The 114,551-nt window shown below is 59.9% G+C and carries 102 protein-coding genes and 1 other RNA gene (2 of these 103 running past the window's edge); 66 read left to right on the forward strand and 37 right to left on the reverse strand.

Going from position 1 to position 114,551, the window contains the following annotated elements:
* Together HDF16_RS11030 and HDF16_RS11035 are read right to left on the reverse strand one after the other, a co-directional pair.
* On the reverse strand, positions 1-291 hold the 5' portion of the coding sequence (locus HDF16_RS11030; RefSeq protein ID WP_184216567.1) for a phosphatidylglycerophosphatase A. Its footprint begins 231 nt before the window's first position; 291 of the gene's 522 nt are visible here — the first part of the coding sequence; it begins with the start codon at positions 289-291; its stop codon lies off the left edge, out of view.
* Positions 291-518: a DNA gyrase inhibitor YacG gene (locus tag HDF16_RS11035; RefSeq protein WP_184216569.1), complete on the reverse strand. Its 228-nt coding sequence runs from the start codon at positions 516-518 to the stop codon at positions 291-293. Before HDF16_RS11035 ends, HDF16_RS11030 begins: the two co-directional genes overlap by 1 nt.
* Positions 519-640: 122 nt before the next feature.
* On the opposite strand from HDF16_RS11035, the gene HDF16_RS11040 reads away from it, so the two are divergent.
* The gene (locus HDF16_RS11040; protein ID WP_221312678.1) at positions 641-1,663 is read left to right on the forward strand and encodes a YncE family protein; all 1,023 of its coding nucleotides are present in this window, start codon (positions 641-643) and stop codon (positions 1,661-1,663) included.
* 107 nt (positions 1,664-1,770) lie between these two features.
* Positions 1,771-3,546, forward strand: a complete 1,776-nt coding sequence (locus HDF16_RS11045; protein WP_184216571.1) for a DUF885 domain-containing protein — start codon at positions 1,771-1,773, stop codon at positions 3,544-3,546.
* Between the two features lie 6 nt (positions 3,547-3,552).
* Here HDF16_RS11045 and HDF16_RS11050 read toward each other — a convergent pair whose 3' ends face one another.
* The 5 genes from HDF16_RS11050 to HDF16_RS11070 all read right to left on the reverse strand — a co-directional run bounded on the left by HDF16_RS11050 (position 3,553) and on the right by HDF16_RS11070 (position 8,770).
* Positions 3,553-3,894, reverse strand: a complete 342-nt coding sequence (locus HDF16_RS11050) for a type II toxin-antitoxin system HicB family antitoxin (RefSeq protein ID WP_184216573.1) — start codon at positions 3,892-3,894, stop codon at positions 3,553-3,555.
* Complete coding sequence (locus HDF16_RS11055; protein ID WP_184216574.1) at positions 3,891-4,139, reverse strand: type II toxin-antitoxin system HicA family toxin; 249 nt, start codon at positions 4,137-4,139, stop codon at positions 3,891-3,893. Before HDF16_RS11055 ends, HDF16_RS11050 begins: the two co-directional genes overlap by 4 nt.
* A 484-nt stretch (positions 4,140-4,623) precedes the next feature.
* Positions 4,624-6,213, reverse strand: coding sequence for a 30S ribosomal protein S12 methylthiotransferase RimO (rimO, locus tag HDF16_RS11060; protein ID WP_348641299.1), 1,590 nt, complete (start codon positions 6,211-6,213; stop codon positions 4,624-4,626).
* Between the two features lie 56 nt (positions 6,214-6,269).
* Positions 6,270-7,442: an FUSC family protein gene (locus HDF16_RS31245; RefSeq protein WP_184216576.1), complete on the reverse strand. Its 1,173-nt coding sequence runs from the start codon at positions 7,440-7,442 to the stop codon at positions 6,270-6,272.
* 5 nt (positions 7,443-7,447) lie between these two features.
* Positions 7,448-8,770 carry a hypothetical protein gene (locus tag HDF16_RS11070; protein ID WP_184216578.1) on the reverse strand — a complete coding sequence of 441 codons (1,323 nt, stop codon included), beginning with the start codon at positions 8,768-8,770 and terminating at the stop codon, positions 7,448-7,450.
* A gap of 89 nt (positions 8,771-8,859) precedes the next feature.
* On the opposite strand from HDF16_RS11070, the gene ffs reads away from it, so the two are divergent.
* The 3 genes from ffs (at position 8,860) to HDF16_RS11085 (ending at position 10,989) form a co-directional block, all read left to right on the forward strand.
* Positions 8,860-8,957, forward strand: an RNA gene (ffs, locus tag HDF16_RS11075) — signal recognition particle sRNA small type.
* A 172-nt stretch (positions 8,958-9,129) separates the two neighbouring features.
* The gene (locus tag HDF16_RS11080) at positions 9,130-10,155 is read left to right on the forward strand and encodes a beta-ketoacyl-ACP synthase III (RefSeq protein ID WP_184216579.1); all 1,026 of its coding nucleotides are present in this window, start codon (positions 9,130-9,132) and stop codon (positions 10,153-10,155) included.
* A 144-nt stretch (positions 10,156-10,299) separates the two neighbouring features.
* Positions 10,300-10,989 carry a hypothetical protein gene (locus HDF16_RS11085; RefSeq protein WP_184216581.1) on the forward strand — a complete coding sequence of 230 codons (690 nt, stop codon included), beginning with the start codon at positions 10,300-10,302 and terminating at the stop codon, positions 10,987-10,989.
* Here the strand turns inward: HDF16_RS11085 and HDF16_RS11090 are convergent.
* Both HDF16_RS11090 and HDF16_RS11095 read right to left on the reverse strand, forming a co-directional pair.
* Positions 10,986-11,684: a YqaA family protein gene (locus HDF16_RS11090; protein ID WP_184216583.1), complete on the reverse strand. Its 699-nt coding sequence runs from the start codon at positions 11,682-11,684 to the stop codon at positions 10,986-10,988. The two genes, HDF16_RS11085 and HDF16_RS11090, sit on opposite strands and share 4 nt — an antisense overlap.
* A gap of 77 nt (positions 11,685-11,761) precedes the next feature.
* Positions 11,762-12,613: a menaquinone biosynthetic enzyme MqnA/MqnD family protein gene (locus HDF16_RS11095; RefSeq protein WP_184216585.1), complete on the reverse strand. Its 852-nt coding sequence runs from the start codon at positions 12,611-12,613 to the stop codon at positions 11,762-11,764.
* A 158-nt stretch (positions 12,614-12,771) separates the two neighbouring features.
* Here HDF16_RS11095 and HDF16_RS11100 point away from each other — a divergent pair, with 158 nt between their 5' ends.
* Positions 12,772-13,563 (forward strand): hypothetical protein, encoded by a 792-nt coding sequence (locus HDF16_RS11100; protein ID WP_184216587.1) that lies wholly within the window; start codon positions 12,772-12,774, stop codon positions 13,561-13,563.
* A 120-nt stretch (positions 13,564-13,683) separates the two neighbouring features.
* Positions 13,684-14,259 carry a peroxiredoxin family protein gene (locus tag HDF16_RS11105; RefSeq protein WP_246409016.1) on the forward strand — a complete coding sequence of 192 codons (576 nt, stop codon included), beginning with the start codon at positions 13,684-13,686 and terminating at the stop codon, positions 14,257-14,259.
* 6 nt (positions 14,260-14,265) lie between these two features.
* Here the strand turns inward: HDF16_RS11105 and HDF16_RS11110 are convergent, their stop codons facing one another.
* The 5 genes from HDF16_RS11110 to HDF16_RS11130 all read right to left on the reverse strand — a co-directional run bounded on the left by HDF16_RS11110 (position 14,266) and on the right by HDF16_RS11130 (position 20,270).
* Positions 14,266-15,255 (reverse strand): polyprenyl synthetase family protein, encoded by a 990-nt coding sequence (locus HDF16_RS11110; protein WP_184216591.1) that lies wholly within the window; start codon positions 15,253-15,255, stop codon positions 14,266-14,268.
* Positions 15,256-15,469: 214 nt separating this feature from the next.
* The gene (locus HDF16_RS11115) at positions 15,470-15,970 is read right to left on the reverse strand and encodes a YajQ family cyclic di-GMP-binding protein (RefSeq protein WP_184216593.1); all 501 of its coding nucleotides are present in this window, start codon (positions 15,968-15,970) and stop codon (positions 15,470-15,472) included.
* Positions 15,971-16,018: 48 nt separating this feature from the next.
* Entirely contained in the window at positions 16,019-16,843 is an 825-nt protein-coding gene (locus HDF16_RS11120) for a TatD family hydrolase (protein WP_184216595.1), read from the reverse strand.
* 128 nt (positions 16,844-16,971) lie between these two features.
* Positions 16,972-19,272, reverse strand: a complete 2,301-nt coding sequence (metG, locus tag HDF16_RS11125; protein WP_184216597.1) for a methionine--tRNA ligase — start codon at positions 19,270-19,272, stop codon at positions 16,972-16,974.
* A gap of 242 nt (positions 19,273-19,514) precedes the next feature.
* Positions 19,515-20,270, reverse strand: coding sequence for a FadR/GntR family transcriptional regulator (locus HDF16_RS11130; protein WP_184216598.1), 756 nt, complete (start codon positions 20,268-20,270; stop codon positions 19,515-19,517).
* A gap of 151 nt (positions 20,271-20,421) precedes the next feature.
* On the opposite strand from HDF16_RS11130, the gene HDF16_RS11135 reads away from it, so the two are divergent.
* Positions 20,422-23,466 (forward strand): sensor histidine kinase, encoded by a 3,045-nt coding sequence (locus HDF16_RS11135; RefSeq protein ID WP_184216600.1) that lies wholly within the window; start codon positions 20,422-20,424, stop codon positions 23,464-23,466.
* Positions 23,463-24,101, forward strand: coding sequence for a response regulator (locus HDF16_RS11140; protein ID WP_184216602.1), 639 nt, complete (start codon positions 23,463-23,465; stop codon positions 24,099-24,101). The genes HDF16_RS11135 and HDF16_RS11140 overlap by 4 nt, the downstream gene beginning before the upstream one ends.
* Positions 24,102-24,121: 20 nt before the next feature.
* On the opposite strand, the gene HDF16_RS11145 is transcribed toward HDF16_RS11140, so the two are convergent.
* Both HDF16_RS11145 and HDF16_RS11150 read right to left on the reverse strand, forming a co-directional pair.
* A complete protein-coding gene (locus HDF16_RS11145) occupies positions 24,122-24,979 on the reverse strand; it encodes a site-2 protease family protein (RefSeq protein WP_184216604.1) in 858 nt (285 codons plus the stop codon).
* Between the two features lie 391 nt (positions 24,980-25,370).
* The gene (locus HDF16_RS11150) at positions 25,371-25,640 is read right to left on the reverse strand and encodes an HU family DNA-binding protein (RefSeq protein ID WP_184216606.1); all 270 of its coding nucleotides are present in this window, start codon (positions 25,638-25,640) and stop codon (positions 25,371-25,373) included.
* 317 nt (positions 25,641-25,957) lie between these two features.
* On the opposite strand from HDF16_RS11150, the gene dcd reads away from it, so the two are divergent.
* From dcd to HDF16_RS11180, 6 genes are all read left to right on the forward strand, one after another.
* The gene (gene dcd / locus HDF16_RS11155) at positions 25,958-26,512 is read left to right on the forward strand and encodes a dCTP deaminase (RefSeq protein ID WP_184216607.1); all 555 of its coding nucleotides are present in this window, start codon (positions 25,958-25,960) and stop codon (positions 26,510-26,512) included.
* 60 nt (positions 26,513-26,572) lie between these two features.
* Entirely contained in the window at positions 26,573-27,229 is a 657-nt protein-coding gene (locus HDF16_RS11160; RefSeq protein WP_184216609.1) for a response regulator transcription factor, read from the forward strand.
* Positions 27,230-27,665: 436 nt separating this feature from the next.
* A complete protein-coding gene (locus tag HDF16_RS11165) occupies positions 27,666-28,364 on the forward strand; it encodes a lipid-binding SYLF domain-containing protein (protein ID WP_184216611.1) in 699 nt (232 codons plus the stop codon).
* A 135-nt stretch (positions 28,365-28,499) separates the two neighbouring features.
* On the forward strand, positions 28,500-29,399 hold the full coding sequence (locus HDF16_RS11170) for a lysophospholipid acyltransferase family protein (protein ID WP_184217448.1): 900 nt from the start codon (positions 28,500-28,502) through the stop codon (positions 29,397-29,399).
* Positions 29,399-30,328 (forward strand): UDP-3-O-(3-hydroxymyristoyl)glucosamine N-acyltransferase, encoded by a 930-nt coding sequence (lpxD, locus tag HDF16_RS11175; RefSeq protein ID WP_184216613.1) that lies wholly within the window; start codon positions 29,399-29,401, stop codon positions 30,326-30,328. Before HDF16_RS11170 ends, lpxD begins: the two co-directional genes overlap by 1 nt.
* A 4-nt stretch (positions 30,329-30,332) precedes the next feature.
* Entirely contained in the window at positions 30,333-30,962 is a 630-nt protein-coding gene (locus tag HDF16_RS11180; protein WP_184216615.1) for a hypothetical protein, read from the forward strand.
* Between the two features lie 77 nt (positions 30,963-31,039).
* Here the strand turns inward: HDF16_RS11180 and HDF16_RS11185 are convergent, their stop codons facing one another.
* Positions 31,040-31,465, reverse strand: a complete 426-nt coding sequence (locus HDF16_RS11185) for a TA system VapC family ribonuclease toxin (RefSeq protein WP_184216617.1) — start codon at positions 31,463-31,465, stop codon at positions 31,040-31,042.
* Positions 31,449-31,679, reverse strand: a complete 231-nt coding sequence (locus HDF16_RS11190) for a hypothetical protein (RefSeq protein ID WP_184216619.1) — start codon at positions 31,677-31,679, stop codon at positions 31,449-31,451. Before HDF16_RS11190 ends, HDF16_RS11185 begins: the two co-directional genes overlap by 17 nt.
* A 398-nt stretch (positions 31,680-32,077) precedes the next feature.
* Between HDF16_RS11190 and HDF16_RS30200 the strand changes: the two genes are divergently transcribed.
* The 3 genes from HDF16_RS30200 (at position 32,078) to HDF16_RS11205 (ending at position 34,204) form a co-directional block, all read left to right on the forward strand.
* Positions 32,078-32,644, forward strand: coding sequence for a DUF6985 domain-containing protein (locus tag HDF16_RS30200; RefSeq protein ID WP_221312680.1), 567 nt, complete (start codon positions 32,078-32,080; stop codon positions 32,642-32,644).
* Between the two features lie 910 nt (positions 32,645-33,554).
* Entirely contained in the window at positions 33,555-33,980 is a 426-nt protein-coding gene (locus tag HDF16_RS11200; protein WP_184216621.1) for a hypothetical protein, read from the forward strand.
* Positions 33,980-34,204, forward strand: a complete 225-nt coding sequence (locus HDF16_RS11205; RefSeq protein WP_184216623.1) for a helix-turn-helix transcriptional regulator — start codon at positions 33,980-33,982, stop codon at positions 34,202-34,204. Before HDF16_RS11200 ends, HDF16_RS11205 begins: the two co-directional genes overlap by 1 nt.
* Positions 34,205-34,383: 179 nt before the next feature.
* Here HDF16_RS11205 and HDF16_RS11210 read toward each other — a convergent pair whose 3' ends face one another.
* From HDF16_RS11210 to HDF16_RS11220, 3 genes are all read right to left on the reverse strand, one after another.
* Complete coding sequence (locus tag HDF16_RS11210; RefSeq protein ID WP_246409017.1) at positions 34,384-35,955, reverse strand: M16 family metallopeptidase; 1,572 nt, start codon at positions 35,953-35,955, stop codon at positions 34,384-34,386.
* Complete coding sequence (locus HDF16_RS11215; protein WP_246409018.1) at positions 35,952-37,487, reverse strand: M16 family metallopeptidase; 1,536 nt, start codon at positions 37,485-37,487, stop codon at positions 35,952-35,954. The genes HDF16_RS11210 and HDF16_RS11215 overlap by 4 nt, the downstream gene beginning before the upstream one ends.
* Before the next feature lie 76 nt (positions 37,488-37,563).
* Complete coding sequence (locus tag HDF16_RS11220) at positions 37,564-38,613, reverse strand: dipeptidase (protein WP_184216625.1); 1,050 nt, start codon at positions 38,611-38,613, stop codon at positions 37,564-37,566.
* Between the two features lie 110 nt (positions 38,614-38,723).
* Here HDF16_RS11220 and HDF16_RS11225 point away from each other — a divergent pair, with 110 nt between their 5' ends.
* The 6 genes from HDF16_RS11225 to HDF16_RS11250 all read left to right on the forward strand — a co-directional run bounded on the left by HDF16_RS11225 (position 38,724) and on the right by HDF16_RS11250 (position 48,858).
* Positions 38,724-38,990 carry a hypothetical protein gene (locus HDF16_RS11225; protein ID WP_184216626.1) on the forward strand — a complete coding sequence of 89 codons (267 nt, stop codon included), beginning with the start codon at positions 38,724-38,726 and terminating at the stop codon, positions 38,988-38,990.
* Between the two features lie 154 nt (positions 38,991-39,144).
* The gene (locus HDF16_RS11230) at positions 39,145-41,610 is read left to right on the forward strand and encodes a 3-hydroxyacyl-CoA dehydrogenase/enoyl-CoA hydratase family protein (protein ID WP_184216628.1); all 2,466 of its coding nucleotides are present in this window, start codon (positions 39,145-39,147) and stop codon (positions 41,608-41,610) included.
* Positions 41,611-41,640: 30 nt separating this feature from the next.
* A complete protein-coding gene (locus HDF16_RS11235) occupies positions 41,641-42,081 on the forward strand; it encodes a hypothetical protein (protein ID WP_184216630.1) in 441 nt (146 codons plus the stop codon).
* The gene (locus HDF16_RS11240; RefSeq protein WP_184216632.1) at positions 42,078-43,268 is read left to right on the forward strand and encodes an acetyl-CoA C-acyltransferase; all 1,191 of its coding nucleotides are present in this window, start codon (positions 42,078-42,080) and stop codon (positions 43,266-43,268) included. The genes HDF16_RS11235 and HDF16_RS11240 overlap by 4 nt, the downstream gene beginning before the upstream one ends.
* A gap of 682 nt (positions 43,269-43,950) precedes the next feature.
* Positions 43,951-45,774, forward strand: a complete 1,824-nt coding sequence (locus tag HDF16_RS11245) for an acyl-CoA dehydrogenase family protein (protein ID WP_184216634.1) — start codon at positions 43,951-43,953, stop codon at positions 45,772-45,774.
* A 282-nt stretch (positions 45,775-46,056) separates the two neighbouring features.
* On the forward strand, positions 46,057-48,858 hold the full coding sequence (locus tag HDF16_RS11250; protein ID WP_184216636.1) for a protease pro-enzyme activation domain-containing protein: 2,802 nt from the start codon (positions 46,057-46,059) through the stop codon (positions 48,856-48,858).
* Between the two features lie 118 nt (positions 48,859-48,976).
* Here the strand turns inward: HDF16_RS11250 and ppk1 are convergent, their stop codons facing one another.
* On the reverse strand, positions 48,977-51,157 hold the full coding sequence (ppk1, locus tag HDF16_RS11255; RefSeq protein WP_432432240.1) for a polyphosphate kinase 1: 2,181 nt from the start codon (positions 51,155-51,157) through the stop codon (positions 48,977-48,979).
* Positions 51,158-51,432: 275 nt separating this feature from the next.
* Between ppk1 and HDF16_RS11260 the strand changes: the two genes are divergently transcribed.
* The 4 genes from HDF16_RS11260 to HDF16_RS11275 all read left to right on the forward strand — a co-directional run bounded on the left by HDF16_RS11260 (position 51,433) and on the right by HDF16_RS11275 (position 55,108).
* Complete coding sequence (locus HDF16_RS11260) at positions 51,433-52,278, forward strand: response regulator transcription factor (protein WP_184216638.1); 846 nt, start codon at positions 51,433-51,435, stop codon at positions 52,276-52,278.
* On the forward strand, positions 52,278-52,655 hold the full coding sequence (locus HDF16_RS11265) for a hypothetical protein (RefSeq protein ID WP_184216640.1): 378 nt from the start codon (positions 52,278-52,280) through the stop codon (positions 52,653-52,655). The genes HDF16_RS11260 and HDF16_RS11265 overlap by 1 nt, the downstream gene beginning before the upstream one ends.
* Entirely contained in the window at positions 52,582-53,856 is a 1,275-nt protein-coding gene (locus tag HDF16_RS11270) for a sigma-54 dependent transcriptional regulator (RefSeq protein WP_184216642.1), read from the forward strand. Before HDF16_RS11265 ends, HDF16_RS11270 begins: the two co-directional genes overlap by 74 nt.
* Before the next feature lie 100 nt (positions 53,857-53,956).
* Positions 53,957-55,108 (forward strand): Gfo/Idh/MocA family protein, encoded by a 1,152-nt coding sequence (locus tag HDF16_RS11275; protein ID WP_184216644.1) that lies wholly within the window; start codon positions 53,957-53,959, stop codon positions 55,106-55,108.
* A gap of 183 nt (positions 55,109-55,291) precedes the next feature.
* Here HDF16_RS11275 and HDF16_RS11280 read toward each other — a convergent pair whose 3' ends face one another.
* Positions 55,292-56,218 carry an alpha/beta hydrolase gene (locus tag HDF16_RS11280; RefSeq protein WP_348641301.1) on the reverse strand — a complete coding sequence of 309 codons (927 nt, stop codon included), beginning with the start codon at positions 56,216-56,218 and terminating at the stop codon, positions 55,292-55,294.
* A 185-nt stretch (positions 56,219-56,403) separates the two neighbouring features.
* Here HDF16_RS11280 and flgB point away from each other — a divergent pair, with 185 nt between their 5' ends.
* From flgB to HDF16_RS11395, 23 genes are all read left to right on the forward strand, one after another.
* Entirely contained in the window at positions 56,404-56,784 is a 381-nt protein-coding gene (flgB, locus tag HDF16_RS11285; protein ID WP_184216646.1) for a flagellar basal body rod protein FlgB, read from the forward strand.
* Positions 56,785-56,817: 33 nt separating this feature from the next.
* Positions 56,818-57,354: a flagellar basal body rod protein FlgC gene (gene flgC, locus HDF16_RS11290; protein ID WP_184216648.1), complete on the forward strand. Its 537-nt coding sequence runs from the start codon at positions 56,818-56,820 to the stop codon at positions 57,352-57,354.
* A 103-nt stretch (positions 57,355-57,457) separates the two neighbouring features.
* Positions 57,458-57,790 carry a flagellar hook-basal body complex protein FliE gene (gene fliE, locus HDF16_RS11295; protein WP_184216650.1) on the forward strand — a complete coding sequence of 111 codons (333 nt, stop codon included), beginning with the start codon at positions 57,458-57,460 and terminating at the stop codon, positions 57,788-57,790.
* Positions 57,791-57,888: 98 nt separating this feature from the next.
* On the forward strand, positions 57,889-59,730 hold the full coding sequence (fliF, locus tag HDF16_RS11300; RefSeq protein ID WP_348641302.1) for a flagellar basal-body MS-ring/collar protein FliF: 1,842 nt from the start codon (positions 57,889-57,891) through the stop codon (positions 59,728-59,730).
* Positions 59,731-59,784: 54 nt separating this feature from the next.
* Positions 59,785-60,879, forward strand: a complete 1,095-nt coding sequence (gene fliG / locus HDF16_RS11305) for a flagellar motor switch protein FliG (protein ID WP_246409019.1) — start codon at positions 59,785-59,787, stop codon at positions 60,877-60,879.
* On the forward strand, positions 60,863-61,570 hold the full coding sequence (locus tag HDF16_RS11310; protein WP_184216652.1) for a FliH/SctL family protein: 708 nt from the start codon (positions 60,863-60,865) through the stop codon (positions 61,568-61,570). Before fliG ends, HDF16_RS11310 begins: the two co-directional genes overlap by 17 nt.
* Before the next feature lie 23 nt (positions 61,571-61,593).
* Complete coding sequence (locus HDF16_RS11315) at positions 61,594-62,955, forward strand: FliI/YscN family ATPase (RefSeq protein ID WP_281383456.1); 1,362 nt, start codon at positions 61,594-61,596, stop codon at positions 62,953-62,955.
* 1 nt (position 62,956) lies between these two features.
* Positions 62,957-63,472 carry a hypothetical protein gene (locus tag HDF16_RS11320; protein ID WP_184216654.1) on the forward strand — a complete coding sequence of 172 codons (516 nt, stop codon included), beginning with the start codon at positions 62,957-62,959 and terminating at the stop codon, positions 63,470-63,472.
* Positions 63,473-63,555: 83 nt separating this feature from the next.
* Positions 63,556-66,177, forward strand: a complete 2,622-nt coding sequence (locus HDF16_RS11325; RefSeq protein ID WP_184216655.1) for a hypothetical protein — start codon at positions 63,556-63,558, stop codon at positions 66,175-66,177.
* Positions 66,178-66,261: 84 nt separating this feature from the next.
* Positions 66,262-66,756 carry a flagellar hook capping FlgD N-terminal domain-containing protein gene (locus HDF16_RS11330; RefSeq protein ID WP_184216657.1) on the forward strand — a complete coding sequence of 165 codons (495 nt, stop codon included), beginning with the start codon at positions 66,262-66,264 and terminating at the stop codon, positions 66,754-66,756.
* 65 nt (positions 66,757-66,821) lie between these two features.
* Complete coding sequence (locus HDF16_RS11335) at positions 66,822-68,054, forward strand: flagellar hook protein FlgE (protein WP_184216659.1); 1,233 nt, start codon at positions 66,822-66,824, stop codon at positions 68,052-68,054.
* Between the two features lie 188 nt (positions 68,055-68,242).
* Positions 68,243-68,767: a flagellar basal body-associated FliL family protein gene (locus HDF16_RS11340; protein WP_184216661.1), complete on the forward strand. Its 525-nt coding sequence runs from the start codon at positions 68,243-68,245 to the stop codon at positions 68,765-68,767.
* A gap of 60 nt (positions 68,768-68,827) precedes the next feature.
* The gene (locus HDF16_RS11345) at positions 68,828-69,163 is read left to right on the forward strand and encodes a FliM/FliN family flagellar motor C-terminal domain-containing protein (RefSeq protein ID WP_184216663.1); all 336 of its coding nucleotides are present in this window, start codon (positions 68,828-68,830) and stop codon (positions 69,161-69,163) included.
* A gap of 41 nt (positions 69,164-69,204) precedes the next feature.
* Positions 69,205-69,675: a flagellar biosynthetic protein FliO gene (locus tag HDF16_RS11350; RefSeq protein ID WP_184216665.1), complete on the forward strand. Its 471-nt coding sequence runs from the start codon at positions 69,205-69,207 to the stop codon at positions 69,673-69,675.
* A complete protein-coding gene (gene fliP, locus HDF16_RS11355; protein ID WP_246409020.1) occupies positions 69,672-70,592 on the forward strand; it encodes a flagellar type III secretion system pore protein FliP in 921 nt (306 codons plus the stop codon). Before HDF16_RS11350 ends, fliP begins: the two co-directional genes overlap by 4 nt.
* Positions 70,593-70,614: 22 nt before the next feature.
* On the forward strand, positions 70,615-70,884 hold the full coding sequence (locus tag HDF16_RS11360; RefSeq protein ID WP_184216667.1) for a flagellar biosynthetic protein FliQ: 270 nt from the start codon (positions 70,615-70,617) through the stop codon (positions 70,882-70,884).
* 34 nt (positions 70,885-70,918) lie between these two features.
* On the forward strand, positions 70,919-71,713 hold the full coding sequence (locus HDF16_RS11365; RefSeq protein WP_348641303.1) for a flagellar biosynthetic protein FliR: 795 nt from the start codon (positions 70,919-70,921) through the stop codon (positions 71,711-71,713).
* Positions 71,714-71,765: 52 nt separating this feature from the next.
* Positions 71,766-73,019, forward strand: a complete 1,254-nt coding sequence (locus tag HDF16_RS11370; protein ID WP_184216669.1) for an EscU/YscU/HrcU family type III secretion system export apparatus switch protein — start codon at positions 71,766-71,768, stop codon at positions 73,017-73,019.
* Positions 73,020-73,063: 44 nt separating this feature from the next.
* On the forward strand, positions 73,064-75,145 hold the full coding sequence (gene flhA, locus HDF16_RS11375) for a flagellar biosynthesis protein FlhA (RefSeq protein WP_184217468.1): 2,082 nt from the start codon (positions 73,064-73,066) through the stop codon (positions 75,143-75,145).
* A 122-nt stretch (positions 75,146-75,267) separates the two neighbouring features.
* Positions 75,268-76,209 carry a sigma-70 family RNA polymerase sigma factor gene (locus HDF16_RS11380; RefSeq protein WP_246409021.1) on the forward strand — a complete coding sequence of 314 codons (942 nt, stop codon included), beginning with the start codon at positions 75,268-75,270 and terminating at the stop codon, positions 76,207-76,209.
* A 49-nt stretch (positions 76,210-76,258) separates the two neighbouring features.
* Positions 76,259-77,230 (forward strand): flagellar motor switch protein FliM, encoded by a 972-nt coding sequence (locus tag HDF16_RS11385; protein ID WP_184216670.1) that lies wholly within the window; start codon positions 76,259-76,261, stop codon positions 77,228-77,230.
* 47 nt (positions 77,231-77,277) lie between these two features.
* Positions 77,278-77,898, forward strand: coding sequence for a FliM/FliN family flagellar motor switch protein (locus HDF16_RS30640; protein WP_246409022.1), 621 nt, complete (start codon positions 77,278-77,280; stop codon positions 77,896-77,898).
* Complete coding sequence (locus HDF16_RS11395) at positions 77,886-78,896, forward strand: hypothetical protein (RefSeq protein ID WP_184216672.1); 1,011 nt, start codon at positions 77,886-77,888, stop codon at positions 78,894-78,896. The genes HDF16_RS30640 and HDF16_RS11395 overlap by 13 nt, the downstream gene beginning before the upstream one ends.
* Before the next feature lie 67 nt (positions 78,897-78,963).
* Here HDF16_RS11395 and HDF16_RS11400 read toward each other — a convergent pair whose 3' ends face one another.
* Together HDF16_RS11400 and HDF16_RS11405 are read right to left on the reverse strand one after the other, a co-directional pair.
* A complete protein-coding gene (locus HDF16_RS11400; protein ID WP_184216674.1) occupies positions 78,964-79,431 on the reverse strand; it encodes a peptidoglycan-binding domain-containing protein in 468 nt (155 codons plus the stop codon).
* Positions 79,432-79,563: 132 nt separating this feature from the next.
* Positions 79,564-80,541, reverse strand: a complete 978-nt coding sequence (locus tag HDF16_RS11405) for an alpha/beta hydrolase (protein ID WP_184216676.1) — start codon at positions 80,539-80,541, stop codon at positions 79,564-79,566.
* 92 nt (positions 80,542-80,633) lie between these two features.
* Here HDF16_RS11405 and HDF16_RS11410 point away from each other — a divergent pair, with 92 nt between their 5' ends.
* The 5 genes from HDF16_RS11410 to HDF16_RS11430 all read left to right on the forward strand — a co-directional run bounded on the left by HDF16_RS11410 (position 80,634) and on the right by HDF16_RS11430 (position 87,450).
* Positions 80,634-80,948, forward strand: coding sequence for a Rieske 2Fe-2S domain-containing protein (locus HDF16_RS11410; protein ID WP_184216678.1), 315 nt, complete (start codon positions 80,634-80,636; stop codon positions 80,946-80,948).
* A 440-nt stretch (positions 80,949-81,388) separates the two neighbouring features.
* The gene (gene carA, locus HDF16_RS11415; RefSeq protein ID WP_184216680.1) at positions 81,389-82,528 is read left to right on the forward strand and encodes a glutamine-hydrolyzing carbamoyl-phosphate synthase small subunit; all 1,140 of its coding nucleotides are present in this window, start codon (positions 81,389-81,391) and stop codon (positions 82,526-82,528) included.
* Complete coding sequence (locus HDF16_RS11420; protein ID WP_184216682.1) at positions 82,529-83,074, forward strand: hypothetical protein; 546 nt, start codon at positions 82,529-82,531, stop codon at positions 83,072-83,074.
* Positions 83,058-86,351, forward strand: a complete 3,294-nt coding sequence (gene carB, locus HDF16_RS11425; protein ID WP_184216684.1) for a carbamoyl-phosphate synthase large subunit — start codon at positions 83,058-83,060, stop codon at positions 86,349-86,351. Before HDF16_RS11420 ends, carB begins: the two co-directional genes overlap by 17 nt.
* Positions 86,352-86,400: 49 nt before the next feature.
* Complete coding sequence (locus HDF16_RS11430) at positions 86,401-87,450, forward strand: dihydrodipicolinate synthase family protein (protein WP_184216686.1); 1,050 nt, start codon at positions 86,401-86,403, stop codon at positions 87,448-87,450.
* A 9-nt stretch (positions 87,451-87,459) separates the two neighbouring features.
* On the opposite strand, the gene HDF16_RS11435 is transcribed toward HDF16_RS11430, so the two are convergent.
* The 8 genes from HDF16_RS11435 to HDF16_RS11470 all read right to left on the reverse strand — a co-directional run bounded on the left by HDF16_RS11435 (position 87,460) and on the right by HDF16_RS11470 (position 96,875).
* The gene (locus tag HDF16_RS11435; RefSeq protein ID WP_184216688.1) at positions 87,460-88,419 is read right to left on the reverse strand and encodes a tetratricopeptide repeat protein; all 960 of its coding nucleotides are present in this window, start codon (positions 88,417-88,419) and stop codon (positions 87,460-87,462) included.
* Between the two features lie 132 nt (positions 88,420-88,551).
* Positions 88,552-89,328 (reverse strand): OmpA family protein, encoded by a 777-nt coding sequence (locus HDF16_RS11440; RefSeq protein WP_184216690.1) that lies wholly within the window; start codon positions 89,326-89,328, stop codon positions 88,552-88,554.
* 108 nt (positions 89,329-89,436) lie between these two features.
* On the reverse strand, positions 89,437-90,771 hold the full coding sequence (tolB, locus tag HDF16_RS11445) for a Tol-Pal system beta propeller repeat protein TolB (RefSeq protein WP_184216691.1): 1,335 nt from the start codon (positions 90,769-90,771) through the stop codon (positions 89,437-89,439).
* Between the two features lie 53 nt (positions 90,772-90,824).
* The gene (locus tag HDF16_RS11450) at positions 90,825-91,658 is read right to left on the reverse strand and encodes an energy transducer TonB (RefSeq protein WP_246409023.1); all 834 of its coding nucleotides are present in this window, start codon (positions 91,656-91,658) and stop codon (positions 90,825-90,827) included.
* A gap of 67 nt (positions 91,659-91,725) precedes the next feature.
* On the reverse strand, positions 91,726-92,139 hold the full coding sequence (locus tag HDF16_RS11455; protein WP_184216693.1) for an ExbD/TolR family protein: 414 nt from the start codon (positions 92,137-92,139) through the stop codon (positions 91,726-91,728).
* 2 nt (positions 92,140-92,141) lie between these two features.
* A complete protein-coding gene (locus HDF16_RS11460) occupies positions 92,142-92,915 on the reverse strand; it encodes a MotA/TolQ/ExbB proton channel family protein (protein WP_184216695.1) in 774 nt (257 codons plus the stop codon).
* Between the two features lie 293 nt (positions 92,916-93,208).
* Positions 93,209-96,403 carry a sensor histidine kinase gene (locus HDF16_RS11465; protein ID WP_184216697.1) on the reverse strand — a complete coding sequence of 1,065 codons (3,195 nt, stop codon included), beginning with the start codon at positions 96,401-96,403 and terminating at the stop codon, positions 93,209-93,211.
* A 28-nt stretch (positions 96,404-96,431) separates the two neighbouring features.
* Positions 96,432-96,875 (reverse strand): response regulator, encoded by a 444-nt coding sequence (locus HDF16_RS11470; RefSeq protein WP_184216699.1) that lies wholly within the window; start codon positions 96,873-96,875, stop codon positions 96,432-96,434.
* Positions 96,876-97,078: 203 nt separating this feature from the next.
* On the opposite strand from HDF16_RS11470, the gene recN reads away from it, so the two are divergent.
* The 9 genes from recN (at position 97,079) to HDF16_RS11515 (ending at position 108,109) form a co-directional block, all read left to right on the forward strand.
* Complete coding sequence (gene recN / locus HDF16_RS11475) at positions 97,079-98,752, forward strand: DNA repair protein RecN (protein ID WP_184217476.1); 1,674 nt, start codon at positions 97,079-97,081, stop codon at positions 98,750-98,752.
* A gap of 469 nt (positions 98,753-99,221) precedes the next feature.
* A complete protein-coding gene (locus HDF16_RS11480) occupies positions 99,222-100,247 on the forward strand; it encodes an alpha/beta fold hydrolase (RefSeq protein WP_221312681.1) in 1,026 nt (341 codons plus the stop codon).
* 180 nt (positions 100,248-100,427) lie between these two features.
* On the forward strand, positions 100,428-101,429 hold the full coding sequence (locus tag HDF16_RS11485) for a 4-hydroxy-3-methylbut-2-enyl diphosphate reductase (RefSeq protein ID WP_348641304.1): 1,002 nt from the start codon (positions 100,428-100,430) through the stop codon (positions 101,427-101,429).
* Positions 101,430-101,504: 75 nt separating this feature from the next.
* Positions 101,505-103,553, forward strand: a complete 2,049-nt coding sequence (shc, locus tag HDF16_RS11490) for a squalene--hopene cyclase (RefSeq protein ID WP_184216701.1) — start codon at positions 101,505-101,507, stop codon at positions 103,551-103,553.
* Positions 103,554-103,683: 130 nt separating this feature from the next.
* Positions 103,684-104,826 carry an adenosyl-hopene transferase HpnH gene (gene hpnH, locus HDF16_RS11495; protein WP_184216703.1) on the forward strand — a complete coding sequence of 381 codons (1,143 nt, stop codon included), beginning with the start codon at positions 103,684-103,686 and terminating at the stop codon, positions 104,824-104,826.
* Between the two features lie 2 nt (positions 104,827-104,828).
* Entirely contained in the window at positions 104,829-105,275 is a 447-nt protein-coding gene (locus tag HDF16_RS11500; protein ID WP_184216704.1) for a hypothetical protein, read from the forward strand.
* A 34-nt stretch (positions 105,276-105,309) separates the two neighbouring features.
* On the forward strand, positions 105,310-106,320 hold the full coding sequence (gene hpnA / locus HDF16_RS11505) for a hopanoid-associated sugar epimerase (protein WP_184216706.1): 1,011 nt from the start codon (positions 105,310-105,312) through the stop codon (positions 106,318-106,320).
* Positions 106,317-107,012 carry a phosphorylase gene (locus HDF16_RS11510; RefSeq protein WP_184216708.1) on the forward strand — a complete coding sequence of 232 codons (696 nt, stop codon included), beginning with the start codon at positions 106,317-106,319 and terminating at the stop codon, positions 107,010-107,012. Before hpnA ends, HDF16_RS11510 begins: the two co-directional genes overlap by 4 nt.
* Complete coding sequence (locus HDF16_RS11515; RefSeq protein WP_184216710.1) at positions 106,991-108,109, forward strand: zinc-dependent dehydrogenase; 1,119 nt, start codon at positions 106,991-106,993, stop codon at positions 108,107-108,109. Before HDF16_RS11510 ends, HDF16_RS11515 begins: the two co-directional genes overlap by 22 nt.
* A 66-nt stretch (positions 108,110-108,175) precedes the next feature.
* Here the strand turns inward: HDF16_RS11515 and HDF16_RS11520 are convergent, their stop codons facing one another.
* The 4 genes from HDF16_RS11520 to HDF16_RS11530 all read right to left on the reverse strand — a co-directional run bounded on the left by HDF16_RS11520 (position 108,176) and on the right by HDF16_RS11530 (position 114,048).
* Positions 108,176-108,829: a DUF3341 domain-containing protein gene (locus HDF16_RS11520; RefSeq protein ID WP_246409024.1), complete on the reverse strand. Its 654-nt coding sequence runs from the start codon at positions 108,827-108,829 to the stop codon at positions 108,176-108,178.
* 276 nt (positions 108,830-109,105) lie between these two features.
* Positions 109,106-110,533 (reverse strand): sigma-54-dependent transcriptional regulator, encoded by a 1,428-nt coding sequence (locus tag HDF16_RS11525; protein WP_184216712.1) that lies wholly within the window; start codon positions 110,531-110,533, stop codon positions 109,106-109,108.
* Between the two features lie 36 nt (positions 110,534-110,569).
* Positions 110,570-111,040, reverse strand: coding sequence for a hypothetical protein (locus tag HDF16_RS30205; RefSeq protein ID WP_221312683.1), 471 nt, complete (start codon positions 111,038-111,040; stop codon positions 110,570-110,572).
* Complete coding sequence (locus HDF16_RS11530; RefSeq protein ID WP_184216714.1) at positions 111,037-114,048, reverse strand: ATP-binding protein; 3,012 nt, start codon at positions 114,046-114,048, stop codon at positions 111,037-111,039. The genes HDF16_RS30205 and HDF16_RS11530 overlap by 4 nt, the downstream gene beginning before the upstream one ends.
* 325 nt (positions 114,049-114,373) lie before the next feature.
* On the opposite strand from HDF16_RS11530, the gene HDF16_RS11535 reads away from it, so the two are divergent.
* Positions 114,374-114,551, forward strand: partial view of an alpha/beta fold hydrolase gene (locus tag HDF16_RS11535; RefSeq protein ID WP_246409025.1) — the start only. It continues 728 nt past the right edge of the window; the window shows 178 of its 906 coding nt (coding positions 1-178); it begins with the start codon at positions 114,374-114,376; its stop codon lies beyond the right edge, outside the window.

Genomic DNA, 114,551 nt, shown 5'->3' on the forward strand with positions numbered 1-114,551 from the left:
AATGACGACGTGGCCGGGGTCTTCCCGTCCTGACTCGCGGGCGACGATGGTGGCGGCGGGGATGCCGATGAGTGTCGCAATGAGTGCTGCGATGGCGGTTCCAATTGTGAGTGCGAACGGCGTGGGATGGAAGACGTTAGCGGCTCCGAACCAGAGAAGCATGGCGGCGACGGAGCCGTAGGTTCCGGGACCGGGCTTCAGCAGGCCGGCTCCGAAGAAGGTTCCAATGGTCCATGCCCAGAGGGTCTTCGTCTTTGAAGGTTCGCTGATTTGGATGCTCGAGTTCGCCACTATTCGCTGTCTTCGGAGCTATGAGGGTGGCGGTTAGCGCTGGATCGCGCGAGCTCTTCGAGTAGGTCAGGGTCTTGAATAGGAGAGCTGACCTTGTAATCGCCCGAAGCCCACTTGCCGAGGTCGAGGATGCGGCAGCGGTCGGAGCAGAAAGGGAAGTCCTCGTTGGTGGCAAGGACGACTTTGCGGCAGGTGGGGCAGAAGAGAGCTTTGGGTGCGGTAGACATGGCTCTTCCATTCTAAAAGACGGTGGATTCAGGTGACCTTAATCAAAGACAAATAGATTGGCCGCATGTGACAAGATTCAGAAACGCAGGTGCATCATAGACGGCTTGCGCTGGAGATCGAGATGAAACAGTTTGGTGGGGTGGCGGGATGTATGGCGGTTGCGCTGATGGCAGTTCAGGCCGTGGCGCAGCAAGGGCCGTACAAGGTGTTGTCGACGACTAAGGTTGGGGGCGAGGGCGGATTTGACTACGTCTATGCGGACTCGGCGAGCCGGAAGCTCTATGTGCCGAGGATGGGGACGGAGGGAGCCGTCGCGGTCTTCGATCTGGATTCGTTGAAGCAGGTGGATTCGATCGTGAAGACGAGCGGGCATGGCGTGGCTGTGGCTGCGGGGCACGGGTTTGCATCGAGCAGCCCAGTCGCGATGTGGGACGCAAAGTCGCTGGCGCCGATCAAGACGATTGACGTAAAGGGCAGGCCGGACGGGATCTTCGCGGACAAGTTCAACGACCGAGTGTACGTCTTCAGCCACGTCGATCCGAACGCTACTGTGATCGATGCCAAGGATGGAGCTGTGCTGGGAACGATCGACCTGGGCGGAGCGCCCGAGCAGGCTGTCTCGGACGGCAAGGGGCGTGTTTATGTCGCGATTGAGGACAAGGGCAAGGTCGCTGTCATTGACGCGAAGACGATGACGGTCGCAACCAACTTCGAACTGCAGGGCAAGGGCGATGGATGCGCGGGACTCGCGATCGACGTGAAGCACGAGATTCTGTTTGCGGCATGCCGCGAGCCTCAGGCAATGGTTGTGCTGAGTGCGAAGGATGGCAAGATCATCACGACGTTGCCGATCGGCAAGGGGACCGATGGCGCGGTCTTCAATCCGGAGACGAACGAGGTCTTCAGCTCGCAGGGAGATGGGACGATGACGATCGTGAAGGAAGAGAGCGCGACGAGCTTCTCTGTAGAGGAGAACCTGACGACGATGCCGCGCGCGAAGACGCTCACGCTGGATGCGAAGACGAACAAGCTGTATCTCATCTCCGCGGAGTTCGGTGCTGCCCCGCCGCCCGAGCCCGGACAGAAATACTCGCGGCCACCGATGGTGCCGGGGAGCTTTTCGATCCTGACTGTAAGCAAGTAATTGCAGGGTGCGACGGATGTACGACTGGGCGAACGCTTCGGCGTTCGCCCAGCTTTATTTTCGGTCGTGAGAGGTTTGTGCCGCAAGAGCGCTGCTACGATCCCAACATGCGATCCTTCCTTGTTGTTGCTGCTCTTGGTGTGTCCCTTGCTATTCCATCGGCGCTCTTCTCTCAGGGCGCGTCTCAGCCTGTTGCCACGCGGCTTGCGTCTCAGAATGCGCTGTTCGAGGAGTGGTACGAGGCAAACCTGAAGGCGACTCCGGAGCGTGCGACCGCGTTCGGCGACTATCGCTACAACGACAAGCTGGACGACGACTCGCTTGAAGCGATTGCGCGGCGCGAGAAGGAGAACGAGGGATATCTTGCGCGACTGAAGGCAATCTCTACAGATGGATTCGTGGAGCAGGATGCGCTGTCGCATCAGTTGATGCAGCGGTCGCTTGAGCAGGGCATTGAAAACTTCAAGTTCAAGGAGTTCGAGATGCCGGTTTCGCAGATGGGCGGGCCGCACACCGGCCTGGCAGATCTGCCGAACGCGGTGCCGCTTGATTCAGTGAAGCACTATGAGGATTACATCGCCCGGCTGCACCAGATTCAGCGCGTGTTTATGGAGTCCGAAGAGGTGCTGCGTGCGGGGATGAAAGACAACCTGATGCCGGTAAAGTTTCTACTAGAAAAGGTGCCGGCGCAGTGCTCGGGAATCATTGCGGCTGATCCATTCCTTCTGCCGCTGAAGAAGCTTCCCGCGAGCTTCAGCGATGCGGATAAGGCGAAGCTGACCAAAGAGATTACCGATGCTGTGAATAACGAGGTGCTGCCGGCCTACAAGCAGTTCTCGGAGTTCATTGCGAAGGAGTATGCCCCGCACGGTCGAACGACGCTGGCGGTGACCTCCTTGCCGGGCGGCGAGGCGCGCTATGCGAACGACATTCGCGCGCGGACGACGGTGAGCGACAAAACTCCGGATGAGATTCATCAGCTTGGGCTGAGCGAGATCGCTCGGATTGAAGCGGAGATGTTGGTGATTGCGAAGAAGGAAGGCTTCAACGATCTTGCATCGTTTCGCGAGTCGCTGAAGACGAACCCGAAGTACAAGCCGACCTCCTCGGAGCAGATTCTTGAGGACTACCGCAAGTACATCGCGCAGATGCAGCCTATGTTGCCGAAGCTGTTCACGAACATTCCCGGAGCTCCGGTGACGGTGGAGGCGATCCCTGCGTTTCAGTCGGCGATGGCGACGCACTACCAGACAGGAACTCCTGATGGGAAGCGGCCGGGACGGGTGAGCGTGGCGACGTCGGACTATGAGAAGCGAACCCTGATCGATGATGAGGCTACGGCATATCACGAAGGAATTCCCGGTCATCACATGCAGCTTTCGGTGGCGCAGACGCTGACCGGGCTACCGAAGTTCCGGCTGCACAATGGCAACTCGGGCTACTCGGAGGGATGGGCGCTCTACGCGGAACAGCTCGGAAAAGAAGTGGGCTTCTACCAGGACCCGGTGAGCGACTATGGGCGGCTTTCGAGCGAGCTGTTTCGTGCGGTAAGGCTGGTGGTTGATACGGGCATTCACTCGAAGGGATGGACGCGGGATCAGGTCGTTGCGTTCATGCGCGAGAGCGGATCGGTGGATGAGCCGACGATTCAGTCGGAGACGGATAGGTACATCGCGTGGCCGGGACAGGCGCTAGCGTACAAGCTGGGGCAGTTGAAGTTTCGCGAGTTACGTGAGAGAGCGAAGACCGAACTGGGCCCGAAGTTCGACATTCGGACATTCCATGACGAGATGCTGAATGGCGGGAGCCTGCCGCTGGATCTGCTGGATGCGCGGACGAATGGGTGGATCGCAGCGCAGAAGGGGAGTTCAGGAGGGCACTAATCCTGGCTATTCGGCATGGGCGAGATAGTGCTCAACGGCGTCATTGATGACCGCGTTGAGTTTCACTTTTTTCTCTTCTGCGAAGCACGCAGCGCGAAGGTGAAGACTCTCGGTTAAGCGCACATTCACGCTGCCTTTGAAGGGCCTGTTCGGGGTTTTGCCGGTCTCGGCGCAGAAAGCGAGATATTCGTCGACCGCATCACGAAAATTCTTTTCAAGTTGACGGACAGTTGTTCCGCCGAAGCTGACCATGTCGCGGATACCCATGATCCGGCCATGAAGCATCTTGTCTTCGGCGCTGTAGGAGACTGAGCCATGGTAGCCGCGATGTTCCATTGTTGTGCTCATAGGAAGCCCTCTCGCTTCAGTAGTTCGATTGCGTCCCGGACCTGGTACGCCTTCAACACGTTTGCAGGATGCGGTTGATGAAGGAAAAGCGTTCCGCCTGTTATTGGATGAATGAACTTGCGCCCCGACCCGCCTGCCTTTACGAGATCGAAAGAGAGTCCCGTCATCAAGGTGACAAGCTCCTGCCATGTGAAGTCTTTCGGCGAAGATGCAAGCCGTCTCAGTGCTTTCTTGTGCGTCGACAAGGGCGGATACCTCTGCGTGGCCCTGCGACTAATTTTAGTGGCAATAATGGCATCGGGGCAAGCCCTTCACTATTCAGAAGTCAGCCTTTGCACAAGACGAGTTCAACCGCGCGATCTCGCTGCATGACAACCATCCAATCGCTTGAGTTGAGGAACAGAAGATCTGCGCCCGGTCTTGCTGCGGCGCAATAGTCGCGAAGATAGGGGCTGACTTGGTCGACTGTCCGCACGAACCCAAACCTTTGCTGAAGCTGCTGTCTAGACTTTCCAAGAACGAGGCGGTCGGAGTTAGGACCGTGCGTCATAGTATTCAACGCACGTACGGGCTCCATTGGGAGCACATGGAACTTCCAACCGAGATAAGCGATGCTCTTGGGGTCGTAGTAGCCCGGGTAGATTAAGTGCCAGAACAAAAAGAAGCCTGCGATTCCAATACCAATCCAGAGGGCGGGCCGTTTCGTTCATAACCTCGATCGATCTCAGTCTAGTCGAGGATGCGCGCCACTACATCGTAGTCATGCGACTCAGTAATCTCCGCCCGATAGAACGTTCCCGGCACCAGCGCCTCATGCGGCCCAAAGTCGTTGATGAGCACCTTGCCGTCGATCTCAGGAGCGTGGAGCGGAGTGCGACCCTGCCACAGTAGATCGGTCTCTTCAGACGGTCCTTCGACCAATAGGTCGATTTCGCGGCCCACCCATGCGGCCTTCGAGCGGGTGCTGATCTTCTGCTGGAGCTTCATCAGCTTGCGGCGACGGGCTTCGATGGTGCGCTTCGGAACCTTGAGTTCCGGCGCCAACTCAAATGCGGCTGCGCCTTCTTCGTCGGAGTAGGTGAAGACGCCTAACCAGTCGATCTCGGCTTCGCGGACGAAGTCGCAGAGGAGTTCGAAGTCCGCCTCCGTCTCGGAGGGGAAGCCGACGATGAAGCTGGTACGAATGACGATGCCGGGGACGATGCGGCGCGCCTTCGCAATCAGGTCGAGGAAGATCTGCGCGTTGCCGCCGCGCTTCATCGTCTTCAGGACGGCGGGGCTGGCGTGCTGCAGTGGCACGTCGAGATACTTGGCGATTGTGTCGTGCTTCGCCATGGTCTCGAGCAGGCGCGTGGTGACCTTGTTCGGGTAGGTGTAGAGGAAGCGCAGCCAGCGTAAGCCCGGGAGCACGGCGAGTGCGTCGAGGAGCTGCGCTAGGCCCTCTTTCAGGCCGAGGTCTTCGCCGTAGCAGGTAGTGTCCTGGCCGATGAGGGTGATCTCGCGGACGCCTTGGGCGATGAGATTCTGCGCCTCGGCGACGATCGAACCCATGCGGCGCGAGCGGAACTTGCCGCGAAGCTGCGGGATGATGCAGAAGGTACAGGGATGATCGCAGCCCTCGGCGATCTTGATGTAGGCGGATGCGCGCGGGGTGGTGAGGATGCGCGGAGTCTCGTCGGAGTAGAGGTACTCGGGGAGCGTGGAGACTGCGCCGTCCCAGGCCTCGCGTGAGAAGCGGCCGGATTGCTCGCGGGCTGCGCCTTCGGGGCGGCTAGGTATCGCCTCGATCTCTAGTTGCGCACCGACCTCCGTCGGGTGCGAGTGCTGGTGAACAGCGCTCGGGGCGCGGCTGACTAGTTCTGAACCCTGCGGGAGGATGTTGAAGAGGCCATTCTTCGCGTGACCCGTGGGAGTCAGTCCGGCAGCGGCCAGGATCGCTTCGAGCTCGCCGGTTCCGACTACGGCATCGACTTCGGGAATGTTCTTCTGAATCTCGTCGCGGTAGCGCTCGACCAGACAGCCGGCCACAATTAGTCGGCGCGCTTTCCCTCCGGCGGCGAGCTTGTGCTTCGCCATCTCGAGGATGGTGTTGACGGACTCCTGCTTGGCAGAGTCGATGAAGCTGCAGGTGTTCACGACGATGATGTCCGCGTCTTCGGCGTCAGGAGTGAGCTGGGCTCCGTTGTGGTGGAGCATGCCCATCATCACTTCAGAGTCCACGAGGTTTTTGGGACAGCCGAGGGAGACGAAGCCTACTTTGGGGCGTGTTGCGGCAGCAGTTTCGGTGGGTTGAATGTCGAGCGTAGCGGGTGGAGTCACAGCTCTACAGTTTACCAGCTATGGGCGCGTTTTATTCAGGAATGGAGCGAATTTCGTTACGTGCTCGTGGGTTGGGCCCGATGGCGGCGGAGGGCATCGAGGTGGATGACAAGCGCGATCACGCCGCCGGCAATAGTGCACAGGGCACGGCGGTGGGCAATGACGGGACCTGGCAGCGCGTTCAGCGAGAGCAGGAAGACGATGTACGAGGTCAGGCAGGTCGAGAAGAGCGCGTAATTGACGGAGTTCGTGACATAGCCGAGGAAAGCGGCCAGCGTCGCCAGGATTGCGAGCACGATGGGGTCGGGATGCAGGTGGGCCAGGGCGAAGGTGGAGAGGACAGCCCCGGCAAGCGTTCCGCCGATGCGCATCAGGGCGCGGACGAAGGTCTCGAAGAAAGCGGGTTTCTGGACAAGGAGGGCCGTCATCGGGATCCAGTAGCCGGATTGAATGCCAAGGCGGCGATAGGCCTCCGCAGAAAGGACGACGGTGAGCGTGAGGCGGATGGCGTAAGTGAAGCTGGCAGTATGCGAGAGTCTCGGCAGCGAGAGCGGAATCTCACGGAGCGCGTGAAGTGTGCGGCGACGCGCCTCTGAGTGTGCATGGAGGATGAGGTCGGAGGTCTGTTCCAGGGGCGACTGGATGGCGAGGCGGTGGAATTCGAAGAGCTGAGCCTTTAATTCGGGAATCAGGTGGAGAGTGCAGGAGGTGATGAGGATCTGCAGCGCTCCCCCGGCGAAGAGGAGCAGGGCCCGCTCGCAGGCGGCGCGAGGGCCAGCGGGGAAAGCGGAGGTGACGAAGAGGGTCACCGCAGCCTGCTGGCCGACCCAGGCAATCCCTGCCGCGCGCGCGGTGAGCAGACCGTAGACGAAACTCCAGACGCCGGCGGCGATCAGGATCTCGTAGCCGTGGTGGCCGACCGTCATGCCGACAACAGTGGAAATGGCCATGGCAAAGGTGGCGAAGATCATCGGCGCAAGGCGGGAGTCGGCGATGCGCTGGTTGACGCCAAATCCAATGGTCATGGCTCCGCCACCCGCGATCAAGCCCGCGGAGGGATGGCCGACAAGAACTCCGATAACGAGACAGAGTGCGATGGAGATGCAGCAGAGGGCCGGAATGGCGAACGAGGCCTTCGACCAGTCAAAGGTGTAGAGGTCGGCGAAGTAGGGATGAGCTACGGGCGAAGAAGGGAACAGGTTTGCTTGCGGATTTTCGGTGACAGCCACTCGTTTTATGATGCCGGATGCGCTGCGGGCCGAGCCGGCAGTGCTGGCTCCGATGCTGTCTGCCAGGTCGTACCCAGTTCCTGGAAGAGGAAAAACGTGTGGTCGGGCATTCTCGTTGCCAGCAGGTCGTCTTTTGGCTTGGACGCCAGTATCCACCACGCGATGGGTGCCTTGGCAATGTCGTAACCGGCGTCGTGGAGCAGGCAAAGGCTTACTCTTCCACTCTGCTGCTGGGCTTGTGCAGTCAGGGACTTTCCTGCCTCATGGTTGGCGACCATGGTGACCAGCCCGGCACCGGGAATGACGACTCCTGCTGCATCGCCCGCAATGCGCGCGGCCGTCATCTTGTGATGGGCCGGTACATCGCGGAGAGTCTGTTTTTCAAGGGCTTCAGCGATGCTATCGGCGAGAATAGCGGCCAACTGAGCGTCCTCTGGCAACCGTTCGACGACCTGGTAGGGAATGAGGATGATGCCGCTTGGCATAGACCAGGTGTCGCGATGCTTCGGCTCGTCGGTCACCTGGAAGCGGAAGTCGATCCGAGTTGGGTCGTCCTCGGAGAGCGCCTTCTGGAAGGCAGGGATAAGGCTCTTGCCGATACGATCGACGCGGGCCTGCATGGCTTCATCGTGCCAGGCGGGAAGGCGGGTCGGGTCCTTGCCGAGAAAGAACTTCGAGGTGCCACTCTGGGCATCGCCCTTATCGATCTCTTCAGGAGCATAGTCGGTCTTCACCCGAAGCCTGTCTTCGCGGTGATTGATGGTGTTGGGGGAGAAGTCGGCCTGATCCAGAACGACGATGCCGTCAGGGCGCTGCACGCCGTGGTAGCGAAGCCACTGATTGGTGTGGATGTCATCGGAGGACTTGAGCGGCGCTGCGAATGTGGCACCCAGAGTCGTAGGGATGAGCATGTAATAACCGTCGGCGCGGAGGAGTCTGCCCTCTGCTGAACTCGAGGATGCTGGGATGAGGTCGATGATGCCGACCCCGGCGACTGAACTAGCCGGCGCCGGGGAGATCGTGATTCGCTTTGCGCGGATCTCGGTCGCTTTGTGCGTCACCTCGCCGACGACCTCAACTGTCTGGCCAAGAAAGAGCGGTGGGAGGGTGCTGGCCGAGTTCGATACGAGGCGATGGATGTCTGAGGAATCGTCCCACTGCTTCACGGTGATCGAGGTCTTTGGGCTGAGGACGACGTGAATGCCATTCACGTCGAATTCGCCTGAAGGCGCGATGTGCGTCACGAAGCCCTCGGTGAAGGTCTCGGCGTGCAGTGCTGGGCATACAAGCACAAAGATGATGGTGAGCCGGGCCAGAAGATGTCGCATGGTTGCATCAGATTAGCGACATCGGCGGATTTCGTCGAGGGATTTTCCGGGTTTGGGAGAACTCCATTCCCAATGCTAAGATAAGGCAGTGCCGGGTCCTACGCGACGTAATCCCGCCAACCCCGCCAGGTCCGGAAGGAAGCAACGGTAACGGGTAATTACGGGCGCAGTAGGTCACCCGGTGCTACTAACTTTTCCCCCTCACAATCTGGGTTGAACTGGCGGTTGCGGAGACGGTATGTTCGCTGGCCGACAATCGCTCGCCGTGTGCGGCGATGGTCGACAAACCTAAGAAATGAATCCTCGCTCATTTGTAATAGTTTTGTATCCTGTTTAATGAATCATGTTGAGGTGAGGGATTGAGTTTCAGTTTGAAGCCGCGCGAACAGGCGCGGACCCAGGGTATTGCAAAGATCACATCTGTTGGGGCTTATGTTCCACCACGGTTGCTGACGAACGCGGATCTCGAAAAGATGGTCGAGACCAACGACGCATGGATTGTCGAGCGGACGGGCATTCGGCAGCGCCACTTGGTCGACGCGGGCGTGGCTACGAGCGATCTGGCGGCGGAGGCAGCGCGGGACTGCCTGGCAAAGCGCGGCATCGAAGCGAGTGAACTGGATGCGATCCTGGTTGCGACCGTAACCCCGGATATGATGTTTCCCGCGACAGCCTGCCTGGTGCAGGAGAAGATCGGAGCGAAGGGCGCTTGGGGGTTCGATCTCTCGGCCGCTTGTTCAGGCTTTCTGTATGCGTTACAGATGGGCGCGAAGCTGATTGAATCGGGCGCGCATAAGAAGATCATGGTGATCGGGGCGGACGTGATGAGTTCGATCCTGGACTACACCGACCGGTCGACGTGCATCCTGTTTGGCGATGGCGCAGGCGCAGTGTTGCTGGAAGCTGGCGAGCCGGACGATGTTGGGTTTGTTGACTTCGTGCATGAGATTGATGGTTCTGGGGCGACCTCGCTCTACATGCCTGGCGGCGGGAGCCTGCATCCTTCGACGGTGGAAACGGTCCAGGCGAAGATGCACTTCGTCCATCAGGAAGGCGGGGCGGTCTTCAAGGTGGCGGTGCGCAAGATGGCGGAGCTAAGCGAGACGCTACTGACACGCAATGGGCTTACGGCGGCGGATGTTGATCTCTTTATTCCGCATCAGGCGAACAAGCGGATCATCCTCGCGACTGCTGAGCGGCTCGGCATGCCCGAAGAGAAGATCGTCATCAACATCGGAGAGTACGGAAACACGACCGGTGGAACGATTCCGCTGGCCATGCACACCGCGCTTGAAGAGGGGCGCTTGAAGAAGGGGATGACGGTACTTCTCGCTTCCTTCGGCGGCGGGTATACCGTGGGAGCTACTCTACTTCGCTGGGAATAAGGCAGGGTTGTGAGAGAAAAGAACGGGTGTAGGAGGGCGAGGCCAAAGGGGCTTCGCCTTTCTCTTTTGTGGGTCTATGAACCTTTATCGCGGGCACGCGTATCTGAGGCTGTACACTTTCGCAAACTTTGAGGCGGTATTCAGATGACGCATGATCCGTTGTGGATGAGGGTGTTTCTCGGGGTACATATCGCGGCGGGAGCGTCGTCGTTTCTGCTTGCGCCTGTGGCGCTGGCTACAGCCAAGGGCGGTAAGGCGCACCGCTTGTGGGGAACGGTCTACCTGTGGTCGATGGGGATCGTCGCGGCGACTGCCTTACCGATGGCGCTGTACCGGCCGGTGCTGTTCCTGGCGCTGGTCGCGGTCTTCAGCTTCTATGCGGCGTTCTCTGGGTACAGAGTCACGAAGCTGAAGGCGCTTGCAAGGGACGGCAGCGCCGAGCCGATCGACTGGATCGCAGGGGCGATCACGTTCTGCTCCAGTGCGGCTCTGGCGGCTCTGGGAGCGTTCCGGCCTGCATTCGTCCAGAACATGGGGATCGTGGCGATTGTCTTCGGATTTCTCGGCATGCGGCTGGCCAGCGTGCAGATGATCAGCTTCGTGCGTAAGCCCACGGAGAAGATGTTCTGGTGGTATTCACACCTGGGGAACATGATCGCCAGCTATATCGCGGCATGGACGGCGTTCTCTGTGGTGACGCTGCCGCGTTTCTTCGGGAATAACTTTCTATTCTGGCTTTGGCCCACTGCGATTGGGGTGCCCGCGATTGTGCTGACTACGGCCTACTACAAGCGAAAGTTTGCGCCGAAGAGCAAGGCAACGGCCGTGGCTTAGCTTGCCTCGGGCTCGGCCGCGTGAGAGCCGACAGAGCGCGAGGTCTGGTAGAGCTTCCAGAAGGCAATCGCGCAGCCGACGAGGATGATGCTCCACACAGCGACCAGGATGGTCGTCGCCCACTTTTGCGAGAACGCGTTCCAGATGCGCAGGATGTGGCGGCCGTAGTAGATGCCGAGGAACGCGGCAATGGCGTGACGGATGGCGCGGCTGATGGTGAAGGTCCACATGAACGTTGTCCGCGACATGTTGAGAGCTCCCGCCGCCAACACGAAGGGGCTGAGCGGCATGGGCGGGGGAAGAAGCGCAGGCAGAGCGACAGCGAGGATGGCATGATGCTGCATCCAGCCGCAGACTCGGTTGAAGATGCGGGCGGGGACGTGCTTTTGAAGAAACGCCATGCCGCCGGCGTGGCCGACCTGGTAGCTGAAGAAGCCGCCGACGGCCGAACCCGCAGTCGCAAGCACCACCAGTAGAAGCCAGTTGGTTTTCTGCGCCGCTAGCAACACGATCATGATGTCGGTCAGGCCAGGTATGGGGAGGGGGACGAAGGACGAGTCGACGATCGAGATGAAGAAGAGCCCAAAGACGCCGAAGTGAAGCATCATGTGGAGAAGCTTGTTGGAGTGGTGGCCCGGGCGCGCCGCCTCCTTTGCAGTCTGGATGAGGGCGAGAGTGGCGGGGGAGATCGTCATGGTCCTCGCGGCGATGCAGTCCTTATTGTGACGCTGGAGCGACCGGCAAGGTCTCTCACCGCGTCAAGATACTTCGATTAGATGAAACGAAGCTGTGGGAGCGCGGGCAGAAGATCAATCTCCGCCGCGTAACTGCGGAAGAGGCGAATTGCTTCGATGCAGCGCTCGTCCAGCGAATAATGGATGTTGTGCGTAAGGTAATCGCGGATGGTGGACGGTGGAATCGCGATGCGGGGCGACCACTCCGCGACAAGCTCTTCGACGTGAGTGAGACCATGGACGCGTGACTGGTTGAGATCGTCGATGAGCTGGGCAGGTGAAGTGACGGCCTCGGGGCGGACTGCCCAGACTGCGGCAACCCATGGAAGACCGGTGCGCGTCGTCCACTCGTGCGCGATATCGAACCACTGGCAGGGCCCGACCTGCGCTTCGACAGAGGCGCGGGCCTCGAGCGCCAGGAGAGCGGGGTCTCCGATGAGTAGAGCTGCATCCGCTGATTGCAGCATCGCAACCGGATCGGCAGTATGAGGAACGAAGGTCGGCGACGAACCAAAAAACTTGCGAAAGAGAATGTTGGCGTAGGCGAGCGAACTGCGCGAGGCCGTGTCCGCAGCGACGGTCTTTACCTCCGCGAGCGGACGGTCGCCGCGCACGATCAGTTGGATGGAGCGCACGCGGTCGAGCGATGCGATGGTGCAGCCCGGAACGATCGCAAGGTCTGGCGTGAGCGCGGCGATGGGGATGAGGCCGAGATCTGAGGAACCTCCAGCAAGGCTGGCGGCGCACTGCGCGGGTAACATTCGCTCGATCGAGTAGCGGTTGGCAAGATCTGCTGCGAGAGGCGGATGTTCGAGGTCCCACATCAGCGGCGCGGGGTTCAGAAAGTCAATCGCTGCAATACGGAGTCGTTGATCGGGAGGTGATGTCATCTTTCAAAAGATTAGATGACAGAGAGAACGAGTCGATGCGCCATTGTTCCGGATTGGGACACGGTCACTTTCGTTACAGATATCCAGAGGCTGCGCGGTACTCCATCCTGCGATGATGCCGATGACGTCATCTCGCGAAGGTCGCGATGGAGGCGAGGATGACTCTGACATGGAGCGGCGAAGTTGGACAACGGACGGTGCTGGCGGGAGTGCTTGCGGCAGTCTTGGTGATCTCCTCTTCGGGCGTGGCACTTGGACAGGTTACGCCCGGCGAATGGCACACCTACACCTATCGCGGCCCGGCAACGATCTCTGTTGCGACGCTGAAGATTCCCGCGAGTGCCTGGAGGCACTTCGAGAAGGCAAGGTCGCTGGCGCTGAAGCATCGCGCGGCGGAGTCTGAGACGGAAAGCGGAAAAGCGCTGGCGATAGCCCCAACCTTTGCCGCTGCCCACATCCTGCAGGCGAGCCAACAGTTGGCGCTGAAGGACTACGCAGGGGCCATTGCGAATGTGGATCAGGCAAGAAAGAGTGAACCGGATGCGCAGTGGTCGGGATTGATCCTGGCGGGAGCGTACAACAGCCTCCGTCGCTACGGAGACGCCATGGAAGTGATTCTGAGCCTTGATGGCTCGGAGGCGGAGTGTTGGCAGGCGAAGTACGAACATGCGCGTGCGGCGATTGGCCTGGGTGATGTCGATGAGGCGCTGAGGTGGAGTTCCGCGGCCTGGGAAGCCGCTCCTCACAACTTCTCCGACGCTATCCTGATGCGTTCCAATGCGCTGATCCTGGCGCACCATTGGACCGAGGCCTCCGACAAGCTCTACGCCTACCTTGCGATGCCGGGAGCGCAACCGCATCGGGAAGAGGCGAGGGCCGCACTGGACAATGTGACGCAGAGGATGAAGGCGGAGCACAAGCCGCAGGGAGTTACCCTGGCATCGCGATAGACCGCAGTCAATTCCTTTTCCAGAGATGCTGTAACCTTCCCGGGCCGTTCGACTCGAATGGCCATTGCGGGGCGGCGATGTGGCTGGATGTTTCCCTTGCATTATCGAAAGGGATACATCATGTCGCTTCAACGAAAGATCAAGTTTCTTGCACTTCCAGCCTTGTTGCTGGCCTTTTGGCTATTACAGCCGCGGAGTTTTGCCGCAACCCCTGCGGTTGGAGAGAAGGCTGCCGACTTCACGCTCAAGACTCCGGATGGCCAGCCAGTAAGACTGTTCGAGCTGACAGGAAACAGCCGTGTCGTCCTGATCGTGCTGCGTGGATATCCAGGCTACCAGTGCCCGTATTGCGTGCGGCAGGTACACGACGTGATCGAGCATGCCGCAGAGTTTCAAGCGGCCAAAGCCGAGGTGCTGTTGGTGTATCCCGGGCCTCCGGCTGAACTTGATCAGCACGCGAAGGAGTTCCTGGCAAAGCAGAACCCGCTGCCCGCAGGAGTTCACCTCGTGATCGATCCGGACTACAGCTTCACGAACCTGTATGGCCTTCGTTGGAACGCGGAGCACGAGACCGCTTACCCTTCGACCTTCATCATCGACGGTAGCAAGACTGTTGTCTTTCGCAAGGTGTCGAAGGGCCACGGAGACCGGACTAACTCTGCCGAGATTCTTTCGGAGCTGAAGCAGGCTCGCTAAGCGAGCCTAGCGGTCGCGGCTGGTGACGAAGCCGGGGACCCAGAGCAAAGCTCGCTTGGCCTCGGTCTCGGGCAAATCCGCGATCGAGAGCCGGGCGGCTTCTGCATAAGCGCAGGCCGTGTCCATGGCGTAGTCGATCGAGCCGTGGCGGTTGAGGATCTCGAGAATCTGCGGATGCGAGACGTTCTCGAAGCTGCGGTCTGCAAGAACCTTGCGGATGGCCTCGCGGTCGGCTCCGGTGCCGCGTTCAAGAGCGTGGATGACGGCCAGCGTTGCCTTGCCCTCGCGGAGATCGCTGGCGACGGGCTTGCCGAGGACATCTTCCGACGCGGTGAGGTCGAGAACGTCGTCGATGATCTGGAAGGCGAGGCCGAGGTTGCGGCCGTACTCGCCTAGCTGGCTGTCGGTCTCGTCACTTGCATGCGTGATGGCCGCGCCGAGCTGCATGGAGACCTTGAAGAGGCACGCGGTCTTGCGGTAGATCAGGTCGAAGTACTCTTCCTCGTTGATCAGGTGACCGAGCTTCTGCATCTGCAGCAGTTCGCCTTCGACCATCTGCTGCGTGAGCGAGATGAGCAGGTCGAGCACGCGAAAGTTGCGCTCTTCAAGCGCCGTGTGGAAGGCCTGCATGTAGAGCCAGTCCCCGGCGAGGACGCACTTGGAGTTGCCCCAGGTGGTGTTGGAAGACGGGCGGCCTCGGCGAGTGTCAGCCTCGTCGATGATGTCGTCATGAACGAGCGTGGCCGTGTGCAGCATCTCTACGACCGCGCCAAGCTTGATGCGACTCTCGGACTCGCAGCCAAGGGCCTTGGCGCTCAAAAGCAGCAGCAGTGGGCGAATGCGCTTGCCACCGCCGGCGATGAGGTATTGGGCGATCTCGGTGATGACGGAGACGGGGGAAGCGGACTGCTCGGCGAACTCGCGCTCGATGGCGGCGAGATCGTCACGGAGAAGGTCGAAGACCTCTTTTGCCGTCGCGATGGAGAGCGTGCTCACTAATAATTGAGAGTAACAGGGTGACGATTACGTTGCGATTCGTTTTGTGGGCCGGCGGGTGGGTGAAGATTCCCGCCGGGTTTGGAAATGGGACGAAAAAGGGCGTTACCGATGTGGGACGTGAACAAAGCTTGTCATCCTGAGCGGAGTCCGTCGCGCTCTTTGCGACGGACGCAGTCGAAGGACCTGCTTTTTTGTATGAGCGGAACTCCGCCTAGTTGGAGCGGAAGTTGGTAAACTGAAGATCCACCCCGATGTCCTTCGCGCGCAGCAAGGACATGATGTCCTGCAGCGTGTCCTTGTCCTTGCTCACGACGCGGACGGTGTCTCCCTGGATGCTGGCGTTCGCCTTCTTCTTCGAGTCCTTGATGGCGGCCACGATGATCTTCGCCTTGTCGGACGGGATGCCCTGGACAAGCTTGATCTTCTGGCGAACGCTCTGCCCGGCGGCAGGCTCAATCTTTTCGAACTCGAGGTTCTTAAGCGAGACGCCGCGCTTGACGAGCTTCTGCGAGAGGATCTCTTTGACGGCGGTGAGCTTGTAGTCGTCCGAGGATGACAGTTGAATGGTGTCGTCGCCCTCGAGGTCGATCTTCGACTTCGAGTCCTTCAGGTCGAAGCGTGAGCCGACCTCTTTTACTGCCTGGTCGATTGCGTTCTTTACTTCCTGAAGCTCTACTTTGCTGACTACGTCGAAGCTGCTATCGGATGCCATGTCTTTTTCCTTTGTTCTGTCGGTGTCTATTATCGCAGGCTTCGTCGATCAGGCAACGGTGGGGAAGAGGCGGAGGAAGTTCGCCGTGGTCAGTTCGGCGAGGGCCTCTGCGGAGATGCCGCGAAGCTCCGCAAGAAACGCTGCCGTGTGCGCGACAAAGGCGGGCTCGTTGCGCTTGCCGCGTAGCGGGATCGGAGCGAGGAAGGGGGCGTCTGTCTCGACGAGGATGCGATCGGCGGGAGCGAAGGCTGCGGCGTCACGGATGCCTTGGGCCTTCGGGTAAGTAAGATTCCCGGCGAATGAGAGATAGAAGCCAAGATCCAGCGAGCGCTTCGCATGTTCGAGATCGCCGGAGAAGCAGTGCATCACGCCGGGGATGCCGTGAGGAGCCCAATGCTCGGCAATAAGGGCGAGCAGATCGTGCTCCGCATTCGCCGCGCCATATCTCTCCTTCGCGGCAGGGGTGGCCAGTTCGCTCGTCCGACAGTGGATCAAAATGGGCTTGCGAGCGGCGACAGCGACCTCCATCTGCGCGATGAAAGCGGCCTGCTGCGTAAGGATATCGGGGTTCTCGACGTGGTAGTAGTCGAGACCGATCTCACCCACGGCAATGCACTTCGGCTGCGCCACGAGCGCCGCCAGCTTCGACAAGTTGTCCGCCGTCGCCTGGTGCGCCTCCTGCGGATGGATGCCAGCACTGGCATAGACATTCGAGAGCCCATTCGCGATATCGAGGGCGCGGTGCATGTCGTCCGGGCCGTCGCCGATGCCGATGGCGAGGAGACGCTCAACACCGGCAGCCTCCGCATTGGCGATGACTGCTTCAAGGTCGTCAGTGTAGAAGTCGAGATGGCAGTGGGAGTCGATGAGCATAAAGGCGGCTGTCCTTGAGTTTTACGTTCCCACGTCTCAGAATCGAGACATGGGGCACCCTTACGTTGGCGGCGAGATAGCACTCGGGTGCCCCACATCTCGCCTTTGAGATGTGGGACGTAAGACGCTTATCTGAGCCGCGATCCCAAAGCTATCTCTTCCCCAAACGTAGCCAGAACCGGCTTCCCATTCTCCCCATGGCTGGCGGCGAGCAGCATCCCGTGGCTCTCCAACCCACGCATCTTCCTCGGAGCGAGATTTGCGATGACGACGATGTTCCGCCCGATCAGGTCTTCGGGCGTATACCACTCGGCGATGCCGGAGAGGATTTGGCGCTTCTCGTAGCCGAGATCGACCTCGAGCCGGAGCAGCTTGTCGGCCTTGGGAATGCGCTCGGCGACGATGATCTTGGCGACGCGGAGGTCGATCTTTACGAAGTCGTCGATCGCGATCTGCGGAGTGTCGGGAATCTCCGACGCGGCTGCAGCGTTGGCGAAGGGCGCGGAGGCAGGCGCTTCCGTGTGCGAGGGCGTGCCGGGGCGCTCAGTGGTCAGGGCGGCGCTGCCGGCGACGTGAGTTGCTGCGTTGTCGCTGGAGATCGCGGTGCGCGGTCCGGCGGCGGGGTGATGCGAGGGGTGGTTCTCCTCGGCGGTGGGTGAAGCCTCGTCGATGAGGCTGGTCTGGGTCTTGGCGGCAGCAGCGGCCTGGGCGTTGTTCTCTTCGGTTGCGATCATGGCTTGGATGAGTTCCTTGGGTGCTCGGGGAAAGATGGGGGCGAGCGGGCCGAGCTTGGTGCCGGGTTTCAGGCCGCCCCATTTTAGGTCTTTGAGTTCGCCGTTCTTTGCGGCTGCTTCGATTGGATTTTTGAAGCCAAGCTGCGACCAGACTTGCGCGGTGGCGTGCGGAAGGATCGGGTAGAGGAGGGCGGTGATGATGCGGATGGATTCAGCGGCGGTGTAGAGAACTTCGCCACGCTTCAAGTCTTCCTCGGGACTTCCTTTCAGTTTCCACGGAGCGTGCATCGTTAGATAGCCGTCGACTTGGCCAACTAGCCTCAAAATTTGACTGGCTGCGGAATAATCTTCGAACCACTTGAAAGAGTCGAAAATTGCACCCACCATCTCTTCACGGAGCCTGTCACTTCCAAGCGTTACGCGTGTCGTCCCATCTAACAATCCAGTTTCAAAACTCTTGAAAAAAAGAGCTTCTGAATCTGGAGGCTGCGGAATAGTTTCGAACGTATTTTGTATCTGAGTGAGTGTTCGGTTGACGAGGTTGCCGTAGCCATTCGCCAGATCGCTGTTGTAGCGCTGTACAAAAGCGTCGAAGCTGAAGCTGCCATCCTGTCCGAATGGAATTTCGCGGAGGAGGAAGTAGCGCAGTACATCCGTTGCGAAGAGGTCTTGTTCGGCTTTCAAAAGTTCGGGCTTGAGCGAGCCGAAGGCGTCAAGGATGGTCTCGGTGCGGACGACGTTGCCGCGCGACTTCGACATCTTCGACTCTTCGAAGAGGAGCCAGCCGTTGGCGACGATCGATTTCGGCACCCACTTGTCGTTCCACTCTGCTTCGGTGAGCGTGGAGTCTGCCGGGCGCAGAGCCATCAGGAAAGCGGGCCAGTAGACGCAGTGGAAGCGGATGATCTCCTTGCCGACGAGGTGCAGGTTGGCGGGCCAGTAGCGCTCGAATTTCGCGATGTCTTCAGGCTTGTCGGAGCCGTAGCCGACAGCAGTCATGTAGTTGGCCAGCGCGTCGAGCCAGACGTAGATGACGTGGGAATCGTCGCCGGGGACGGGGATGCCCCACTTGAAGCTGGTGCGCGAGATGCTTAGGTCTTTAAGGCCCCCGCGAACAAACGAAAGAATCTCGTTGCGGCGCGAGTCGGGCTGGATGAGGAGTTCGTTCGACTCGATGCGGGCAGCAATGCGATCGCCGTATGCGGAGAGCTTGAAGTAGTAGTTCGACTCGCTGATGGTCTCGGTGATGTTGCCGCAGTCGGGACAGGGCTCGCCGGGGCCGACCTCGACGTAGGCCTCATCGGAGACGCAGTACTGGCCAGTGTAGGTGTCGGTGTAGATGGCGTCGTTCGCCTGCAGGTCGGCGAAGAGCTTCTGGACGCCCTGCTTGTGGCGGGCTTCGGTGGTGCGGATGAAGTCGTCGTTGGTGATGCCCATGCGGACCCAGAGGTCTGAGAAGGTCTTCGAGACCTGGTCGGCGAACTGCTGCGGCGGGATGCCTGCGGCGGCGGCGCTGCGCTCGATCTTCTGGCCGTGCTCGTCGGTGCCGGTGAGGAACCAGGTGTCGTCGCCGAGGAGGCGGTGGCGGCGCGCGATGACGTCGGCGACGATGGTCGAGTACGCGTGGCCGATGTGCGGGCGCGCGTTGACGTAGTAGATCGGGGTGGTGAGGTAGAACTTTTTGTCGGAAGGCATCGCAAAGGCCAGTTTACCAGCAGGGTGTAGGGGGTAGGGTGTAGTGCCTGCGAGGTTGGGGCAGAGAGGTTCGGACGGTCTGGGCGATACGGGCGGAATGCGGGGATTTTTCGCGGTGCTCAGAATTACGGCAAAAGGCAAATGCAAGTGCAAACGCAGATTCTCTTCGGGAATGACAAACAAAGGGGAGTTGGTCACGAGTGTCGGCTGGCGGTATTTCGCTAAACCCTATTCCCTACAGCCTAGCGTTTGGCTGGGTCAGCAGGTGTATCGGTCGCCGTTTGTGGCGTGCCGACTTCCGATGCCTGGGACATGCGGGCCAGGTTCAGGTGATCTTCCATCGCCTTGCGGGCGGCGGGCGGGTTGTGGGAGCGGATAGCGCGGTAGATCTCGCGGTGCATCCCGGCCGACTCTTTCAGGTCGAGTGAATTGTCGACGGTGAGGCGGCGATTGTCGTAGAGGTTCGAGGCGATGGTCTCCATGAGCGCCCCCAGAATCGGATTGCCCGACGCCCGGGCGATTGTCCGGTGGAAGCGGACGTCGTGGACGAGGTACTGCTGAGGATCGTCGAGTGCGGCGTACATCTCGGTGACCTCTTCGGAGAGTTCGGCGATCTGCTCGTCGGTGGCGCGCTCGGCGGCTAGGGCGGCGATGCTGGATTCGACGACGAGGCGGGCCTCGAACATCTGCCAGGGCAGGAAGTGGTGCAGCGAGCCCAGGACGGAGAGGGAACTGGAGTCGAGCGCGGCGGGGCCGGTGGAGACGAAGGTTCCAGCGCCATGGCGGCTCTTGAGCACACCCATGGCGGAGAGGAAGCCGATGCCGGAGCGCAGGGTAGACCGGCTGATCTTGAGCGTTCGGGCGAGTTCGCGCTCGGGCGGGAGGCGGTCGCCGGGGTTTAGCTCGCCACGGTCGATGAGGCTGCGGACGTGCTCGACCACTTGCTGGGTGAGTTGACTGTGAGACGCGGAGTCGGCTGGAGTTTCTTTGGATTTCATGGCTGTATGAGTTGGAAAGCTGGAGAAGGGTAACACGATGGAGACGGTGGGTTCCTGCATGAGGCGATTGGGCTTAGTGTAGTAAGCAATGATGCTGGAGGGGTTTGCGATTGACTGCGTGAGGGTTGGGCGCGGCCGTTTGATGCGGTTGATGATGCTCTTTCTGCTGCTGTGGGGAGCGGCCCGGGAAAGTCACGCGCTGGGGACGGGCAAGCCGCTGAAACAGTATGGGCGGCAAAGCTGGCAGAGCGACTCTGGGCTGCCGCAGAACACGGTCCACGCGGTGGCGCAGACGCGGGAGGGCTTTCTGTGGCTGGCGACCGAAGGCGGCCTTGTGCGGTTCGATGGCCAGGAGTTTCGGACGTACGACAGAAGCAATACGCCGGAGTTGCCGGGAGACTCGATTGAGGGGCTATCGGTCGATGGGCGCGGGGTGCTTTGGGTTAGTTGCGCGGGTGGACTGGTGCGCCTGGAGGGTGGCAAGTTTGGGCGTGTGGCTGGGGCCGCGCAGACGGCACGCGTCGTGAAGGTTCTGCGCAATGGGGACGTCCTGATCGCGCAGGAAGGCCGGTTGGTGATTGGCGGACAGGCGGGATATCAGAGGCTGGCTGGCGTCTCGGGTGAGTTGGTGGCTGAGAGTGCTGACGGGATGCTGTGGATTGCTTCGGGGCGTGAGGTGGTTTGGGCCGCCGAGCGGACCGGTGTCGTTGGTGGAAGGTTCGCGGTTGCGGATATCGGGGAATTGCAGGCCATAGCGTCTGGAGAGCGCGGAGAGGTCTGGGTGGGCGGCCACGATGGTTTCGCACTGTTCCGTGATGGCACGAGAGTTTCTGTCGGTCCTGGGAGCGTGACTTCGATTCTTCCAATGCCGAACGGCGAGGCGTGGATTGGCACGGATCGCGGCCTGATCCGGTATCGCGCGGGGCTGCAGGAGCGCGTCGCCGCAAGCGGCATCGCAAGCGGGCGGGTGGAACAATTATTTCGCGACCGCGAGGGCTCAGTTTGGGTGATCTTCGAAGGTGGCGTGTCCAGGATAGCGGCGGACGGATCTCTGCAGGAGGCAATTGATCTGCCCGGTGTGCTGTCGATCTCCGAGGACAGCGAAGGGGACATGTGGTTCGGCACCGATGCGGGAGGGGCAACGGTGCTGCGGGAGCAGGCGTTCACCACGCTGACCGTGCAGGATGGGTTGTCGGACGACTTTGTGCGCGCGGTCTTTCAGGATCATGTGGGCAGGGTTTGGATCGGGACAAATCGTGGTGGTCTGAACGAGGTTGTGGGCGGGAAGATCACCGCGATTCGGGCCGGAAAAGCTGATGGGCTGGCAAGCAACGTCGTGCTGGCGCTGGCGGAGTCGGGTGGCGATCTCTTCGTGGGGACGCCGGATGGATTGAACCGTCTCCATGATGGAAGGTTTGAGTTGTTTACGACCGCCAATGGGCTGCCGGATGATTTTGTACGGTCGTTGTATACCGATGCCGACGGGTCGTTGTGGATTGGCACACGTGGCGGCCTTTCGCACTACGCACATGGGCGATTTACGTCGTACTCCACGCTCGATGGACTAGGCAGCAATCTGATCGGAAGCATTCTGCGGGCGCGCGACGGGACGCTGTGGGTGGGGACGCTGGGCGGTGTAAGCCGGTTCGACGGGGCGGGGTTCAAGAACTTCACGCAGCGCGATGGGATGGGTGGAGATGCGATCACGACGCTGGCCGAGGATAGCGTCGGGACGATCTGGATCGCGGCACACGGGGCGGGTCTGACGCGGCTGCGCGGAGGCGTCTTTACGGCGGTTTCGGCGGCGAAGGTGGGGTTGCCGAGCGAGATCTACAGCGTGCTGGAAGACCAGTCGAAGAACTTGTGGATGGGCACGGCGAAGGGCGTGTACCGCGTGCCGTCGGCGGGATTGAATGCGTTTGTTGAAGGGCGTGCTGCTACGTCTGGCGGAGAGGCGTTCGGCGTTGCGGACGGGATGAAGATCAGCGAGTGTAGCAGCGGAGGCCGGCCGGCAGGATGGAGGATGCAGGATGGCAGCCTGTGGTTCGCGACGCTGAAGGGCGTGGCGTCGATCCATCCCGAGTCACACTTCGAACGCAGGAACGAGCCCGTCGCAGCGATTGAGCAGGTGGCGATCGACGACCAGTTGGTGAAGGATTGGGCTGAGGGGTCGTCCGGGGAGGCGCTGGTGGTGCCTGCCGGACGCGAGCGGGTCACGATTCACTATGCGGCGCCCCGCTTCCGGACGCCGCAGAAGGTGATCTTCCGTTACATGCTGGTCGGGTTTGACCATGATTGGGTGATGGCCGGCTCGCGGCGAACGGCTTACTACACGAACATTCCTGCGGGGACGTACCGGTTCCTGGTGTCGGCTTCGAATGGCGACGGGGCATGGAGCGAATCTTCGGCTGCGATGCAGATCGTGGTGAAGCCGCGGTTCTACCGGACGTGGTGGTTCTATCTGCTGCTGGCTTTGCTGGTGGCCTGCGCAACGTACGGTGTGTATTGGCTGCGGGTGCGGTCGGTAGAGGCGAGCTACCAGGCAGTGATGGGAGAACGCAACCGGATCGCGCGGGAGATCCACGACACGCTGGCGCAGGGATATGTCGGAGTTTCGCTGCAGCTTGAGATGGTTGGGCGGCTGCTCAAGGCATCGCGCTCTTCGGCGGGCGAGGCCGGACCGATTGAAGGGCTAGTGGAATCAACGAAAGAGATGGTTCGGAGCAGCCTGGAGGAGGCGCGGAGTTCGATATGGAATCTGCGGTCGGCGCAATCGGATGCAGAGGCGGAGACGCTTCCGGCGCGGTTGGCGGCGGCTGTGAGGATGAAGCAGCGGGGCAGTGCTGCGGCGATCCGTCTGACGGTGAGGGGAACGTTCCGGCCGCTCGAGCGTTCTGTAGAAGACGAGATGTTGAGGATTGGGCAAGAGGCGGTGAGCAACGCAGTGCGGCATGCTTCCGCCAACGCCGTGGAGGTCGTGCTGAAGTACGATACGGGGTGGCTGGAGCTGAAGGTATCGGACGATGGAACGGGATTCGTGCGGACATCGGCGGCTGGGCACTATGGGCTGCAGGGGATTGAGGAGCGGGCAGCGGCGATTGGTGCGAAGCTTAGGATTGAGAGCAGCCCCGGAGCGGGAACCATGGTCGAGGCAAGGCTGGGCATCGCAGGGAAGAAGAGAGCGGAGCAAGAATGAACGAGCAGCTAGAAGATGCAATTCGGATTTTGATCGTGGAAGACCATCAGGTGGTACGGCAGGGCTTCGTAGCGCTGCTGCGAATGGTGGGCGGCATGGACGTAGTAGCAGAGGCATCGAGCGGAGCGCAGGCTGTGGAACTTTACCGTCTCCATAAGCCTGATGTGACGCTGATGGATCTGCGCATGCCCGGCATGGGCGGCGTGGAGACGATCACCGCCATCCGCGAAGGGTTTCCTGATGCGCGGGTGATTGTGCTGACGACGTTCGATGGCGACGAGGATATCTATCGCGCAATCCAGGCTGGAGCGCGGGGATACCTGTTGAAGGGGATGAGCATCGACGAACTGGTCGAGGCGATCCAGACGGTGCATCGCGGCAGATCGAAGATTCCTGCGGCAATCGCGGAACGATTAGCGGAGCGGCTTTCGGGGAATGCTTTGACAGAGCGGGAGACCGAGGTGTTGAAGACGATCGCATTGGGAAAGAGCAATAAGGAGATCGCCAGCGCCCTGTTCATCTCGGAGGCGACGGTGAAGACGCATATTAACAATCTGCTGAGCAAGCTTGGAGCGACAGACCGGACGCAGGCGGCGCGGATCGCGCTACAGCGGGGGATTGTGCACCTGGATTGACCGGAAACCGCTTGGCACAGTTAGAAGCCCCTGTGAATCCGCAACAGGACGCGGGTGAGACTCATGCCGGTGATGGGCTGGGTCGAGACGGTGAGCAGGAAGATCGCTAGGCACAACGGGACGACCACCAGCCACTCCACGCTGAGCGGAGTCCGGTCGCGGCTCCTGAAGTACTTCGTGGAAGGCTGGACCAGGACCAAAGCGAGGAAGAGCCAGCCAATCCATTCGACTGTGCCGAGATAGAGGACGGCTCCGATCGAGCACGCCGAGATGATCCTGTGCAGCCGTGGGGAGAGGGCGTAAAGAATGTGTCCGCCATCGAGGCGGCCGGCCGGAATGAGAGTCAATGCCGTAAGGAGCAGACCGCTCCAGGCGGCAACGAGCACGGGATGGGGCAGCATTTGTAAGACGGGCGGGATGTCCGGATAGGATGCGAGCATCGTGGATCTCAGGATGCCGATAAGCGCCGGAGCGGAGATTCGAAGCAAGGAAACGTTGGCGTGGGCGTCGATCGATGCGGAGTGGGTAAGCCCGTAACAGGTGGCTGCTACAGCGACGACAAATCCGGCGACGGGGCCTGCAGCGCCGATCGCGATCGTCTCTGCCCGCGAATTGGGACGGGATCGTCTGCGGCCGAAGTTGCCGAAGTCTTCCGTGTAGGATGTTGCCGCTGGAACGGCACCGCCTAAGGCGTAGCTAGTGCCGAGAAGACGACGCGCAAAGTAGTGTCCAAGGCGATGCGCGCCGAAGATAGCGAATAGAGTCAAGGAGAAGGGCAGACCCTCAGTGACGAGTCGCAGATGATGCCATGCCCAGGCAAACGGAATGAGATCGACGGTGGATGTGAGCGGCGGTTGACCGTTCTGAAAGTCGAACATGCATCGCATTCCGATAGCCGTGGCTGCGATGAAGCCGATGACCCAAAGAAACCTGAAGACCGATTTTGGAACGTGGCGGGGCCGGACTACCGAATCCGAACTGGAGCGTGAATCCTCTGCGCGAATGCGGGGATTTCGGCTTTGGATTGGTATAGTCGCGCGGACAGACGGCATTTGCAGCAGGGCCTCGAAAAAGTTTGAAAGTGCAGCAGGCCACTCGGAGGGTTTAACCACACGGGGGCAAAAGTTCAGATCGAAGAAGGCTCTGCGTCGAAGCAAAGGGTTGCATCCGGACAGTTGAACTGCCAGGAAACGGACGAGGGGGCTCTACGACGACTGAAAGACGAGTCGAGCGCACTTCTGACGTTTGATGAGATGCGTCGGAGAAGAGCTAATCGATGAGATGCAGCTCTTTGCCGGGCTTGAAGCGGACTGCCTTGCCTGGGGCGATGCTGACCTCGGCACCTGTCCTCGGATTGCGTCCGATTCCGGTCTTCCGCGGCTTGACGGTGAAGACCCCGAACCCCCGCAACTCGATCCGTTCGCCGGTGACCAGCGTCCGCTTCATGCTCTCGAAGATGGCATCGACGGCCAACTCTGCTTTCGACCTTGGAAGTCCAGTACGCTCGACGACTCTTTGTATGAGGTCCTGCTTGATCACGAGGAAGTACCTTTCCTTGGTGTTTCCTGGGGCTGTGCGCGAGATGTTTGTCGGATCGTTGCGTCAGCGGATGCGCGGATCGGGCGATGGTGTAATTGCAAACCATGCTCCCCGGGCATCTGCATGTCGGAGGTAAAACAGGCTTGCTGGGCTCTGTCGTACTGATGGTAGAAATCGTAAGCTGCGTTGTCAATGAGTTTAGCGTGCCGTAAAGTTAATGGTTCGGGAAGCTCAGCGCCCATGTTATGGCACACGCAAGTAACCGCGTGATGTGCTGGCGGTTACCTGTTGATTTGGAAAGGGACACAGAAAACACTATGGCAATCAAGAGCGACCGCTGGATCCGTGAACAGGCAGTCAACCATAAGATGATCGAGCCGTTCAGCGAGAAGCAGGTCCGTGACGGAGTCATCTCCTACGGGCTGTCGTCGTATGGATATGATCTTCGGGTCTCGGATGAGTTCAAGATCTTCACCAACGTCAACAGCGCGATCATCGATCCGAAGGCGTTCGATGAACGCTCCTTCGTTACTGTTCAGGCACCGAGCGTGATCGTTCCGCCGAACTCGTTTGCGCTGGCGCGTTCGATCGAGTACTTCAAGATTCCGCGGGACGTCCTCACGATCTGTGTCGGAAAATCGACCTACGCTCGATGCGGAATCATCGTGAATGTGACGCCTTTTGAGCCGGAGTGGGAAGGTTTCGTAACGCTCGAGATCTCAAATACCACCCCCCTGCCCGCCAAGGTGTACGCAAATGAAGGACTTTGCCAGATTCTCTTCTTCCAATCCGACGAGGTCTGCGAGGTGAGCTATGCGGACCGAAAAGGTAAATATCAAAATCAGACTGGAATTGTGCTTCCGAAGCTGTAATATCGCAGCGTAACTGCATTCATCTATTGGCCTCAAATACTGAGCAAAGGTCGTGGAGAGATGAAGGAAAAGCTGTTGGCGGCGCAGGAGCGCCTGCATCTGGTCGCTTCAAATAGTATGAGGATCGCCGGAATTCAAGGGGTGTACGGCGATCCTTGCGGACTACAAATTGTTCCACTCACTCTTGAAGACGCACTGCTGAGGGATGTTGACGAGGTTCTCCTGGTCGACGCAGATTCGGTAATGCCGCTCTTCGAGATGCTGTCCAGGCTGCGCGGTCGACGGCCGCTCGCCCGTGTCATTGTGATCGGTATCGATCATGATGAGACTTATGTTGAGTGCGTGATTGCGGCGGGGGCCAAGGGATTTCTCGGAGCAAATGCCAGCGCCGACGAGTTTCGCTACGCCATTTACAACGTGCGGGAGGGATCGATCTGGGCTACCCGGAGAGTCCTCTCGCGTCTGGCTGAGCGTCAATTGTTGCAACGGCTTCCAGACAAGATCGATCCTTCGGTGCGATTTACTGAAAAGGAGTGCCAGATCATCCGGCTGCTCCTGGACGGCAAATGCAATCGCGAGATTGGATTGAGCATGGGGATTGGACCGTTTACGGTGAAGGCCCATCTTGGAAGGATCATGCGCAAGGCTGGAGTGGGCAACCGCATCGAGTTGACCATGTTCGCAGTGAAGCATCAATCGATCGCCTTAGCGGGCTAGCGACATAGGTACGATCGCTATGCAAACGGCGAAGACGGTCCGCTAGTCAAGGAGCCGTGGGTACCTGCGTGCGAGTACGAGAGGAGCTGTTAGCCGCCGACATGTTTACGTTTGAGTAAACATGTCGGTGACGAAAGTCTACAGACCTCGGTACCCTTGAAGGATCGGCTGGGCTGAACGATGCTTCATTCAGTTACACAGACTTGGGAGAGTGGGGTTGAGGGTTGGGCAGAATGAAAATTCTTCCTGGCTCACAACCCCCATTTTTTTGCCTCTTTCTGAGGGCGGTCAAAGCGACTTGAAAACGTCAATCCGTCGGCGCGTGCAACTCCTATGTCGCAATATCCATCTGACATTATGTGATTGGATTTAGAGCGGAGTCTGCGCCATGCGGGTTCGCTAATCCGACAAGATTTCATCAATGAAAGGTACGGACATGAGAAAGTTTGCGGGATTGGTTTGCACGATGGCGCTGGCAGCGAGTTCACTGGCAGCATTTGGAGAAGCAGATAAGGCGAAGCTGGACGAGCGTCTACTTAGCGCACGTGATGTCATCAACGAAGTGATGGCGACCCCGGACAAGGGCATTCCTCAGAGCATCCTCGCTGGCGCTTCCTGCGTTGTTGTAATTCCTTCGTTCAAGAAGGGTGCTTTCATTGCCGGCGCTCAGTACGGCCAGGGTGTTGCGACTTGCCGGACGCCGAACGGCTGGAGTTCGCCGGTGTTCGTACAGCTCGCGGGTGGTAGTTTCGGGTTCCAGATTGGTGGACAGTCGACTGACCTCGTACTAGTTGCGATGAACCAGAACGGTCTGCAGGACATGCTGAAGTCGAAGTTCAAGATTGGCGGCGACGCTGCTGCTGCTGCTGGCCCGGTTGGTCGTAACGCACAAGCTGGGACGGACTGGAAGCTGAATGCAGAGTTCCTGACCTATTCGCGTAGCAAGGGCCTGTTTGCTGGTATCGACCTTGATGGCACGGTGCTTTCCCAGAACGCCGATGATACGCGGACGTTTTACGGCGCCGACGTTCCTTTCCAGACGGTCCTACATGGAGACAAAGTAGTCCCGACCGAAGCGAAGCCATTCGTTCGCACGGTTGCCAAGTACTTCGTCGTATCGCGCGACAATCAGTAAGCGAAGTTGAACTTATCGCGAGAGAGGCGGCCTACGGGCCGCCCTTTTGCTTTGGTGCTCTGTGTGACTCGTAACAGGTAGACTGAAGGCTTGAGCAAAACTGTTCCATCCGACTCTTCGCGACCCGGTGTGACGATGCGCCATCGGCTCGAGTTCGCCGTTGTCTGGTGCATCACGCGCGTGCTCGGAGCTCTGCCGCGCGAGGTTGCCAGGACAGTGGGAGCAGGGGTTGGAGCGTTTGCCTACGCCGTTCTGAAGCGGTTGCGGATGGTGGGTGTCCGGAACCTGGAGATGGCGTTTCCGGAGTGGAGTGAAGAGCGGCGCGAGCATACGTTGCGCGGTGTCTACCGCAACCTTGGATACCTGCTCGCAGAGTTCGCGCAGATGTCGAGTTACACGCCTGATGTGGCGCGTAGCTTGATCCGTTACGAGGGGCTGGAGAATTATCTTGCGGCGCGGGGTAAGGGCAAAGGAGTGCTGGTGCTTACAGGGCATCTCGGGGCGTGGGAGCTATCGAGTTTCCATCATTCGCTGATGGGCTTCCCGATGGGAATGGTGATTCGTCGGCTGGACAATCCGCTGGTGGATGAGTTTGTGAATCGCATCCGGTGTCTGCATGGGAACAAGGTACTGCATAAGGACGACTTCGCTAGAGGCTTGATTGCCGCTATGCGCCACGGCGAGACGGTGGGAATTTTGATGGACACGAACATGACTCCACCGCAGGGTGTTTTCGTGCCATTCTTTGGGCGGATGGCTGCGACAGCTTCGGGAATGGCGCGGGTCGCGCTGAAGACCGGGGCGGCGGTGGTGCCGGGCTTTCTGCTTTGGAGCGAGGACGAAGGGCGTTATGTGCTGCGGTTCGGCGAGCGGATTGAGCTGGAGAATACGGGTGATTCTGAGCGGGACGCGATTGCGAATACGGCAAACTTCACCAAGGTGATCGAGTCGTATATTCGAGAGTATCCGGACCAGTGGCTGTGGATGCACCGGCGCTGGAAGACGCGTCCTGCAGGCGAAGAGGGGCTTTACTGATGGCGAAGGCTGGAGAGATTGCGGCGTGGCTCGGGGTGGAATTGGAGCCGGGAGCGGATGTCGGGGTCGAGTTACTTGCGGTGTCTAGTATCGAGGCTGCAGAGATTTCGTCGATCGTCTTTGCGACGGATGGGAAGAATTTGGCGGTGGCCGTTGATTCGGCGGCGGGCTTGATTCTTGCGGGCCATCGTGCGGCTGAGGGTGTTGGTGATCTGCGTGTGCTTCGCGTGGCGGATGCTCGGCTGGCGTTTGCTAAAGTGGCCCAACGATTGGGCGCCTCGAAGCGAGTGACGGAGATTCATGCGACGGCTGTTGTGGATGCAACGGTGACGCTGGGTGAGGGCACGCGGGTGGGCGCTGGTAGCGTGCTTGAGGAGGGTGTGACGATTGGGCGTGATTGCGAGATCGGGCCTCGGGTGGTGATCTATGCGGGGACGCGGCTGGGTGACCGGGTGAACGTGCAGGCGGGAGCGGTGCTGGGCGGCAAGGGGTTCGGATACGCGCGAGATTCAGCTACGGGCGAGTACACATTATTTCCGCAGCAGGGGACGCTGGTGATCGAGGACGATGTGGACATCGGGGCGAATACGACGATCGATCGCGGGGCGCTGGGCGAGACGCGGATTGGGGCGGGGTCGAAGCTGGATAACCTCGTCCATATCGGACATAACTGCGTGATCGGGCGGAACGTGGTGATTGCGGCGCAGACGGGGATCTCGGGGTCGAGCGTGGTGGAGGATGGGGCGATTCTTGGGGGGCAGGTGGGGATTGGCGAGCATGCGCTGGTGGGGAAAGGAGTGATACTTGGGGGTGGCGCTGGCGTGCTCAGTAACAAGAAGATGCAGGGGCCGGGGCAGGTGTTCTGGGGTCGGCCGGCGCGGCCTTTGAAGGAGTATTTGAGGGATCTGGCTTCGTTGAAGAAGAGGTAGCGACGTGGCGATTGTGGTGGTCGGCGGGCATACGCGGAATATCGGGAAGACGAGCGTGGTGGCGGGGCTGGTGCGCGCGCTGCCGGAGATGCGGTGGACGGCGTTCAAGATTACGCAGTTCGGGCATGGGGTGTGCTCGGCGAACGGGGAGCCGTGCGACTGCGAGACAGCGGAGCACACGATTGCGGTAAGTGAGGAGCGCGACGGGGCTACGGGGACGGATTCGGCGCGGTACCTGGAGGCGGGGGCGGTGCGGTCGTTCTGGGTGAGGACTCGACAGGGGCAGCTTGCGGAGGCGATGCCTCGGTTGCGGAAGGAGTTTGAGCTCGCGCAGGCGGATGGTGGGAATGTGATTGTGGAGTCGAACAGTGTTCTGCGGTTTCTAAGGCCGGATGTTTTTCTGACGGTGCTCGACCCGGCGACGAAGGACTTTAAGGAGTCGGCGCTGCGGTATCTGGATCGGGCGGACGCGGTGCTGCTGCCGGAGCTTGAGATAGGAAGGCCGGAGTGGAGTGGGGTCTCGCTGAAGCTGATCGAGGGGGTGCCGAGATTTCAGATGAAGCTGCCGGGGTATGTGACGGAGGAGATCGCGGAGTTTGTGGGGGAGAAAGTTATAAAGGTGGAGTGCGCTTAAGCGCCTGCGCTTTCTTTGTTATGTTTGTGGCACGATCCCACCCATGGCCAAGTGCGAGCCATGGGTGGGGCACCCGGCTAGCCGAGCAGTTTGATGGCGACGCTACCTAAAGCCACGAAGCTGCGATCTAGCGTGACGATGGTTACGTTTGCATTCCGGGCGAAGGCGGCAAGGTATCCGTCTGTCCACACATTCGGGCCACCTTTGAGTTGACGGCCCAATTGGCGCCATTCTTCGCTGAAGTCCGGGCGTTCTGGAAGAAAGACTGCGCGATCATCAGCTCGCCACTCGTCGTAGACACGCCAAGCTTCAACGGGAGTCAAAACGTCATTGCCCATGACGTGGGCGTTCGTCAAAAGGCGTAGGAAACCCAATTCGCTGACACGGCAGAAGGCAATTCGTTCGTCCGCTAAACCGCTCAGCCACTCATTGGCTATGGGTTGGTGGACGTGCCGGGCTGAAGTGAGCGCAATCCAAACGTTGACATCAGGCAAGAAGATCATCGAAGTTGAAGTCTCTTAAATCCATCGTGCCGGGCTGCCTTGAGGACAGGAGTGGTGAGACTACCCGCTTCGAAGAGGAAGCGGGAACAGGCCTAGCCTCTAACTCGCGCTCGGATGCGCGCAGGATGAAATCCTCGATCGTCACTCCCTGCGCGTGGGCGGCTTGTTCAGCCTTGCGATAGGTCGGCTCTGGCAACTCGATCGTGGTTCGCATGCGCTACCTCTGCGAAGATTATATTCGGTCTTAGGCAGGATGCCACGCCAGATGCCCGGTTCTTGAGCTGCGCGAAGGGCGGGGCACGTCTCGCTGAAGCTGATCGAGGGAGTGCCGAGGTTTCAGATGAGGCTGCCGGGGTATGTGACGGAGGAGATCGCGGAGTTTGTAGGGGAGAAAGTTATAAAGGTGGAGTGCGCGTAAGCGCCTGCGCTTTCTTTGTTATGTTTGTGGCACCATCCCACCCATGGCCAAGTGCGAGCCATGGGTGGGGCACCCGGCATCAAGCGATTCGCTCAGTCAGCTAGATCCGTCCTTGTAGAAGTCAGACCCTCTGATGGGTGCCCCGCCCATGAATCGCTCTTGGTTATCTGATCGTTTGGAGGTTGAATAAATCGATGCTAGATATAAAGCCAGAATTCGTGCTCGAAGGCGATTTCTACTGGACAACTTCAGCAGTATTTCCATCTTGGAATGGGTTTCAGAGCCGGTTGGGGACGTACGGCTCTCAGGATCAAGCCGAGCCTTCTGACGGCAAAGTTCGAATTGTGTTTGCTCCGCAAGGGAGAGGAATCGAGCCGCTCAGCGCTTCAGAGATAGCATCGGTTTTTTGGGTGATCGAAAATGAGGCTTTGATTTCAGAAGCTCTCATTTCATCCTTAGTGAAAAAGTATCCAGTCCTGCAAAAACAATATGGATTCTCGGACGATGAGGAGGCCAAACTCATGCCGGATGTAAAATCCGCTGATGATTTTCGTTCACTCATCGGCCTTTCCTCGGTCAATATCCATCAGGTGCAGAAAGATGGAACCCCGTATGCAGGTTTTGAGTTTGGTTGTGCCTGGGACGATGAGCACGGGCTAGGTGTTTTGATGCACGGTACCCGAACGGTGGAAATAGGTGGGGCAGACACAGCAATATTATTGTGGATTGCAGAAGAAGACGCGCGCACGCAAGAGCGCTAGGCCGGATGAGCTACCCATAACTAGTTTTTGGTCATGCTGGGCCTCGGTGGAGGCAGGCTCTCTCTTGTTCCATGTCCATTCCGACTTTATCTCTACCCGTCCAGTCTCCCCGGTCAGCCAGTGGTTAGAGCTTGACCGTGGACATTCTTCAGGATTGTTTAAAGGTTGCGTTTGAGGGAATGCGATGGATGTGTCGAAGCGACCTATCCGCTCCCTGTGGAAGCCTGTGGAAAAGTGGTTGAAAAAAAGAACGAAGTGTGGGCTTAAGTGGTCTGGAATGTTAGAGATAGACCGTTCCGGTAGGGCTAAAGTCGTGCAAGTAGGCGACTTAACCCCTAAAGTCGTCAAAGTAAAGGGATTCGTCGGGCCTAATGCATAAACCCCGGCTATGGCCGGGGTTTTCCTGATCTCTATTTAAATCGTATCAGGTTGGATGGGGTAAATGGGCAAGTTTCTGCTCCTCGTAAGTCGCTTGGAATGTGATGGATGCGGGTCGTTTTAAGCGGGTGGGGGCTTGACAAGGTTTAACGGAGCGGTCGGATAAGGCATACCCCAGGGGCTTAAGCCGCGTTTTTGTCTGGTTGGAAAATACCACGGCTGAAGCCTTGGCTTACCTAGAGGCAAAGGCAGGGGGCGCTCCATTGCGCATCGCGATGATGCTGCGATGCTCCGGTCGAGGAGGCGGACTCCAATTGGATTTGGCGGTGGCGTTGATCCCACCCATGGCCAAGTGCGAGCCATGGATGGGGCACCCGAAATGGTGGCGACGCTCAAGTGCAATAGCAGATTCCCTTAGGGAATGACAAACAACGGCGGAACGGGTGAGGACGTTGTGTAAGAAATGTTTGACATTGCAATGAGGCGCGGCTACAGTTCTCAATGTCAAACATTTCTTACATGGAGATTGCCGATGTCTACGCTTTCGTATCAGGAGAAGTCGCTCTACGGGACGCTCATCGCGGACCTGCTGGTTTACATTCCTTACTTCATCTACATCATGCACAATCCCACTACGCTTACGAGCATCGTGGGGACGATCATCGTGCTGATCGTGGCGCATATCGTGCTGCAGACCGTGATCGCGATTGCTTCGCGAAACCGGGTTACGGATGAGCGTGACCGGCAGATTGCGGGGCTTGGGTATCGCAATGCTTACTTCGTGCTGGTGACGATGATCCTCGGCGGGATGGGACTGCTTTGGCTTCATGCCGTGCATGGCGAGCTGAACCCGAACCACATGGGGCTGCACTTCCTGAGCGCGTTTCTGGGGATGGTGGTGGTTTCGGAGTTGGTGAAGATTGTGACGCAGCTGGTGGCGTACCGGAGGTCGATCTAATGGGCGGCATTCGGAACAAGGTTCGCGACCTGAGGGCGGTGCATGAGATGACGCAGCAGCAGCTTGCCGACAGAATCGAGCTGACTCGGCAGACGGTGATTGCGATTGAGGGCGATAAGTATTCGCCGTCGCTGGAGACGGCTTTTCGGATTGCGAATGTGTTTGGGGTGGGGTTGGAGGAGGTGTTTCAGTATGAGGAGGTGAAGAAGAAGGGGAAGAGGTAGTAGAGCCCACATCTCGGGGGCGAGATGTCGGGCGGCTTGACTCTGAGTTCGTTCGCTGGGGATGTAGTCGTGGGGGTGATCCCACCCATGGCCAAGTGCGAGCCATGGATGGGGCACCCGAATTGGTGGCTGTCGTAAACGCAGATTACCTTCGGGAATGACAAACAAAAACGAGACAGTTATTGCTGGGGTGGGCCTCCGGGTGGGGTGCCGGGGATGGTGATGTCGAGCGTGGTGACTTTGCCGAGGGTGGAGACAGGTGTCGTCATCTCGGACTGGTTGCCTACTACGAGGATTGCTAGTTTTGAGGCGTCGATGTACTTGTTGGCCACGCGGGAGACGTCGGCGGCGGTGACGGATTCGATGCCGGTTTTGTACTTCTCGAGGAAGTCTTTGGGGTAGCCGAAGAAGGCGAGGGTGACCTGCTCGTTGAGGGTCTTGTCGGGCGAGTCGTAGCGGAAGATGAAGGAGTTGAGCTGCTCTTCCTTCGCTTTGCGGAGCTCGTCGGGGGTGGGTGGGACGGTCTTGAGCTTGCCGATCTCGTCGAGCATGGCCTGGGTGGCGGCGACGGTGCTGGCGCTCTTGGTGGAGGCGGTGACCTCGAAGACGCCGGGGTGATCGTAGGAGGAGCCGTAGGCTCCGCTGACCTGGTAGGCGAGGCCGAGCTTGGTGCGGACGTCCTGGAAGAGGCGTGAACCGAAGCCGCCGGAGAAGATCTCGTTCATGACGCTGAGGGCGTAGTAGTCGGGATTGTTGCGTTCTGTGCCGAGGCCGAGGATGGCGACGTTGGACTGGTTGACGTCCTTCTTATCGACGACATAGACGCCGGGTTTGGGGCCGGTAAAGTCGGCTTTGAATTTTGGCGTGGCTTTGCCGCGAGCGAGTGAGCCGAAGGTGCTGCGGAGCTTGGCCTCCATGGCGGCGGGGTCGAAGTCGCCGGAGACGGCGAGGATGATGTTGTTGGGGACGACGGTGGCGTCGTGCCAGGATTTGAAGTCGGCGAGGGTGACGGCGTCGACGGTGGCGTACTGGGCTTCGCGGCCGTAGGAGCTTTTGGGGCCGTAGACGAGGAGGCTGGCTTCGCGGGCGGCGATGCCGCTGGCGTCGTCGTTGCGGCGGGCTATGCCGGCTTCCATCTGTGACTTGGCCAGCTGGAGCTTGTCGGCTTTGAAGGCGGGGTGGAGGAGGAGATCGACGGTGGTGGTGAAGACGGAGTCGAAGTCGGACTTGAGGCTGGACCAGCTCATGGTGGTGAGGGCGACGCCTCCGCCGGTCTCGATGGTGGCGGCTTTGGCTTCGAGGCGGTCGTCGAGGATGTCGCCGTCGGCGGTGGCGGTGCCGCTGGTGCGCCAGGTCTGGCCGTAGAGAGAGACGAGGCCGGTTTTGGCGGCGGGTTCGTCGCGGCTGCCGCCTCGGATGAGGATGGTTCCGCTGATGAAGGGGAGTTCGTGGTCCTCCTGGAGGAAGATGACGAGGCCGTTGGGGAGCTCGATGCGGGTGGGCTCGGCGGGTTTGAAGGCGTGGAGGGGAGGGACTGGGATTTGCTTCCAGGGTTCGGGGGATTGGGCTTGGGTGGTTGAGGCGACGAGGAAAGCGGTGGCTAGACCCACCCATGGCCAAAGGCGAGCCATGGATGGGGCGCCCGAGGTTGGTGGCGCTACGGGCGAAATGCTGGGGTCTCTCCACTCGCTTTGCTCGGTCGAGATGACGGTTTTGGAGAGGGCTTGGGAAGTGCGGCTAAAGAGGTTCATTGGGCACCTCCTGTGCTGGCCGGAGCTCTCTGGGTGGGTGCCTGGAAGTCGATCTGGGCGCTGGTGCGGTTGCTGTCCATGAAGATCTTGTTGGCTACGCGGCGGACGTCGGACTTGGTGACGGCGTCGATCTTGTCGAGGTCGCGGAAGAGTTGGCGCCAGTCGCCGAAGCGGGTCTGGTACTCGGCTAGTTGATGGGCTAGGCCTTCGTTGTCGGCGAGGCCGCGGAGGAGGTCGGCGCGGGCGCGGGTCTTGAAGCGTTGTAGCTCTTCGTCGGAGATGTCGGTGGTCTTGAGGAGGTCGAGTTGCTTGTGGATGGCGTCGCGCATCTGCGTGGTGGTATGCCCGGGCAACGGGACGGCGTAGACGGCGAAGAGGCCGGGATATTTGTCGCCGGGGAAGCCACTGAATCCCTCTGCTTCCGCCGCGATGCCCTGGTCGCGGACCAAGGCGCGATAGAGGCGTGCGGTGCGGCCGTTGGAGAAGATATCGGTGATAGCGTCGTAGGCGGAGTCGTCTGGATCGCGGTAGTCGGGGCGGTGGTAGCCCTCGATGTAGAAGGGCTGGGTCTCTTCCTTGATGATGATGGACTTTTCGGCGAACTGCGGCGGCTCGATGGTGGTCATCGCAGCGGGCTTGGGGCCGGCGGGGATGGTGCTGAAGTACTTCTCGAGGACAGGCATCGTCTCGGTTGCCTTCACGTCGCCGACGATGGCGATGACAATGTTTGCGGGGACGTAGTACTTCTTGTGGAAGTCTTCGGCTTCGGTGGCGGTGACCTGGCTGATCTCGCTCTCCCAGCCGACGCCGCTGCGGCCATACGGATGGGCGACGTAGGCGGTGGCGAGGAACTGTTCGACCATGCGGCCGGTGGGGGAGGAGTCGATGCGCATGCGGCGCTCTTCCTGGACGACGTCGCGCTCTTTGTAGAACTCGCGCTCGACGGGGTGGGCGAGGCGGGAGCTTTCCATGTAGGCCCAGAGCTCGAGGCGATTGGACGGCATGGACCAGAAGAACTGGGTTGAGTCTTCGCCAGTCGAGGCGTTGAGGCCGACAGCACCGTTCTGTTCGGCGAGTTCGGAGAACTGGTTGGGGATGACGAACTTTTCGGCGTCTGCCTGGGCGGCGAGGAAGACTTTGTGTAGGGATTCTAGTTTTGCGGGATCCTGATGGACGAGGTTGCGGAGTTCGGCGTCGTAGGCAGCGTAGGCGATTTCGACCTTGGCGAGGGCGACTTTTTCGGCGGGGTAGTCGGTGGTGCCGATCTCGGTGGTGCCCTTGAAGGCCATGTGCTCGAACATGTGGGCGAGGCCGCTGGCACCCTGGGGATCATCGGCCGATCCGGCGTCGACGAGGGTGAAGTAGCTGAAAACAGGGGCGGTGGGACGCTCGCAGACGATCAGAGTGAGGCCGTTTGGTAGCACTTTGACGGTGGTGCGCTTTTCAAAGCTGGCGAGATCCTGGGCTTGAAGAAGAGGGGCTACAGCGAGGATGGTTCCGAACAAGGCAGCGGCGAGATGACGCAAACGCAACAGATGCACCTCCGAAATGATTTACCTAAGATACGCGATTGGCGTGCGCGAGGTCTCTGGTTAGACGCTTCAGGACTCAGCGTAGGGTGAGGCGCAGGACGCGCATCCAGTTTTCGCGGGCGATCTTGTTGAGGGAGGCTTCGTCGAAGCCGTGGGTGCGGAGAGCGGCGATGAGGTTTTGCAGGCCGCTGGCGTCGCCTATGGCGGAGGGGATGGTTGCGCCGTCGAAGTCGGAGCCGAGGGCGACGCGGTCGATGCCGATGCGGTCAGTGAGATAGGTGAATTGGCGGACGACGTTGTCCAGGGAGACATCGGCGTTGCGGTTGGCATCGGGGCGGAGGTCGTTGACAGAGAAGTTGACTCCGACGATGCCGTTGGATTCGCGGATGGCGTCGAGTTGACGATCGGTGAGGTTGCGGGCTGAGGGACAGAGCGCGTGGGCGCAGGTGTGGGTGGCGACGAGTGGTGCGGTAGAGGTTCGAGCCACATCCCAAAAGCCGCGCTCGTTGAGGTGGGAGAGATCGATCATGATGCCGAGGCGGTTGAAGGCGTGGATGAGGTCGAAGCCTGCGGAAGTGAGGCCGGGGCCGGTATCGGGGCTGCTGGGAAAGGCGAAGGGGACGCCGTGGCCGAAGAGGTTGGGGCGGCTCCAGACCGGGCCGAGGCTTCGGAGGCCCTGGGTGTAGAGGGCGTCGAGTTCGGTGAGGTCGGGGCCGATGGCTTCGGCGCCTTCGATGTGGAGGAGCATGGAGAAGACGCCGTCGCGGTGTGACTGCTCGAGTTGAGTGACCGTGGTGGCGATACGGATAGAGCCCTCGGAGCGGGCTTCGAGGGATTTCAGCGCGGCCAACTGCCGGGCGGTCTCGCGGCGGGCGTAGGCGGGGTCGAGGGGCTCGGCCATGCGGACGGAGTAGCTGGACTCGGTGGTGGTGAGGGTGTTTTCCAGGGGGTGCTCGGCGGGAACCCAGAGGGCGAAGAATCCGCCGATCATGCCGCCGGTGCGGGCTCGGGGAAGGTCGAGGTGACCTGTCGCGTTGGCGGCGAGGAAGTCGATGCCGTCGGGCTTGTACTCCCGGATCAGGTGGACGGCGTCGTTGTGGCCGTCGAAGATGGCTATCTTGTCCATTGATTCTGGTGTACATGGAGCCGAAATTTCGAGCAAGTCCGCCTGCCGGGGTGAACAACTTCGAGGAGATTGCCGATAGATAACGACTTGCTCCACCCACGAGGTGAGAAATGTCCTTTTCGATCTCCGCAATTTCTTCCAACGACGCAACGCTCGACACCGCTCCTCAAGCCAAGCAGGCGCCCAAGGTGAGCGTGGCCGATGAGATCAAACAACTCGCGGATCAGGGACGCTCGGCGCAGACGATCGCCACGACCGTCGGTTTGCCTGAGACGCTGGTAGCTGTGGAGCTTGGCACCACGACCACGACATCATCGACGACGTCGCAGGCGGGCGCGTTACTGGCTCTTGGAGCGCGTCTTTCGGTCCACGCGTAAGACTTCTCCGTAGACTTTCTGCTGTCGCTCGCCTCTGCCTTCGCAGGAGCGGGCGTTGCTGCGTTTCTAGTGCGCGGTTCGATTCTCCGACTCTTTACTTGACGGAATGAATGACCATTCAGTATGCTTCGCTGCGTTGGGCGGGGTGTGAAGAATGACTGGTTTGGGCAGGCAGATTCGCAAGGTCGCCGTTCTGGGCGCGGGGACGATGGGATCGCGGATCGCCGCGCATGTGGCGAATGCCGGCGTTCCGGTGGTGCTGCTGGATATTGTGCCGCCGGGGACGGCGGCGGATGCGGGAATTGCTGAAAAGAACAAGTTTGTGCTGACGGCGATGGAGGGGCTGAAGAAGTCCAAGCCGGCAGCGTTCTATACGCCCGAAGCCGCTCGCCTGATTCAGACGGGGAACTTTGAGGATGACCTGGCGCTGATCAAGGACTGCGACTGGATTATCGAGGTGGTGGCGGAGAATCTTGAGATCAAGAAGGCTCTGCTGGCGAAGGTGGAAGAGCATCGGCGGCCGGGGTCGATTCTTACTTCGAACACTTCGGGGATTCCGATTGCGAGCATTGCGGCGACGTTGAGCGACGAGGTGCGACCGCACTTCTTAGGGACGCATTTTTTCAATCCGCCGCGGTATATGCGGCTGCTGGAGATTATTGCTACTACTGAGACGGATGTTGCGGATGTGGCGGCGATCTCGCACTTCTGCGACACGCGGCTGGGCAAGACGGTGGTGCGGTCGAACGATACGCCGAACTTTATTGCGAACCGGATCGGGACGTTTTCGATGGGGAACGCGATTCGGCTGATGATGGAGCAGGGGCTGACGATCGAAGAGGTCGATACGCTGACCGGGGCGGCGCTGGGATGGCCGAAGACGGGGACGTTCCGGCTGGGCGATCTGGTGGGCGTCGACGTGCTGGCGCATGTGGCGACGAATTTTTCGGCGAAGGCCGCTTCGATTGAGGACGAACGCCAGGATGTTGGGCTGGCTTCGTTTATTGGGGAGATGCTCGGGAAGAAATGGCTCGGCGATAAGGCGGGGCAGGGGTTCTATAAGAAGCAGGGCAAGGACGAGCAGGGGCGGGATATAAGGCTGGTGCTGGATTGGAAGACGCTGGAGTATGGGCCGAGCGTGAGGCCGAAGTTTCAGGCGATTGAGATGGCGAAGAATGTGGAGTCGACGCCGAAGCGGATCGCGCAACTGCTGCATGGGGATGCGAGCAAGGACAAAGCTGCGGCGTTCTATTGGCCTCTGCTGACGGAGTTGTTTACGTATGCGGCGAATCGTGTGCCGCCGGTTGCGAACTCGATTGCGGATTCGATCGTTGAGATCGATGCGGCGATGAAGACGGGCTTCAATTGGGAGCTTGGGCCGTTTGAGATGTTCGACGCTGCGGGGGTGGCCGCGACGACGGAGAAGATGCGGGCGGCGGGGCTGCCAGTCTCGGCGAATGTGGAGAGGCTGCTGGCTGCTCGTGGCGTCGATCCGAAATGGTACGTGGATGATCCGGCGACGGCTTCAGGGCGGTTGTATTTTGATCCGGCAAGCGGTGAGTACAAGGCTGTGCCGGTGGCTGAGGGCGTCACGTCATTTGGCGTAATCAAGAAGGCGCATGGTGTGGTGAAGAAGAATCCCGGGGCGTCGGTGGTGGACCTTGGCGATGGGATTGCGGGGATTGAGTTGCACTCGAAGATGAACGCGCTGGGCGGGGATATCGTCTCTCTGATTACGCAGACGCTGAAGCCGGGGAGTACGACGGTCAACGACTTTGAGGCGTTTGTGATCAGCGGTGACTCGGCGAATTTCTCTGTTGGCGCGAACCTGATGCAACTTCTGCTGGGCGTGCAGGAAGAGGAGTGGGATGAAGTCGAGTTGATGGTCAAGGGCTTCCAGAACATGACGCAGGCGATCAAGTTCTGCCCGAGGCCGGTGGTAGTTGCTCCCTATGGAATGTGCCTCGGAGGTGGAGTGGAGATTTCGATTCACGCGGCGGCGCGGCAGGCTCATGCGGAACTTTATATGGGGCTTGTGGAGACGGGAGTGGGGCTGATTCCGGGCGGCGGGGGATGCAAGGAGCTGACGATACGTTCGATCGAGGCGGGGCAGAGTATTCGGCCCGATGGGCGGGCTGAGGGTGTCGAGATCTTCGAGGCCCTGAAGAAGAGCTTCGAGACGGTGGCTATGGCGAAGGTTTCGACATCGGCGGCGGAGGCGCGTGGTTTGGGCTATTTGCAGAAGACCGATGCGGTGACGATGAATCGCGACCGGTTGCTGACGGATGCAAAGGCGAAGGCTCGGGCGCTGGTCGATGCGGGGTATTCGGCACCAGTGATGAGGGGGGACATTGCGGCTCCTGGAGAGAATGCGCTGGCTACTTTGAAGCTGGCGGTTTGGACGATGCGCGAGGGCGGCTTCATCTCTGAGCATGATGCGAAGGTGGCGAACTGGGCGGCTTGGATCTTGTGTGGTGGCAAGGTAACTCCGGGGACTTTGGTGAGTGAGCAGTATCTGCTGGACCTGGAGCGAGAAGCGTTTTTGAGTCTGTGTGGAGAGAAGAAGACGCAGGAGAGGATCGCTTTTACTTTGAAGACGGGGAAACCGTTGAGGAATTAGGGAAGCGGTTGCCGTACTTTCGAGGTGTTTATGAGTCTTGAACTGACTGAAGTTGCGAAGGATTGGGATTGGCTAGCCGATTTAAAGGAATTTAACTTACTAGCGATCTCCCCTTTTGGTGATCTGCTTTTGCAGGATGCGAGTGGATCGATTTGTTTATTAGACATTAACCTAGGCAGCCTTGAAGCCGCGACCGAAGCAGGAGTAAATCCAAGCATTCTTTTTCCAATGGCCTTTGACGATGCCATCGCAGCTGGATACAGGAAGGACGGACTGCATCTTTCGAGTGGGACCTGTTACGGATACAAACGGCAATTGGTGACAGGCGCGACTATGGAATCGGCGAACGTATACATCGCAACGCTATCTGAATACTTGAGCTTTATGGGAAGCTTCCATGACCAAATCAAAGATGTGGCGGACGGCGAAACAGTCGTTCTGGAAGTTGTAAACCGAAAGGTAGTCCAATGAATGAAGTGGTGATTGTCTCGGCGGTGCGGACGGCGGTGGGGAAGGCTCCTCGAGGGACTTTGAAGACTACGCGGCCCGATGACCTGGCGGCGTTTGCGATTCAGGGGGCGCTGGCGCGGGTGCCGCAGTTGGATAAGGCGGAGGTGGAGGACGTGATCCTGGGCTGCGCTATGCCGGAGGCGGAGCAGGGGATGAACGTCGCTCGGGTGGCGAGCTTTCGCGCGGGGTTGCCGATTACGGCGTCGGGGATGACCATCAATCGATACTGCGCTTCGGGGTTGCAGTCGATTGCGATTGCTGCGGACAGGATTCGTGGGGGTGGGGCGGAGGTGATCGTTGCGGGTGGGACGGAGAGCATGTCCTATATTCCGTTCGGCGGGAACAAGATCTCGATCAATCCGTGGCTGATGGAGAACTATCCGGGAAGCTATATGTCGATGGGGCTTACGGCGGAGCGGGTGGCGACGCACTACGGCATAACGCGTGAGGCGATGGACCAGTTCTCGTATGAGTCGCACCAGAAGGCGCTGGCGGCGATGGCGGCGGGGAAGTTCGATGATGAGATTGTGCCGGTTTCGGTTACAAGTTCTGTAGTGAGCAATGGGAAAAGTAAGTCGAAGGCGGTTACGTCGGAGGCAGTGTTCAGTAAAGATGAGGGGCCGAGGGCGGACACTTCGCTGGAGGCGCTGGCGAAGTTGAAGCCGGTGTTTCATGCGAAGGGTACGGTGACGGCGGGGAACTCGTCGCAGACTTCGGATGGAGCGGCGGCGGCGGTGGTGATGTCGGCTGCTCGGGCTGCGGCGTTGGGGATTGCGCCGATGGCGAAGTTTGTGGCGTTTGCGTATGCGGGGTGCGATCCGGAGGAGATGGGCATCGGACCGATTCATGCGATTCCGAAGGCGCTGAAGATGGCGGGGCTGTCGCTCGAGGATATTGGGCTGTTTGAGTTGAACGAGGCGTTTGCGGCGCAGTCGCTGGCGGTGATCAAGGTGTTGGGGATCGATCCGAGCAAGGTGAATGTGAATGGTGGGGCGATTGCTTTGGGGCATCCTCTGGGATGTACGGGGGCGAAGTTGACGGCTACTTTGTTGCGGGAGATGCCTCGGCGGGGCGTGAAGTACGGGATTGTGACGATGTGTGTTGGTGGTGGGATGGGAGCGGCGGGGATATTTGAGGCGGTGGCATAGTTATGGACTTGCTCACGTATCCCGGAAGAGCGTGGTACGCGCTCGTAACTGCTATTGCTTTAGTAGGCGGCCTCGCGGTGTCTGCTTTCTTGCTACTTGGGTCATCCTTTGGATCGATAACAGGTGGCTATGTTGCCGCATTTATTTTAGGGAATCTGGCAACCTTGGGCATTGCGCTCGGGTTGATCTGGTCGTTTTCAAAAAACAAGGTAATTGTGTTGTCACTTTTTTATCGGCTGGGCTCTTGCCATGTCAGACTGTCATTTCTCTTCTTACCCTGCTTGGCAGAAAGGATTTAGCTCCTACTGGGCGCACACCTTATGCGTATTATTCGCTGTTGTTCATTGATGTGCTTCTGATGATTCTCGCGTATAGCAAGTTTATTCAGCTTAGGAAAGATGAAATGCGGGGGTCTCTCCACTACGCGACGGACGGTGAAGCTGTCCGTCGCTTCGGTCGAGATGGCGGGTTTTGATTGTGAATGTAGGAACAAGCGCAGATTCCCTTCGGGAATGACAAACGATGAGCGGGAGTGGCAGAAATGTTCGAGCGGTATGGGTTGTGTTGAGATCGTCGGGGTCCTTCGACTCGGCATGCCGCAAAGAACGCGGCATGCTCCGCTCAGGATGAAGGGCTTCTTTGAGCTTTTGTAGGTGAGTTTGATGTTTTGAGGAGTTACACCATGGCTACTATGACCACACCTATCCCTACCGCTAAAAAGATTGCTGGCGGCGCGTTTCTTATCTCGGATGCTTCGCCAGTGGATTGCTTTTTCCCTGAGGACTTTACCGACGAGCATAAGCAGATCGCCGAGACTACCGCGAAGTTCGCGGCGAATGAGATTGTGCCGGTTAGCGACGCCATTGAGGCGAAGGACTTTGCGGTGACGCGGAGGCTGATCAAAGAGGCGTCGGAACTGGGACTTACTTCGGTGGATATTCCGGAGGAGTATGGCGGGCTGGAGATGGACAAGGTGACCTCGGCGATTATCGCGGACAACATTGCGAAGCAGGGTAGCTTTTCAGTGGCGTTCTCGGCGCATGTGGGGATTGGGACGCTGCCGATTGTCTGGTATGGGACGGAAGCGCAGAAGAAGAAGTATCTGCCGAAGCTGGCTTCGGGTGAGTTTGTGGGGGCTTATGCGCTGTCGGAGTCGACGTCGGGGTCGGACGCGATGAACCCGCGGAGCCGGGCGGTGTTGAGCGAGGATGGCACGTACTACACGATTAATGGCGAGAAGATGTGGATCACGAATGGCGGGTTCGCGGACATCTATACGGTGTTTGCGAAGTGCGCGATCCAGGATGGTGAGAAGAAGGGTGAAGAAAAGTTGACCGCGTTCCTGGTGGAGCGGGGAACTCCGGGATTCTCCGTCGGCAAGGAAGAGCACAAGCTGGGGATTCGTGGGTCTTCTACTTGTCCGTTGATCTTGGCTGATTGCAAGGTGCCTGTCGAGAACCTGCTCGGCGAGGTGGGGAAGGGATCGCATATCGCGTTCAACGTGCTGAATGTCGGCCGGTTCAAGCTGGGAGCGGCGGCGGTTGGTGGGGCTCGTGAGGCGTTCGGGCATGGGATTCGGTACGCGAAGGAACGGAAGGCGTTTGGGAAGTCGATCTCGGAGTTTGGGCTGATCCAGGAGAAGATCGCGGAGTGTGCTGTGGGGATCTTCGCGGGTGAGGCACTGTGCTATCGGACGGTGGGGATGATCGACCAGGCGCTGGCGGATGTAGACCACAAGGATACGAAGGCGATCCAGAAGCAGATTGAGAACTACGCGGTGGAGTGCAGCATCGTGAAGGTGTGGGCTTCGGAGATGCTCGATATGGTGGTAGACCACGTGGTGCAGATCTACGCTGGTTATGGGTATGTGGAGGAGTATCCGGCTGAGCGGGCTTATCGGGATGCGCGGATCAACCGGATCTTTGAGGGGACGAATGAGATCAATCGGCTGATCATTACCGGGTGGCTGATGAAGTCGGCGATGAGTGGGAAGCTGCCGCTGATGCAGGCGATCAAGACGCTGATGGATGAGGTGATGGCGGGGCCGGTGGAGAAGGAAGAGCGCGAGGGCGCGCTGGCGGAGGAGTTTGGGCTGTTGGCGTCCGCGAAGAAGCTGGCACTGTTTGTGGCTGGTGCGGCGACGCAGAAGTACATGGCTGCGATCGCGGACGAGCAGGAGGTGATGGCGGCGATTGCGGACATGATTATCCAGGTTTTTGTGATGGAGAGTGTGGTTCTGCGGGCGGAGAAGATCTCTTCTCGGAAGGCTGGGGCTGGGCCAAATAAGGATGTTGGTGTCGCGATGGCGAAGATCTATGCGGCGGGGGCGATGGAAGTGATTGAGTCTGCGGCGAAGAAGGTGATTGCGGCGGTGGCGGAGGGCGATATGCTGCGGACGCAGTTGACGATTCTGCGGCGGCTGGCCAAGCACGACCCGGCGGATACGATCTCGTTAAGGCGGATGGTGGCGGGGCATGTGATCAAGGCGGGACGCTATTCGGTTTAGGACGCCTGGGAGATTTCGCGGTGATCCTTCCCACCCATGGCCAAGTGCGAGCCATGGATGGGGCACCCGGCACCCATGTCGGGACATTCGGGAAAGCACGTTTGGTGGCGGAGATTGAGAGAACTAACGATTTGTCGCGTAGTGGGTCAAAAGAGAATCCATGAGTTTCCGGCGAGTCCTTTTGGGACAGCTGGGGTTCAGTGGAATGTTCCCGAAGACTCGCCGCGGCTGGATGGTTCCGGGCTGTGGCGACGTGGGATAGTTCTTTAAGAGGCCCGATAGATGCTCAAGTTTTTGTTCCGCCGTCTCCTCCCCGCGCTGGCAAGCCTTAGCGTGATTGTGCCTGGTGCCCAGGCCGCCGTACAGAACCGGATTTCCAGCGTTAGTGCTTCGCAGACGGTGGCACTGGCGCAGTCAATTTCGCCGAGACTGAAGAGTGGCCAGGGCATGATCGACCTTGGCGAAGCGGATGGAACGAAGGCGCTAAGCACGATGACGCTGCGATTCACGATGACGACGGCGCAGAAGGCGGCGCTGATTCAGTTGCTCGAAGACCAGCAGAATCCTGCGTCTTCGAAGTATCACCAATGGTTGACGCCGGAGCAGTTTGCGTCGAAGTTCGGGATGAGCAGCAGCGATCTTGCGACTGTTTCGCAGTGGCTGACGGGACAGGGATTCAAGGTGGAATCGATTGCACGCGGCGGGACGTTTATCCAGTTCAGCGGGACCGTTGCGCGGGCTCAGACTGCCTTCAGGACCAGCATTCACAGGGTTTCTGTGAATGGTGAGGAGCACATCGCGAATGTGACGGCGGTATCTCTGCCGGCGGGGATTGCGGGCGTGGTGGGTAGCGTGGCGGGGCTCGACGACTTCAAGCTGAAGCCTCATTCGCGGGTGCGTCAGGTGCAGGCAAATGCCAATCCGAAGTTCACTTCATCCACTTCAGGGAATATCTATATCGCCCCGGGGGATTTTTATACGATCTACGACGTGAAGCCGTTGCTGACGAGTTCAATCAATGGAACGGGTATTACGATCGCGATTGCGGGGCAGACGGACATCGCCCTCAGCGATATTGCGGCGTTTCGTTCGGCGGCGGGACTGACTGCGAATGTTCCTACGGTGAAGCTTTATGGGACTGACCCGGGTACGCCGAGTTCGGACGATTTGGGTGAAGCGGATCTCGACATTGAATGGTCGGGGGCCGTCGCACCATCGTCTTCGATCCTGTATGTAAACACAGGGGCAAGTTCTGGAGGAGTGATCAATTCGCTTACGCAGATCATCGATAACAATCTGGCTCCGATTGCATCGATCAGCTACGGGCTTTGCGAAGCGGGTGAGGGCGGAGCAGAGGCGAATTCGTTGAATACTCTGTTCCAGCAGGCAAATGCACAGGGAATAACGATCGTGAGTGCCGCTGGCGACTCAGGTGCAACGGACTGCGACGACGTCGCCCCCGTCACAAGCGCCACCCATGGACTCGCAGTCGACTTCCCGGGGAGTTCTCCGTATGTGACGTCGCTGGGCGGAACGATGTTCAATGAGGGAGCCGGTACTTACTTTGGCAGCAGCAACGACGCCAATGGCGGATCGGCCATCTCTTATATTCCGGAGGCGGTATGGAACGAGACCGCTGAGGATATTGTGGGGAATTCGCCCAGGTTTGGTGCTGGCGGCGGGGGGGCGAGTTCGTTCTTTGCTAAGCCTTCCTGGCAGACGGGCACTGGAGTTCCGAGCGACTTTGCGAGGGACGTTCCGGACATCTCGCTGAATTCAGCGGCGAATCACGACGGGTATCTCATGTGTACGCAGGGATCGTGCGTGAACGGCTTCCGGACGAGTTCGGGAAACCTAACGATCGTGGGTGGAACGTCGGTGGCCGCGCCTTCGTTCGCGGGAATCCTTGCGCTGGTGCAGCAGAAGATTGGGGCCGCGACCGGCAATGCGAACCCGGTGATCTATGCGCTGGCGAACAGCACGTACTACAACACGGTGTTTCACGATGTGACGGTAGGCAATAATGCGAGTCCATGTACGGCCGGGTCTACGAACTGTCCGTCGGGCGGCAACATCGGATATAGCGCGAACGTAGGCTACGATCTTGCGACGGGATGGGGTTCGGTGGATGCCTACAACCTCGCCAATACGTGGACGCTGGTGATGCCGGTCACGACTGGAACGACTGGCACGCAGGTGTCGACTACGACGGCGACGGTGAGCCCTACTTCGGTTACAGCCGGCACCCCCGTGACTGTTACCGCGACGGTTGCGAATGGCGGCACAGCAAACTCGACTGCGCCGACTGGAACGGTACAGTTTCTGGTTGATAACGTCGCGACTGGTGGCGCGGTGACACTGGCGAGCGGTGCTGCGACGCTTTCGCTTTCGACGACCGCGCTCTCGTCTGGTGCTCACGTGATTTCGGCGGCGTATTCAGGGGATGCGCTTTATGCGTCGTCGAAGGGGTCGGCGACTCTCGATGTCACTTCGGCGTCGACTGCGGACTTTACGCTTACACCGGCGACGACGACGGTTACCGTGAAGGCTGGCGCCGATGGTTCGGGAGTTCTTTATACGGTGACTCCTGTGAATGGCTTCACAGGATCGGTGACGTTCTCGGCGGGTACATCGGACAATCTGAGTGCGACGTATTCTTTCTCGCCTTTGACGGAGACGATTTCATCGACGACGCCGGTGACGACGACGTTAATCTTGTCAGCGTACTCTGCGAACGCCAGGACGGGGAGCGGGCGGCTGCGGTTGAAGCCTGTTGAGTCTGCATCGCTGGAGAAGTCCGCGCCGCCGATCGGTCGGACCTGGTATGCGGGATCGGGAGCTGCCGTGGCGTGTGTGTTGCTCCTGATGGTACCGAAGCGACGGCGTTGGACTGGGCTGTTTGCAGCGGTGCTCGCTCTTGGTGCGGTGTCGATGATGACCGGCTGCGGGGATAACTCCTCTTCGACAACGGGAGTCACCAATTCAAGCGCCGGAACTTACACGGTCGTCGTGACAGCCACGGGGACAAGTTCTGCGGGTGCGACGGTGTCGCACACGTCGACCGTTACGTTTGTAGTGCAGTAGGGCAACAAAGAGCAGCGGGTTGCAGCGAAGTACAGCAAAAGGCAGCAATAGACGATGATAGAGATACGAAACGCCCTTCCTCCGATGCAACGGAGGAGGGGCGTTTTCGCGTTTGCGGCTACTCGTCTGCTGGTGGCGTGCTGGTATCGCCCATCGAAGGATCCGCGAGACACATCAGGTGAGTCTGAGCGCTGAAGCCCTGCCCCTTGTGGGTGGCGCGGACGTAGTGGCCATCTGGCTGGAGGAGGCGGGCTTTGCGGGTGTCGGCGAGATAGCTGCCCAGGATTTCGTTGCGGAGGCGGTCGCGCAGGGCGGGGTCGGTAACGGGGAAGACGACCTCGCAGCGCTCGTGGAGGTTGCGGGCCATCCAGTCGGCGCTGCCGCAGAACATCTCTGGACTGCCGCCGTTCTCGAAAGTGAAGATGCGGCTGTGCTCGAGGAAGCGCCCGACGATGGAGCGGACGCGGATGTTCTCGCTGAGGCCCTTGACGCCGGGACGGAGCGAGCACATGCCGCGGACGATCAATTCGATCTGAACTCCCGCTATTGAGGCTTCGTAGAGAGCTTCGACCGTGGCGCGGTCGAGCAGACCGTTCACCTTGGCGATGATTCCCGCGGGCTGGCCCGCCTTTGCGTGTTCTGCTTCGCGGGTGATGAGATCAAGGAAGGTAGAGGCCATGGTCAGGGGAGCGACGAGGAGCGGCTTATAGCCGTCTGATTCCGCCTCGGCTGTGAGGTAGTTGAAGACATGCTGGACTGCCGCTGTGATCTCGGGGTTCGCGGTGAGGAGGCTGATGTCGGTGTAGAAGCGCGACGTGACGGGGTTATAGTTTCCGGTGCCGAGGTGCACGTAGCGGCGGATCACTCCGTCGGGGTCGCGGCGAACGAGCAGGGCGAGCTTGCAGTGTGTCTTGAGGCCGAAGATGCCGTGGTAGACGCCGACTCCAGCGTCTTCGAGTTCGCGTGCCCAGCGGATGTTGGAGTCTTCGTCGAAGCGGGCCATGAGTTCGACGACGACGGTGACTTCCTTGCTCTGGCCGGCGTCGGTGAGGGCGCGGAAGATGGAGGAGTCCTTGCTGGTTCGATAGAGGGTCTGCTTCATCGACATGACGTGGGGGTCGAGAGCGCCCGCGGTGATGAAGTCTTCGACCACCTTGTAGGAGTCGAAGGGGTGATGGAAGAGGATGTCGCCTTTGCGGATCTGGTCGAAGATGTCGGTGGATTTGGCATCGAGCTTGAACTCGCGGGCCTTGAAGTCGGGATACTTCAGGTCGGACCGCTTGACCTCTGAGGGGAGGTTCATCATGCGGGAGAGATTGACTGGGCCCTTGGTGCGGAAGACCTGCCAGGGGTCGAGTTCGAAGTTGGTGCGAAGGCGCTCGATGATGTCTTCGTTTGCGCCATCCTCGATCTCCAGCCGGACGGCGTCGCCCTTGCGGCGGTTGTGAAGCTCGGAGCGGACGCTTTCGAGGACGGAGCGCGACTCTTCTTCCTGCATGTAGAGGTTGCTGTTGCGGGTGACGCGGAAGGCCGAACGCGAGAGGACTTCGTAGCCGGGGAACATCTTGTCCACCTGGGACTCGATGAGTTCGTGGAGGAGGATGAAGTCGTAGGAGCCTGTGGAAGAGGGCAGGCAGACGAGGCGAGGAAGTGAACGCGGCACGGTGACGACGCCGAGCGCAGTCGTCGTGTTGCCCTTGCGTTTGTGGCGGAGTAAAAGGGCGATGCAGAGGGCTTTGTTGAGGACTCGAGGGAAGGGGTGGGAGGGATCGATGGTGACCGGGGTGAGGAGGGGGTCGACCTCACTCGCGTAGAAGTCCAGAGCGTGGGCGCGCTGTTTCGTACTGAGTTGCGCAAACTTCAGCGTTCGGATCTTCTCCTTCTCAAGTGCGGGAAGAAGCTGTTCGTTCCAGCACGCGTACTGAGTCTGAACGAAGTTCGCAAGGAGGACGCTTAGGCGGTCTAGTCGCTCCTGCGGCGAAAGGCCACCTTCGTCGGCTGGCTGAGGCATGCTGATGCCGTCTTCGATGCGCTGCAGAATTCCGGCGACGCGAATTTCGACGAATTCGTCGAGGTTGCTGGCTGTGATCGCGAGGAATTTGACGCGCTCTAGCAGAGGGTTGGAGGGGTCCTGGGCCTCTTCAAGGACGCGCTCGTTGAAGTGCAGCCAGGACTCGTCGCGGGAGAAAAAGAGGGTCTCCACCGGCGGAGGTTCGGGAGGCGCAGCAGGCTTGTGGGCTGGCTTCGCGGGGGGCTTGCGTCGAGTCGAGGGGGAGCTTGCGGATTTGGTGATCGTCACGGTGGGATGAGTCTAACGCAGGATGATGAACGAATTGCTAACTGCGGGGTTGCTGCCTGAACGAGTTGACCAAGTTTCATGGCTCGGGTCTGAAGATTTTTCCACAAGAGCGGTTCTGTTTTGGGACTTGATATGACGAATTCCTGGATCAAAGCTTGTAGAGATCGTCAGAAGGCGACATGGTGGAAGAGCACTGGATCGGGCACGCTCCCTTGACGGGCGAAACCAGTGCAAGGGCCACGGGTTCCTGGGATGGTATTTGGGATGGTGCAACGATGCGAGTCTTAGTTGTAGAAGACGATTGTTCCCTTGGCGGATTTCTTGTTAAGGGTTTAAGACTTGATGGTCATGAGGTCGAGTGGGTTGAAGATGGTCAGGCTGCGTTAGACCGGATGGCGGACAGGCGACCAGCGCTTCTCGTACTGGATCTGAGTCTCCCTAAGAAAGACGGCACAGAGGTACTCGAGGCACTGGTGGGCCGCTTCGACGGTATGGCGGTGCTGGTGCTCACCGGGCGCTGCGATCTTGAGGTCCGGATTCAATGCTTGAACCTTGGGGCGGACGACTGTATGTTGAAGCCGTTCAATCTGAGCGAGCTTCGTGCGCGTTGCCGGGCGCTGCTGCGGCGGCGGGAGCAATACGCCGACCCTGTGCTGCGTGTCGGTGGCCTGGAGCTGAACCGGATTGAGCGCAAGGTGACGCGTGATGGCCAAATCGTCGATCTGACGACGAAAGAGTTTGCATTGCTCGAGTTTCTCCTACAGCACCGGGGACTTTGCTGCAGCCGGAGCGAGTTGCTTCGCGAAGTGTGGCAGATGAAGGCCGACACAGGTACGAATGTCGTCGATGTCTATATCAACTATCTGCGGCGGAAGCTGGCAGCTGCCTATGCGACGGCGCACCTGGGAAGTGCCGAGCCCGGCGAGAGCGTTGCCGAAATTGCGATTGGGGAACTAGGTTCCGAGTTGATCGAGACTGTGCGCGGAGAAGGGTACCGGCTGTCTGATTCCTCGGCATCGTTTGCGCGTGTCGGAGATGCAACAAGAAAGCCGGTCCGAAGTGTCCGGCCAGTATCGGCGCAGGAATCGATTGTCGCCGGTGGTTCAGGTTGGCGAGCTTGATGGAGAAGAGACTGGTCGTCGTCAAGACCGTGAAGGGGCCCATGGCGCTGCACGAGAGCATTGTGTCAACGGCTGACGCTGGCGATTCGCCGGAAGGGTTGCTTCGAAGCATGGAAGATGGACTGCATGAGCTGAGCCAGCCTATGACGGCGCTGCTGTGCCTGTTGGAATACGGGTCGAGTCTGGAGGCTAGCAATGAGATGAAACAGGTGCTGGGCTGGAGTACGGACGCTATCGAGCGTCTGAGGGTAACGGTGATCGCAATGCAACGGAAGGTGCAGGATGAAGGGCGGAGGAGAATCCATGAACTCACCACAGAGCTTCACGGGAGAGAACGGAGCTTCGGCCAGTCGAACGGTGATTGTGGCGAGCACTGATGTAGCCCTGCGAGCGCGGCTGCGGGCAAACTTGATGAATCTTCGCTGGCAGGTGCGAGAGGCCAGCGGTGGAGCAGAGGCGGTTGCGCTGTTGGACGAGGCACCGGCTGAGGCTTTAATGCTGGATAGCTGGCTTCCCGACCTCGACATCGTGGAGCTTGTCTGCCATATCCGTTCCTCGCATCCGGCGATCGACCTTCTGCGGATCGATGGGACGAGCGAGAACGAGGGGGTGCGGAGCCCGCGGCGGAACGAACTGCTGCATGCTCTGCGTGAGGCGCAGGATGCCCTGCCGGCGACGGACACCGCGGTATGGGCCGCGGCTGCGCTCTCGATCCCGAGAGGGAGTGTTCAGCACTCCAGCGTCCGAGTCTTCCCGGCAAGTGCGCAGGATCGGATTCGTATGCCTTCTTCTGAGGGACGTCCGGCGGAAGGCACTCTGCCAGAGCTGGTGGGTCAGAGTGAGGCGATGCTTGAGTTGACGCGCCTGATTCGCATGGTCGCGCCACGGTCTACATCGGTTCTGATCGAAGGGGAGACGGGAACGGGCAAGGAGATCGTGGCACGAGCGCTGCATCGGCTGAGTGTCCGCTCGCAGAAGCCCTTTGTGGTGTTGAACTGCGCGGCTATTCCCGAGGCGTTGCTGGAGGCGGAGTTATTTGGACATACGCGCGGAGCATTCACAGGCGCGGTCGCATCGCGAACGGGGCGGATAGAAGCGGCGCATGGAGGCACGCTCTTCCTGGATGAGATTGGGGAGATGCCGCTGGCGTTGCAGGCCAAGATGCTGCGGTTCCTCGAGTGCGGCGAGTTGCAGCGGGTGGGAGATAACGAGACTCTTCGTGTCGATGTGCGGGTGGTGGCGGCGACGCATCAGCCGCTGGAGCAGCGGGCGACGGAGAAGACCTTTCGTCTGGATCTGTATCACCGGCTGGCCGTGTTTCCGATTGAGGTGCCGGCGCTGCGCGAACGAAGAGAAGACGTGGAGATGCTCGCGGAGCATTTTCTCGAACAGATGGGGAAAGAGTCTCCGAGGAAGCGGCTTAGCGAAGAGGGATTGGCGCGGCTGCAGATGTACTCCTGGCCGGGCAATGTTCGGGAGCTGATGCATGTGCTGGAGCGGGGAGTGATTCTTGCGCAGGAGCGGCAGGAGATTCGCGTCGCGGACCTGCGGTTTGGGAGGGTGACGAGCGCGGCGTAGTGATGTTCAGGCATGGGTTTGCCGAGTGTGGCAGCGCGGCAGGATAATGGCCTCGGCAATTTCGGCTGTGTTTCAAGATGGCTGAGATCGAGGGCATTGGATGAAGAAGGTGTTTGGGCTTGGTGTTTTTCTGATCGCATCGGTGATTTCCGGGGCTTCGCAAACTTCTACTACAGCAGCGGCGCCTTCAACGGGAGTGATGAAGGTCGGGATCGTTGGACTGGTGCATGGGCACGTGGAGAGCTTTTTAGGGGGAGGCAATCTCAACCCTGCGGGGAGCATTCTGAAACGGCCCGATACCGAGCTTGTAGGTATTGTCGAGAAGGATGACGCGCTGTTCGAAAAGTACGCACAGAAGTATCATCTCTCGCCATCGATTCACTTCAAGAGCATCGCGGAGATGGTGAGCCACGTACATCCGAAGGCAGTCCTTGTGTTCACCGCGCCTGATCAGCACCGTCGCATTGTGGAGGAGAGCGCTGCCCTCGGCGTGCATGTGCTGATGGAAAAGCCGCTGGCCTTCACTTATGCCGATGCGCTGGCGATGCAACGCGCAGCGGAGAAGGGGCATATCCATGTGCTGGTGGACTTTGAGACTGCCTGGTACACGAGCAACACCGAGGCGGTGAATCTGCTGCAGAAGGGTGAACTGGGGCCGATTGTGAAGGCGGTGATGCGTGATGGGCATGAGGGGCCGACGAAGATCCACGTGCAGCCGGAGTTTCTTTCATGGCTGACCGATCCGGTGCAGGACGGCGACGGCGCGCTGACGGACTTTGGCTGCTATGGACCGAATTTGATGACGTGGATGATGAATGGCGAGGCGCCGATTTCGGTGACGGCGGTGACGAAGCGACTGCAGCCGGAGCTTTATCCGAAGGTGTCGGATGAGGCGGAGATTCTTTTGAATTACAAGCATGCGACTGCGATTGTGGAGGGCTCCTGGAACTGGCCATTCGCGGTGAAGCAGATGGATGTGTATGGAGTGACGGGCTATGCGAAGACGATCGACTCCGACCGGCTGGATGTGAGGAAGAAGGGCGAGAAGGAGGCGGAGTCGATCAAGGGGACCGCGTTGGTCGCGCCTTATGACGACCCGCTGCACTATATGGAGGCGGTGATCAGTGGGCAGATCGAGGAGAAGGCCGATCTGTCTTCGCTGAAGAACAACGTGATTGTGGCGGAGATACTGGATGCGGCGCGGCGGTCGGCGACGAGTGGGAAGACGATTATGCTGCCGCTGGCGAAGTAGTGGCTTGCGATTGCTGTCTTTAGAGAATTCTTTGGCTGAAAGCTGGAGAGTTCTCTGGTTGCGTGAGATCCTTCGGGGTCCTTCGACTGCGTTCCTTTCGATGAAACTGAGAGGAACTCCGCTCAGGATGACGGTTTTCACTCTATTGATTTAAACCGAGAATATGGCGATCGAGGATGGTGGTTATTTCGCATCAATCATCTTGATGGTGCGAAGCCAGGTTTCGGCGAGTTGCGGCCAGTGGGTGATGGGGAGTTCGGTGGGGCGAAGGCCGTAGCCGTGGCCGCCCTTGGCGTAGAGGTGAAGTTCGGCGGGTATGTTGCCGTCCTTCAGGGTCTGGAAGTAGACGAGGGCGTTCTCTTCGTGGACGGGGTCGTCTTCGGCCTGGAGGATGAAGGTGGGCGGCGTTGAGGCGTTTGGGATGGCCTCGGGGGCGATTGTTGATTTGTCGGGCCAGTGGACGAGGTAGCCGGGATAGATGATGAAGGCGAAGTCGGGGCGGGCGCTGATCGAGGCGTCGAGTGCGCCGTGTTGCTTTAGCGTGGCGGACTTTGTCGCATCGGGTGCGAAGTCGAAGTGATTGCTGAGGACTACGGCGAGGTGGCCTCCGGCGGAGAAGCCGAGGACGCCCAGGCGTTTAGGGTCGATGCCCCACTCGGCGGCGTGCTGGCGGGTGAGACGCATGGCCTGCTGCGCGTCTTCGAGGTTTTCGGTGCGCTCGGGATAGTGGCCGTCGTAGGGGACGCGGTACTTGAGCAGGACGCAGGTGATGTGGATGGAGTTGAGCCAGGAGCAGACCTCGGTGCCTTCGAGATCGTAGGCGAGGATTTGATAGCCGCCGCCGGGAAGGACGAGGACAGCTGGAGCTGGTGCGTTTCCATCCGCTTTGTAGACGGCGACGGTGGGCTCGCTGACGTTGGTAAGGCGAATGATTTTTTTGCCGGCGATGAGAGCATCGGTCGGGAGATCGACGTCCTTCTCCGGGCCGAGGCCGGCTGTGGTCTCGGGCGCGCCGTGCGACCAGATTGGGATTGTCATCTGTTGTGCTGCGGCCATGGGTGTGAGGGCGGCGATCAGGCAGGCGAGCGAGAGGATGCGATGAATGGGCACGGGAGCATTCTACGGCCATTGTGGGAATAGTTCACGTCAGTCACAGCCGTATGACGTTGCGGTGATGGATGATCGGCGGAGATTGGTTTCGCAGCAGAGTACGTGGGGATTATGGCAGCGTTCTTATCTGCCGCAGGGCTGTTTTGGCACACCGGCTGCTTGTAGGAGGCTGCGAGGTACAGCCAATGCAATTGAGCACACCCATGAGCCAGGCGCTGGGGCGCTTTCTGGATCTTGCCAGCGATCAGATGAAGCTGACCGCGGCGAACATGGCGAACGTCGACACCCCAGGATACAAGACGGAGGGGTTCGACTTTGAACAGGAGTTCGCGCGGCAGTTGAATGCTAATCCGCTCTCGCTCGGGGCGAATGGGCTTGGCGCGCTGGACCCGGAGGTCAGCGTGGTGAATGGCCTGGTTGCGAGACCGGATGGCAATAACGTGTCGATGGATCGCGAGGGTTTGGAACTGGCGAAAGCGCAGTTGCGATTCCGGCTTGGGGTGCAGCTGGTCAAAGGCGAATTTACGCAGATATTGAGCGCGATTCACGCCTCGGATGGCAAGTAACGATCCGCGGGCAACTGGCAAGGGAGAGATGCGATGAATCTGTTCGGGGCATTGGATGTGAGCGCTTCAGCACTGCAGGCGCAACGAGTGAGGGCCGAGGTTGTAGCCGCCAACATGGCGAACGCGGAGACCACGAGGACCGAGGATGGCGTGCCCTACCAGCGACAGCATGTGGTGTTTGAAGCGGAAGAGAGCAGTGCTTTTCAGGACTCGCTGATTGCGCAGGCGGGGTTGCCTTCAACGTCTTCGCTTTCGAGTCAGTTCGGGGCCGGGGGGAAGATTCGCAGCGCGAGCTTCCTGAGCGCGATGCCGGGGAGCGTGAACGCTGCCAGTACGGTTCCGGGCGGCGTCGCCGTTACCGGAGTGATCCGCGATACGAGTGATGCGTTGAAGCGGTACGAGCCTGGGCATCCTGATGCGGATGCGGATGGGTATGTCTCGTACCCGGACATCAACCCACTTACGGAAATGGTCGACCTGATGGGAGCGACGCGGTCGTACGGAATGAATATTTCGGCGGTGCAGGCGGAGAAGTCGATGATCTCTTCGTCGCTGGACATATTGAGGTAGTGGCCTCGTCGCCTGATCTGAATTGGGCCAGTTACCGGGGTGTTTCGGCTTCGACGGAGCGGCTGAAGTTTCTAAACGCAGAGAGTCAAAGAGGGAGAGGGCGATGAACATAGCGGAGCGAGTAGCGGGAGCGGCGGGAGCGATTAGCGGAGCTGGTATTGGGACCGGCGTGACGGGCGCGGGGCTGAAGGACTCGGTGGTGAATGTATCGGGACCGACTCCGTTTGCGGGAGTGATGCAGGCGATCGTGAACCAGTCGCGCGACCTGGGTAAAGAGGCTCAAACGGCTGTGACAGGTCTGCTCAGCGGGCAGGGCGTGGAGGTGCATGACGTGATGATCGCTTCGCAGAAGGCGAGTGTCGCGTTCGAGCTGGCGCTGCAGGTAAGGAACAAGGCGGTCTCGGCGTATCAGCAGATGATGGGCATGCAGTTCTAGTGGTGCTGGTCGACATGGGCCAAAGTCCGGCGATGTCGGTAGGGGTTACGGTTGGAAGTTGACGCAAAAAGCGTTAGCGAAAAAGACAGGGGCAACTTGTGGCGGAGCAAGCTGAGGCGATAAAGACCATTGAAGGAAAGCCGGCTCCGAAGGGAGCGTCGCTCCCGGTGCAGCAGATGGCCGAGAACCTTCGCCACCGGGTGATGGTGATGCCGGCCGGGAGACGGAACTGGCTGCTTGCCTCGATTGTCTTCCTGGTGGGTGCGGTGACGGCGATGGTCTGGTACGCGGGCAGGCCCGATTGGCGCGTGCTGTTCAACGGGATGGAGGCGCGGGACTCGCAGCAGGTGGCGCAGGAGCTTTCGGCTGCGGGTTTGACTTACCGGATGAGCGCGGATGGAAGCAGCGTCGAGGTTCCGGCTGACACGATCGATAAGGCAAGGATTGAGGTCGCGGCGAAGGGAATGCCGCAGTCGGGACGCATGGGGTTTGAACTCTTCGACAAGCCGAACTGGGTGGGCAGTGAGTTCGATGAGCGGGTGAACTATCAGCGTGCGCTTGAGGGCGAGTTGGAACATACGATCCAGACGCTGGGTGTGGTGCGGTCAGCGCGGGTGCATCTGGTATTGCCGCAGCCGAGTTTGTTCTCGGCGCAGGAGAAGGTGGCGAAGGCGTCGGTGGTGCTGAAGCTGAAGCGATCGAACGTCGATGCGGCTGAAGCGGATTCGATACGCAGCCTGGTGGCCGGGGCGGTCGATAATTTGAGTCCGGCGGATGTGGTCTTGGTTGACGCCGATGGGCGGGTGAACCTGAAGCCGCAGTCTGCCACCATGGAGGCGGGCGATGTGGAGCAGGCGCTGGAGGCTAAGCTGGTGAGCCTGCTGGAGCCGCTGGCGGGGCGCGACAACGTTCGGGCGACGGTGCGGGTGAGCTATGACCAGTCGAGTGAGGAGAAGACCGACGAGGTCTACGACCCGACGCAGGTCGCCGCTACGAACATGCAGCGCAGCGAGCAGAGTTCGACGGCTGCGGCGAAGGCGTCAGGCGTTCCGGGAACAGCCAGCAACACGCCGGCAGGCGCGGCGAACGGAGCGGTGCAGGGATCGCCGGCGGCGACGCCGTCTACACCTCCGCTGCTGCAGAAGGATGCTCCGGTGTATCCGCAGGGCGGAGCGCAGGGACAGACAGTGAAGCAGGAGAGCGGTACCTATGCGGTGTCGAAGCATACGACGCATCTTGAGATGGGACCTGGCCGCGTGGGCAGGATCACTGCTGCGGTGCTGGTGAATGACAAGCTGGTGACGGAGGGTACGGGGAAGTCGCTGAAGACGGTATGGAAGCCGCGCACGCCCGATGAGATTCATCGGCTTGAAGAGTTGGCGCAGGCAGCGGTGGGCTATGACCAGAAGCGCGGCGACCAGGTCGTGATCCAGAACATGAGCTTCAGCAGCAATGCGCCTGAGGCTCCGGCTCCGATTCTCGATCGTGTGAGCGATGGGGCGAAGGGGTTTCTGAGGACGCAACCGAACCTGGTTAAGACGCTGGTGCTTGGACTGTGCGGCATCCTGCTGGTGATGTTTGTTCTGAAACCGGTCGCTCAACAGGCGATCGAGACGATGAAGGAGCCGGTGATGTTGGCGGATGGGGCGGGGTCCCATCAGGAGGCCGACGCCATGCAGCACCATCATCTGGATATGGTCGACCACGAAGAGGCGCTGGGGAGCGGCGGAATGGACGAGATGGGGGAAGAGCACGCGATGACACCGCAGCGGCAGATGTCCGCGCCGGTACACCATGCGCCGACACCGATACAGCGAAGGGGCAAGACGTCGGCACAGGCGATCTTCGATAGCGTGGCGGAGCACATCCGCGAGGATTCGATGCAGAGCACGCGCGTACTGCAGAGTTGGATTGCGCCGGTAGAGAAGGCTGAAGGGTAGTTCTGTTTGCAGGATGCACTGTGAGATTGCGGCGCAGCAACGAGAGGGTGATCGATGACGGAAGAGATGGAAGAGATGCAACAACTCGAAGCTGGCGGCGAGAACCAGCTGATGCTCGCAGCCGAGTCGGGCTTCATTCCGGCTGATCTTCCTGGCATACGCAAGGCGGCCATCCTGATGATCGCGATCGGCGATGAGTTGGGGAAGCGGCTGATGCAAGGGCTTGCTGAGGAAGAGGTATCCCGGCTGACCGATGAGATCACGCAGCTGGAGTCGGTCTCGCCGGAGATCCTGACGCAGGTGCTGACGGAGTTTTATGGCCTGCTCGAGACGCAGCACTATGTCGTTCGCGGCGGGTCGGACTATGCCCTGAAGCTATTGACCGAGGCCTTCGGCGATGCACGCGCGGCAACGATGCTGGCCCAGGTGAAGGGACTGCAGGAGCGGTCGGCTGGCGATCTGGCGATGCTGCAGAAGATGGACCCGCAGCAGTTGAGCAAGTTCCTCGAGAGTGAACATCCGCAGACCGTGGCCCTGGTGCTGGCGCATCTGGATGCGAAGCGTGGCGCGGTGGTGCTGATGCATCTCGAAGACAAGCAAAGGGTGCAGGTGGTGCAACGCCTGGCGGAGATGCGGCAGTTCTCGCCCGAGATGGCGCAGAAGGTGGCGCTGGTGCTCTCGCGCAAGATGAAGGCGCTGGGCGCATCTACCGGACGTCGGAGCTATGCGGGATTCAAGGCGGTTGCCGACCTGTTGAACGGTCTCGACCAGGTCGCGAGCAAGGGCATCCTCGACGAGATCGAGCAGAAGAAGCCGAAGCTTGCGATCGGGATTCGGGAGCTGATGTTCACCTTCGACGATCTGCTGACGGTGCCATCGGCGAGCATTCGCGAGCTGGTTGCGGCCGCGGACAAGAAGGTGTTGGGCGTGGCGTTGAAGGGCACCAAGGACAACCTGAAGTCGCATGTCTTCGCGGCAATGAGCTCGCGCGCGGTCGAGATGATGAAGGAGGACATGGAGATCATGGGACCGGTTCGCATGAAGGATGTATCCGCGGCGCAACTCGAGGTCTTGAACCTCGCGCGGAAGCTCGAAGCCGAAGGCAAGATCGTGTTGAAGCTGGAGGCCGACGATGCCATCACCGTCTAGCGTCGCGGAGCGAGAGTTTGAACGGACGTTTGCGGATTCTCCGCGAGAGGTGGAGCGGCTTGAGTTCGCCGCGATTGAAGAGCTTGAGACGCGCGGCCGGATTCCCGAAGACCAGTCAGGAGTTGTTGCAGAGCTTCGTGATCAGGTCGAGCGAATGGAAGAAGAGTTGCGAAGTTACGTCGATGCGTTGCCGCAAAAGCTCGATCATGCCCGGCTGCTGGCACGCACGATCACTCGCGCTGACTGCGAGCAGGAGATGCAGCAGAGGCTGGCCGAAGATCGTGCCATGGTGCGCAAGGCGGTCGAGGACTTTAGTCGTGAGCGGACACGTTACTTCTCCGGGGTGGAGGGCCAGGTCATCAAGCTGTCACTGGCGATTGCTGCGAGGGTGCTCCATCGCGAGGCGAAGATCGATCCTCTGCTGTTGTCGGCTGCGGTTCGGGTGGCGCTTGAGAAGGTGGCCGACGAGAGTGAGACGCGGCTGCGCGTGCCCGCGTCCGATCTGCCGCTGTGGCAGGCGGAGTTCGACTCGCTCGTGGTGAGCGATGTGAAGCTGATCGGGCAGGAGGGCATGGCGCGGGGAGAGTGCGTGCTTGAGACCACGGTCGGTACGGTAGAGCTTGGCATCGAGGCGCAGCTAGGCGAGATCGAACGCGGCTTCTATGACCTGCTGCAAAAACGGCCTGCGTGATGGCGGCACACTCGGACGCTGTAATGGCTGAGCCGCCTGCAGGTCGCGGTTCAGTCATCCAGATGCGGGATACGGGCATGGAACCTTACTTCCGGCATCTTGCCGCTCGGCCTGCATGGCGCTGGCGGGGCCGCGTGGTCGAGGCCAGCACGGGAACACTCGAGTCGTTGGGGCCGTTGTGCTCGGTGGGTGAGAGCTGCGAGGTGATCGACGGCGAGGGCAAGCGCCATGGCGCGGAGGTGATCGGGTTCCGCGAGCGGCATGTGCTGGTGATGCCGCTCGAGCCGACCCAGGGCATTCGTTATGGGGATACTGTCATCGCGCTGGGGACTACGCCTTACCTGGCCGTGGGCGATGGCATGCAGGGCAGGATTCTGAATGCGCTGGGTGAGCCGATCGACCTCTCCTACGGCGGTGGAGGATCGCCTCGCATGACAGACCTATGGCCGCTCGATGGCTCGGTGCCACGGCCGATGGATCGGACCCCGATCGTGACCGCGCTGCCTACCGGGGTGCGAGCGATCGATGGCATGTTGACGGTTGGGCGCGGACAGAGGGTGGGCATCTTTGGCGGATCTGGCGTGGGCAAGAGCACGCTGATTGGCATGATGACCCGCAACACCGAGGCGGACATCACCGTTGTGGGACTGGTGGGCGAGCGCGGTCGCGAGGTGCGGCAGTTTGTCGAAGAGGCGCTGGGGCCTGAGGGATTGAAGCGGTCGGTGGTGATGGTATCGACGTCGGACGAGAGTCCGTTGCTGCGGATGCGAGCGGCCATGGCTGCGACGGCAGTGGCAGAATTTTATGCCGCTCAGGGGAAGCATGTGCTGCTGGTGCTGGACTCGCTAACAAGATATGCGATGGCGGCGCGGGAGATTGGCCTGGCAGCGGGTGAGCCACCGGCGAGCAAGGGCTATACTCCGTCGGTCTTTGCGCGGCTGGCGCGGCTGGTGGAACGCGCGGGGAACTTCGAGAACGGGAGCATCACCGCGTTCTATACCGTGTTGATGGAAGGCGACGATCAACATGACCCGGTCGTCGATGCGGTCCGTTCGCTGCTTGACGGACATATCGTGCTGTCGCGGGCGCAGGCGGCGGAGGGATGGTTCCCGGCGATCGATATTGTCGATAGCTTGAGCCGTCTGATGCCTTCGGTGACGACCGCACCGCACCGGGAGCGAGCCGCGATGATACGACGACTGATGGCGGCGTACTCACGATCCGCCGACCTGGTACGAATTGGAGCATACAAGCCGGGTCTGGACACGGAGCTCGACCGCTCTATCGCCGCTATGCCTGGACTTCGGGCGTTCCTTGAGCAGGGAATCACGGAACCGGTTGGGTTTGCTGATTCGGTAGCGCGGCTGTTGGCGATGGAGGTCTAGGGTGCAGTCGCGGCTCAGATCGCTTGGCCGCATCGCGGCAATCTATCAGCTGATGGAGTATGCGCATGGGGTCGAACTCGATCAGGCGAGGGCGGCGCTCCATGATGTGGAGACGAGCATTCGGGAGCGGGCAGAGGCGTCCACGCGTTTGGAGTCGGCTGGGTATGAGGCGCTGCTTGAAGGCGATAGAGATGAGTGGCAGCTTGACCAGTCTGAGATCGAGTTCATGCAGTGGAATGCGAAGACGTTTGAAGTGATAAGGAACTCCCGCGATGCCGCGCTGCGCGGGGTGGCAGAGGTCTACCAGGCGAGCCGGATGCAGATGGAGAAGATGCAGAGCGTGTTGAGCGAGGCTCGGCTGAGTGCGGCGCGTGAGCAGGAGCGCGCGGAGCAGCGGGCTTCTGATGACCGCTATCTCTCGCGCAGGCGGTGGCAGACGCGTGGCGAAGAGAATCGCAGGTCCCGTACCGAGCGCGCCGTCAGCGCCGACCTTCCGCGCTTTGGGCGGACCGCATGAATCTCTCCTAATCAATACCGGCGGTCTTTGGTTCTCCGGGTGCAGCTTTATCCAGTGTTCGAGATGCCTGGAGGGTGGACCCAGTGATAACGCCAGTTTTGGATCTGCAGGGAGCGTCGCAACTGATCGACCGCACTGGTTTAGAGACAGCTCCAGTTGACGGTAGCAGCGGTGACTTTGGTGCCGCGTTTACGGCGAGCCTTTCGACTACGCCCTCGGCGGCAGGCTCTGCGGGCAGCAAAGAGTTTGTGGTCGCCACTGGACAGCGGCAAGCCACTCCCAGCCAACTCGGTGGCACCGCTCAGACGACGGTCGCGAAGACGTCTGCCACAACCAACAAGTCGTCTCAGACGACGGCTGGTCAAAAGGTAGGTGTCGGCACGCGGATTCAATTCCGCGATGACGCTGGTGACGAGAGTGTTGAATCTCTCCAGCGGGCTTCTGGGTTGGTGGCTGCGGCGGTCGCAACGAAGTCAACCGATTTGCCCGTCGCGGCGGACAAGAGTATCTCCTCGAAGGCCGGAGCGCAGGTTGCGACGGAAGCCTCGGACTCTCTGGACTTTCTGGCGGAAGCTCAGAAGATTGCTGTTGCCGGGATCAAGTCTTCCAGTTACCGTCTTGCGGGCTCTGAGTTACAGGAACTGCAGGCAGGTGGGACCGGAACCGCCAAGCAGGTGACGGCTAAGACCTCGCAAAGTGGTTTCAAGGTTGATGGGAGTCAGACTGCGGAGAAGAGCAAGGCGTCCGGCCAGGTATCGGACCAGGTCGCGTCTCAACCACTGCTTCCGGCAACCAGCTTGATCACAAGTGATCTCCTCGTGGCATCTCTTGCTGCTGGCGCGTCAGGGTCGCACTCCTCGAAGACCGCTACTGCTTCTAAGGCACAAGTGGAGAGCATCACCGCAGCTTCGGGAGCTTCCTCCGCAGACTTGTCCGGCCAGAGTGTGCAACGGCATCTGGGCGCTACTAATGTTGATGCTCCAAAGACTGTTGCCTCTCTGCAGGGTGGAGAAAGCGGCGGCAAGAGTGGAGTTGTAGCGGCATGGGGTTCCGTTGAGCCGACAATTGTCGCAGCCGCAAGTGGCGCAGTTAGTAAGGGCCGGCAGCTTCCCGTGGAGACTCCGCAGGTCGAGCCTGCCGTCCACGCTCAGTCTGTCCCGGAGACGCCTGACTCTGCTCTCTCAAATGCCGCGCTGCCGACAGGCGTGCTTCCCCACAACTTGAATCGGAGCACAGCTATTCTCGCGCCCACTGAGCTTACGGTCAGCGGAGAACAGCGCGTTTCGCCGGTTACACACGATCTCACCGGCGATGGCTCTGGAACTCGTTCCGGGCTGGCGGGTGTTTCGCATCTGGCACCAGTGAGTGCTGGTGTCTCCGCGAACGGCTCGCAGCCGGTGGTCACAGCATCTACTACGTCGCTTGCTGCCAATGTGCACTCGGAGTTGGCCACAAGTTCATCGACTGCCGTGAAGACAACGGGCGAGGTCGCCAGCACCCATAGCTTCGCGACAAGCGCTTCCCATGCGGCGACGCCAACGAGCGGCGTGTCCGGTCGCCCGGTTGCTCCGCTTGAGCCGTCAGGCGCGATAAGGCCGGTGCCTAAGGGGACTGAGGCGGAGACCGTCTCGCAGGATCCGCCGGTGGTACCGGGTGCCGTGTCAGAGCTCAGACACTCAGTGCGTGCCAGCCTTGATCTGAAGTCTGCAAGCGCGCAGGCGCTATCGGGTGCGACCGCAGCTGCGGGTACAGTTTCGGGTACTCCGCCGCCGGCAAGCAGGGCGGCATCGGCTACCGAACGAGCAAAGGCAGTTGGGGCCTCAGGAGCGGCTGCGGCACAGGCCGCAACAAGCCTGAGCTCAAAAGACAACAACGATCACGGCGTGAGTAGCGACAGCAGTGACAATCTCGCCAGTGTAGGGACTGGCGGGTCGGCGGTCGTGGCCATCGCCAATCACGTCACGCCTCATGAAGTCTTCAACGCAGCGGGCGGCGGAGTCGCCACTGTCTCCGCACTGTCTTCCCAGGGCGTTCCTCAGGGAACGGGCGTCGCCGCTATCTCAACAACAGCTCCGGTGCGGGGTGCTCTGAGTGGCCAGGGATCTTTAGGCGTGACCGCAGCGCCCGAGTTGGGTCATCCGGCCAGCGCGCTTCGCACTGCTATCGGGTCGGAGCCGCACCAGACGCTCGAGGCTACACCGACTTCGCTCGAGGTGGGAGTCCATAGCGGCACAGAGGGATGGTTGAAGATCCGCGCGGAGGTAGGCGGGGAGGGCCAGGTCTCGGCATCGCTCGCGGCAACGTCCGCCAGCGGCGACCAGATGTTGAAGGGCCAGCTCCCGGCGTTGAATGCGTATCTGCATAGCGAACAGATGTCGGTAACGGCCTCGGTTGCGGAACGGACCGGAATCGCCCACGGAGCGGCCACCCACGACGCTGGAGGAGCCGCGCTGCAGGCCGGGACAGGTTCATCGAGTGGCCAGAATGCTTCGCTGCTTCACAGCGGCGGGAACCCAGGCATGGCAGGGCATGGCAGCCGATCGCAGGGTGATGCGCCGGGCACGGCACCGGTACAGAGTCACAGCGCTGGGGATGGGCAGACAGGCTTTGAAGCCGGCTACGACAGAGGAGCGGTGAGCGATACCTCGGCGCTTCCGTCCACGGTCGCAGACAGCAGCGGCCAGTGGTTGAACGTCAGGGTTTGACGACCGTCTGAAGCCAACAAACTTACCGCCGGAACTTTTGTGACTGGTGGCGATTAAATCCAACGCAAGAAACGAGGAGAGCAGATGGACACGAGTCTTTCACAGGTAAACCGGGCAGCATCCCACGCCGTAGCGAACGCGCTGGCACCGAGGCTCCCCTCGCTCCAGAGTACGAAGACCCAGGGCGCGAAGGCTGCCTTGACGTCTCAGTCCGCAGGCGCTACAAGATCGGCGGCCACGCCGGCCGCGACGGGGGCTAGCGCCTCCAGCACTTCAAGCGCTGACTCCGCAACCATCACCAGCAGTGACTTCCTCACCCTGCTGGTCAGCGAGTTGAAGAACCAGGATCCCACCCAGCCTACCGATCCGAACGCATACATTACGCAGCTTGTCGGTGTGAACAGCCTGGAGCAGTTGATCCAGATCAACACCGGGATCACGAGTCTGGATTCGGCTGCGTCGAGCGCGACGGGTGCCACGGGTAAGACGGCGCCGGTCACATCCGCCGCTTCGACGGCGGTGGATTCGACGGCGCCATCGAGCCAAACGAAATCGGCGGCAGCGAGCGGCGGGGTCTAGCTCGCGGAGGTGCGCCGCAGGTCTTACAACTTCAACCGAAAGCCGCAACGAAAGGGAGAATAAACATGCCTAATTTTTCAATACCTCTGTCAGGGCTGTCGGCCGACTCGACCGCGCTCAACACCATCGGCAATAACCTGTCCAACCTCAACACGACTGCCTTCAAAGGCCAGACCACGGAGTTTGAAAACCTCTTCTATCAACAGTTCGGATCGAATGGCGCTGGCGACGCAATTCAGGTCGGCGTTGGTACGAAGGTGCAGGCCACAACGACGAACTTCTCGCAGGGCTCGATCAACCCAACCGGGGTTACTTCGAACCTGGCATTGACCGGCGGCGGCTACTTCATTACGAACGTCAACGGTGTGAACCAACTGACACGCGCCGGCAACTTTCAGCTTGATTCGGTAGGCAACCTGATTTCGGCCGAAGGCGCGAATGTGATGGGTTATGGCGCGACCAACGGCATCGCCAATGTAACTGGTCCGCTGGTGCCACTCAGCCTGCCGGTCGGAGCAACGGAGGCCGCCAAGGCGACGCAGAATCTGGGTGCTACTGTAAACCTGAACGCTGGTGCTACTGCGGGTACGACGTATTCGACCGGCGTCTCGATCTACGACTCGCTCGGCCAGACGCACCAGGCTACGCTTACCTTCACCAAGTCCGCTACCGCGAACCAGTGGACTTACGCGATCACGCTGCCGGCGGGCGAGGCAACGGGAACTCCGGTAAACAATACTGGAACACTGGTCTTCAATTCCTCCGGCGTACTGACTTCGCCGGCGGGCAATGTCGCGGGCATCAAGTTCCCGACTTTGGCCGATGGAGCTGCCGACCTCAACGTCACCTTCGACCTTCTGAACACCGCGGGTACGCCTGTGATCACGCAGACCATCGCCGCGTCGCAGACCAACGCCACGCTGCAGGATGGTTTCGCCAGCGGCGTTTATACGGGCTTCTCGGCGGACTCCGCGGGCAGACTGTATGCGACTTTCAGCAACGGTCAGACCCAGGTGGTTGGACAGGTAGCCGTGGGTGTGGTGGCGAACGACCAGGGACTTACGCTGGCGGGAAACAATAGCTATCTTGCGACCCCAGGCTCGGGCCAGATCGTTGCCGGAACTGCAGGCACAGGCTTTCGTGGATCGATCACCGACAGCGCGCTGGAGTTGTCGAACGTAGACATCTCGACCGAGTTCGCCAACCTGATTGTGGCGCAGCGCTCGTTTGAGGCGAACGCTAAGACGGTGACCACTTTCGACACCGTCAGCCAGGATACGATCGCGATGATCCGTTAGAGACAGGCAATCGGCATCATGAAGAACAGGCGGCGGCGGCTGCGGGTATGGGAAGCGATTCCGATACCGGCCCGCCGCTCTTCTTGTAGCGGGCACTGAACTATCAGGGCCGTTCGGTGTCCCATTTGTGAGCACCTGCTAATCGTCGCCAGTCCTAAAGTGGCATTCAAGATGCTGTTACCTAAGTCATGGCGAACGCATCTTCAGGCGGTGAAGAACCGGTCAAGCCGGGCGGAGTGAAGCTCCCGATCCCCTTGCTACTGGTGGTCGTGATCTTTGGCACCTGGCTGGGCCTGGCTGGCGGCGGGGCGGCGTTCATCTACCTAGCCAAATCCGGCAAGCTGCCGATCGCCCATGCCGAAGGAACGGCATCGTCATCGGAAGCAAGCCATCAAGTTGTTCTTGAGCCGATTCTCGTGAATCTCGCCGACGAGGGTGGACACGCCTATCTGCGATTGGGATTGACGCTCGAGATTGCTGGAGACAAGCCAGCTCCCGCAGCGGAGGCAGATGCCACCAAGGGGAAGAGCGGCCCCGAGACAGCGATCCGCGACATCGTGCTGACCAATCTAAGCCGCCAGACCAGCGCTTATCTGCTGGGTCCCGATGGCAAGGAGCACTTAAAGATCGAGCTGAAGGAAGCGATTACGAAGAGCAATTTGAAGGTGACCGTGAAGGACCTTTACTTCAGCGACTTCCTGGTTCAGATGTAGCCCGGAAGGGATTCGTAGAACGCATCTGCAGTAAAGATTCGAGCCTTTAGGGAGGCATAAATGAGCATTTTGGATAACGAGACCAGAAGCGGCGAGATGGCGGTGCATCACGGCGGATATGTTTCGAACCGTCATCATCTCCCGTGGACGCAGAGGATCGAAGACCACGTCTCCTGGCCGATACTGCAGCGTGTCCCCGAGACCATTACAGCGTTGATCGATATCCCTGACTTCACCGTGCGCGATCTGTTGACGCTCGAACCGGGCCGGGTTGTGGCGAGCCAGACGCTGACCTCGGAGCTGATCCCGATCAAGATTGGCGCGGTACAAATCCTGTGGGCGGAGTTCGAGGTCGTAGAAGAGTCGCTGGGGCTTCGTGTGGCGAAGCTGGCATAGCAGTGAGCCGGCGGGAGAGCACGACGCAAGGAGAGAACGCAATGAGTGAATCCAAGACAGATCGAAGGAAGGGTCTCGCGGCGCGACTGTCTTCCATACTGCAGCATCTCAAGCAGGCTGTGCTCGAGCGCAGCAAGCGCGGCAAGCCGCGGCGCATGGTACTGCTGGAGGCGCTTCAGCTAGGCAACCGGCGACAGCTGTTTCTGGTCGCCTGCGATGAACATCGATTCCTGGTCGGAGCGGGCAGCGACCGTATCGGGACGCTGGTAGCGATTCCGGAGACATCCTCGGAGGCAGTGCCAGGTGCAGCATCAGGCGACATCAAATCGCAGGCTGCTATGCAGCAAGCCCATGCTGCGCGAGGTTCCGAGCGAGGGCGGGACCCAGCATGGATGCGGCCTTCCGGCTTTGAAAGAACCGCGGGAAGGGGACTTCAACTGGTCCAGCGGGAGAACGCCACCGCCAACGGCGCCACGGTACGCAAGGGTCTCGAGGCAGGAAGAACGCAATGATGGCGCAGCCCCACCAGGAGTGCAACAAAAAGCGTTGCGGTAGAGCCTGTCATCCCGTACTCGCCGCTCTTGTGCTGGGTGCGATGTTTGTTATGCCCATGAGTGCGTCAGCGTCGCCCGTGAGGATTGCATCGTTCGGAGTTGGAGGCGGCGTCCCTCTATTTGCGGCGGCGGAGACGAAGCCGAGCGCCGCGAATCATGGGCCTGCAGGTTCATTGCGCAATGGGTCGAATCCGGGCACTGATTCGCTAGGGAATGCTATGAGCAAGTCGATTGCGGATCAGATGAAGGGGAATCAGAGCGTGCCCTGGGCGATCGTCTTCGGGCTCACGCTGCTGACGCTGCTGCCTGCGATCCTGCTGTCGATGACGCCGATGATCCGGCTGCTGGTGGTCTTCCACTTCCTTCGCCAGGCGCTGGGAACGCAGACGGCTCCGTCGAACCAGGTGCTGATGGGGCTGGCGCTGATGATGACCTGGTTCTTGATGCAGCCGGTCCTGTTGCAGGTCGAGCAGCAGGCTGTGACCCCGTATCGCGAGAACCGGATGACCGGCGAGGCGGCCATTGCGCAGGGGTTGGTGCCGGTGAAGCAGTACATGCTGCGCTACGCGAGGGAGAAAGACCTGATGGTCTTTGCGTCCGCTGGTATGGGCACACAGCCGCGTACAAGGGACGATTTGCCACTGCCGGTGATCTTTCCCGCATACATCCTGAGCGAGCTGAAGGCAGGCTTCCAGATCGGCGCTGTTCTCTTCCTTCCATTTCTTCTGGTGGACCTGATGGTCGCGAGCGTGACGACTTCGATCGGCATGATGCAACTGCCGCCCGTGGTGATCTCAACGCCTTTGAAGATTCTTTTGTTCGTGATGGTCGATGGCTGGAACCTGCTGGCGGACCAACTGTTGAAGAGCTTTTGAGCATTAGTCCCGAGGAGGGTATGTGGGACCGGACCAGGCCGTAGAGATGATGCGAAGACTGTTGATCGAGGCATTGCTGCTGAGCGCTCCGATGCTGGTGGGAGCTGCGATTATCAGCCTCATCGTCAGCCTGCTGCAGACCTTGACGAGCGTGCAGGAGCAGACGCTGACCGCTGTGCCGAGGCTGCTGGTGGTCTTCGCAATAGCGATGGTTACGATGCCCTGGACGGTACATCGGCTGGTCAACTTTACCGTGCATCTGTGGACAGGGTTGCAGCGATATCTGGGATAGAAGCTCTTCAGCTTGGGAAAGGAATGGGCATCGCGTGACCTCTGCGACGGGCGACATCATCAATGATTGGCCGGGCTATCTAAGTGCTGGAGTGCTGGTGCTCATTCGCCTGAGCGGCCTGATGGTCTTCGCGCCGATCTTCAGCTCAGGCGCAATCACGGCACAGGCCAAGGCGGGTCTGGTGTTGGCGATGACGATCCTCCTTGCTCCCGTAGTTGCGGTATTGCCCGGTGCCCGCCCAGTGCTTGACTTCTCCGCGGTGCTTGGCGAGCTCGGCGTCGGGCTGACCCTGGGACTCGCGCTCACGATGCTGAACGAGGCCCTGAACTTTGCGGGAACGGTGATGGGCTTCGAGTTCAGCTTTTCGCTGGTCAGCCTTCTCGATCCGAACACCATGATCGAGACCCCGGTGCTGGGGCAGATGCTGGGATGGCTGGGCATCCTGGTGATTCTTGGCGCAGGTCTGCACCGCACAGTGATTATGGCCGTGATGCGCAGCTTCAGCGTGGTTCCTGTGGGGCAGGCGGCGTTTCAAGGCCAGACCGGTGTGGCGCTCTCCGGCATGGCCAGTGGACTTTTCCTTGCGGGGTTGCAGCTTGCGGCACCTGTGCTTGCGGCTGCGTTGACGGTTGAGGTGACGGTTGCGTTGATTGGGAGACTTTCTCCGCAGTTGCCTGTGCTGGTCGTGAGCATACCGCTCAAGGCGATTGCGTCTTACGTGGTCCTGATCGCGAGCCTGGCCGTGTGGCCGGGATGGATCGAGCGGCACTTCACGGCGCTGCTCGATACCGCGTCGAGGCTGATTGTTCCCGCGCATGCGGTCCTGTAGGACGGCCGTTTGAGTTTCGAAGTTGAAAGAGTGTGAAGGTATGGCTGACTAAATGGCTGATAAAGGTACAGAGCAAGCGACACCGCAACGCAAGAAGAAGGCGCGCGAAGACGGCGACTTCGTCCGCAGTCGCGAGCTTCTGGCGGCCGTTGCGATGCTCGCTGGCGTGCTCGTGCTCGGAGCGATGAGCAGCCGTTTTGTTAACGGATGGATGCGGGTCTATATCGACAGCTTGAGCGGATTACGCAATGCCGATCTCTCGGGAGAGCGTGGAGTGGAACTGGTTCGGCGAACGATGCTTCCCGGCATGGCACCGATTGCGATGGTGATGCTGGCTGCCTTCGCTGGCTCGCTTGTGATGGGACTGCTTCAGGGCGGGGGGATCGGATTTCATGCAAAGTCGCTGGCCTTCAACTTCGATCGCATCAATCCGGTCACGAACATGGGCCACCTCTTCAGCCTTCGGTCGACGACACGGGTTGTGAAGTCGATGGTACCCGCCGGGATCATGGCGATCTTCGGCTGGTATGGGCTGCATCGCTTGATGGTGCAGTCGCCGGTGATGAGCATGGTCAGACTGCCGCAGACCTTCTCTACGGCGTATCTCCTTGCGCTCGATGCAGCGTGGGTTGCACTCGCCTGGTCGGGACTGGACTATGCGATCGAGTTTCGAGCGTGGAACCAGCGATTGAAGATGACCAAGCAGCAGATCCGCGAGGAGATGCGCGATGCTACCGGGAATCCGCAGATCAAGGCGCGTGTGCGGCAGATTCAGCGCGCGATGAGACGGCGCAGGGTGAAGGCCGATATGTCGCGGGCGAGCGTGCTGATCACCAATCCCACGCACTATGCGGTTGCGCTCGAGTTCAGCTTCGAGACCATGCAGGCTCCGACGGTGTTGGCCAAGGGACGCGACCTGCATGCACTCGAGATGCGGGAAGAGGCGCGCTGGGCGGGAGTTCCGATCATCGAGAACCCCCCGCTTGCACGCAGTCTCTATCAGGCCGTCGAGCCCGGTAGTTCTATTCCTTTTGCGCTGTATCAGGCGGTTGCCGGCATCCTCGCATTCCTTTACCGCCAGCGTATGGAGGAGAAGCTGCGCGCGGACCGGGCAGCTAAAGCGGCGGCACAGTCGAAGCCGGCAGAGGTTGCGGGGATGTATGCCGAGCAGCGTGGCGGGATGGTCCTTGATCGGATCGTTGCTGATGACGGTATGACAACGGAGGACCTTGAGCCAGGGGCCAAGGAAGAGACCACGAATGACGAGCCTGGCACGGAAGTGGCGAGCAACAAGGGAGATCTATGAGCGATGCGGTATTAGCCAGGCAGCCAGGAAGACTCGAGTCGAACATGGCCATGAGGATGGGCAAGCTGCGCGTGCTGCTACTGCCGGTGACGGCGATCAGCATGGTCTTCGTGATGCTGATTCCGGTACCCAGCTTTGTTCTGGACCTGTTGCTGGCGGCTTCGATCACAGCGTCGGTCATCGTGTTTCTCACCGCGATCCAGGTACGAAAGGCTGTCGACTTTTCGGTCTTTCCGACGCTGTTGTTGTTGCTCACCATGTTTCGTTTGAGCCTGAATCTGGCATCGAGCCGACGCATTCTGCTGCATGGCAACGAAGGGACCCATGCCGCCGGATCGGTGATCGAGGCGTTCGGACAATTTGTTGTTGGAGGCAACTACGTCGTCGGATTTGTGCTGTTTCTTGCGTTGATTGCGATTCAGTACCTGGTCGTAAGCCACGGCGCGGTGAGGACTGCCGAGGTCACGGCGCGGTTCACCCTCGACGCCTTGCCGGGCAAGCAGATGGCGATCGATGCGGATATGAACGCTGGTCTGATCGATGAGCAGGGAGCGCGCAGGCGGCGCGAAGCGATCGCGCGGGAGGCGGAGTTTTACGGAGCGATGGATGGCGCGGCGCGTTTCAATCAGCGCGACTCGTTGGCGACGATCCTGATCACGGGCATCAACATCGTGGCGGGGCTATTGATCGGCGTGCTGCAGCAGGGGACCGATCTCTCGACTGCAGTGAAGACCTACACCATCCTCACCGTTGGGGACGGCCTGGTGACGATGATTCCGAGCCTCCTGGTGTCGATCGCCGGAGGCATGGTGCTTACGCGTGCGTCGTCTTCGGGCACGCTCGACAAGGAGCTGGGTACGCAACTCTTTGGCGGCCGAAATACGCTGTGGATTGCTTGCGGTGTTCTGCTCGCATTGGCATTGATTCCCGGTCTGCCGAAGATATCGTTCTTCCTGATGGCGGGCGGCGTCGCCCTGATTGCGCGTACGCTGCCGGCAACGTCCGCAGGGGAGCAGTTCGCCGTTGAGGGCGGTCTCGTCTCCGCGGAGAAGACCAAGTCCGACGAGACCGCGAAGACGGACAACTTCACCTCGCTGCTGAAGATGGACGAGCTGACCCTGGAGATTGGTTTCCAGTTGATTCCCCTGGTGGATGAACGGCAGGGCGGTCAGATGTTGAATCGCGTTCGTTCGATGCGAAGACAACTGGCTTCAGAGCTGGGCTTCGTTGTGCCGCCGGTACATATTACCGACAACCTGCGGCTGAAGCCGAGAGAGTATGTGGTGAGTCTGCGCGGCATCGAGATCGCCCGCTGGCAGATGGAGCAGAACTTCGTCCTGGCGGTGAACGCCGACCCGAAGGCAAGGCCGCTGACTGGAATCGAGACGCGTGAGCCGGCGTTCAACGTTCCCGCGCGCTGGATACAACCGGGCATGGAGGAAGCAGCGCTCGCGGCGGGATACTCCGTGGTCGACCAGACGACGGTGATTGGTACGCACCTGGGTGAGTTGATTCGCAGGCATGCTTATGAACTATTGGGTCGCCAGGAGGTGAAGCGTCTGCTGGACAGCATGACGGACGCCTATCCGAAGCTGGTGGAGGAGCTGGTGCCGAAGCTGTTGAGCCTGGGCGAGGTGCAGAAGGTACTTCAGCAACTGCTGCGGGAACAGGTCTCGATCCGAGACCTGGGAGCGATTCTCGATGTGCTGGTGGAGGCTGCATCGCACTCGAAGAACATCGTGAACCTGGTCGAGAGCGTGAGACAGACGATGGGCCGTAGCGTGGTGCAGCCGCTGCTGGACTCCGAAGGCGGCCTGCGGGTGCTGACGCTCGAACATCTGCTTGAGTCCGAGATTCTCAATACCTTCGATCCGCAGAGGGCGACGCTCGCGCTGGGCGACGGTGGAGCGAAGACCCAGGCGGAGTTTCTGCGGCGGATGGTCGAGTCTGTGAAACGGCTAACCGGAGGAGGAGGAGTTACGGCCCCCGCAGTGCTCTTATGCCCAAGCCCGGCTCGCTATCATCTTCGGCGCTGGCTGGAGCCGTTCCTGCCGAAGATCGTGGTGATTGCACCGGGTGAGATTCCGGCGGAGATCCGGGTTCGCAGCATTGGAACGGTGAATTAGTAACGGGCATGAAGTAACGGTATCAAGCAGCGCGGTGTGACCTGAAGCAGGCGACCAATGAGTCAGGCAATCAGTCACACAAGGTGAGAGCGAACAGCATGAGCATGGGGAATCCGATACCGATGAGTCTGTTTCAACAATTGCCGAAGGGTTCACATCGCGAGGGCCAACATCGTGAAGCCGGGGACGGTAGTGCAGACGAAAGCCGCCTGCTGACGAGTGCGGCGTTCGACGACACCGAGCTCGGAGGACATCATATCGACGAAGGGTTGCAGGCAGAAACCAACGCAGAGATGTCGCCGGGTGACCGGGACCAGCTTCTGCTGGAACATCTTCCGACGGTCAGGTACCTCGCGCGCAGGATTCACGAACGCCTGCCGCAACACGTCGAGCTTGATGATCTGATCTCCGCCGGTGTGGTTGGACTAATTGATGCTTTTTCGAAGTTCGATCACAACAAGAAGGTGCAGTTCAAGAGCTATGCCCAGTTCCGCATACGCGGAGCGATTCTCGACTCTTTGAGAACGCTGGACTGGAGTCCGCGTGAACTTCGCCGCAAGGGGAGAGCCGTTGAAGAGGCGATTCGATCGGTGACGCAGCGGCTTGGCCGCGCTCCTGCGGAGCATGAGATCGCTGCTGAGATGGAGCTGACTCTCAGCGAGTTTCAACAACTTCTTGGTGATCTGAAGGGGCTCGAGATAGGCAGCCTGCACATGGAGCGGACAGAAGACTCGGGCGACCAGGAGCTTGCTTATATCCCTGGGTCGCCGGAAGAGGATCCGCTCTTTCTTTGTCTCAAGGGCGAACTGAAGCAAAGGCTTACGGATGCGATCGATGAGCTGCCCGAGCGTGAGCGGCTGGTGCTGACGCTCTACTACTTCGAGGAGCTCACGATGAAAGAGATCGGGCTCACGCTGGGTGTGGTCGAGTCTCGGGTCTCACAGATTCACTCCGCGGCCGTTCTGCGGTTGCGCGTGGCGCTTGCTGCTCTGCGCACCAGTCGCGGCAAGGGGCCGGCGAGTGAGAGGCCGGACTCGCGCAAGCGCGGCTACGGATCGAGATGACGAAACTTCACGAGATGGATATCACGATGGATTTCAGGAGCGGTAAATCATGAGCACGACACTCGATCAGGACGCTATCGATTCAATCTTCGCCGAAGCGAAGGGCGAGAAGAGGCAGGAAGAAGTGACCGGCTCCGGGCCAAGCACCGCTCCCTATAACTTCACCCGAGCGGGCCAGATCAGCGCGCAGGAGATGAAGACGATCACTAGTGTGAGCGACTTCTTCGCGATGAATCTGAAGCACACGATTGGTGGCTGGCTGCGCACACAGTTCAACGTGAAGCTGGTCTCGCGAGAGCAGCTTTCCTACCAGGAGTTCCTGGACCGGCTGCCTGATCCGAACTACATCTGTTCCATAAGGCTTGAGCCATTGGGTGCGTTAGGGTTGATCGAGTTTGACCTCGCCCTGGTGGCTCCTATCGTCGATCTGTTGATGGGCGGGGTTGGAGACTCGGCGAAGGTTCGCGATCTCACGGACATCGAGGAGGAGATTCTTGCCTCGGTGATTCAGCTGATTATTCGCGAGCTGAATACGGCGTGGCTCTCGATCGGCCTGCGGTTCGAGTTCGATCATCGCGAGTCGGCGGGAAGCGGAGCGCGCATGATGTCGCTGGCGGAGAAGACGCTCTGCGTTAGCTTCGAGGTGACGATGGCGGAGGAACGGGGCGCTCTCAACCTCTGCATCCCTTCGGTGGTGCTGAACCAGATTCTGCGCCGCCTGCACAAGGAGCGCGATCGTCCGCGGAGGCAGTCGCACGAGAACCAGGTGCGATTGCGAAACCTGATCGGGAAGACCACGGTGGGTACAGTGCTTCAGTTCACGCCGATGAAGCTTCAGGCTCGGCAGTTGATCGAGCTCGAACCGGGAAAGATTCTGCGTTTTCCGCTGTCGAGGTACGCCACGTCTGAACTTTGTGTAGGTGGCTTGCCCATCGCCAAGGCGCATCCCGTGCGCAGCCAGGAGCATCGCGGCGCGCAGATAGAAAGCATCCTCAACGAAAGACTTACGCCGAAGGCTTAGGCAAACCTCAACGAACATCCTGAACCAGGCAAGGCGGAGAGAAGAAGATGGCCGACGAGATGGACGAGTCCCTGGACGCGGAAGAGAAAGGTTCTACTCCGAAAGAGAACATGGCCGAAGGGGTGGAGGCCTCTGCTGCGGGCAGCGAGCAGAGGCTCGCAGGCGATATTGCAGGGCATGACACTGCGGATGCGGCTGGCGTAGAGGCTCTGGCTCCTGCAGACGGAGCGACCGAAAGACCTCCTGCTGCAGCGGCAGCATCGACTGACTCTGCGGAGGCGTTCTTCGATGCGGCCCCGAACGTCGATCAGCCGGAGCCGCATGGAACTCGAGCTGCGTCCGCCGGGGCATCGACCAAGAACGAGGCGCATCCGCGAGTTGAAGCGAATGAGCTTGATATGCCCGGCCTCGACTTGCTCTACGATGTCGAGCTTGATGCGACGCTGCAGTTCGGGTCGAGGGAGATGCTGCTGCGAGATGTTCTCGAGCTTGGGCCGGGCGATGTTGTTGAGCTGGATCGGCATATTGCGCAGCCGGTGGATCTTGTTGTCGGCGACCGGATTGTCGCCCGCGGAGAAGTGGTTGTGGCGAGCGGAAACTTCGCGCTTCGCGTCACCGAAGTAGCGGCCCCGCAGATGCGGCTGGAGAGTATCCGATGCCTCTTCTAAGCGACAGGAGTTTGAACACCGCGGAGTTGAAGAACAATCGATCGGTTGAGATTCCAACTGGCCTCATGAAGCGTGACGTCTACGCAGCAAGCCGGGTGGCCTCGCGGGGCGTTGCGGGCACAAGAGGCCTGGGGATTTCAGTTCCAGCTCTTTCCTCCCGGACCGAGTGCGGTAACCCTGTCTGCGGCGGGGGATGGACGCCTCCGTGGCGCAGCCGGAGGTATCCGTTCTTCGAAGACCGGTGGGCGTGTTCTGAGCGCTGCCTGCTGGAGATGGTGAAGATGGCCATCGCGCGGGAGATCGACGATGGAGTGCTTGAAGGGGTTGAGGAGGTGGCGGGCCAGCACCGGCACCGGATTCCGCTTGGCCTAGTTCTGCTGGGGCAGGGTTGGATCACGCATCCGCAGCTGCGTAAGGCGCTGGAGATGCAGCGGCTGAAGGGCAAGGGAAGGATAGGAGACTGGCTGGTCTCCGAGTGCGGGCTTCGGTCGGAGTGGATTACGCGCGGGCTGAGCGTGCAGTGGAATTGTCCTGTGCTCACGACGGACGGATTCTCACCGGAGACGATGGCGAGGGCGCTGCCAAGGCCTTTCATCGAAGAGTATGGAATTCTGCCTCTGCGCGTGGCTGCCCGCAGGATTCTCTATGTGGGGTTTCAAGACCATCTGGACGCCTCCTCCGCCTATGCCGTCGAGCAGATCAGCGGTCTGCGGACGGAGTGCGGCGTGATTGGGGAAGACCGTTATCGCAAGGCGAAGGAGGCGGTTCTCGGGTGCCGATTTGTAGACATGAAGCGAACGATCGTCGCCGACCGCGACGCGCTGGTGCGGTCGATAGAAAAAGTTATCGAGCAAGGTAGGCCAACCGCATCCCGGCTGGTGAGGTTGCATCGCTACTACTGGCTTCGGCTTTGGCGGGAGGAGAAGGGCAGCATACGATCGACGCGCCAGATTCCTGACCCCGGAGAGGCCGCGGACTATCTGTTTACGATTGGTTAGAGGGGCGCAGATTGAAAAGAGGCATCCGGTCGGGGGACCGGATACCTCTTTTGCAGGTTCTGATGCGCTACTTACTATTCAACGCAGCTAGCGAAAAGCCATTTTGAGCGACTGGGGCGGATGCGATGGAGCGGTCTGATTGAGATGAGGTGTCCACGCTTGAGGTCAGGGTTGCGTCGGAAGACTGAGCCTGTTGCGGTCCGAGACCAAGAAGGATGAGAGCGCGCGAGTCGGGTGTCAGCTTTGTCTGCCAGCCCTTTTCAGCCTGGAGCTTCTGCATCGCAGACTGGCTTTCCGCGTCCCAGTGGCCTGAAGGAGTTCCAGACATATAGCCGGCCTTGATCAGGGCTTCCTGAATTTCGGTTGCTCGCTGAGGTTCTATTGCGCGGGGGCCGCTCGGCTTGGCAGTGGACTTTGATGACTTGTGCTTGAAGAGGCTGGACGTGGGACCACGACGCGCATGGTTGTAAGCGTAGCTGGGGATTGCGGAGGCAAGCGTGAGGATGGATGCAACGATGATTCGTCTCGACCGCATAGTTGAAGAGAACTCCTGTGCCAAAGATACCGTTCCGACGTACCGTGCAGCCGACCAGATTTGACCTTAGGATATCGGCAGGCTGCCCGGTTTGCAATACCAGAGGTTGTACTCATCTCGGAATTAATTTCTTTACTTTTGTTGTAGTGGCGGGCCTGAACCCGGTCGTGTCGACTGATTTGGGTGAAGTTGATCGAGAAACCGGGAAATTTGTTCGAGGTAGGCGGGGCCGTCGGCCGGTGATGCGGGAAGTGCAACGATCATTTTGGGTTCAGCGGCGGATCGCTCCATATCCAGTGATTGCGCGCTTTCAGAGAGCAGGAACAGCTTGGCGGTCTTCAAGTTTGCGACTGCGGCGGCTATGTCGAAAGTTTCATGAAACAGGGCTCGGGCGGGCAAAAGTCTGGTGCGGGGGTCGTCATGAACTATTTTGAGGAGATCGGTTCGCGGAGAGTCGAGGATAACTCCTGAAATCTGCGTTTGAGTGGCCGCCAGTTGGGCGGCGATTGCCGCGCCGACGCCCTCTCCAAAGGGGATGACCTTTGCTCCGGGAGTCTGCCGCGACACGGTAAGGTACTGCCAGGCGGAGGCGGCATCCTCGTTCATGCGACGTTCGCTCGGATGCTCGGCGGCACTTTGGCCGTAGCCGCGATAGTCGAAGGCGAAGATATTGATGCCGAGTGAATGTAAGGCAGCAAGCCTGGGCTCGTCGTGGGCGAGCGAGCCGTCGCCACCGGGGAGATAGAGCAACGTTTCGGAGACGTACAGGCCGTTTGATCCGGAGGGAATCCACCAGCCCGTCAACTGCGGGGTGCCGGACTCATTCACGCCGAAGTGAACTGTCTCAAAGGCAGCTCCACCGATGGTTGTGGGGACCGGTTTCGATCGGTCCGGATGTAATACCAACTGCCATTGACCCTGGTAAAAGAGCAGGCAAAAGGTTAGGTAGCCGCAGAGGAGAGCTGCGAGGAGGACCACGCAGAAGGCCTTCAACAGCCAGATGGGATCGACGGCTTCGGGGGAGGCATTCGGTGCCGTGGCGTGATGGCGCGGATTTCTTGAAGCTTGCTGCCGGGTTTGTTTGCCGGAGCGAGGTGTTACAGGGGCCATGACGGTAGGTTCCACATGAACTCTAGCAGGTTCCTCGCAGCCGTTTCACGACCAGGCCGTGGGTTACGCTGATAAAGGAATGGAGGCCGACTGTGGCGGAGTGGGTAAGGATTTGTGGGGTTGCGGAGGCTCCCGCTGCCGGTAAGGTGATGGAGGCAGAGGTAAACGGGATTCAGATCTGCCTGGCGAACCTGAATGGGGAACTGGCGGCGCTGGATAATCTCTGCCCGCATCGGCAGGGGCCTCTTGGGCAGGGCTGGATCGAGGGTGAGGCGGTGATCTGCCCCTGGCACTCGTGGGCGTTCAATCTAAAGACGGGGCTGGCTGAGTATCCGGCGCATGAGCGGGTGGAAGTCTTTCCGGTGAAGACCGAAGGTGAGGACGTGTTAGTCGAAATCGATGGATAAGTGCTGGATTTGGTTCAACGTAAAGAGAAAAAGACGGGACGACTCAAACGTGGAACATCTTTCGCGTTGAGGAAAACTATTCACGGGCAAATGTGTTCTAACGGACTAATCTGGACGGGACAGCCGGTACTTCGGTGAAGCCCGGTTGGAGGAGGATTTCCCCATGAAGATTCGTAATTTGATGCTCTCGATCGTTGCTCTCGCAGTCTTTGCAGGCGTGGTATTGCCTGCTGAGGCCCGTCATCATCACCGCCACCACCACCATCATCCTCATCACTAAACCGTGATGCAGCGATGGAAAAGACCCGGCCTGCGTGCCGGGTCTTTTCATTAACGAGAATGAAAGATTTGCTCCGCCAATGCTGATAGAATCGATTGAATCCACTCCAGATTCGATCTCGATTCCGTCGGCGACGCCGCCGGAATGCTCAGGAGCGGCAATGCAGGCAATTCTCGCGCTGGAAGACGGGCGCATCTTTCGCGGTACAGGTTTTGGCGCACGAGTGGAACGCTCGGGTGAAGTAGTCTTCAATACATCGCTGACCGGCTATCAGGAGATCTTTACCGATCCCTCCTATGCGGGCCAGATCGTGGTTCTTACAAACCCTCACATCGGCAACTACGGAACGACCCCAAGCGATGCGGAGGCCTCAAAGCCTTACATCGAAGGTCTGGTGACGCGGGAGTTTTCGCCGATCAGTTCCAACTGGCGTTCAAGCGAAGTTGCTGACGAGTATCTTGAGCGCAACGGCGTTCCTGTGATCGCTGAGATCGACACGCGGGCCGTGGTGCGGCATCTTCGCGCCAATGGCGTGATGCGTGGCGTGATTGCGATTGGCGAGGCGCTGGATGAAGCCACGCTGGTAGCGAAGGCGAAGGCGATCAAGAAGATGGACGGGACCGATCTCGCCAGCGTCGTCAGTACGAAGGTGGTCTACACCTGGGATGACTCGGAACCGAAGAATCAGACGGGCGATAAGTTGCTGACCGCCGCGCTCGATACCGGGGCGAAGCAGATGCATGTGGTTGCCTATGATTTCGGTATCAAGCAGAACATTCTGCGCATGCTGACGCGCGAGAACTGCAGGGTCACCGTCGTGCCAGCGCGTACCTCCGCCGAAGAAGTTCTCGCGATGGAGCCGGATGGCGTCTTCTTCTCGAACGGGCCGGGTGATCCGGAGCCGCTCGACTACGCGATTGAAAGCGTGCAGAAGATCAAGGGCAAGACGCCGATCTTCGGTATCTGCCTGGGGCATCAGATTTTCGGGTTGGCGCTGGGCGGCAAAACGTACAAGTTGAAGTTTGGTCACCATGGTGGGAATCACCCGATCATGAACCATCAGACGGGCAAGGTTGAGATCACGGCGCAGAATCACAACTACAACGTCGATCCGGAGAGCCTGCCTGCGGATGTCGAGCGTACACATACGAATCTGAACGACCAGACGCTTGCCGGGCTGAGGCACAAGACGGACCCGATGTTCAGCGTGCAATATCACCCGGAAGCAAGTCCCGGGCCACACGATTCGCATTACTTGTTCAAGGACTTTCGCAAGATGATGGAAGAGTGGAAGAAATAAATGGGTTGGGTTACCAGGTCTCTTCTCTTGGTACTTGTCTTCCAAATGACATGTCTTCTGGATTTACAGGCAAGGGAGAAGCACAAACCGCACTCTTTGTTCTGTCTGCATAGTGTTGACGGGACATGGCATGCGCAGACCTTCCAGCCGCTGATCAACCCACGGAAAGAGCTCTTTTTCGCAGAGATATCCTTTGAAGCAAAACGCGTAGACGTGGTGCGCCTGAGGCACTTTTATCCAGGGTATGACGTGGAGTTCGATTACAAATTTGACACGAACGGCAGGCTGAGTGGATTGATGGGAAGTGTTGCAGTACCAAGAGACTGGGTTGCCGAGGCCGACTTGTTCACTCATCTCGATGCACCTGATACGGCGCTAATGGTCAGGTATTACAGGCCGGGGACAGAAGACCGAATTCTCACGCCTGAAGGTGTGAATACCTACATAGCGGATTTGAACAATGCGCCAATCTACAAGACGGCGGAATCGTTGCCATGTGCCGATTCTTTCCAAGATGCGGAGAAGATGAATGCCACGCAGAAGTGATATCGCGAAGATTCTAGTGATCGGCTCAGGGCCGATCGTCATCGGTCAGTCGGCCGAGTTTGATTACTCCGGAACGCAGGCGTGCAAGGCGCTGAAGGCCGAGGGATATGAGGTCGTGCTGGTGAACTCCAACCCGGCATCGATCATGACCGACCCCGAGGTTGCCGACCGCACGTACATCGAGCCTCTCAACACGGCTTACGTCGAAGAGATCATTCGCGTCGAGATGGAGATGCTGAAGGCGTCGGGCGTGAAGGGATCGTTTGCCGTGCTTCCCACGGTGGGCGGGCAGACGGCGCTGAACCTTGCCGTCGATCTCTCGGACTCCGGCGTGCTCGAGAAGTATGGGGTTGAGCTGATCGGCGCGAAGCTTGAAGCGATCAAGAAGGCCGAAGACCGCCTTCTCTTCAAGGACGCGATGACCAAGATCGGGCTCGACATGCCGCGGTCTGCGCTGGTGCGTACGGTGAGCGCTGGCCTGGAGTTCGCCGGGAAGATCGGCTTTCCCGTCGTTATCCGGCCAAGTTTTACGCTGGGTGGATCGGGCGGAGGCATCGCCTATAACCGCGAGGAGATGACCGAGATTCTGTCACGCGGCCTCGATCTCTCGCCGGTGGGCGAGTGCCTGATCGAAGAGAGTGTCCTCGGTTGGAAGGAGTATGAGCTTGAGGTTGTTCGCGATCTCAAGGACAACGTCATCATTATTTGCTCGATCGAGAACTTCGATCCGATGGGCGTACATACCGGCGACTCGATCACCGTCGCTCCGGCGCAGACGCTGACTGATCGCGAGTACCAGCGGATGCGTGACGCGGCGATTGCGTGCATTCGCGAGATCGGTGTCGAGACGGGCGGAAGTAATGTGCAGTTCGCCGTCAACCCGGCGAACGGCCGTATGACCGTGATCGAGATGAACCCGCGTGTATCGCGGTCATCAGCACTTGCGTCGAAGGCGACGGGATTTCCGATCGCGAAGATTGCTGCGCGGCTCGCGGTTGGCTATACGCTCGACGAGATTCAGAACGACATTACCAAGGCGACGCCTGCGTGCTTCGAGCCGACCATCGACTACGTCGTCGTGAAAATTCCCAAGTGGCAGTTTGAAAAGTTTCCCGGCGCCGATGAAGGTCTTGGGCCGCAGATGAAATCCGTCGGCGAAGTGATGGCGATTGGCCGAACCTTCAAGGAAGCGATGATGAAGGCCGTGCGTTCGCTCGAGACCGGCAAGAAGGCCACCGCGGATGACATCGAGCCACGCCGCCTAACGCAGCGTCTTGTGACACCGCATCCTGATCGCCTCTCCTACGTTCGCTACGCCTTCGAGCGCGGCATGAGCGTGCGCGAGGTTGCTAGGATGACCTCGATGGACCCGTGGTTCCTGCACCAGATCAAGCAGATTACGGACGAGATCAAGGCGATCGGCGAGAAGAAGATTGGAGACGTAACGGCTTACGAGCTTCGTGTCGCGAAGCGCATGGGCATCTCCGATGAGCGACTGGCCGCAACCTGGGGTCTGACTGGAGCGGAAGGCACTGCCGAAGTCCGCGCGTTGCGCAAGAAGCTGGGCGTGATGCCAGTCTTCAAGCTTGTAGATACCTGCGCGGCGGAGTTCGAGAGCTACACGCCTTACCTCTACAGTTGCTACGACGAGGAAGACGAGTATCCACCGACGAATCGCAAGAAGATCATGATCCTCGGCAGCGGGCCGAACCGGATCGGGCAGGGAATCGAGTTCGACTACTGCTGCTGTCACGCGGCCTTTGCGCTGCGGGAGGATGGCTACGAGACGATCATGGTCAACTGCAATCCTGAGACTGTCTCGACCGACTACGACACCAGCGACCGCCTCTACTTCGAGCCGCTGACGCTTGAGGATGTGCTTGCCGTCTATGAGCACGAAGCCGCGTCTGGTGCGGAGATCGGCATGATCGTTCAGTTTGGCGGACAGACGCCGCTGAATCTTTCGCTGCCCTTGAAGAAGGCTGGTGTGCCGATCATCGGTACGTCACCCGAGTCGATTGATCTTGCGGAAGACCGCAAACGCTTCGGCAAGCTGATCGAGGAGCTTGAGATTCCGCAACCGCAGGGTGCTATGGCGACCAGTGTTCCCGAGGCAATTGCTGGAGCGAATCGCGTTGGATATCCGGTGCTGGTGCGGCCTTCGTATGTGCTCGGCGGACGGGCAATGGTTATCGCGTATGACGATGACGAGATCATTCGTTACATGAGCACTGCGATTGAGTACTCGCAGGAACGGCCGGTGTTGATCGACCACTTCCTTGAGGACGCGGTGGAGTGCGACGTCGACGCGCTGTGCGACGGCGATGATGTGTTGATTGCCGGCATCATGCAGCACATTGAAGAGGCCGGCATCCACTCCGGCGACTCATCCTGCGTCCTGCCCGCTGTGGATCTCACTGTGGATGTCATGGAGACGATCCGAAGCTACACGCGTAAGCTCGCCAAAGCTCTCAACGTGATTGGCCTGGTGAACATTCAGTTCGCCATCCAGCGTGGTGTGGTCTATGTGATCGAGGTAAACCCGCGCGCATCGCGCACCGTGCCCTATGTTTCGAAGGCCACCGGTATCCCGCTGGCAAAGATCGCCTCGCGACTGATGGTTGGGCAGAAGCTGCGGACGCTGCTGCCGGAGCAAGTTGCGTCAGGCAGCGATCTCGACACGGGCGATTATTTCTTCGTCAAGTCGCCAGTCTTCCCATGGGGCAAGTTCCCGGGCGTCGATACGGTGCTTGGTCCGGAGATGAAGTCGACGGGCGAGGTGATGGGCGTGTCGGATAACTTCGGTGAGGCGTTCGCCAAGGCACAGATTGCAGCCGGGCAGGTGCTGCCGATGCAGGGAACCATCTTCCTGAGCGTGAATGACCACGACAAGGCCGGGCTGGTCACGCTGGCGAAGGACTTCATGAACCTTGGGTTCCATCTTGTCGCGACCCATGGAACGGCGGAGGTTCTTGAGGCCGCCGGACTGCAGCCCGAGCGCGTGTACAAGGTGAAGGAAGGACGCCCTAACGTCGTCGATCTGATCAAGAGCGACCGCATTCAGCTCATCATCAACACGCCGCGAGGGCAGGACACCTTCTTCGATGAGAAAGCTATCCGACGTGCGGCTGTGCTGGCACGCATCCCGACCATCACGACGCTAGCCGCCGCACGGGCTGCAGCGGAAGGTATCGCGGCGCTGCAGAAGGGCAGCATCAGTGTGAAGGCTCTGCAGGAGCTTCATGCGGAGCGCGCTGTCGTGGTCGCTGTAAGTTAGCCCCCATAGAACCGAACACTTCAAGCGGCATCGATCTTAGAATAGAGAGATGCTGCTTGAAGGTTTGTTCCTGCCTCTGACTACTCCGTTTCTTCCGAACGGCCGATTGAATCTGCCAAAGCTGCGAGAGAATGTTGCTCGCTATTCCAAAACCCCGGCTGCGGGACTGGTTGCTCTTTCGCATATTGGCCAGCCGTGCCTGCTCTCCGACGCGGAGACGGAAGATACGCTGCGCTGCGTGGCTGAGGCGGCTGTGGCGGAGAAGGTGTTGATTGCTGGTGTCGCTCGCGACTCCGTCGTGCACACGCTGGAAATGATTGAGTTCGCGGCTAAGTGCGGATACGACGCTGCTATGGTTCCGTTGCCTTCGATGCTGCGAGGTTCTGATCGGGGCTTGGAAGTGAAGGCTTACTTTGAGGCGGTTGCAGATTCGGCAGCGCTGCCTGTGATTCTAGATAGCCGGGCGGGTGATTCGGCCATTGCTGCCGATCCCGCGATTGACCTTGCGAGGCACAGAAACATTCTTGCTATCACCGATGTTACCGCTAGCGCTGATTGGGTCAAGCAGATGCGCGAAGGCACTGCGGAGGTTTGTCACGAGGTTACGGTGACCTCGGTCTTCGCAGCGGTTACGGGAAGAATGATTGCGAAACACAAGCCTGCCAGCGGGACGCTCGTCTCGGCTGAAGCTCTGTCAGGAGGCACGGCGCTGGCTGTGGCGCCGGCTCCATTCAGTACCCTGAAGACGCGCAGTAAGACCGTGGGATTTCAGATTCTTTGCGGCAGCACTCTCGGCATTCTCGATGCCTTGGCCGCTGGGGCTGCAGGCGGTATGCCACCGCTTTCGGCGAGCGCGCCGCAAGCCTGCTACGAGGTCTTTGCGGCGTGGAAGGATGGCGACCCCGCGCTGGCGGCGGAGAAGCAGCATCGACTTCAATCGGCGGCAGAGGTTGTCGAAGAGGGGCTTGGTGTGGCGGGGATAAAGTACGGAAGCGATCTGAACGGATACTTTGGGGGAAGGCCGCGACTGCCTTCGCTGCCCTTGTCGAGCACAGAACGCGAGCGGGTGGAAGTTGCGATGGCTGGCCTTCGTAATTGAATGTGCGAGCTATCTGCGGGGGGCAGTCCTTACACCAAGGCCGCTGAGCCTGCTGCGGGCCTGGGCCGCCTCTGGAGAGGTTGGATAGCGCTGAATCACGCCGCGAAGCTCGGCAATTCCGGAGTCGTTCTGTTTCATCGCGATGAGTGCTTCGCCTTTGTGTAGGCGCGCGGCAGGCAGCTTCGCGCTTGCGGGGAACTGCGATGCGAGGCTGTCGTAGTTTTTCACCGCCGCTGCGTATTTGCCTCCGCGATACTCGATCTCCCCAAGGTAGTAGAAGGAGTTTCCGGAGAGGTTATCGTCTGGGTAGAACTTGATGACGTCGCCGAACTCAGCAGTAGCTAGGGCATAACGTGCTCCCATGTAATCGCCGAGCGCGGTCTTGTAGAGATCGCCGACCGGAGGTGCCGATCCGCCGCCATTGTCGGCCTGTGGAACTCCCGCAGAGGGCTTATTGCGAACGACCGGGGCGGGTGGAGCGTCGCCTAAGGGTGCCGGATTGTCCTGCGTCGGAGGCGCTGCCTGCTGCGGAGCGGACGATCCAGCGGGGGGCGTTGCGCTCTGCATGTTGGCGTTGATGGACTGCTGCTGGTTCTGAATGCTGTTGATGGACTTCTCGATGCTCGCGAGGCGAGCCTTGAGCTCGTCAAGCGAATCGTTCAGGGACTGGATCTGGCCGGAGACCTGCTCCATCTTGGTGTTCTGCGCATCGTGCTGCTGGCCCATCTGCGTCTGGAGCCCCTGGACCACGACGGACATCTTGTTCACCGAGTCGGCGGTCTGTTGGACGAGGTCCTTCATCACTCCCATGCGCTCGTCGTTCGACTGCTGAAGACGCGCGACAGCGTCCTGCAGCGCCTGGACCTGGGTCTGGAGTTGCACCATGTCCTTGTTGACCGCGAAGGCCGGAGTTGCGAGCAGGCCCAGCGCAATGATGGAGGTGGCGAGACGTGTAGATCGGAAGGTCATCGGTTCTTTCCTGAGAGGGGGCTACTTTACGAAGGCTATCTGTAAGAGTCTCTGTGATCGATCGAGAGTGCCTGATTCACCCACTCGATGGTATGAACCAGGCACTCTCACTAAGTAGGTGATCGTGTCTTCTTAGCGGTCGATCGAGAACTGAGCACGGCGGTTCTGTTGCCAGCAGGACTCGGTCTCGTCACTGCAGAACTGCTTCTCCTTGCCGAAGCTCACGACACGGATGCGGCTGGCGGCGATGCCGGCCGAGACGAGAGCGCTCTTCGCGGAGTTGGCGCGATTTTCGCCGAGGGCCAGGTTGTACTCTGCGGATCCACGATTATCGCAGTATCCGTCGATGATGACCCTGATTGCCGGATGCGCTGTCAGGTAAGCAGCAGCCTGCGATGCGGCAGTGGTCGCGTCAGGACGGAGCTCGAAGCTGTCGTAGTCGAAGAAGACGTCGGGTACGTTCTGGTGGAAGGCGGAGTCGGAGCCCAAGTCGCCACCGGAGTTCGAGGCATCAGCGGGCGGAGGCGTCGGAGCGACGGGAACGTTAACGGTCACGCGGACGTTGGCTTCGACGGTGCCGCCGTCACCCTTTGCGGTGAGGTGGAAGTTGGTCGAGTTGGAGGGCGAGACGGTCTGGGTGCCGTTGACGTTGACCTGGCCGATTCCGTCGATGGTGACGACGTTGGCATTCTGGCTCCGCCAGTTCAGGACGACGGACTGGCCGAGGTCGATCGAAAGAGGATCAGCGGTGATGCTGGCCGTTGGCGCGGGTGCCGAGGGAGCGGTGACCGGGCCGATGCTGTTTGGATCGGGACCCTGCTTCTTGTGGCAGCCCGTGGCGAGCGACAGCGTGAGAAGCGAAGCGAGCAGGACAGGAGATTTGAAAAGTCGGGTTGCAGCTACGTTCATTAGTTCCTCCGGAACTTTCTAGTCAATTAAGATTCTTGCCGCAATGCGGCGAATAGTACAGGGCCTGGGCAGAGAGAAAAGGAGTTGCTCTAAGAGGTGTCCGCAGACTTACTTCCAACTCCAGTTTGGCATGTCTCCTCCAGTTGAGGAAAGCGCGTGCTTCTGGGTGCCGTCGGCGAGCATGGTCCAAATCTTCATGTGTTCATCGCGACCGTCTGCCGTGTTGGCATAGGCGATGTGCCGGCCATCGGGAGACCAGGAGGGAAAGTCGCAGCGGCCGCCGTCATGGGTGAGTTGAATCCAGCGCTTGCTGGCGACTTCCATCACGTAGATGTCCTGACCGCCGGGCGCTCCGGGACCATACTTGCGGTTCCAGGCAAAGGCGACGAACTGGCCGTTGGGAGACCACGAAGGCGAGGTGGCATAGCCGCCATCCGTCATGCGCTGGACGCCGGAGCCATCGGTGTCCATGATGTAGAGCTGTGGAAGGCCGGTGCGACCGCTGATCCATGCGATCTGCGCCCCGGTCTTGGGATTGAAGACTGGCGATACATCGGGGCCTTTAAAGCTGGTGATGCGGCGAGCGATGGCTCCGTTGGTGTCACTGATCCAGATCTCCGGGTCACCGGAGCGTGAGGAGGAGTAGGCGATGCTGCGGCCATCAGGCGACCATGCCGGCGAAAGATTTGTTCCGCCAGCCGCGGAGAAGTTGACCATGCGGTTGAGCAGCAGAGAGTACATCCGAATCTGAAAGCCATCGCGGCCGAGCGAAGAGAACGCGACGCGGGTGTTGTCCGGAGAGATGCGCGGCGAGAGCGAGATGGCACCGAGATGTGTGACGGCATGCTGGTTCGCTCCGTCGTAGTCCATCTGCCAGACTTCCTTCTGACCGCCTGCGGCGTGGATGTAGAAGATCTTCGTCTCGGCGATTCCGGCTACGCCGCCGCCGAGGCGGAAGATGATCTCGTCAGCGAATTTGTGAGCGGTCTGGCGTGCGGCGTTCTCGTCGGCGTTGTCGGAGTACTGCTTCGCCAGCACTTGCGGATACTGCGCGTTATTGGCGTCGAAGAGGAAGCCGTTAGTGATTAACTTGCCGCCCTGCACGGAGATGTTGCCGAAGGCCACCATCGCCGCCGACGCGGGAGCAGCGGACCACTGGGCGATCGCCATCTCTGCTGGGGTTCCGGGGGTGGTCTGCGGGATCAGGCTCTTCGAGACAATATCGAAGATGCCAGCGTTTGCCAGGTCGGAGTAGAGGGTCGCGTCGAAGATCGGCTTGAGCGTTGTGTCGCCCGCGCCGGGCTTGAAGTCCGAAACCGCGATGCGGATGCGGTCAGCGCCCGTGTTGGTGCCGGTGAAGACGTTGTCCTGCGCGGTTGCTAAGGCGGTTGTTGACAGAAGTGTCAGCAGGAAGAGGAAGAGTTTGCGGGTCGCGCTTTGCATTCTCACCTTATGGTAGACGCGAAGTGCGGCGGCCGGGTTGTGATGGGGTGAAGTTAAGGTGCCGAAGGAGGGTCAAAGTAATAAACAACATTCAGATAAGAGCCGCTGTAGCCGTCAGGCAACGGGCCGAAGGTGTCGATATGCTGGACTGCGCGCAAGGCGGTCTGGTCGAGCGTATTGTCGCCGCTGGGCTGCTGGATACGGATATTGGAGGGGGTGCCGTCTCTGCCGATCTCGAAGGTGATGTAGACGCGGTGACCCTTTGCGTTGGCGTCGAGCATGGTGGTGTACCACTGGCCGGCGACTTTCTGCGTGATCTGCTTCACGTAGTAGGCATAGCGTGCGCCGAAGGTGGAGTCATTCGTGCCGACACTGATGGTTCCTGCTCGTGTCTGCGTGGCGGACATGGCGATGCGGACGCCTGGAGCTTCACCTGTGGTGGCCTTTTGCGGCTGCGGCTTGATGGGCTGCGGATGAGGCGTGGTTTGAACCGGCTGGGGTGCGACCTTCACTGGCTTTTGAGGCTTGTCGGGAATGTCGATTGCTTTGGGGTCGGGCGGGGGAGCTACCTTCTCTTTGGCGACAGGCGGTGCAGGGCTGGGTATTTCGGAGGTGAGGACGTTGTCGGTGTTGGTGGGCTGGCGCGGCGGCAGAGGGATGGAGTTGACCATCGTGGCCTGGATGGTGGTCGACGGCGTGGAACTGTCGCCCCAGGAGTTGCCGTCGTGGTGGAAGATGTACCCGTAGCCGAAGACTATGGCGACGAGCGCGACGTGCAGGAAGAGCGCTCCGGCGAAGTTGCCGGGGAGGTTCTCCTGGGGAGTGTCGCGGGTTAGAGGTTGGGTTGCGATGGTGGCCTTCTTCGGTTGAGTTGCTGATGCGAGCAAACAGCAGGTCCTTCGACTACGTCACTCGCGATGAGGCTGCGAGTGACTTCGCTTTCGGGTGCTTACGTCACTTCTGGTTGAGGGGTTGGGTGACGATGCTGATGTTGGTGACGCCGGCATGTTTGACGGCGTCCATGACGGAGGCGAAGGCTCCAAAAGGGACGCGCTCGTCGGCGCGGACGTAGACGATCTTGTGCTCGCCGACTTTCAGCTTGCTGCCGAGATCGTTCACGTTGACCGGCTTGTCCTGCAGGAACACGTTCTGTTCCTTGTCAATGGTGATGACCTGGCGTTCTTCAGTTAGTTGGTTCACCGAGCGCGTCTTGGGAATGGCCACCTCTACGCCGGATTGAAGCACCGGCGCGGTGAGCATGAAGATGAGCAGGAGCACCAAGACGACATCGACGAGGGGGGTGATGTTGATCTCGGCGAGGGCGGTCTGAGTGCGGGCGGAGCCACCGGAGCGGGCGGTGAAGGCCATGGCTAGCGGCTCCTTCTGTAGGTCTCTTCTTCGACGGGGGGCGGGGCAGAGGCCATGGCGGCGTTCTCGATGAGGTTGAGGAACTCGCGGCCGAAGTCGTCCATGCGGGCACCGAACTCACGCAGGCGGGCGGTGAGTTGGTTGTAACCGACCACGGCGGGGATGGCGACTACGAGGCCGGCGGCGGTGGTGATGAGAGCTTCCGAGATTCCCGGGGCTACGGCGCGGAGGGTGGCTGCACCGGCGGTGCCGAGGCCGTGGAAGGCGTCGATGATGCCCATGACGGTGCCGAGGAGGCCAATGAAGGGAGCGACGGCGGCGATGGTGGCGAGCCAGGTCATGCGCTGCTCCATGTTGGTTAGCGCTTCGCTGGAGGCGATCTGGGCGGCGCGTTCAAGCGCAACAGGATTGCGGGGCATGCCGCGGCCGCCGGTCTGGCGCTGGTACTCGTCGTTGATCTCCATGAAGACCGGGACGAGCGGGCTGGGCTTGAACTGGTCGGAGAGGGCCGCGATCTCGCTGAGCCGGCCAGATTTGCGGAAGGCGCGGATGAAACGCGTGCTCTGAGCCTGGGCGCGGCGGAAGCTGGACCACTTGGAGAGCATGATTGTCCACGAGAAGACGCTGGCCAGCAGCAGCGTGATCAGGACGGCAAAGGCGACTGGGCCGCTGTTGTGGACCATCTCGAGGAGGGCGCTTCCGCCGGTGGTGGCGGGAGCGACTGCGGTGGCGTCATCTTGAAAGAAGAAGAGAGCGAGAGCGTGACAGCAAGCCATAGGGTCTATTTCACCAGACCCCAGTTTACTTGTGCGAGTTGCTTGCTTCGCTGCGCGGCGGGTAAGAAATAAATTTAGGGAATCTGCGATGGTGCCGCTCTTCGTTTTGTTTGCCCGATGCTCTTGATTCCCAGGCGGGATGAAGTGCGGGATACCCCTCCCCCTGCCTAAATTGTGCAAATTATTCAAAACATATCACTTAGTCTTGTATCAACAATTCTGTATATACAGCCTGTTTGAGCGGTATTCGCGCAAAGACTGTTTCTGGCATCGGTTTTATCGGGCCGGGTTTGTCAAGCTGCGGGAGTCAGTTGCGAGTCGCCTGGAGTTGCCCAGTCGGTCTCTCTTCGGCTCGGAGTGCCGTCTTCCTGCTTCACGGATGCGGAGGGCAAGGTGAAGTTGAAGATGCTGCCTTGTTCCGGCGCGCCGGTGACCCAGATGTTGCCGCCCTGCCGGCGGACGAGGTCTCGGGCGATGTGGAGACCGAGGCCCAGGCCAATGCGGCCCTCCAGGCTAGTGTCGGCGTGGCCGGGACCGACGATCTGGTAAAGCTTCTCGAAGACGCGGGCGCGTTTGTCGAGAGGGATGCCACAGCCATCGTCCTCCACCTCGATCCGCAGCATCCGGCCTTCATCGTAGGTGCGTATGAAGACGTGGCCACCGGGCGGGGTGAACTTGATGGCGTTGTCGAGCAGGATGATCATGATCTGCCGGAGTCGGGTTGGGTCTGTCCAGGCGCAATGATCTTCGCGGACGCCGTGGTCGTCGACTGAGATTTGTTTCGCCGAAGACGCCGGGTGGGAGGTGTGTACGGCGTCGCGGATCGCGGGCGCGACGGCAAAGTCTTCGGCTTCGATGGGAAACTTGCCTTCTTTAGACTGGGTAACGGTGAGGAGGTCCTCGATCATGGCTTGAAGCTGGAGGACGTTCTTGAGGACGATCTGTAGGTACTGCTGCTGCTCGTCGGTGGTGTCGCCGGCGAGATTGTCCGCGATGATCGAGGTGAAGGAGTAGACGGAGGTAAGGGGCGAACGGAGCTCGTGGGAGACGTGGGAGAGGAACTGGTCCTTGAGCTTGAGATCAAGCTGGAGCTTGTTGATCTGCTCGATCTCGCGGGCATGGCGAAGCTGCTCGGTGATGTCACGAACGACGAGGACGCTGCCGGCGAGTTCGGCGCGGCTGTCGTAGATGGGCGTGGCGCAGGTTTCAACGCCGAATTCTGTGGCATCGCGGGCGACCAGGATGGCTCGCTCTTCCATGCAGATGCGGCGGCTGCGGGCGATGTTGGGGTCTACGTGGACGGAGGCGGGGAGGCGGGAGTTCTCGAAGAGGATGGTGAAGACCTCGGAGACTGGCCTGTCGATGGCCTCGGTGGCGTCCCATCCGGTCATGCGCTCGGCAGCGCCATTCATCCAGACGATATTGCGTTGGGCGTCGACGGATACGACGGCGTCGCCGATGGAGAAGAGGGTGACGCTGAGGAGTTCGTGCTGCTGCTGGAGCTCGTTGGCAAGGCGATGGGCCTCGGTGACATCGCGGTTGAGTCCGATCATGCGGGTGGCATGACCCTTGGCGTCGCGGAATACCTTGCCCGAAGCCTGGACGATGTGGGTTGAACCATCGTCCCATACAACGCGAAACTCTGTGGAATATTCGCTGTTGCCTTCGAGGGCATCGAGTAGTGCGGCGACGGTGAGGGGGCGATCGTCGGGATGGAGGCCGCGGGTCCAGAGGGACAGATCCGTTGAACCTTCGACGTACTTGAGGCCGTGAATGCGGAACATCCAGGCATCGCAGATGAATCTGTTGGTGAGCACGTCCCAGTCCCAGATGCCGATCTCTCCGCCGTCGGTTGCAAGGGTTATGCGCTCGTTGAGGCGCTGGAGTTCCATGCGGGCGTTGACCTGCGCAGTCTTGTCCTGGATGGCGCCGATCAGACGCTGCGGTTTGCCGTCGACGATCTCAACGTTGCCGACGGTGCGGACCCAGATGTGTTTGTCGTCTGCGCGGATAAACTCGGTTTCGAGGTCCCAGCCTTCCCCGGTGTCGAAGGCGCGCTGGACGGCGGCGGTGATGATGGGGCGGGCGTTTTCTGCGTAGAAGGTGAGGCCGGCCTCAAGTGACGGCTTGTACGTAAGGGGAAGGGCGTGGATGCGGTAGGTCTCGGCGGACCACGTGACGACGCCGGTCGGAATGTCGATCTCCCATCCACCGACGCCGGCGATGCGGTTGGTGCGATCGAGGAAGTTCTGGCTCTTGCGGAGGACCTCGCGCTGCTCGACTTCCAAGGTTTTGTCCTGAAGTGAACCGAAGATACGTGCTGGTATGCCGTTTCTTAGTTGAACCTCGCCGATGAGCCTTATCCAGACGCGTTGCCCGTCTGGCCGGATGAGAGGTAATTCCAGATCGTAGGTCCCGCCGATAGCGAAGGCCGCATCGACTTCCCTCTGGATATACGGGTGATACTCCGCAGGAAAATAGGTGAAACTCTCTTCGTAGGTGGGCTTGTATCCGGCGGGCCTGCCATGAATACGGGCTGTCTGGTCGGACCAGACGAGGTCTTTTGTAGCGATGTCAAACTCCCAGCCACCGATTCCGGCGACCTTATTGGTGCGGTCGAGGAAGGCCTGGCTTCGGCGAAGGGCTTCACGCTGCTCGACTTCTTCGGTCTTATCCTGCACGGAGCCGAAGACGCGCACGGGCCTGCCGTCGACGATTTCGGGTTCGCCGATGAGCCTGACCCAGAGCTTTCGTCCGTCGACGCGGTAGAGAGGGAGTTCGAGGTCCCAACCGGGGCCGCCATCGATGACGTCTTGAAGGGCGGCGCGAATGGTGGGATGGTAGCTGCGACCGAAGTAATTGATGGCTTCTTCAAGAAGCGGTTTGTAGCCGGGAGGAAGACCGTGCATGCGAGCGGATTCGGCTGACCAGGTGAGATCGCTGGTTGCGAGATCGAGCTCCCAGCCGCCAATCCCGGCGACGCGGTTGGTTTGGTCAAGGAAGGCTTCACTCTTGCGGAGGGCTTCGGCGTGGCGATGCTCGGAGTCAAGGAGATCGAAGAAGCGGGATATGCCGGACGCGATTGCCGGAGCGCGCCACACGAAGATGAGGGCGGGGGGCAGAGACGCCGCGGCGCAGATGATCTTGAGGGCCAGTGATATCTGCGCTAGCGGGTACCAGATGGTAATGATGCGAAGCAGAATCATCGCCCCGCAGGACATGATGAAGACGTTGAAGGCCGAGAGCGCCCAGAGGTTGGACCTCATGGTTTCGATGTGGTTGAGTTTGCCGACCAGCCATCTGATGCCGAAGAAGAAGAGGACGTAGGAGATTGCGATCAGCGAGTCCGAGATCACGTTGGTCCAGAGCAGACCGGGATGAGCAAGGTAGAGGGCGCGGCGGGGAGAGTACTCCGATGACAGGAGAGGCTGTAGTGTATTCGACCGCAGATAGACGCCGAGCGGCAAAGTACAAAGAAATGCTGACATCGAGTGGAACCTGGAGTTCATAGACGATTCAGAAGGCTCGTGCAGGAGCCTGTTCGCCGAGGTCGTACACCGTTGGAGCGGAATCGGGGGATGGAGTGTGTTTGGTGCCGAGAACTTGTTCGATAGCGAGGAGGAGATCGCTGTTGCGAACGGGCTTTTGCAGGAAAAGCTTGGCGCCGGCCTTCAGGGAGCGGTCGCGGTTGGCGGCGCGGTCGCGGCCGGAGACGACGATGACGGGGATGGCGGCCATGGAGTCGTTGGTCTGGAGGCGTTCGAGGACGGTGAAGCCATCGCCGGCGGGGAGGCCGAGGTCGAGGAGAATGACGTCGGGCTGCTGGCGGCGGGCCTCGGCGATGCCGGAGACACCGTCGACCGCGAAGCCGACATCGTAGTGGTTGGCCTTGAGGCGAACGTGCATGGCGAGACGCATCTCGGGGTCGTCATCGACGATGAGAATCTTCTTCTGGGACATGGGGCGTGACCTCGTTTATACGAAATAGACCGTTTCCGTGCGGCTGGCGGCTAACCGGTTTATCGGGGGCAGGCGTGGGGGACTGGAAAGGATTCGGGAGGGAGCTGGGGTACTTCCGTGGGAGATGGATGTGGATAAGTGTGATGTTGCCAAGGGATTCGGAGGCTTTGTTATTCTCGCGGTATGTGGATGGTGAGGACCTAATGCTGCTGGAGTTGCGGGCGGAGAACTATGCGGTGATCGACCGGGCGGCGGCGACCTTTGGCCACGGGTTGAATCTGCTGACGGGCGAGACGGGAGCGGGCAAGTCGATTTTGATCGATGCGTTGGCGCTATTGCTCGGCGGAAAAGCTTCCAGCGATGTTGTCCGGCATGGCGCGGAGAAGGCGGTGGTGAGCTGCGTCTTCGAGATGACGCCGGGGGCTCGGACAGTACTTGAGGCCAATGGGATTGAGTGCGAGACGGACGATGTGCTGCTGCGAAGGGAAATTGCGGCGAACGGCAAGGGTCGGGTGTTTGCGAATAATCAGGCGACGACCGTAGGGGTGCTGAGGCAGCTTTCGCCGGAGCTGGCGCTGATCCATTCGCAGGGGGAGACGCTGGGTTCTTTCGATACGGAGCAACAGCGGTTGTTGCTGGATCGGTTTGGGGCGATCTCTTCTGATGACGTTGCAAAGGCTTATTCGGAGTGGCGGGCGACTACCGAGAGGCTGAAGGTGCTGCAGTCTGCGGAGCAGGACCGTTTGCGTATGGCGGATTTGTGGCGGTTTCAGAGTGGAGAGATTCAGGGCGCGGGGCTAGTCGCAGAAGATGAGGACGCTCAGCTTGAGACGGAAAAGCGGGTGCTGGCGAACTCCGAGAAGCTGTTTACTGCGGCGATGAGCGCGCACGACCTGCTGTATGAGTCGGAGGGGGCGGCGGAGTCGACGCTGGGAGCGGCGCTGAAGCACTTTGAAGAGCTGGCGCGGTATGACTCGCGGTTCGCCGAGGCGGTGGGGCAGCTGGCGGCGGCTAAGGCGACGGTGGAGGATTTGAGCGCCGAGGTGCGGGACTTTGCGGAGTCGATCAACGCGGCACCGGAGCGGCTGGAGGAGATTGAAGACCGGCTGGCGGCTTTGGATCGGTTGAAAAGAAAATACGGCCAGACGCTGGCGGAAGTGATCGCGTTTGGGGCGGACGCTGCCGCGAAGCTGGCAGAGGTGGAGAATCGCGATGTTCTGCTGGCGGAGTTGACGGCTAAGCAGGCGGTGGATGCGGAGCGTTATCGGGTGGCGGCTGCGAAGTTGAACGAGGCAAGAGCGGCTGCGGCGCGGAAGTTGGAGAAGGCTGCGGTGGTTCAGATCAATGATCTTGCGATGAATGCCCGGTTTCATATTGAGGTGAAGGGTGAAGGGGAGTGGACGGCGCATGGGTGGGATGGGGTCGATTGCCTGATCGCGACGAATCCGGGCGAGCCGATGAAGCCGCTGGCGGAGATCGCTTCGGGCGGAGAGATGTCTCGGGTGATGCTGGCGCTTAAGGTGGCTGTTGAGGATGCAAGCGCGAAGGTGGCCAAGGCGGTGCTGCCGCGGACGCTGGTGTTTGATGAGATTGACATTGGGATTGGCGGGCGGGCGGCGGAGGCTGTTGGCAGGAAACTGAAGGCGCTCTCGCGGGGGCAGCAGGTGATCTGCATTACGCATCTGCCGCAGATTGCGGCGTTTGGGGATCAGCACTTTTTGATCGATAAGACGGTGAAGGCGGGGCGGACGCAGACCGAGGTTCGGCTGATGGAGACGGGTGAGCGGGTGGAGGAGATTGCCCGGATGCTGAGTGGAGAGAAGTTGACGGATACGAGTATGCGGCATGCGGAGCAGTTGCTGGAGATGAGCAGGTAGGGCTCGTTCTTCATGGGGCGCATCCCGGCGGTTCTTTTGGGCATCGCAGTGAGCGGTGTGAACTTTAATTCCCGGGAGATGTGCGATGGCGGCTGTGAAGAAGTGTGCGCATGAGATGTGTAAGTGTGTTGTCGGAGAGAAAGAAAAGTATTGTTCGACCTTTTGCGAGGATGCGAAGGGGACGCAGACGTTGACGTGTGATTGCGGGCATGCGGCGTGTGAGGCGGATAAGCTTTAGTTCGCGATCGACTAATTCGGATGAGGGTTGGAGGCAGATGGATCGCGCCTTCAGCCCTCATTTGTTTGTTGGTCAGAGGTGATGGGCGCGTGGAAGGAAAGCAGGTCCTTCGACTGCGGTTGGCGCAAACCGCGCCGACCGCCGCTCAGGATGACAAGTTTGTGGGGGCAATGCGAGGGTATTGCTGTGCCGGTGGCGGAGTTTGATGTGCGGCCATAGAATCGCTGAACTATGAATATCTTGCGCGTGATGGGGTTTGGGGCGGTGTTGTGTGCCGGGGCGGCGTTCGGGCAGGCGGGGTCGCCGCAGCAGTTTGCTGATCTGGGTGAGTTGAAGCTGGAGAGCGGGGCTTCGATTCATGGGTGCAAGCTTGGGTACCGGACGCTCGGGACGCTGAACGCGGCGAAGTCAAATGCGATTTTGTTTCCGACGTGGTTTACGGGGACGACCAAGGATTTACTGGGGATCGTTTCGAGCGCGGGGTATGTCGATCCGGAGTCGTACTTCTGGATCTTTGTGGATGCGATTGGGAATGGGGTTTCGTGCTCGCCTTCGAACAGTAAGACGCAGCACGGCATAGATTTTCCGGAGTTCACGATCCGGGACATGGTGGAATCGGAGCATCGGCTGGCGGTTGAGAAATTTGGATTAACGCATGTTCATGCCGTGGTGGGCGCGTCGATGGGTGGGATGCAGACGTTTCAGTGGATGGTGAGCTATCCGGAGTTTATGGATGTGGCGGTGCCAATCGTTGGGTCGCCGCAGCTTTCGAGCTACGACAAGCTGCTTTGGAGTACGGAGGAGGTCGCGATGGTGACTGATCCGGAGTATGCGGGTGGAAAGTATGTGACGAATCCAAAGCTGAAGACCGTGGCTCTGCTGCATAGCTTGAACCTGTTGACTCCAGAGGCGCGGGTGGAGCAGACGAAGACGGCGGGGTTTGAGACGTTCTTTGCAGGTTTGGAGAAAGAGGGAATTGGCGGGACGGACGCGAACAACTGGCGATGGCAGATTCATGCGATGCTGGGCCAGGATGTGGGGAAGGGATCGTCGCTGGAAGCTGCGGCGACGAAGGTGAAGTCTCGGGTGCTGGTAGTGAATGCCCGGCAGGACCACATGGTGAATCCGATTGCGGCGATCGGGTTTGCCCCGATGATTCATGCGAAGTTGCTGTTGCTGGACGGGGATTGTGGGCATCTCGCGCCGGGATGCGAGGCGGCGAAGGTGAGGCCGGCGATTGCAGAGGCTTTGCGGTGAGTCATTCGCGAGGAGAGCGATAGCCAATGCGGGGGCTCTCCACGTCCCTGCGCTCTGGTTGAGATGACGTTTTCTGGGTGGATGGCCGGAGGGGCAAAAGGCTGACAGGTGCGTTTGGATGCACCAGAAGTGGTTCACAAATCGTGGCCTTAGACAGCCTGACAGCGTATACTTATCTTTGTGAATACCTCAACCATCGAGACCTCAGAGAGTTCCACCAAACGTGTCCTTTTGCTCAAGCCTCGCGGTTTCTGCGCAGGCGTGGTGCGCGCTATCGACATCGTACAGATTGCGCTGGACACCTTCGGCGCGCCGATTTACGTGCGTAAGGAGATAGTGCACAACAGCTACGTCGTGAACGACCTGGCCAAGAAGGGTGCGATCTTCGTCAATGAGCTGGACGAGGTTCCCGAAGGCGCGCGCGTGATCTACTCCGCGCACGGTGTCTCCCCGGCGGTTCGCGAGGCAGCAAAGGGACGTGGTTTGAAGGTGATCGACGCAACCTGCCCGCTGGTGACGAAGGTGCATGTGGAGGCGATCAAGTTCGCCAAGCAGGGCTATTCGCTGGTGCTGGTTGGGCATCGAGATCACGAAGAGGTTGAAGGCACACAGGGCGAGGCTCCGGATGTGACCCAGGTGGTCTCGACGGTGGAAGAGGTTGAGGCGCTGGTGGTGCCTGACCCGGATAAGGTGGCCTACCTGACGCAGACGACGCTGTCGTTGTCTGAGGCGGGCATCATGATCGACGCGCTGAAGAAGAAATTCCCGAACATCGCTGGGCCGAAGTCGCAGGACATCTGCTACGCGACGGAGAATCGTCAGACTGCGGTGAAGAACGTTGCGCACGGGGCGGATCTAGTGCTGGTAGTTGGATCGGCGAATAGCTCGAACTCGAACCGGCTGGTTGAGGTGTCGAAAAACCTGGATACGAATTCGTATCTGATCGACAGCGCGGATGCGATTGATCCGGTGTGGCTGGAAGGTGTGAAGACCGTCGCTGTGACGGCTGGAGCTTCCGCGCCCGAGGTGCTTGTGAGCGAAGTTGTGGAGTATCTGCAGGCGAAGGGTTTTGGGTCTGTGGATGAGGTTGAGGTGATGCCGGAGAATGTGCGATTTGGGCTGCCTCCGGAGATCGTGCAGGCGATCGCTTCGGCGCCTAGGATGAGCGTCGCTGCTGTTTAGTTTTCGGCTGGTTATTTCTAATGGGCCCTCAAGTCCGCTGAATCAACTTCTGTCCTCCTTGAGTCAAAGATACGAATGAATGAAATTACAAGTAATCCGCAGGCGGTTCCGCAACCGGCAAAGACCGCCCATGGGCGGACCCAGCCGCGCTTCGGCCGGATGGATCTCGGCCTTGAGCATGTAGTGGCTGGGATCGAGCGGGCGAAGGATTGGTTGCTGGGACTGCAGCATCCGGATGGGTACTGGTGCGGTGAGCTTGAGGCCGACTCGATGCTGGAGTCGGACTACATCTTCATGCACAAGCTGCTGGGAACGGGCGATCCAGGCCGGATGGAGCGGGCGGTGAACGAGATTCTCCGCCACCAGAATGCCGATGGCGGATGGAGTATCTATCCGAACGGGCCGTCGAATATCTCGCTGGGCGTGAAGGCTTATTTTGCGCTGAAGCTGATGGGCTGGTCCAAGGACCACCCGGTGCTGGTAAAGGCACGGAAGTGGATCCTGGCGAACGGCGGCGTGGTAGAGGTGAACACCTTCACCAAGATCTACCTGTGCTTCATGGGGCAGTATGAGTATGACGCTGTACCGGCGGTGCCACCGGAGCTGATCCTCTTTCCGAACTGGTTTTACTTCAACATCTACGAAATTTCCGCCTGGTCGCGTGCGATCGTGGTGCCGCTTTCGATTGCGTATGCAAAGAAGCCTTTCAAGAAGGTTGCGCCGGATCAAGGCATCGAAGAGCTTTTTGTCGGCGGGCGTGCCAACGCTAACCTGCACCTGCGGTGGGATAAGAAGCGGCTGTTTGGCTGGCGGAATGTAATGCTGGCGTTCGACCGGATGGCGCACTGGCTGGAGATGGTGCATATCCGTCCGCTGCGGGCGCTTTCTATCAAGCGGGCGGAGAAGTGGCTGCTGGAGCGGTTTGAGATGTCGGACGGGTTGGGCGCGATCTATCCCGCGATGATGAACGCAATTATTGCGCTGCGCTGCCTGGGATACACGAATGACGACCCGCAGTTCATTCGTGCGATGGACGAGTTTGAGCGGCTGGGACTCGACTTCCCGAATGGTGAACCGGATTATCCGACGCCGACCTTCCGCATGCAGCCGTGCGTCTCGCCGGTGTGGGATACGGCGCAGGCGGTCTTCGCGTTGGGTGAAGCTGGCCTGGATAAGAACGATCCCCGCATGATCAAGGCGGCGGGCTGGATGCTGGACAAGGAAGTGCGTCACCGGGGCGATTGGGCGAATAACGTTCCAAATGTCGAACCGGGCGGATGGTACTTCGAGTTCAACAATGAGTTTTATCCGGATGTCGATGATTCGGCGCAGGTTTTGATGGCGTTGAAGTGTGTCGAGCATCCCAGCCAGAAGTTGCAGCATGGCGCATCGACTCGGGCGATCGACTGGATCTTCGCGATGCAGTGCAGGAACGGCGGCTGGGCGAGCTTCGACAAGGACAATACGAAAAAGATCTTCGAGTACATACCGTTCGCCGACCATAACGCGATGATCGACCCGCCAACGGTGGACATTACAGGGCGGATTCTCGAGATGCTGGCAAGCTACGGATATACGCGGCGGGACAAGCGGGTAGAGGCTGGAGTCCAGTTCATCCTACGGGAGCAGGAGTCCGACGGAAGCTGGTTCGGACGCTGGGGCGTGAACTATCTGTATGGGACGTTCCTCGTTCTGCGTGGGCTGGAGGCGATGGGTTACTGGAACCATGAGCCGGCGATTCAGCAGGCCGCCGAATGGATCCGTATGATGCAGAACAACGATGGCGGCTGGGGTGAGAGCTGCGGCAGCTACGACGATGCGCTGCAGAAGGCGATTGGGCCGAGTACGCCTTCGCAGACGGCCTGGGCAGTTCTTGGACTGCTGGCGGCGGGCGATACGCGGAGCGACTCGGTGGCCAAGGGGATTCGCTGGCTGGTCTCGAAGCAGGCGGAGAACGGGTCGTGGGACGAGTCGGCTGCGGGCCGCAATGGTGAAGCGGTTTATACGGGAACTGGATTCCCTCGGGTGTTTTATCTTGCGTATCACTTGTATCGGGATTATTTCCCGTTGCTGGCTTTGACGACTTATAAGAAGGCGATGGAGCGGGAAGCGGAAGCGGCCTAGGTAGAGTTGTTGCCGTGTCCCACTCATCGCGGTGAGACTGCGATGAATGGGGCACAGAGCGAGATGCTTCGCTCTGGATGACGGTTTCGTTGAACGCGATGACGGTTTTAGGTTTTGAGGAGAGAAGAGCATGGTTCCTGTATCACAGGCTTGGACGGTTGCAACGTACGTCTTGAAGCAGAAGCTAATGGGCCGGAAGCGGTATCCGCTGGTGCTGATGCTGGAGCCGTTGTTCCGCTGCAACCTCGCGTGCGCGGGTTGCGGGAAGATCCAGTATCCGGCCCACATTCTGAAGGCTGAGCTTTCGCCTGAGGAGTGCTTCAAGGCGGTTGAAGAATGCGGGACGCCGATGGTGTCGATCCCAGGCGGTGAGCCGCTGCTGCATCCGCAGATGCCGGAGATTGTGGCCGGATTGGTGGCGCGGAAGAAGTACGTGTACATGTGCACGAACGCTCTGCTGCTGAAGGAAAAGCTGCACCTGTTCAAGCCGAGCAAGTATCTTTCGTTCTCGGTGCATGTGGATGGGCAGCGGGAGCACCATGACTTCTCGGTGTGCCGCGAGGGTGGTTACGACATTGCGATGGAGGGTGTTCGGGCTGCGGTGGCTGGTGGATTTCGCGTGACGACGAACACGACGTTGTTCGATGGCGCGGACCCGAACAGCGTGCGGGACCACTTCGATGAGCTGATGGCAGCGGGTGTCGAGAGCATGATGGTCTCGCCGGGATACACGTATGACAAGGCTCCGGACCAGACGCACTTTCTGGGTAAGGCTCGGTCGCGGCGGCTGTTTCGCGCGATTCTGTCGAATCGGAAGAAGAGCTGGGAGTTCAACACGCATCCTCTGTTCAGCGAGTACCTGATGGGCAAGCGGAACTTTGAGTGCACGCCTTGGGGCATGCCGACGTTCTCAATCTTTGGCTGGCAGAAGCCTTGCTACCTGCTGCAGGATGGCTATGCGGACAGCTTCCAGGAGCTGCTGGACACGACGGAGTGGGAGAACTACGGCGCGAAGAGCGGCAATCCGAAGTGCGCGAACTGCATGGTGCACTCGGGCCATGAGGCTTCGGCGGTGGACTATAACTTTGGTTCGCTGAAGGGCTTCTACGAGACGGCGAAGAAGTACATGTTCCCGTCGACCTATGAGGACGAGGGTGCGATGAAGCTGCTGAATGAGTGGCCGAAGGCGGAGCACATGCCGTTGGTTCAAATTGCCACGCCAGCGACAGCCACGACTAAGAGCAGCGAACTTCAGAGCGTTTCGGGAGACTGACGATGTCGACGCAATTGCAGGAAGCTGCGAAGCTGGATCAGCTCGCGCATGTGAACCAGGACGAGATTGAGATTGCCGCAGGGCGTGAGCGCGAGCAGCTTGAGGGATGGACGCCGGCGCTGGCTTCGGATGCAGAGATTCGTGAGGCGCTGGAGAAGGCATTTGACTATCGCGGCGACGTGACCGTGACGCGCAAGGATGGATCGAAGGTCGAGGGGTATCTCTTCGACCGGCGTGTTGGTGCGACTTTGGCGGACTCGTTCATACGGATTATTCCGATGAAGGAGACGACGAAGATCAACGTCGCCTATAGCGATGTGGCGGGGCTTGTCTTCACCGGACGCGATACGGCGGCGGGCAAGAGCTTCGAGGCCTGGGTGAAGAAGTACTGGGAGAAGAAGCTCGCGGGCGAGAAGGATATTCAGATCGAGCCAGAGAAGCTGGACTAATCGTCTGCAATCGCATACGGTTTTGCAGTAGCGAATGAAAGTTTTTCTTACAGGTGCGACGGGGTTTGTGGGGAGCCACGTGGCGCGGGTGTATGCGGACGCGGGTGCGGAGTTGCGGCTACTAACGCGCTCTTCGAGCAATCTTGCTTCGATTGAGGGAATGACAGCTGAGGTTGTGGTTGGCGACCTGCGCGAGCCGGAGGGGCTACGGGCGGCCATCACCGGGTGTGAGGCTGTGGTGCATGTTGCGGCCGACTATCGGCTGTGGGTGCGCGATCCTAAGAGCATGTATGCGGCGAACGTAGATGGCACGCGGGAGTTGCTGAGAATCGCACGCGAAGCTGGCGTGCGGCGAGCGGTGTACACGTCAAGCGTCGCGACGATGGGGTTCAAGAAGGATGGGACGATCGTCAATGAGGACTCGCCCGTTTCGATTGACGACATGATCGGACACTACAAGCGGTCGAAGTTTCTCGGTGAGCTAGAGGCGATCAAGGCGGCGCGGGCAGGGCAGAAGGTCATGATCCTGAATCCGACGACGCCGATTGGAGCGGGGGATGCGAAGCCTACGCCTACAGGTAGGATTGTCGTCGACTTTTTGAATAAAAACTTTCCGGCTTATGTGGAGACGGGGCTAAACCTGGTGGATGTGAACGAGGTGGCTCGAATGCACCTGGTTGCTCTCGACAGTGGGACGCCGGGGGAGCGCTACATTCTGGGTGGGGAGAACCTGACGCTGAAGCAGATTCTGGATCGGATGTCTGCAATTACGGGATTGCCATCGCCGACGATGAAGGTGCCTCATGCGGTGGCTATGGGGTTCGCGTTCTTCGATGAGAGCTTTACCGGGAAGCTGCTGGGCAAGGAGCCTCGGGCTACCGTTGAAGCGGTGAGGATGGGGAAGAAGATGATGTTTGCTTCGTCGGCCAAGGCGGAACGGGAGTTGGGGTTCAAGGTGCTGCCGGTGTATGGGGCGTTGCGCGCGGCGATTGAGTGGTTTGTGGAGCATGGGTACGCTCCCGCATCTTCGAGCAATAGGGCATGAGCGATTGTCCGGCGATCATTGCGGCGCTTCCGCGTGAGTTGAAGTCGCTGGTGAAGGGGTGGACGAAGCGGGAACTCCCAGGGAAGATCTTTGTCTACACGAACGGGTTTGCGGTGGCGGCTTGTGCGGGGATGGGTGAGGCGCGGGCGGTGTTGGCGGTCGAAGCTGCGAGGAAGGTGCAGCAAGAGGCAGGAAGGCCGGTTACGGCGCTGATTTCGGTGGGGCTGGCTGGGGCTTGCGATCCTGCTTTGCGGATAGGAGATATCGTTCGCGCGGGCGACGTAATCGATAGCCGTTCTGGCGAACACTTTTCGAACTCACAGTCCAAACAGGTGTTAATTACGAGCCCCTCGATCGCGAGCGTCAAAGAGAAGCAACGGCTTTATGCATCCTATCGGGCAAGCGCAGTGGATATGGAGGCGGCTGGCGTAGCTCGGATTGCGCAGGGACATCAACTGGATTTTCAGGCGATCAAGGTGGTCTCCGACGAGGCCGGCTTTGAGATCGAAGGGCTGTCGAGGTTTGCGACGAGGGACGGTCAATTTCGCGAGGCTGCTTTCGCCATGTACGCGACGATGAGGCCGTATCTTTGGAAAAAACTGATCGCTCTTGCTGGGAATAGTGGTAAAGCTTTAGTGTCGCTTACTGACGTTTTGCATGGAGAATTGGAATGGTATCGGAAAAAGAATTAGGTCTCCCATTGATTGAGAGGGCCGAGACTGTGCCGGCGGAGATGCGGGCGGCGGTGTATCGCGGGGTGGATGACGTTCGCATCGAGACAGTGCCGGTGCCGGAGATTGGCGCGGGTGAGTTGCTGGTGCGGATCGATACCTGCGGAGTTTGCGGGACCGACCTGAAGAAGATCCATACTGGGTCACACTCGGCTCCGAGGGTCTTTGGGCACGAGATGGCGGGGACGGTCGTGAAGGTGGGCGATGGAGTGACGAAGTTTGCGCTGGGTGATCGCGTGATGGCGTATCACCATATCCCGTGCGGCGATTGCTACTACTGCCGCAAGGAGACGTTTGCGCAGTGCGAGTTCTACAAGAACGTTGGGTGTACGGCGGGGTTTGCGCCCTCGGGAGGCGGGTTTGCAGAGTACATCCGGGTGATGGACTGGATTGTCGAACGCGGCGTGGTGAAGATTCCCGACGATGTTCCGTTTGAGCAGGCTGCCTTTATCGAGCCGGTGAATACCTGCTACAAGGCGATTCGGACGCTGAATTTAAAGGCTGACGAGACGGTACTGGTGATTGGGCAGGGGCCGATCGGGATTTTGCTTGCTGCCCTTGCGAAGCGGACGGGAGCGAGCGTGCTGACGAGCGACTTATATCCCGAGCGCCATGCTGTTGCGGCCGGGTATGGATTGACGCATCCGCTGGATGCTCGAGGCGATGTGGTGGCGGCGGTAAGGGCTGAGACCGAAGGGCGTGGAGCGGACGTGGCTCTGCTGGCGGTGGCCGGGGATGCGCTGATTAAGGTAGCCATGGATGCGATTCGGCCGGGCGGAAGAGTCATGCTGTTTGCTGCGACGCAGCATAGCGCAGCGACGTTCGATCCGGGGACCGTGTGCATGGATGAGAAGACGTTGATGGGGTCGTATAGTTCATCGTTGACGGTGAACGATGCGGTGGCGGATCTGGTGTTCGGGGGGTATCGGGATGGGAGCTTCGACCTGACGAAGTTGATAACGCACCGGTTCTCGCTGGAGGATGCGGTGAAGGCGGTGGATGTGGCTTCGCATCCGGTGGCGGATTCGTTGAAGGTAGTGGTTCAGAACCGGGGCTAAGGCATCCGACAAAAACAGAAAAGCCGGGCGGAATTCTCCGCCGGGCTTTTCTGTTGGATACGGAGCTTAGTACCGCGGACTTCTGCCCGTGGCGGCTAACTCTTCTTCACGTTCCACTTCAGCCACGCGATCTTCTTGAGTCAGGCTCGGGCTGGAAATGTTGCCGAAGGTATTGTGACCACCGGAGGTGTCTGAGGCTGCCTCGCCTGAGGCCGCGATGTCTCGGGCACCGGTTTCGCGTAGAGCGAGTTTGGCTGCGGCGATCTCTTCCGAAGTGTCGCAGTGGACGGATAACAGAGTTCCACCGCCCTTCACTTCACCTTCGTAGCGTTTGGCTTCGTACTCCGGGATGCCCATACCGACGAGAGCTCCCACGATACCGCCAACTGCGCCGCCCGCTCCGACACCAGCAAGTGTCGCGACAATGGGACCAGCCGCGATGAGCGGTCCGATGCCGGGAATGGCGAGAGCGCCGATGCCGGCAAGTAGGCCGAGGGTTCCACCGATGACGCCACCAGTGGTGACGCCGGCTGCGGTGCCTTCGGGGGCTTTGGTGTTCTTCTCATGGGCGAAGGCGCGGGTGGTCTCATCGTCTGGAAGGAGGACGGAGATGGAGGAGTTAACGAAGCCGCGTGCGATGAGGTGGTCGACGGCTGCTTCGGCGAGGGCGGGGGTGGCGTAGATGCCAAAGACTGCGGTTTTTTTAGAGGCGGTGGACATGAGGAATCTCCTTTGAAAGGGAGTTGAGGAGGTTGGCATCGACGCTGCGTGCGCCGCGTGAACCTGAAGTGCAGGCAGTCCTGTGATGCCTTATTTGGGAAGAGGTGTTGCCGTGGGGAGCGAAATGCGGGGATTCGTCGCGGCGCTCAGAATGACGGGCAACGGCAACGGCAAAGACAGAAGCACATCCTCCGCTTCCGCAAATCACGATGAAGCTCTGATTTGCGGAAGCGAAGGATGCCAGGGTAGGGGATCGATGGCGTTCGGCTTGGTGAGTTAGTCCCGTGGCCGTTTGCGGATCTCTACGTTGAGGCGTTTGATCTTCTGGTTGAGGGTGCTTAGGGGGATTTTGAAGAACTCGGCGGCTTCGGTCTGGTTCCAGTGGCAGCGTTCGAGGCGGTCGGCGATGATGCGACGTTCGATCTCTTCCATCAGGTCGAAGAGGCTGGCTTCGGGGCGGTGGTCGAGGATGCTGGCCGAGTAGGTGTTGCCGGTGAGTTGGGCGGGCAGGAGTTCGGCGGGGATGAGGCGTTCGGTGGACAGGACTACGCCGCGCTCCATCGCGTTTTCAAGTTCGCGGACGTTGCCGGGCCACTCGTAGTCCATGAGGATGCGGAGGGCGTCGGGCGAGAGGACGCGTTCGGTGGTTCCGTTCTCTTCGGCGTAGAACTTCAGGAAGTGGGCGGCGAGGAGAGGGATGTCTTCGCGGCGGGAGCGGAGGGGCGGGAGTTCCAGCGTGATGACGTTGAGGCGGTAGAAGAGGTCTTCGCGGAAGCGGCCATCGCGGACGGCTTGCTGGAGGTTGACGTTGGTGGCGGCGACGATGCGGACATCGACCTGGATCTCGTGGGTTCCGCCGAGGTGCATGAAGCGGCGGTCTTGCAGGACGCGCAAAATTTTGGCTTGCATGTCCATACCCATGGTGCCGATCTCATCGAGGAAGAGAGTGCCGCCGTTGGCTACTTCGAAGAGACCTTTTTTCGAGGCGATGGCGGAGGTGAAGGCTCCCTTGACGTGGCCGAAGAGGGTGGATTCGAGGAGTTCTGATGGAACTGCGCCGGTGTTAACGGGGACGAAGGGCTTGTCGCGGCGGGGAGAGTTGGCGTGGATGGCCTTGGCGATGAGTTCTTTGCCGGTGCCGCTTTCCCCTTGTATGAGGATCGTAGACCGGCTGGGGGCGACTTGCGCGACGGTGTCGAAGAGGCGGAGCATGAGGTCGCTCTTACCGACGATGTTGTCGAAGTTGTAGCGCTGCTTGAGCGTGCGCTTGAGCTGGATGACCTCTTCTTCGGCCTTGTGGCGGCCGATGGCGGAGCGAATGTCGGCGAGCAGCTTCTCGTTGTCCCAGGGCTTCTGAACGAAGTTTTCTGCGCCGGCGCGGATCGCGTCGACGACGTTGCCTACAGTCCCGTAGGCGGTGATCATGATGACCGGGAGTTCGGGGCGCAGCTCCTTGATACGGGGCAGAAGGTCGATGCCGGATTCGCCGGGAAGGGCGAGATCGAGGAGGAGGAGATCGTACTCGTTGCGGGCAAGGAGGTCGAGGCCGGTGGGGCCGTCGGGCGCGAGCGAGATGGTGAAGCCTTCGAGGGTGAGGAGGGTCTCGATGGACTCGCGGATGGCCGCTTCGTCATCGATCATGAGGATACGGGCGGAGGTGAGGGTTGCGGATTTTGCGGGAGCTTCGAGGGTGGAGCTAGACATTTTTTGTTGGTACCTGGGTAATGCTGGTTCTAGTGGCTAAGGAAGGATTGCTTCTTCTGCTGGAGTCTTAGTTAGATACTCTTGCCTTGATTCCGGTAGTAAGAGCAAGATGATCGGAGTTAGTAGCATCAGATTGGCCAAGATGAACACGCGATCTCCGAGATAAGAAGTACGAGGCATCGAAGAGTGGTGTTCCGTGATGAATCCTCGAACTAATTGATACCCCATCCCCCATTCGAGGATGAGATTCGTGACGATGGTGAGATACCATCCCCATTTGTTCCGATGCCAGAGGAGTGGAATCGAGAACACGATAGCAACAACCGGTAATCGTAATAATGAGCTTCCATATATTGCTCTGTCTGTGCTGAAGGTACTTCCATTCGGGCCAAGGGTTCCGGACAGAAAAAAGTCTAAGGCGAAGAGTGCCAAGGCTACAAGACCATTGATGGACTGCACAAAACACGCCCAAAATCCCCAATATGAACGGTCGGGCCGATCACTCATGAATAGCTCGCGGTCGCTATCTGCGGCTGGGATGCCGCTGGTGTGGCTGCTGGGGCGGGGAAGTCGAGGGTGAAGGTGGTGCCTACGCCGACTTCGGAGTCGACGGAGATCTTGCCGCCGTGTTCCTGCATGATGCCGTAGGTAACGGCGAGGCCGAGGCCGGTGCCCTTGTGCTGGCCGGGTTGGGGCTTGACCTTGGTGGTGAAGAAGGGATCGAAGATGCGGTGTAGATGCTCGCGCTCGATGCCGGCGCCGGAGTCCTTGATGCGAAGGCAGATGCGGCTGTTCGAGATCTCGGTGGAGATGTGGAGCCTGGCGGACGGAGTGCCGTGCATGGCGTCGCGGGCGTTGAGCATCAGGTTGAGGATGACCTGTTGCAGCTTGCCCTGATTGCCATTCATCGCGGGCAGTGAGGCGGAGAGATCGGTCTCGACCTTGACCTGCGCGGTCTTAAGCTGGTGTTCGAGCAGGACGAGGGTGTCGTGGACGAGGGAGTTGAGGTCGATGGCGGTGAACTCGGAGCCGCTGGTGCGGGAGAAGTTCAAGAGGCCGTTGACGATCTCGGAGGCGCGGAAGGTCTGCTGGGTGATCTTCTCGAGGACCGGGGCGAGGCGCGTATCGTCACGAAGCTGCTTGGAGAGCATCTGCGTGTAGCTGGAGATGACGGCGAGTGGGGTGTTGACCTCGTGGGCGACGCCCGCTGCCAGCAGGCCGATGGAGGATAGTTTCTCTGACTGCGTAAGTTGGGTCTCGAGCTCGGTGCGGTCGGTGATGTCGTCGACGAGGACGATGCGGCCAACAGTGCGGAAGCTACGCGTGACAAGCGGAGCGATGGCGATGTTGGCGGTGCGGGTTTCGCCGGTGGGCAGCGAGATAGGGAACTTGTAGAGGGTATGGGTGCCCTGGTCGGCCTCGCTGCTGCCGTTTTCTCCGAGCGCGCGGACGCTGTTGTAGCGGGCGAGGAACTCGAGCGGGAAGATGGCGTCGAGGGGCTGGAGCAATGCCTCGGAGCGGGGGCGACCGTAGAGAGATTCCATCTGCGCGTTCCAACTGGTGATGCGGTCGTCGAGGTCGACGGCGAAGATGCCGATGTTGATGGATTCGACGATGTTTTCGTGGAACTCGGTGAGGCGCTCGTACTCGGCGGCCTTCTGCTGGAGGCTGCGGTAGAGCTGGGCGTTCTGGATGGCGATGCCGATGTAGCCGGCGAGGGATTCGAGGACCTCCATGTCTTCGGAGGAGAGGAAGTCGCCGTCGTTGGTGCGGCCGAGGCCGATGATGGCGACGGTGCGGGTGCCGAAGCCTTCGCGATTGGCGACGCGGCAAGGCAGGTAGTAGTTCAGGTCGAGGCGCTGGGCGGCGAGTTGCTGGGACTCGGGGAGCGTGAGGGCCTGCTGCGGGTTCTCGAGGAAGAGGTGGTTGTTGGCGTCTCGACGGTCGAAGTCGAGGAAGCCCAGATCGAGGGCGCGGAGAGCCTTCACCTGCTGCTCGCGAGATGCTGCGGGGTCGGATGGGGTGAGCGTGGTGAGGCCGTGGGACGCGGTGAGCTCGAAGCGCTTCTTTGCGGAGTGCGTGGTGTCTTCGGTGGCGAGGAAGACGGCGACGCGGGTGACGAGCAGCGTCTGGGGGAGGCGCTCGACGATGGAGCTGACGAGGGCGTTGAGGTCGGTCTGGGAGTTGAGGCTGCGGCCGAAGTCGACGAGGGTCTCGCGGTAGTCGAAGCGTTTGCGGTCGAAGACGCGGTCGACGCGGGATTGGACGGCGCGTTTGAGGGGGTCAAAGACGAGGCCGGTGGCAATGACTGCGGCCATCAGGCCCCAGACGCCGAGGTTAGGAACTCTGCTGCGGACTAGCTCCGAGACGATGGCGACGACACCGAAGTAGAGGCCGACGAGGGCGGCGGTGGCGATGGTGTAGGTGACACCGCGCTTGAAGATGAGGTCGACGTCCATCAGGCGGTAGCGGATGATGGCCCAACTGAAGGTCAACGGAAGGATGACGAGGCAGGCGGCGCTGAGCTTGAGGAGGAGCCCGGGAACCTGGAAGTCGAAGATCAGGGGAAGGACGTTGAGCAGCGTGTAAGGCGCGAAGGCGACGAGCGTGCCGCGGGTGAGCCACTTGAGCTGCTGGCGTTCGAGAGGCGAACGGGCGTGGACGTAGCGCCAGACGAAGACCGCTGCGGCGATGACATAGTAGAGGCCCTGGTAGCCGACGAAGAACTGGTTGAGGCGATTGAGGAGTTCGCCGGTCGCGGACCAGTACTGCTGGGCGTAGACCTGGAGGAAGACGAGGGCTGCGCCGGGAAGGTAAAGCAGGGCTCCGATGGCGCGGCGGCGAATGCGGTACCGGTCGTTCTGGTCGTCGGAGCCGGAAAAGTCAACCGCGAAGTGGAGAAAGAGCGCGGGCTGGACGGCGAGGGCGACTGCGTTACCCCAGAAGATGACGGAGTCGAGAAGGTCGAGTTCGCCAGTGTAGCGGAAGGCGTAGAGAACGAAAGAAGCGAGGCAGAAGACAAAGAAGTGCAGGGATTTGGGCGCGGTCCAGCGACGGAAGAGGACGTAGAGGCCGATACAGAGATAGACCACGGCGATGAGACGGAGGCCGAGATTGATGCTGCGGTCGGTGGGTTCGACGATGACCTGGATCTCTAGCTTTGCGGCAGTGTCCGGTGCATCTGCGTGGTGAATCGGGCGCGTGATGCTGTAGGTGGAGTGCGACCAGATGCCGCCACGGAAGATCTCTCGCTCGAAGACAGCGAGGCGTGGCGTGGGGTGCTCGTTGACGGATTGGAGGATGTCGCCGGTGCGGATGCCGGCGCGGTATCCGGGTGAGTCAGCCGGGACGCGCTCGGCGCGTAGGCCGCCGGGGGCTTCGAGCCAGCGGACGCCGTCGGTGGGAATGTCAAAGCTGTTCTCTTGCGAGATGTTGAAACCGGCGAACAGGCAGGCAGCCATCGTCGCAAGAGCGAGAGCGATGACGAGAGCGCGGGTGCGGGTGGCCTGCTGCATAGCGGTTCCAAGGGAGACAGCAACTTAAGTGCCATTCGGCATACATAGTTACTGGAAGGGGAAATGCCTCAATTAGGGTGCTTCGTTGGTATGACTAATCATAAGCTATTCCGTTATTGCAGAGATGGATTGCAAGCTGTTTCAACGAAATACGTTCCGATGACTGGACGAGTTCCGTTTGAGGCGACCTCGCATCCAAATGGGATGAATGTTACCTGGAAGTGGCAATAATTTTGTGCTCATGGATTCACATTCCTGTAACATTTGAGTTTGAAAAGACCATTTGTAAGGGCGGGTTATTGTCTTGGCGAGCACCGGAAATTTGATGGAACTGGCGATGACTTCGCCAGCGAGCGAGGATCGACTGCGTGCAGGAGTGACGCGTGCGGCTGAGCCGTCGCTGATGGAAGATCGTTACGTCGAGGTGGCCGGGGCGCAGCTTCACTACCATTTCGCGGGGTCTGGCCGTCCGCTGCTCTTGCTTCATGGGCTGGTAGGGTCGG

Origin of the sequence: Granulicella aggregans (assembly GCF_014203275.1) — a bacterium.
Classification (GTDB): Bacteria; Acidobacteriota; Terriglobia; order Terriglobales; family Acidobacteriaceae; genus Edaphobacter.

What these genes read in the sequence shown, in the direction of transcription:
- fliG (WP_246409019.1), top strand. Translation starts at nt 59,785, where the DNA reads ATGACGGAAGAGATGGAAGAGATGCAACAACTCGAAGCTGGCGGCGAG.
- metG (WP_184216597.1), bottom strand. Translation starts at nt 19,272, where the DNA reads ATGCCTTCCGACAAAAAGTTCTACCTCACCACCCCGATCTACTACGTC.
- HDF16_RS11525 (WP_184216712.1), bottom strand. Translation starts at nt 110,533, where the DNA reads ATGTCTAGCTCCACCCTCGAAGCTCCCGCAAAATCCGCAACCCTCACC.
- HDF16_RS11130 (WP_184216598.1), bottom strand. Translation starts at nt 20,270, where the DNA reads ATGAAATCCAAAGAAACTCCAGCCGACTCCGCGTCTCACAGTCAACTC.
- HDF16_RS11105 (WP_246409016.1), top strand. Translation starts at nt 13,684, where the DNA reads ATGTCGCTTCAACGAAAGATCAAGTTTCTTGCACTTCCAGCCTTGTTG.
- HDF16_RS11315 (WP_281383456.1), top strand. Translation starts at nt 61,594, where the DNA reads ATGGCTGAGCCGCCTGCAGGTCGCGGTTCAGTCATCCAGATGCGGGAT.
- HDF16_RS11310 (WP_184216652.1), top strand. Translation starts at nt 60,863, where the DNA reads ATGCCATCACCGTCTAGCGTCGCGGAGCGAGAGTTTGAACGGACGTTT.
- HDF16_RS11085 (WP_184216581.1), top strand. Translation starts at nt 10,300, where the DNA reads ATGACGCATGATCCGTTGTGGATGAGGGTGTTTCTCGGGGTACATATC.
- HDF16_RS11515 (WP_184216710.1), top strand. Translation starts at nt 106,991, where the DNA reads ATGGTATCGGAAAAAGAATTAGGTCTCCCATTGATTGAGAGGGCCGAG.
- HDF16_RS11230 (WP_184216628.1), top strand. Translation starts at nt 39,145, where the DNA reads ATGACTGGTTTGGGCAGGCAGATTCGCAAGGTCGCCGTTCTGGGCGCG.
- HDF16_RS11090 (WP_184216583.1), bottom strand. Translation starts at nt 11,684, where the DNA reads ATGACGATCTCCCCCGCCACTCTCGCCCTCATCCAGACTGCAAAGGAG.
- HDF16_RS11100 (WP_184216587.1), top strand. Translation starts at nt 12,772, where the DNA reads ATGACTCTGACATGGAGCGGCGAAGTTGGACAACGGACGGTGCTGGCG.
- flgC (WP_184216648.1), top strand. Translation starts at nt 56,818, where the DNA reads ATGAATCTGTTCGGGGCATTGGATGTGAGCGCTTCAGCACTGCAGGCG.
- HDF16_RS11405 (WP_184216676.1), bottom strand. Translation starts at nt 80,541, where the DNA reads ATGGCCCCTGTAACACCTCGCTCCGGCAAACAAACCCGGCAGCAAGCT.
- HDF16_RS11420 (WP_184216682.1), top strand. Translation starts at nt 82,529, where the DNA reads ATGGGTTGGGTTACCAGGTCTCTTCTCTTGGTACTTGTCTTCCAAATG.
- HDF16_RS11400 (WP_184216674.1), bottom strand. Translation starts at nt 79,431, where the DNA reads ATGCGGTCGAGACGAATCATCGTTGCATCCATCCTCACGCTTGCCTCC.
- HDF16_RS11225 (WP_184216626.1), top strand. Translation starts at nt 38,724, where the DNA reads ATGTCCTTTTCGATCTCCGCAATTTCTTCCAACGACGCAACGCTCGAC.
- HDF16_RS11455 (WP_184216693.1), bottom strand. Translation starts at nt 92,139, where the DNA reads ATGGCCTTCACCGCCCGCTCCGGTGGCTCCGCCCGCACTCAGACCGCC.
- HDF16_RS11210 (WP_246409017.1), bottom strand. Translation starts at nt 35,955, where the DNA reads ATGAACCTCTTTAGCCGCACTTCCCAAGCCCTCTCCAAAACCGTCATC.
- lpxD (WP_184216613.1), top strand. Translation starts at nt 29,399, where the DNA reads ATGGCGAAGGCTGGAGAGATTGCGGCGTGGCTCGGGGTGGAATTGGAG.
- HDF16_RS11140 (WP_184216602.1), top strand. Translation starts at nt 23,463, where the DNA reads ATGAACGAGCAGCTAGAAGATGCAATTCGGATTTTGATCGTGGAAGAC.
- HDF16_RS11510 (WP_184216708.1), top strand. Translation starts at nt 106,317, where the DNA reads ATGAGCGATTGTCCGGCGATCATTGCGGCGCTTCCGCGTGAGTTGAAG.
- HDF16_RS11095 (WP_184216585.1), bottom strand. Translation starts at nt 12,613, where the DNA reads ATGACATCACCTCCCGATCAACGACTCCGTATTGCAGCGATTGACTTT.
- flgB (WP_184216646.1), top strand. Translation starts at nt 56,404, where the DNA reads ATGCAATTGAGCACACCCATGAGCCAGGCGCTGGGGCGCTTTCTGGAT.
- HDF16_RS11135 (WP_184216600.1), top strand. Translation starts at nt 20,422, where the DNA reads ATGATGCTCTTTCTGCTGCTGTGGGGAGCGGCCCGGGAAAGTCACGCG.
- HDF16_RS11190 (WP_184216619.1), bottom strand. Translation starts at nt 31,679, where the DNA reads ATGCGAACCACGATCGAGTTGCCAGAGCCGACCTATCGCAAGGCTGAA.
- HDF16_RS11440 (WP_184216690.1), bottom strand. Translation starts at nt 89,328, where the DNA reads ATGAACGTAGCTGCAACCCGACTTTTCAAATCTCCTGTCCTGCTCGCT.
- HDF16_RS11340 (WP_184216661.1), top strand. Translation starts at nt 68,243, where the DNA reads ATGGCGAACGCATCTTCAGGCGGTGAAGAACCGGTCAAGCCGGGCGGA.
- HDF16_RS30205 (WP_221312683.1), bottom strand. Translation starts at nt 111,040, where the DNA reads ATGAGTGATCGGCCCGACCGTTCATATTGGGGATTTTGGGCGTGTTTT.
- HDF16_RS11200 (WP_184216621.1), top strand. Translation starts at nt 33,555, where the DNA reads ATGTCTACGCTTTCGTATCAGGAGAAGTCGCTCTACGGGACGCTCATC.
- HDF16_RS11520 (WP_246409024.1), bottom strand. Translation starts at nt 108,829, where the DNA reads ATGTCCACCGCCTCTAAAAAAACCGCAGTCTTTGGCATCTACGCCACC.
- HDF16_RS11270 (WP_184216642.1), top strand. Translation starts at nt 52,582, where the DNA reads ATGAACTCACCACAGAGCTTCACGGGAGAGAACGGAGCTTCGGCCAGT.
- HDF16_RS11480 (WP_221312681.1), top strand. Translation starts at nt 99,222, where the DNA reads ATGAATATCTTGCGCGTGATGGGGTTTGGGGCGGTGTTGTGTGCCGGG.
- HDF16_RS11395 (WP_184216672.1), top strand. Translation starts at nt 77,886, where the DNA reads ATGCCTCTTCTAAGCGACAGGAGTTTGAACACCGCGGAGTTGAAGAAC.
- HDF16_RS11345 (WP_184216663.1), top strand. Translation starts at nt 68,828, where the DNA reads ATGAGCATTTTGGATAACGAGACCAGAAGCGGCGAGATGGCGGTGCAT.
- HDF16_RS11035 (WP_184216569.1), bottom strand. Translation starts at nt 518, where the DNA reads ATGTCTACCGCACCCAAAGCTCTCTTCTGCCCCACCTGCCGCAAAGTC.
- HDF16_RS11185 (WP_184216617.1), bottom strand. Translation starts at nt 31,465, where the DNA reads ATGATCTTCTTGCCTGATGTCAACGTTTGGATTGCGCTCACTTCAGCC.
- HDF16_RS11120 (WP_184216595.1), bottom strand. Translation starts at nt 16,843, where the DNA reads ATGCTCATCGACTCCCACTGCCATCTCGACTTCTACACTGACGACCTT.
- HDF16_RS11430 (WP_184216686.1), top strand. Translation starts at nt 86,401, where the DNA reads ATGCTGCTTGAAGGTTTGTTCCTGCCTCTGACTACTCCGTTTCTTCCG.
- HDF16_RS11220 (WP_184216625.1), bottom strand. Translation starts at nt 38,613, where the DNA reads ATGGACAAGATAGCCATCTTCGACGGCCACAACGACGCCGTCCACCTG.
- HDF16_RS11050 (WP_184216573.1), bottom strand. Translation starts at nt 3,894, where the DNA reads ATGAGCACAACAATGGAACATCGCGGCTACCATGGCTCAGTCTCCTAC.
- HDF16_RS11145 (WP_184216604.1), bottom strand. Translation starts at nt 24,979, where the DNA reads ATGTTCGACTTTCAGAACGGTCAACCGCCGCTCACATCCACCGTCGAT.
- HDF16_RS11435 (WP_184216688.1), bottom strand. Translation starts at nt 88,419, where the DNA reads ATGACCTTCCGATCTACACGTCTCGCCACCTCCATCATTGCGCTGGGC.
- HDF16_RS11260 (WP_184216638.1), top strand. Translation starts at nt 51,433, where the DNA reads ATGCGAGTCTTAGTTGTAGAAGACGATTGTTCCCTTGGCGGATTTCTT.
- HDF16_RS11385 (WP_184216670.1), top strand. Translation starts at nt 76,259, where the DNA reads ATGAGCACGACACTCGATCAGGACGCTATCGATTCAATCTTCGCCGAA.
- HDF16_RS11470 (WP_184216699.1), bottom strand. Translation starts at nt 96,875, where the DNA reads ATGTCCCAGAAGAAGATTCTCATCGTCGATGACGACCCCGAGATGCGT.
- HDF16_RS11250 (WP_184216636.1), top strand. Translation starts at nt 46,057, where the DNA reads ATGCTCAAGTTTTTGTTCCGCCGTCTCCTCCCCGCGCTGGCAAGCCTT.
- HDF16_RS11070 (WP_184216578.1), bottom strand. Translation starts at nt 8,770, where the DNA reads ATGCGACATCTTCTGGCCCGGCTCACCATCATCTTTGTGCTTGTATGC.
- HDF16_RS11380 (WP_246409021.1), top strand. Translation starts at nt 75,268, where the DNA reads ATGAGTCTGTTTCAACAATTGCCGAAGGGTTCACATCGCGAGGGCCAA.
- HDF16_RS11115 (WP_184216593.1), bottom strand. Translation starts at nt 15,970, where the DNA reads ATGGCATCCGATAGCAGCTTCGACGTAGTCAGCAAAGTAGAGCTTCAG.
- HDF16_RS11500 (WP_184216704.1), top strand. Translation starts at nt 104,829, where the DNA reads ATGTCGACGCAATTGCAGGAAGCTGCGAAGCTGGATCAGCTCGCGCAT.
- HDF16_RS11235 (WP_184216630.1), top strand. Translation starts at nt 41,641, where the DNA reads ATGAGTCTTGAACTGACTGAAGTTGCGAAGGATTGGGATTGGCTAGCC.
- HDF16_RS11160 (WP_184216609.1), top strand. Translation starts at nt 26,573, where the DNA reads ATGAAGGAAAAGCTGTTGGCGGCGCAGGAGCGCCTGCATCTGGTCGCT.
- fliE (WP_184216650.1), top strand. Translation starts at nt 57,458, where the DNA reads ATGAACATAGCGGAGCGAGTAGCGGGAGCGGCGGGAGCGATTAGCGGA.
- HDF16_RS11460 (WP_184216695.1), bottom strand. Translation starts at nt 92,915, where the DNA reads ATGGCTTGCTGTCACGCTCTCGCTCTCTTCTTCTTTCAAGATGACGCC.
- shc (WP_184216701.1), top strand. Translation starts at nt 101,505, where the DNA reads ATGAATGAAATTACAAGTAATCCGCAGGCGGTTCCGCAACCGGCAAAG.
- HDF16_RS11335 (WP_184216659.1), top strand. Translation starts at nt 66,822, where the DNA reads ATGCCTAATTTTTCAATACCTCTGTCAGGGCTGTCGGCCGACTCGACC.
- dcd (WP_184216607.1), top strand. Translation starts at nt 25,958, where the DNA reads ATGGCAATCAAGAGCGACCGCTGGATCCGTGAACAGGCAGTCAACCAT.
- HDF16_RS11040 (WP_221312678.1), top strand. Translation starts at nt 641, where the DNA reads ATGAAACAGTTTGGTGGGGTGGCGGGATGTATGGCGGTTGCGCTGATG.
- HDF16_RS11045 (WP_184216571.1), top strand. Translation starts at nt 1,771, where the DNA reads ATGCGATCCTTCCTTGTTGTTGCTGCTCTTGGTGTGTCCCTTGCTATT.
- hpnH (WP_184216703.1), top strand. Translation starts at nt 103,684, where the DNA reads ATGGTTCCTGTATCACAGGCTTGGACGGTTGCAACGTACGTCTTGAAG.
- hpnA (WP_184216706.1), top strand. Translation starts at nt 105,310, where the DNA reads ATGAAAGTTTTTCTTACAGGTGCGACGGGGTTTGTGGGGAGCCACGTG.
- HDF16_RS11170 (WP_184217448.1), top strand. Translation starts at nt 28,500, where the DNA reads ATGCGCCATCGGCTCGAGTTCGCCGTTGTCTGGTGCATCACGCGCGTG.
- HDF16_RS30200 (WP_221312680.1), top strand. Translation starts at nt 32,078, where the DNA reads ATGCTAGATATAAAGCCAGAATTCGTGCTCGAAGGCGATTTCTACTGG.
- recN (WP_184217476.1), top strand. Translation starts at nt 97,079, where the DNA reads ATGCTGCTGGAGTTGCGGGCGGAGAACTATGCGGTGATCGACCGGGCG.
- tolB (WP_184216691.1), bottom strand. Translation starts at nt 90,771, where the DNA reads ATGCAAAGCGCGACCCGCAAACTCTTCCTCTTCCTGCTGACACTTCTG.
- HDF16_RS11165 (WP_184216611.1), top strand. Translation starts at nt 27,666, where the DNA reads ATGAGAAAGTTTGCGGGATTGGTTTGCACGATGGCGCTGGCAGCGAGT.
- flhA (WP_184217468.1), top strand. Translation starts at nt 73,064, where the DNA reads ATGGCCATGAGGATGGGCAAGCTGCGCGTGCTGCTACTGCCGGTGACG.
- carB (WP_184216684.1), top strand. Translation starts at nt 83,058, where the DNA reads ATGCCACGCAGAAGTGATATCGCGAAGATTCTAGTGATCGGCTCAGGG.
- HDF16_RS11465 (WP_184216697.1), bottom strand. Translation starts at nt 96,403, where the DNA reads ATGTCAGCATTTCTTTGTACTTTGCCGCTCGGCGTCTATCTGCGGTCG.
- carA (WP_184216680.1), top strand. Translation starts at nt 81,389, where the DNA reads ATGCAGGCAATTCTCGCGCTGGAAGACGGGCGCATCTTTCGCGGTACA.
- HDF16_RS11245 (WP_184216634.1), top strand. Translation starts at nt 43,951, where the DNA reads ATGGCTACTATGACCACACCTATCCCTACCGCTAAAAAGATTGCTGGC.
- HDF16_RS11240 (WP_184216632.1), top strand. Translation starts at nt 42,078, where the DNA reads ATGAATGAAGTGGTGATTGTCTCGGCGGTGCGGACGGCGGTGGGGAAG.
- HDF16_RS11350 (WP_184216665.1), top strand. Translation starts at nt 69,205, where the DNA reads ATGAGTGAATCCAAGACAGATCGAAGGAAGGGTCTCGCGGCGCGACTG.
- HDF16_RS11265 (WP_184216640.1), top strand. Translation starts at nt 52,278, where the DNA reads ATGGAGAAGAGACTGGTCGTCGTCAAGACCGTGAAGGGGCCCATGGCG.
- HDF16_RS11530 (WP_184216714.1), bottom strand. Translation starts at nt 114,048, where the DNA reads ATGCAGCAGGCCACCCGCACCCGCGCTCTCGTCATCGCTCTCGCTCTT.
- HDF16_RS11205 (WP_184216623.1), top strand. Translation starts at nt 33,980, where the DNA reads ATGGGCGGCATTCGGAACAAGGTTCGCGACCTGAGGGCGGTGCATGAG.
- HDF16_RS11275 (WP_184216644.1), top strand. Translation starts at nt 53,957, where the DNA reads ATGAAGAAGGTGTTTGGGCTTGGTGTTTTTCTGATCGCATCGGTGATT.
- fliP (WP_246409020.1), top strand. Translation starts at nt 69,672, where the DNA reads ATGATGGCGCAGCCCCACCAGGAGTGCAACAAAAAGCGTTGCGGTAGA.
- HDF16_RS30640 (WP_246409022.1), top strand. Translation starts at nt 77,278, where the DNA reads ATGGCCGACGAGATGGACGAGTCCCTGGACGCGGAAGAGAAAGGTTCT.
- HDF16_RS11370 (WP_184216669.1), top strand. Translation starts at nt 71,766, where the DNA reads ATGGCTGATAAAGGTACAGAGCAAGCGACACCGCAACGCAAGAAGAAG.
- HDF16_RS11330 (WP_184216657.1), top strand. Translation starts at nt 66,262, where the DNA reads ATGGACACGAGTCTTTCACAGGTAAACCGGGCAGCATCCCACGCCGTA.